108 protein-coding genes and 2 tRNA genes (2 of these 110 cut by a window edge) are annotated in these 115343 nt (G+C 60.1%); 60 read left to right on the top strand and 50 right to left on the bottom strand.

What is annotated here, in order from left to right; translation table 11 throughout:
* The 3 genes from rpmE to ABJ076_RS05800 all read left to right on the top strand — a co-directional run.
* Positions 1 to 55: the 3' end of a 50S ribosomal protein L31 gene (gene rpmE / locus ABJ076_RS05810; protein ID WP_028467674.1), read on the top strand. 164 nt of this gene lie to the left of the window's left edge; the window shows 55 of its 219 coding nt (coding positions 165–219); its start codon lies beyond the left edge, outside the window; its stop codon occupies positions 53 to 55.
* Positions 56 to 286: 231 nt separating this feature from the next.
* Positions 287 to 754: an Hsp20 family protein gene (locus ABJ076_RS05805; protein WP_348191051.1), complete on the top strand. Its 468-nt coding sequence runs from the start codon at positions 287 to 289 to the stop codon at positions 752 to 754.
* Positions 755 to 1031: 277 nt separating this feature from the next.
* Positions 1032 to 1781, top strand: coding sequence for a VOC family protein (locus ABJ076_RS05800; RefSeq protein WP_348191048.1), 750 nt, complete (start codon positions 1032 to 1034; stop codon positions 1779 to 1781).
* Between the two features lie 93 nt (positions 1782 to 1874).
* Here the strand turns inward: ABJ076_RS05800 and ABJ076_RS05795 are convergent, their stop codons facing one another.
* The 3 genes from ABJ076_RS05795 to ABJ076_RS05785 are packed head-to-tail and all read right to left on the bottom strand — an operon-like array spanning position 1875 to position 8481.
* The gene (locus tag ABJ076_RS05795) at positions 1875 to 2471 is read right to left on the bottom strand and encodes a glutathione S-transferase family protein (RefSeq protein ID WP_348191045.1); all 597 of its coding nucleotides are present in this window, start codon (positions 2469 to 2471) and stop codon (positions 1875 to 1877) included.
* A complete protein-coding gene (gene gltB / locus ABJ076_RS05790) occupies positions 2468 to 7021 on the bottom strand; it encodes a glutamate synthase large subunit (protein WP_348191042.1) in 4554 nt (1517 codons plus the stop codon). The genes ABJ076_RS05795 and gltB overlap by 4 nt, the downstream gene beginning before the upstream one ends.
* Before the next feature lie 17 nt (positions 7022 to 7038).
* Positions 7039 to 8481, bottom strand: a complete 1443-nt coding sequence (locus ABJ076_RS05785; protein WP_348191039.1) for an NAD(P)-dependent oxidoreductase — start codon at positions 8479 to 8481, stop codon at positions 7039 to 7041.
* 351 nt (positions 8482 to 8832) lie between these two features.
* Here ABJ076_RS05785 and ABJ076_RS05780 point away from each other — a divergent pair, with 351 nt between their 5' ends.
* From ABJ076_RS05780 to ABJ076_RS05765, 4 genes are all read left to right on the top strand, one after another.
* Complete coding sequence (locus tag ABJ076_RS05780) at positions 8833 to 9633, top strand: undecaprenyl-diphosphate phosphatase (RefSeq protein ID WP_348191036.1); 801 nt, start codon at positions 8833 to 8835, stop codon at positions 9631 to 9633.
* Between the two features lie 94 nt (positions 9634 to 9727).
* Positions 9728 to 10579 (top strand): fumarylacetoacetate hydrolase family protein, encoded by an 852-nt coding sequence (locus tag ABJ076_RS05775; protein ID WP_348191033.1) that lies wholly within the window; start codon positions 9728 to 9730, stop codon positions 10577 to 10579.
* Between the two features lie 4 nt (positions 10580 to 10583).
* Positions 10584 to 11474 (top strand): MBL fold metallo-hydrolase, encoded by an 891-nt coding sequence (locus tag ABJ076_RS05770; protein ID WP_348191031.1) that lies wholly within the window; start codon positions 10584 to 10586, stop codon positions 11472 to 11474.
* A 129-nt stretch (positions 11475 to 11603) separates the two neighbouring features.
* Positions 11604 to 12584: an FkbM family methyltransferase gene (locus ABJ076_RS05765; protein ID WP_348191028.1), complete on the top strand. Its 981-nt coding sequence runs from the start codon at positions 11604 to 11606 to the stop codon at positions 12582 to 12584.
* Between the two features lie 20 nt (positions 12585 to 12604).
* Here the strand turns inward: ABJ076_RS05765 and ABJ076_RS05760 are convergent, their stop codons facing one another.
* From ABJ076_RS05760 to ABJ076_RS05745, 4 genes are all read right to left on the bottom strand, one after another.
* Positions 12605 to 13303 (bottom strand): hypothetical protein, encoded by a 699-nt coding sequence (locus tag ABJ076_RS05760; RefSeq protein ID WP_348191026.1) that lies wholly within the window; start codon positions 13301 to 13303, stop codon positions 12605 to 12607.
* 356 nt (positions 13304 to 13659) lie between these two features.
* Positions 13660 to 14118 (bottom strand): MmcB family DNA repair protein, encoded by a 459-nt coding sequence (locus ABJ076_RS05755; protein ID WP_348191024.1) that lies wholly within the window; start codon positions 14116 to 14118, stop codon positions 13660 to 13662.
* A gap of 11 nt (positions 14119 to 14129) precedes the next feature.
* Positions 14130 to 15557, bottom strand: coding sequence for a pentapeptide repeat-containing protein (locus tag ABJ076_RS05750; RefSeq protein WP_348191021.1), 1428 nt, complete (start codon positions 15555 to 15557; stop codon positions 14130 to 14132).
* A gap of 111 nt (positions 15558 to 15668) precedes the next feature.
* Positions 15669 to 16616 carry a hypothetical protein gene (locus tag ABJ076_RS05745; RefSeq protein ID WP_348191018.1) on the bottom strand — a complete coding sequence of 316 codons (948 nt, stop codon included), beginning with the start codon at positions 16614 to 16616 and terminating at the stop codon, positions 15669 to 15671.
* A 355-nt stretch (positions 16617 to 16971) separates the two neighbouring features.
* Here ABJ076_RS05745 and ABJ076_RS05740 point away from each other — a divergent pair, with 355 nt between their 5' ends.
* The 3 genes from ABJ076_RS05740 (at position 16972) to ABJ076_RS05730 (ending at position 18610) form a co-directional block, all read left to right on the top strand.
* Complete coding sequence (locus ABJ076_RS05740) at positions 16972 to 17700, top strand: protein phosphatase CheZ (protein WP_348191015.1); 729 nt, start codon at positions 16972 to 16974, stop codon at positions 17698 to 17700.
* A 194-nt stretch (positions 17701 to 17894) separates the two neighbouring features.
* The gene (locus ABJ076_RS05735; RefSeq protein WP_348191012.1) at positions 17895 to 18359 is read left to right on the top strand and encodes an Hsp20 family protein; all 465 of its coding nucleotides are present in this window, start codon (positions 17895 to 17897) and stop codon (positions 18357 to 18359) included.
* A gap of 35 nt (positions 18360 to 18394) precedes the next feature.
* Positions 18395 to 18610, top strand: coding sequence for a hypothetical protein (locus tag ABJ076_RS05730; RefSeq protein WP_348191010.1), 216 nt, complete (start codon positions 18395 to 18397; stop codon positions 18608 to 18610).
* Positions 18611 to 18658: 48 nt separating this feature from the next.
* Here ABJ076_RS05730 and ptsN read toward each other — a convergent pair whose 3' ends face one another.
* The 7 genes from ptsN to ABJ076_RS05695 form a co-directional block, all read right to left on the bottom strand.
* Positions 18659 to 19123 carry a PTS IIA-like nitrogen regulatory protein PtsN gene (gene ptsN, locus ABJ076_RS05725; RefSeq protein ID WP_348191007.1) on the bottom strand — a complete coding sequence of 155 codons (465 nt, stop codon included), beginning with the start codon at positions 19121 to 19123 and terminating at the stop codon, positions 18659 to 18661.
* Between the two features lie 97 nt (positions 19124 to 19220).
* The gene (raiA, locus tag ABJ076_RS05720; protein WP_348191004.1) at positions 19221 to 19799 is read right to left on the bottom strand and encodes a ribosome-associated translation inhibitor RaiA; all 579 of its coding nucleotides are present in this window, start codon (positions 19797 to 19799) and stop codon (positions 19221 to 19223) included.
* A 172-nt stretch (positions 19800 to 19971) separates the two neighbouring features.
* A complete protein-coding gene (rpoN, locus tag ABJ076_RS05715) occupies positions 19972 to 21555 on the bottom strand; it encodes an RNA polymerase factor sigma-54 (protein WP_348191001.1) in 1584 nt (527 codons plus the stop codon).
* Positions 21556 to 21566: 11 nt separating this feature from the next.
* The gene (lptB, locus tag ABJ076_RS05710) at positions 21567 to 22361 is read right to left on the bottom strand and encodes an LPS export ABC transporter ATP-binding protein (RefSeq protein WP_348191000.1); all 795 of its coding nucleotides are present in this window, start codon (positions 22359 to 22361) and stop codon (positions 21567 to 21569) included.
* A 46-nt stretch (positions 22362 to 22407) separates the two neighbouring features.
* Entirely contained in the window at positions 22408 to 23259 is an 852-nt protein-coding gene (locus tag ABJ076_RS05705) for an LptA/OstA family protein (protein ID WP_348190998.1), read from the bottom strand.
* On the bottom strand, positions 23259 to 23966 hold the full coding sequence (gene lptC, locus ABJ076_RS05700; protein WP_348190996.1) for an LPS export ABC transporter periplasmic protein LptC: 708 nt from the start codon (positions 23964 to 23966) through the stop codon (positions 23259 to 23261). The genes ABJ076_RS05705 and lptC overlap by 1 nt, the downstream gene beginning before the upstream one ends.
* 172 nt (positions 23967 to 24138) lie before the next feature.
* Positions 24139 to 24750, bottom strand: a complete 612-nt coding sequence (locus ABJ076_RS05695) for a ribonuclease H-like domain-containing protein (protein WP_348190993.1) — start codon at positions 24748 to 24750, stop codon at positions 24139 to 24141.
* 800 nt (positions 24751 to 25550) lie between these two features.
* Between ABJ076_RS05695 and ABJ076_RS05690 the strand changes: the two genes are divergently transcribed.
* Together ABJ076_RS05690 and ABJ076_RS05685 are read left to right on the top strand one after the other, a co-directional pair.
* Positions 25551 to 31781: a DUF4347 domain-containing protein gene (locus tag ABJ076_RS05690; protein WP_348190990.1), complete on the top strand. Its 6231-nt coding sequence runs from the start codon at positions 25551 to 25553 to the stop codon at positions 31779 to 31781.
* 8 nt (positions 31782 to 31789) lie between these two features.
* Positions 31790 to 32044 (top strand): hypothetical protein, encoded by a 255-nt coding sequence (locus ABJ076_RS05685; RefSeq protein WP_348190987.1) that lies wholly within the window; start codon positions 31790 to 31792, stop codon positions 32042 to 32044.
* Positions 32045 to 32054: 10 nt separating this feature from the next.
* Here ABJ076_RS05685 and ABJ076_RS05680 read toward each other — a convergent pair.
* Positions 32055 to 32141: transfer RNA gene (locus ABJ076_RS05680), tRNA-Leu, on the bottom strand.
* 228 nt (positions 32142 to 32369) lie between these two features.
* Here ABJ076_RS05680 and ABJ076_RS05675 point away from each other — a divergent pair.
* Positions 32370 to 33323, top strand: a complete 954-nt coding sequence (locus ABJ076_RS05675; protein ID WP_348190984.1) for a complex I NDUFA9 subunit family protein — start codon at positions 32370 to 32372, stop codon at positions 33321 to 33323.
* A gap of 27 nt (positions 33324 to 33350) precedes the next feature.
* Here the strand turns inward: ABJ076_RS05675 and ABJ076_RS05670 are convergent, their stop codons facing one another.
* The 4 genes from ABJ076_RS05670 to ABJ076_RS05655 all read right to left on the bottom strand — a co-directional run bounded on the left by ABJ076_RS05670 (position 33351) and on the right by ABJ076_RS05655 (position 35711).
* A complete protein-coding gene (locus tag ABJ076_RS05670; RefSeq protein ID WP_348190981.1) occupies positions 33351 to 33746 on the bottom strand; it encodes a response regulator in 396 nt (131 codons plus the stop codon).
* 1 nt (position 33747) lies between these two features.
* Entirely contained in the window at positions 33748 to 34893 is a 1146-nt protein-coding gene (locus tag ABJ076_RS05665; RefSeq protein ID WP_348190979.1) for an ATP-binding protein, read from the bottom strand.
* A 216-nt stretch (positions 34894 to 35109) separates the two neighbouring features.
* A tRNA-Ala gene (locus ABJ076_RS05660) sits at positions 35110 to 35185 on the bottom strand.
* Positions 35186 to 35291: 106 nt separating this feature from the next.
* Positions 35292 to 35711: a TIGR02300 family protein gene (locus ABJ076_RS05655; protein WP_348190977.1), complete on the bottom strand. Its 420-nt coding sequence runs from the start codon at positions 35709 to 35711 to the stop codon at positions 35292 to 35294.
* 222 nt (positions 35712 to 35933) lie between these two features.
* Between ABJ076_RS05655 and aroA the strand changes: the two genes are divergently transcribed.
* The 14 genes from aroA to ABJ076_RS05585 all read left to right on the top strand — a co-directional run bounded on the left by aroA (position 35934) and on the right by ABJ076_RS05585 (position 48866).
* The gene (aroA, locus tag ABJ076_RS05650; RefSeq protein WP_348190974.1) at positions 35934 to 37265 is read left to right on the top strand and encodes a 3-phosphoshikimate 1-carboxyvinyltransferase; all 1332 of its coding nucleotides are present in this window, start codon (positions 35934 to 35936) and stop codon (positions 37263 to 37265) included.
* Positions 37262 to 37894: a (d)CMP kinase gene (gene cmk / locus ABJ076_RS05645; protein WP_348190971.1), complete on the top strand. Its 633-nt coding sequence runs from the start codon at positions 37262 to 37264 to the stop codon at positions 37892 to 37894. Before aroA ends, cmk begins: the two co-directional genes overlap by 4 nt.
* 212 nt (positions 37895 to 38106) lie before the next feature.
* Positions 38107 to 39825: a 30S ribosomal protein S1 gene (rpsA, locus tag ABJ076_RS05640; RefSeq protein WP_348190969.1), complete on the top strand. Its 1719-nt coding sequence runs from the start codon at positions 38107 to 38109 to the stop codon at positions 39823 to 39825.
* A 235-nt stretch (positions 39826 to 40060) separates the two neighbouring features.
* A complete protein-coding gene (ihfB, locus tag ABJ076_RS05635; protein ID WP_028467651.1) occupies positions 40061 to 40342 on the top strand; it encodes an integration host factor subunit beta in 282 nt (93 codons plus the stop codon).
* Between the two features lie 317 nt (positions 40343 to 40659).
* The gene (locus ABJ076_RS05630) at positions 40660 to 41001 is read left to right on the top strand and encodes a LapA family protein (protein WP_348190965.1); all 342 of its coding nucleotides are present in this window, start codon (positions 40660 to 40662) and stop codon (positions 40999 to 41001) included.
* Positions 41002 to 41024: 23 nt separating this feature from the next.
* A complete protein-coding gene (locus ABJ076_RS05625; RefSeq protein WP_348190962.1) occupies positions 41025 to 41666 on the top strand; it encodes a phosphoribosylanthranilate isomerase in 642 nt (213 codons plus the stop codon).
* 124 nt (positions 41667 to 41790) lie between these two features.
* Positions 41791 to 43020: a tryptophan synthase subunit beta gene (gene trpB / locus ABJ076_RS05620; RefSeq protein ID WP_348190959.1), complete on the top strand. Its 1230-nt coding sequence runs from the start codon at positions 41791 to 41793 to the stop codon at positions 43018 to 43020.
* On the top strand, positions 43020 to 43856 hold the full coding sequence (trpA, locus tag ABJ076_RS05615; RefSeq protein WP_348190956.1) for a tryptophan synthase subunit alpha: 837 nt from the start codon (positions 43020 to 43022) through the stop codon (positions 43854 to 43856). The genes trpB and trpA overlap by 1 nt, the downstream gene beginning before the upstream one ends.
* A 49-nt stretch (positions 43857 to 43905) precedes the next feature.
* Positions 43906 to 44826, top strand: a complete 921-nt coding sequence (gene accD, locus ABJ076_RS05610; protein ID WP_348190954.1) for an acetyl-CoA carboxylase, carboxyltransferase subunit beta — start codon at positions 43906 to 43908, stop codon at positions 44824 to 44826.
* Between the two features lie 49 nt (positions 44827 to 44875).
* Positions 44876 to 46162, top strand: coding sequence for a folylpolyglutamate synthase/dihydrofolate synthase family protein (locus tag ABJ076_RS05605; RefSeq protein WP_348513294.1), 1287 nt, complete (start codon positions 44876 to 44878; stop codon positions 46160 to 46162).
* Between the two features lie 165 nt (positions 46163 to 46327).
* A complete protein-coding gene (locus ABJ076_RS05600) occupies positions 46328 to 47071 on the top strand; it encodes an SDR family NAD(P)-dependent oxidoreductase (RefSeq protein ID WP_348190948.1) in 744 nt (247 codons plus the stop codon).
* Positions 47072 to 47230: 159 nt separating this feature from the next.
* Complete coding sequence (locus ABJ076_RS05595; protein ID WP_348190945.1) at positions 47231 to 47851, top strand: GNAT family protein; 621 nt, start codon at positions 47231 to 47233, stop codon at positions 47849 to 47851.
* 63 nt (positions 47852 to 47914) lie between these two features.
* A complete protein-coding gene (locus ABJ076_RS05590) occupies positions 47915 to 48268 on the top strand; it encodes a cupin domain-containing protein (protein ID WP_348190942.1) in 354 nt (117 codons plus the stop codon).
* Between the two features lie 34 nt (positions 48269 to 48302).
* Complete coding sequence (locus ABJ076_RS05585) at positions 48303 to 48866, top strand: GrpB family protein (RefSeq protein ID WP_348190940.1); 564 nt, start codon at positions 48303 to 48305, stop codon at positions 48864 to 48866.
* Between the two features lie 158 nt (positions 48867 to 49024).
* Here ABJ076_RS05585 and ABJ076_RS05580 read toward each other — a convergent pair whose 3' ends face one another.
* Positions 49025 to 50134 (bottom strand): S-(hydroxymethyl)glutathione dehydrogenase/class III alcohol dehydrogenase, encoded by a 1110-nt coding sequence (locus ABJ076_RS05580; protein ID WP_348190938.1) that lies wholly within the window; start codon positions 50132 to 50134, stop codon positions 49025 to 49027.
* Between the two features lie 164 nt (positions 50135 to 50298).
* Between ABJ076_RS05580 and ABJ076_RS05575 the strand changes: the two genes are divergently transcribed.
* Both ABJ076_RS05575 and ABJ076_RS05570 read left to right on the top strand, forming a co-directional pair.
* On the top strand, positions 50299 to 51069 hold the full coding sequence (locus ABJ076_RS05575) for an SDR family NAD(P)-dependent oxidoreductase (RefSeq protein WP_348190935.1): 771 nt from the start codon (positions 50299 to 50301) through the stop codon (positions 51067 to 51069).
* Positions 51066 to 52154, top strand: a complete 1089-nt coding sequence (locus tag ABJ076_RS05570; protein WP_348190933.1) for an enolase C-terminal domain-like protein — start codon at positions 51066 to 51068, stop codon at positions 52152 to 52154. Before ABJ076_RS05575 ends, ABJ076_RS05570 begins: the two co-directional genes overlap by 4 nt.
* Positions 52155 to 52183: 29 nt before the next feature.
* On the opposite strand, the gene putA is transcribed toward ABJ076_RS05570, so the two are convergent.
* Together putA and ABJ076_RS05560 are read right to left on the bottom strand one after the other, a co-directional pair.
* Entirely contained in the window at positions 52184 to 56071 is a 3888-nt protein-coding gene (gene putA / locus ABJ076_RS05565; protein WP_348190930.1) for a trifunctional transcriptional regulator/proline dehydrogenase/L-glutamate gamma-semialdehyde dehydrogenase, read from the bottom strand.
* 92 nt (positions 56072 to 56163) lie between these two features.
* Positions 56164 to 57321, bottom strand: a complete 1158-nt coding sequence (locus tag ABJ076_RS05560) for a PQQ-dependent sugar dehydrogenase (protein ID WP_348190927.1) — start codon at positions 57319 to 57321, stop codon at positions 56164 to 56166.
* A 246-nt stretch (positions 57322 to 57567) separates the two neighbouring features.
* Between ABJ076_RS05560 and ABJ076_RS05555 the strand changes: the two genes are divergently transcribed.
* Complete coding sequence (locus ABJ076_RS05555; protein ID WP_348190924.1) at positions 57568 to 59703, top strand: globin-coupled sensor protein; 2136 nt, start codon at positions 57568 to 57570, stop codon at positions 59701 to 59703.
* 27 nt (positions 59704 to 59730) lie between these two features.
* On the opposite strand, the gene ABJ076_RS05550 is transcribed toward ABJ076_RS05555, so the two are convergent.
* Together ABJ076_RS05550 and ABJ076_RS05545 are read right to left on the bottom strand one after the other, a co-directional pair.
* Entirely contained in the window at positions 59731 to 60543 is an 813-nt protein-coding gene (locus tag ABJ076_RS05550) for a serine protease (protein ID WP_348190921.1), read from the bottom strand.
* Between the two features lie 47 nt (positions 60544 to 60590).
* Positions 60591 to 61004: a DUF350 domain-containing protein gene (locus ABJ076_RS05545; RefSeq protein ID WP_348190918.1), complete on the bottom strand. Its 414-nt coding sequence runs from the start codon at positions 61002 to 61004 to the stop codon at positions 60591 to 60593.
* A 262-nt stretch (positions 61005 to 61266) separates the two neighbouring features.
* On the opposite strand from ABJ076_RS05545, the gene ABJ076_RS05540 reads away from it, so the two are divergent.
* A complete protein-coding gene (locus ABJ076_RS05540) occupies positions 61267 to 62121 on the top strand; it encodes a hypothetical protein (RefSeq protein ID WP_348190915.1) in 855 nt (284 codons plus the stop codon).
* A gap of 7 nt (positions 62122 to 62128) precedes the next feature.
* Here the strand turns inward: ABJ076_RS05540 and ABJ076_RS05535 are convergent, their stop codons facing one another.
* Complete coding sequence (locus tag ABJ076_RS05535) at positions 62129 to 62419, bottom strand: putative quinol monooxygenase (protein WP_348190912.1); 291 nt, start codon at positions 62417 to 62419, stop codon at positions 62129 to 62131.
* A 36-nt stretch (positions 62420 to 62455) separates the two neighbouring features.
* Complete coding sequence (locus tag ABJ076_RS05530; protein WP_348191182.1) at positions 62456 to 63193, bottom strand: sulfite exporter TauE/SafE family protein; 738 nt, start codon at positions 63191 to 63193, stop codon at positions 62456 to 62458.
* 229 nt (positions 63194 to 63422) lie between these two features.
* Between ABJ076_RS05530 and ABJ076_RS05525 the strand changes: the two genes are divergently transcribed.
* On the top strand, positions 63423 to 67010 hold the full coding sequence (locus tag ABJ076_RS05525) for an AsmA family protein (protein ID WP_348190909.1): 3588 nt from the start codon (positions 63423 to 63425) through the stop codon (positions 67008 to 67010).
* On the opposite strand, the gene ABJ076_RS05520 is transcribed toward ABJ076_RS05525, so the two are convergent.
* Positions 66996 to 67247: a ribbon-helix-helix domain-containing protein gene (locus tag ABJ076_RS05520; protein ID WP_348190906.1), complete on the bottom strand. Its 252-nt coding sequence runs from the start codon at positions 67245 to 67247 to the stop codon at positions 66996 to 66998. The genes ABJ076_RS05525 and ABJ076_RS05520 overlap by 15 nt on opposite strands.
* Positions 67244 to 68965 carry a class I SAM-dependent RNA methyltransferase gene (locus tag ABJ076_RS05515; protein ID WP_348190904.1) on the bottom strand — a complete coding sequence of 574 codons (1722 nt, stop codon included), beginning with the start codon at positions 68963 to 68965 and terminating at the stop codon, positions 67244 to 67246. Before ABJ076_RS05515 ends, ABJ076_RS05520 begins: the two co-directional genes overlap by 4 nt.
* A gap of 224 nt (positions 68966 to 69189) precedes the next feature.
* Between ABJ076_RS05515 and ABJ076_RS05510 the strand changes: the two genes are divergently transcribed.
* On the top strand, positions 69190 to 69717 hold the full coding sequence (locus ABJ076_RS05510; RefSeq protein WP_348190901.1) for a copper chaperone PCu(A)C: 528 nt from the start codon (positions 69190 to 69192) through the stop codon (positions 69715 to 69717).
* Positions 69718 to 69738: 21 nt separating this feature from the next.
* Here the strand turns inward: ABJ076_RS05510 and ABJ076_RS05505 are convergent, their stop codons facing one another.
* Complete coding sequence (locus tag ABJ076_RS05505) at positions 69739 to 70149, bottom strand: YbaN family protein (protein ID WP_348190898.1); 411 nt, start codon at positions 70147 to 70149, stop codon at positions 69739 to 69741.
* An 80-nt stretch (positions 70150 to 70229) separates the two neighbouring features.
* On the bottom strand, positions 70230 to 70952 hold the full coding sequence (locus ABJ076_RS05500) for a S24 family peptidase (protein ID WP_348190895.1): 723 nt from the start codon (positions 70950 to 70952) through the stop codon (positions 70230 to 70232).
* A gap of 227 nt (positions 70953 to 71179) precedes the next feature.
* Between ABJ076_RS05500 and ABJ076_RS05495 the strand changes: the two genes are divergently transcribed.
* From ABJ076_RS05495 to ABJ076_RS05385, 23 genes are all read left to right on the top strand, one after another.
* Positions 71180 to 71596, top strand: coding sequence for a DUF6362 family protein (locus ABJ076_RS05495; protein ID WP_348190892.1), 417 nt, complete (start codon positions 71180 to 71182; stop codon positions 71594 to 71596).
* 203 nt (positions 71597 to 71799) lie between these two features.
* Entirely contained in the window at positions 71800 to 72282 is a 483-nt protein-coding gene (locus ABJ076_RS05490; protein WP_348190890.1) for a hypothetical protein, read from the top strand.
* Positions 72236 to 73507, top strand: a complete 1272-nt coding sequence (locus ABJ076_RS05485; protein ID WP_348190887.1) for a terminase family protein — start codon at positions 72236 to 72238, stop codon at positions 73505 to 73507. The genes ABJ076_RS05490 and ABJ076_RS05485 overlap by 47 nt, the downstream gene beginning before the upstream one ends.
* Positions 73508 to 73567: 60 nt before the next feature.
* Positions 73568 to 74269 carry a peptidoglycan-binding domain-containing protein gene (locus ABJ076_RS05480; RefSeq protein ID WP_348190886.1) on the top strand — a complete coding sequence of 234 codons (702 nt, stop codon included), beginning with the start codon at positions 73568 to 73570 and terminating at the stop codon, positions 74267 to 74269.
* A gap of 23 nt (positions 74270 to 74292) precedes the next feature.
* Positions 74293 to 75486, top strand: a complete 1194-nt coding sequence (locus ABJ076_RS05475; RefSeq protein WP_348190883.1) for a DUF4055 domain-containing protein — start codon at positions 74293 to 74295, stop codon at positions 75484 to 75486.
* A gap of 127 nt (positions 75487 to 75613) precedes the next feature.
* Positions 75614 to 76408: a protein phosphatase CheZ gene (locus ABJ076_RS05470; protein ID WP_348190880.1), complete on the top strand. Its 795-nt coding sequence runs from the start codon at positions 75614 to 75616 to the stop codon at positions 76406 to 76408.
* 583 nt (positions 76409 to 76991) lie between these two features.
* Positions 76992 to 77492 (top strand): hypothetical protein, encoded by a 501-nt coding sequence (locus tag ABJ076_RS05465; protein ID WP_348190877.1) that lies wholly within the window; start codon positions 76992 to 76994, stop codon positions 77490 to 77492.
* A 152-nt stretch (positions 77493 to 77644) separates the two neighbouring features.
* A complete protein-coding gene (locus ABJ076_RS05460; protein ID WP_348190875.1) occupies positions 77645 to 78274 on the top strand; it encodes a hypothetical protein in 630 nt (209 codons plus the stop codon).
* A 131-nt stretch (positions 78275 to 78405) separates the two neighbouring features.
* Entirely contained in the window at positions 78406 to 79557 is a 1152-nt protein-coding gene (locus tag ABJ076_RS05455) for a P22 phage major capsid protein family protein (protein ID WP_348190872.1), read from the top strand.
* 101 nt (positions 79558 to 79658) lie between these two features.
* Positions 79659 to 79919 (top strand): hypothetical protein, encoded by a 261-nt coding sequence (locus ABJ076_RS05450; RefSeq protein WP_348190869.1) that lies wholly within the window; start codon positions 79659 to 79661, stop codon positions 79917 to 79919.
* Entirely contained in the window at positions 79916 to 80386 is a 471-nt protein-coding gene (locus tag ABJ076_RS05445) for a DnaT-like ssDNA-binding protein (RefSeq protein WP_348199524.1), read from the top strand. Before ABJ076_RS05450 ends, ABJ076_RS05445 begins: the two co-directional genes overlap by 4 nt.
* On the top strand, positions 80383 to 80745 hold the full coding sequence (locus tag ABJ076_RS05440; RefSeq protein ID WP_348187088.1) for a hypothetical protein: 363 nt from the start codon (positions 80383 to 80385) through the stop codon (positions 80743 to 80745). The genes ABJ076_RS05445 and ABJ076_RS05440 overlap by 4 nt, the downstream gene beginning before the upstream one ends.
* A 25-nt stretch (positions 80746 to 80770) precedes the next feature.
* Complete coding sequence (locus tag ABJ076_RS05435) at positions 80771 to 81163, top strand: phage tail terminator-like protein (RefSeq protein WP_348187090.1); 393 nt, start codon at positions 80771 to 80773, stop codon at positions 81161 to 81163.
* A gap of 43 nt (positions 81164 to 81206) precedes the next feature.
* The gene (locus ABJ076_RS05430; RefSeq protein WP_348187092.1) at positions 81207 to 82376 is read left to right on the top strand and encodes a phage tail tube protein; all 1170 of its coding nucleotides are present in this window, start codon (positions 81207 to 81209) and stop codon (positions 82374 to 82376) included.
* 49 nt (positions 82377 to 82425) lie between these two features.
* On the top strand, positions 82426 to 82884 hold the full coding sequence (locus ABJ076_RS05425; RefSeq protein WP_348187094.1) for a hypothetical protein: 459 nt from the start codon (positions 82426 to 82428) through the stop codon (positions 82882 to 82884).
* A 77-nt stretch (positions 82885 to 82961) separates the two neighbouring features.
* Positions 82962 to 83180: a hypothetical protein gene (locus tag ABJ076_RS05420; protein WP_323796823.1), complete on the top strand. Its 219-nt coding sequence runs from the start codon at positions 82962 to 82964 to the stop codon at positions 83178 to 83180.
* Between the two features lie 6 nt (positions 83181 to 83186).
* The gene (locus ABJ076_RS05415; protein ID WP_348187096.1) at positions 83187 to 86192 is read left to right on the top strand and encodes a hypothetical protein; all 3006 of its coding nucleotides are present in this window, start codon (positions 83187 to 83189) and stop codon (positions 86190 to 86192) included.
* 10 nt (positions 86193 to 86202) lie between these two features.
* The gene (locus tag ABJ076_RS05410; RefSeq protein ID WP_348187098.1) at positions 86203 to 87711 is read left to right on the top strand and encodes a hypothetical protein; all 1509 of its coding nucleotides are present in this window, start codon (positions 86203 to 86205) and stop codon (positions 87709 to 87711) included.
* Positions 87712 to 87717: 6 nt separating this feature from the next.
* The gene (locus ABJ076_RS05405; protein WP_348187100.1) at positions 87718 to 88569 is read left to right on the top strand and encodes a hypothetical protein; all 852 of its coding nucleotides are present in this window, start codon (positions 87718 to 87720) and stop codon (positions 88567 to 88569) included.
* A complete protein-coding gene (locus tag ABJ076_RS05400; protein WP_348187102.1) occupies positions 88569 to 89603 on the top strand; it encodes a hypothetical protein in 1035 nt (344 codons plus the stop codon). The genes ABJ076_RS05405 and ABJ076_RS05400 overlap by 1 nt, the downstream gene beginning before the upstream one ends.
* Positions 89604 to 89676: 73 nt before the next feature.
* Entirely contained in the window at positions 89677 to 89928 is a 252-nt protein-coding gene (locus ABJ076_RS05395; protein ID WP_348187104.1) for a hypothetical protein, read from the top strand.
* Positions 89925 to 90101 (top strand): hypothetical protein, encoded by a 177-nt coding sequence (locus ABJ076_RS05390; protein ID WP_348187106.1) that lies wholly within the window; start codon positions 89925 to 89927, stop codon positions 90099 to 90101. The genes ABJ076_RS05395 and ABJ076_RS05390 overlap by 4 nt, the downstream gene beginning before the upstream one ends.
* A gap of 18 nt (positions 90102 to 90119) precedes the next feature.
* Entirely contained in the window at positions 90120 to 90356 is a 237-nt protein-coding gene (locus ABJ076_RS05385; RefSeq protein ID WP_323796830.1) for a hypothetical protein, read from the top strand.
* 30 nt (positions 90357 to 90386) lie between these two features.
* Here ABJ076_RS05385 and ABJ076_RS05380 read toward each other — a convergent pair whose 3' ends face one another.
* The gene (locus ABJ076_RS05380) at positions 90387 to 91190 is read right to left on the bottom strand and encodes a DUF3108 domain-containing protein (protein WP_348187108.1); all 804 of its coding nucleotides are present in this window, start codon (positions 91188 to 91190) and stop codon (positions 90387 to 90389) included.
* Positions 91191 to 91277: 87 nt separating this feature from the next.
* On the bottom strand, positions 91278 to 92579 hold the full coding sequence (gene ahcY / locus ABJ076_RS05375) for an adenosylhomocysteinase (protein ID WP_348187110.1): 1302 nt from the start codon (positions 92577 to 92579) through the stop codon (positions 91278 to 91280).
* Positions 92580 to 92752: 173 nt separating this feature from the next.
* Here ahcY and ABJ076_RS05370 point away from each other — a divergent pair, with 173 nt between their 5' ends.
* Complete coding sequence (locus ABJ076_RS05370; protein ID WP_348187112.1) at positions 92753 to 93934, top strand: pyridoxal phosphate-dependent aminotransferase; 1182 nt, start codon at positions 92753 to 92755, stop codon at positions 93932 to 93934.
* A gap of 31 nt (positions 93935 to 93965) precedes the next feature.
* On the opposite strand, the gene ABJ076_RS05365 is transcribed toward ABJ076_RS05370, so the two are convergent.
* The 10 genes from ABJ076_RS05365 to ABJ076_RS05320 all read right to left on the bottom strand — a co-directional run bounded on the left by ABJ076_RS05365 (position 93966) and on the right by ABJ076_RS05320 (position 102521).
* Entirely contained in the window at positions 93966 to 94112 is a 147-nt protein-coding gene (locus tag ABJ076_RS05365; protein WP_348187114.1) for a hypothetical protein, read from the bottom strand.
* A gap of 287 nt (positions 94113 to 94399) precedes the next feature.
* Complete coding sequence (locus ABJ076_RS05360; RefSeq protein WP_348187116.1) at positions 94400 to 94873, bottom strand: GNAT family N-acetyltransferase; 474 nt, start codon at positions 94871 to 94873, stop codon at positions 94400 to 94402.
* Positions 94870 to 96051: an aminotransferase gene (locus tag ABJ076_RS05355; protein WP_348187118.1), complete on the bottom strand. Its 1182-nt coding sequence runs from the start codon at positions 96049 to 96051 to the stop codon at positions 94870 to 94872. The genes ABJ076_RS05360 and ABJ076_RS05355 overlap by 4 nt, the downstream gene beginning before the upstream one ends.
* A gap of 39 nt (positions 96052 to 96090) precedes the next feature.
* Positions 96091 to 97863 carry a phosphoenolpyruvate--protein phosphotransferase gene (ptsP, locus tag ABJ076_RS05350; RefSeq protein ID WP_348187120.1) on the bottom strand — a complete coding sequence of 591 codons (1773 nt, stop codon included), beginning with the start codon at positions 97861 to 97863 and terminating at the stop codon, positions 96091 to 96093.
* Between the two features lie 13 nt (positions 97864 to 97876).
* The gene (locus ABJ076_RS05345) at positions 97877 to 98170 is read right to left on the bottom strand and encodes an HPr family phosphocarrier protein (protein ID WP_348187122.1); all 294 of its coding nucleotides are present in this window, start codon (positions 98168 to 98170) and stop codon (positions 97877 to 97879) included.
* A gap of 4 nt (positions 98171 to 98174) precedes the next feature.
* On the bottom strand, positions 98175 to 98600 hold the full coding sequence (locus ABJ076_RS05340) for a PTS sugar transporter subunit IIA (RefSeq protein WP_348187124.1): 426 nt from the start codon (positions 98598 to 98600) through the stop codon (positions 98175 to 98177).
* 66 nt (positions 98601 to 98666) lie between these two features.
* Positions 98667 to 99566 (bottom strand): RNase adapter RapZ, encoded by a 900-nt coding sequence (gene rapZ / locus ABJ076_RS05335; RefSeq protein ID WP_348187126.1) that lies wholly within the window; start codon positions 99564 to 99566, stop codon positions 98667 to 98669.
* A 38-nt stretch (positions 99567 to 99604) separates the two neighbouring features.
* The gene (locus ABJ076_RS05330; protein ID WP_348187128.1) at positions 99605 to 100024 is read right to left on the bottom strand and encodes an HPr kinase/phosphatase C-terminal domain-containing protein; all 420 of its coding nucleotides are present in this window, start codon (positions 100022 to 100024) and stop codon (positions 99605 to 99607) included.
* 26 nt (positions 100025 to 100050) lie between these two features.
* Positions 100051 to 101745, bottom strand: coding sequence for a stimulus-sensing domain-containing protein (locus ABJ076_RS05325; RefSeq protein ID WP_348187130.1), 1695 nt, complete (start codon positions 101743 to 101745; stop codon positions 100051 to 100053).
* A 56-nt stretch (positions 101746 to 101801) separates the two neighbouring features.
* Positions 101802 to 102521, bottom strand: a complete 720-nt coding sequence (locus ABJ076_RS05320; RefSeq protein WP_348187132.1) for a response regulator transcription factor — start codon at positions 102519 to 102521, stop codon at positions 101802 to 101804.
* A 277-nt stretch (positions 102522 to 102798) separates the two neighbouring features.
* On the opposite strand from ABJ076_RS05320, the gene ABJ076_RS05315 reads away from it, so the two are divergent.
* Together ABJ076_RS05315 and ABJ076_RS05310 are read left to right on the top strand one after the other, a co-directional pair.
* Positions 102799 to 103536 (top strand): DUF2470 domain-containing protein, encoded by a 738-nt coding sequence (locus ABJ076_RS05315; protein ID WP_348187134.1) that lies wholly within the window; start codon positions 102799 to 102801, stop codon positions 103534 to 103536.
* Between the two features lie 149 nt (positions 103537 to 103685).
* Positions 103686 to 105290 (top strand): phosphoenolpyruvate carboxykinase, encoded by a 1605-nt coding sequence (locus ABJ076_RS05310; RefSeq protein WP_348187136.1) that lies wholly within the window; start codon positions 103686 to 103688, stop codon positions 105288 to 105290.
* Between the two features lie 167 nt (positions 105291 to 105457).
* Here ABJ076_RS05310 and ABJ076_RS05305 read toward each other — a convergent pair whose 3' ends face one another.
* The 4 genes from ABJ076_RS05305 to ABJ076_RS05290 are packed head-to-tail and all read right to left on the bottom strand — an operon-like array spanning position 105458 to position 111030.
* Positions 105458 to 106273 carry a ChaN family lipoprotein gene (locus tag ABJ076_RS05305; protein WP_348187138.1) on the bottom strand — a complete coding sequence of 272 codons (816 nt, stop codon included), beginning with the start codon at positions 106271 to 106273 and terminating at the stop codon, positions 105458 to 105460.
* Positions 106270 to 106953 (bottom strand): hypothetical protein, encoded by a 684-nt coding sequence (locus tag ABJ076_RS05300; RefSeq protein WP_348187140.1) that lies wholly within the window; start codon positions 106951 to 106953, stop codon positions 106270 to 106272. Before ABJ076_RS05300 ends, ABJ076_RS05305 begins: the two co-directional genes overlap by 4 nt.
* Positions 106950 to 108725, bottom strand: coding sequence for an SbmA/BacA-like family transporter (locus tag ABJ076_RS05295; protein ID WP_348187142.1), 1776 nt, complete (start codon positions 108723 to 108725; stop codon positions 106950 to 106952). Before ABJ076_RS05295 ends, ABJ076_RS05300 begins: the two co-directional genes overlap by 4 nt.
* Positions 108726 to 108729: 4 nt before the next feature.
* The gene (locus tag ABJ076_RS05290) at positions 108730 to 111030 is read right to left on the bottom strand and encodes a TonB-dependent hemoglobin/transferrin/lactoferrin family receptor (protein ID WP_348187144.1); all 2301 of its coding nucleotides are present in this window, start codon (positions 111028 to 111030) and stop codon (positions 108730 to 108732) included.
* A gap of 358 nt (positions 111031 to 111388) precedes the next feature.
* On the opposite strand from ABJ076_RS05290, the gene ABJ076_RS05285 reads away from it, so the two are divergent.
* Positions 111389 to 111766 (top strand): STAS/SEC14 domain-containing protein, encoded by a 378-nt coding sequence (locus ABJ076_RS05285; RefSeq protein ID WP_348187146.1) that lies wholly within the window; start codon positions 111389 to 111391, stop codon positions 111764 to 111766.
* Positions 111767 to 111811: 45 nt separating this feature from the next.
* On the opposite strand, the gene ABJ076_RS05280 is transcribed toward ABJ076_RS05285, so the two are convergent.
* The 4 genes from ABJ076_RS05280 to polA form a co-directional block, all read right to left on the bottom strand.
* Positions 111812 to 112213: a hypothetical protein gene (locus ABJ076_RS05280; protein ID WP_348198857.1), complete on the bottom strand. Its 402-nt coding sequence runs from the start codon at positions 112211 to 112213 to the stop codon at positions 111812 to 111814.
* A gap of 92 nt (positions 112214 to 112305) precedes the next feature.
* Positions 112306 to 112824 (bottom strand): GNAT family N-acetyltransferase, encoded by a 519-nt coding sequence (locus tag ABJ076_RS05275; RefSeq protein ID WP_348187150.1) that lies wholly within the window; start codon positions 112822 to 112824, stop codon positions 112306 to 112308.
* The gene (locus ABJ076_RS05270) at positions 112821 to 113207 is read right to left on the bottom strand and encodes a VOC family protein (RefSeq protein ID WP_348187151.1); all 387 of its coding nucleotides are present in this window, start codon (positions 113205 to 113207) and stop codon (positions 112821 to 112823) included. The genes ABJ076_RS05275 and ABJ076_RS05270 overlap by 4 nt, the downstream gene beginning before the upstream one ends.
* Positions 113208 to 113240: 33 nt before the next feature.
* Positions 113241 to 115343, bottom strand: the 3' portion of a protein-coding gene (gene polA, locus ABJ076_RS05265) for a DNA polymerase I (RefSeq protein WP_348187153.1). Its footprint extends 741 nt past the window's final position; 2103 of the gene's 2844 nt are visible here — the last part of the coding sequence; the start codon falls outside the window, past its right edge; its stop codon occupies positions 113241 to 113243.

Here is a 115343-nt window from a genome sequence, read left to right as displayed (position 1 = left end):
CAGCGGCGGCCAGGTTGCGCGCTTCAACAAGCGCTTCGCCAACCTCGGTATCTAATACCAAGACAAATTGCCGCAGGCTCCGGCTTGCGGGAACTGAACGGGCGTCCTTCGGGGCGCCCGTTTTCGTTTAAGCATTTTCCCCTCTTGAATCCGATTTTCTCCTTTCCCACGTTCTGATCAGGCGACGTTGCCACTTTCGGGACGGAGCCTTCTGAAACGCCACCCGGCCTCCGATCAGGCGGGTGACAGATTGACGACCATGTTGCTTGGAAAGGATATGGACCCAATGCGTACGATCGATTTTTCCCCGATGTTCCGTAATTCCGTCGGTTTTGACCGCATGGCGCAGCTCGCCGATGCGGCGCTCCGCACCCCGGCCGCGGGTAACCAGACGACCTACCCGCCCTACAATATCGAGAAGGTCAGCGAAGACGACTACCGGATCTCGATGGCGGTCGCCGGCTTCGCCGAGCAGGATATCGACGTCACGGTAAATCAGAATTCCCTCATTATCACCGGCAAGGTCGAGAAGGCCGACGACGGTGACGCCCGGGAATTCCTGCATCGCGGCATCGCCGAACGCGCTTTCGAGCGCCGGTTCGAGCTTGCCGACTTCATCAAGGTGACCGGCGCCGATCTGGAGAATGGTTTGCTCCATGTCTCCCTCGTGCGCGAAATCCCCGAAGAAGCAAAACCGCGCAAGATCGAAGTGCGGCCATCCGTGAAAGCCATCGAGGGCAAGAAGGCGGCCTAACCCCCCACCGCTTTCTGATCTCAGAATAAAGAATGCCCGGACCGCCTCCACTCGGTTCGGGCATTTTGTTTTTTGCATCGATGCGAATCAGCATGGGCATTAGGCAGGATCATCTCCGAGACCGAAGGCTCCAAAGCCGGGTAATATTGACGACAAGGAACAGCTAAAGCTCGAAACTGTTCTGCAGAGTGACTGTGATTTGTGTGCTGCAAGCAGAGTGCAGGGCGCTTCCAAGCGAAAGTGCGCATAGTGACCAAAGCGCCGAAAGGAACATCTCTTGCCCAAAATTGATCTCATCAAACTGCGATGCCTGGATCCCGCAAGACAACGCACGTTTTACACTGACATTCTGGGCATGAATGATCGTGGCGATGGAGCGGTTACGTATGGGGCGGCAGAAGCCGGTATCACATTCGAAAACAGCGTTCACTCATATCAACCGTCCAGCCGTGATACTTACTGGAAAGTCGCTCTGGCGGTACCAAACATTGAACTCGCGTATGAGCAACTGACCGCCAGGGGCGTCGAAGTCGGAGTACCGCGTCAGTTTCAGGACGTTGGCTATCTGACACACTTCCAGGATCCCGAAGGCTTTACCATCGAGCTGATCGAACATTGGTTCAAAGGCAACCGACCGGCCACACAACATGACACGTCGCGATTGGGAGGCGGGGCCTGCTTAAACCTGCTGACGTTGCGCACCGGTGACATAGCGCCAATTCGTGAGGAATGCCTGGCCTGGGGTATGGCTCCGCTCTCCGTTCAGGACGTGAAGGGGTACGGTTTCACTCTGCATTTCTTTGCCTTCACAGACGATACACCGCCCAATCCGAACCTGACCGCGGTCGAAAATCGCGAATGGCTCTACCAACGGCCCTATACGGTTTTGGAGATTCAAGAAGTCCACGAGGCCGGGGAAATGGTACTGCCAGATATGGCCGCGGCGGGGTATGCCGGGACCGAAATCACCTCGATGCCCCAGCCTGTTCGCAACGCACAGCTGCTGATCAGCGGAAAGACGCTCTGAAACGCCTCTCCTCTGGAATGGGAGGCAAAAAACGGAGCCTTCGGGGCGGCGTGCTTAGACTCAGAACGCGTTGACCGCCCCATAAATGCCAGATCAGGCTAGCTCAAGCGCAGTTTCGCAACGTTTGATCCAAGCGGAAAGGCTCGGTCGGGTCGTCAGATCGAAGCCACCTTCATGGGCGACCCGCGTATAGGCCAGCAAGGCGATATCGGCCACGGACAAGGCTTCACCGACAAGAAAGCTCTTGCCCGCAAGCTGGGCTTCCATATGGTCCAGCGCCTGCTCCCCGCGTTCAACGCGCCAGCCATCTCGTTCATCAGCTCCCTTGCCTTCATAAAGCATGCGGAAACGGCAGACGGCGACATAAGGCTCGTGGCTGTACTGCTCCCAGAACAGCCATTCGTTCACCTTGGCACGATGGAACGGATCATCCGGCAGCAATGCCGAATTCTCCGCCAGATAAAGCAGCGCCGCGTTGGACTGGGCCAGTATTTTGCCGTCGCCGAAATCGACAGCCGGCACCTGACCAGCCGGGTTCACCGCCAGGAATTCCGGAGTCCGGCTTTCGCCGGTCATGATGTCTATATCGACGAACGTGTAGTCGAGGCCGAGCCAGTCGGCCGCGAAGACGATCTTCAGGCAATTGCCGGAACGCCGGTCGCCGTAAAGGGTAAAGGCGGGCGCGCTCACGCCCGCTTTTCCCGGCTGGAATAGCTCAGCGGCTGCGGCAGGCGGGCGACCATTTCCTTTGGCACAACCTGCCAGAAATTGCGAATTTCTTGCCCCCAATTGATCAGCAGACGCTCGGCGAAGCGGGACTGGGTCTGCTCCACATGCTCCTGCACCAGACGCTTCAGGGCCGCTTCCCAGTAATCCGTCTCGATCCGCTGCCAGAGCACATTCTCCGGGTTCACGTTATGCTCGAACCGGCCGTCCGAATCGTAGACGAAGGCCATGCCGCCGGTCATACCTGCAGCAAAATTTTCACCCACCGAGCCAAGTTGAACAACGGTGCCGCCGGTCATGTATTCGCAACCGTTCGAGCCACACCCCTCGACCACCGCATCGGCGCCGGAGTTCCGCACGGCAAATCGCTCACCCGCCTGACCGGCTGCAAAAAGCTGCCCGGCCGTCGCCCCGTAGAGCACGGTGTTGCCGACAATGGTGTTCTCGTTCGAATTAAATCGCGCCGCCGTCATCGGCCGGATCACGATGGAGCCGCCGGAGAGGCCCTTGCCCACATAGTCGTTGGCATCGCCGAACACTTCCAGCTTCAGCCCCTGCACCGCGAAGGCGCCGAGGGACTGACCGGCTGAGCCGCGCAAACGCACTGTGATGTGCCCTGGCTGCAAACCGAACATGCCGTACTTCCGGGTGATCCGGGAACTCAGCTTGGTGCCGATGGCGCGCAACGTGTTGGCGATGTTGTAGGTGAGCTGCATTTTCTCACCGCCCTCGAGCGCCGGCTGCGCATCCTTGATCATCTGCGCGTCCAGCGTCTCCGGCACCTCGTTCCGGCCCTCAACCGCGTTCATCACCGGCAACCCGCCACTGTCAGCACGCACCAGAATTGGGTTCAGGTCGAGATCGTCGAGGGACGGATCGCCACGGCTGACCTGGTGCAACAGATCGGTCCGGCCGATCACTTCCTCCAGCGACCGCACACCGAGTTCCGCCAGGATCTCGCGCACTTCCTCGGCAACGAAGGAGAACAGGTTCACGACCTTTTCCGGCGTGCCGTCAAACTTGGCGCGCAGGCTTTGGTCCTGGGTGCAGACCCCGACCGGGCAGGTATTGCTGTGGCACTGACGCACCATGATGCACCCCATCGCCACCAGCGAAGCTGTGCCTATGCCGAATTCCTCGGCACCGAGGATGGCGCCGATGACCACATCGCGGCCAGTCCGGAAACCGCCATCGACGCGTAGCGAAACCTTGTGCCGAAGTCGGTTCAGGGTGAGCACCTGATGCACTTCGGACAGGCCCATTTCCCAAGGGATACCAGCATATTTGATACTGGTCTGCGGGCTGGCACCGGTACCGCCGCCATGGCCGGAAATCAGGATCGTATCCGCTTTCGCCTTGGCGACACCGGCCGCAATCGTGCCGATACCGGAAGAGGCTACGAGCTTCACGCAGACGCGCGCATCCGGGTTGATCTGCTTCAGATCGTAGATCAGCTGAGCCAGATCCTCGATCGAGTAGATATCGTGGTGTGGCGGCGGCGAAATCAGGGTGACGCCCTCCGTCGAGTGCCGCAGCTTGGCGATCATCGAGTTGACCTTGATACCCGGCAGTTGCCCGCCCTCACCCGGCTTGGCGCCCTGAGCGACCTTGATTTCAAGCTCGCGGCAATTGTTCAGGTATTCCGCCGTGACGCCGAAACGGCCGGAGGCAACCTGCTTGATGGCCGAGCTCGGATTGTCGCCGTTCGGACGCGGCTTGAAGCGTGCCGGGTCCTCGCCGCCCTCGCCGGAGTCCGACTTGGCGCCGATCCGGTTCATGGCGATGGAGAGGGTCTCGTGCGCCTCCGGGCTGAGCGCCCCGAGGGAGATTCCCGGCGCCACCAGCCGCTTGCGGATCTCGGTGATGGAAGAAACATCTTCCAGCGCCACTTCCTCGCCCGTCGGCTTGAAGCCGAGCAGATCGCGAAGATTGACCGGTTTCTGGGTATAGATCTCGTTCGCATATCTTTTGTAGAGATGATAGCTGTCCGTCGCGACCGCATGCTGGAGGGCATGCATCATAGGCCCGTCGAACGCATGCCTTTCGCCCTGGCGGCGGAACCGGTAGAGCCCGCCGATCGGCAGCGTCACCACCGTCTCATCGAAAGCCTTACGGTGCTGCTCCAGCGCCTTTTTCTGGATGCCGGGCAGGCCGAGACCGGAAATCCGGGACGGCATACCCGGGAAGAATCTGGCGACCAGCGAGCGGGACAACCCGACGGATTCAAAGTTGTAGCCGCCGCGATAGGAAGACAGAACGGAGATGCCCATCTTGGACATCACTTTCAGGATGCCATCCTGGATCGCCTTGCGGTAAGCAGCGACACAATCGCTGAGCGACTTGTCGCCGAACAGCCCGCGGGCATGCCGGTCGGCAATCGCTTCCTGCGCCAGATAGGCATTCACCGTCGTGGCGCCGACGCCGATCAGCACACAGAAGTAATGCGTATCGAGGCACTCCCCGGTCTGCACGTTGACCGAGGTGAAGGTCCGGAGCTGCTGGCGCACCAGATAGGAATGCACCGCGCCGGTCGCCAAGATCATGGGGATCGCCGCCCGCGTAGAGCAGATCGCCTTGTCCGACAGCACGACATGAGTGCAGCCGCCGCGCACCGCGTCTTCCGCCTCGCGCTGAATACGGTCAATGGCTTCCGAAAGCGCAGAGTCGCCGCCTGAGACATCAAAGGTACAGTCGATCTCTTCCGCCGTGTCGCCCATATAGTCCCGCATCGCCTGGAACTCGGCGTTCGACAGGACCGGGGATTCGAGCAGCAGATGTTCGCACTGCTCCTCGGTCTCATCCAGAATGTTGCCGAGGTTGCCGAGGCGGGTGCGCAGGGTCATCACCCGACGCTCACGCAAACTATCGATCGGCGGGTTCGTCACCTGGCTGAAATTCTGCCGGAAGAAATGGTGCAGGCCGCGATATTTCTCGGACAGCACCGCCAGCGGCGTGTCGTCTCCCATCGAGCCGATGGCTTCCTTACCGCCCTCGGCCATAGGCTGAAGGATCAGCTCCATATCCTCGAGAGACCAGCCTGAGACCACCTGGCGGCGGCGCAGATCGTCGCGCTCCAGGCCCGGTTTCTCTTCGTGATGGCTCTTGATCAGCTTATCGATCTTGGTGCTCTGCTTGATCCATTTGCCAAACGGCCGGGAAGCGGCAAGGTGCGCCTTAAGCTCGGTGTCGTGGTAGAGCTTACCTTCCTGCAGATCGACCGCGATCATCTGGCCCGGGTCGAGGCGGCCTTTTTCAATGATGTTCTTGTCCTTGACCCTGACCATGCCCGTCTCGGACCCGGCGATCAGCAGACCGTTATCGGTGACGCTGTAACGCATCGGGCGCAAACCGTTGCGGTCCATGCCGCCAAGCACCCAACGGCCACCATAAGCGGCAATCGCCGCTGGGCCGTCCCACGGCTCCATCACCGCATTGCAATAGGCATACAGATCCCTCAGTTCCTGAGTCAGGGCGCCGCCGTCTGCCACCGCCTCGGGGATCATCATGGTCTTGGCCATGGGCAGGGAGCGCCCGGCCCGGATCATCAGCTCGAACACAGCATCAAGGGCGGCACTGTCGGAGCTGCCATCCTGGATAACCGGCTTGATATCCTCGATCTCCTCGCCGAACGAGTCCGCCGCCATCCGTGTCTCGTGGCTGCGCATCCAGTTCCAGCAGCCCTTCAGCGTGTTGATCTCGCCATTATGGGCCAGCACGCGGAACGGCTGGGCAGCGCGCCAGGCCGGAAAAGTATTGGTCGAATAGCGCTGGTGGTAGATCGCAAAGTTGGAGACGAACCGCTCGTCCAGCAAATCCGGGAAGAACTCGGTGACCTGCTCAGCCAGGAACATGCCTTTATAGATAACGGAGCGACAGGACAGCGAGCAGATGTAGAAGTCTGTGATGTTTTCAGCCAGTGCCGCGCGCTCAATCCGGCGCCGGATCACATAGAGATCGCGCTCGAATCCGGCCTCGTCGCCATCCGCGTCGCCGGAGACCATGATCTGTTCGATTTCCGGCCGGGTCGCATTCGCCTTCTCACCAATGACCTCGACATTCACCGGCACCTGGCGCCAGCCGAAGATCTTGTAGCCGCGCGACAGAATCTCTTCCTCAACGATACAACGGCAGCGTTCCTGAGCAGCGAGATCCGTGCGCGGGAGGAACACCATACCGACCGCGATCACACTGTCGCCGACTGCCTGCCCCGCACGCTCCACATGCTCGCGGAAAAAATCCTGTGGAATCTGCAGATGAATACCCGCGCCGTCGCCGGTCTTGCCGTCCGCATCGACCGCGCCCCGGTGCCAGATCGCCTGCAAGGCCTGGATGCCAGCTTCCACAACGTCGCGCCGTGGCGTGCCATCAATGGACGCGACAAAGCCAACACCGCAATTCTCACGCTCGTCCGCCGGGTTATAGGCGTGGGCAGCCTGAAGCCTCTCTACATTCGCCTTCCAGTCGGCCACGAAGGCGTCGCCGCCGGTCATCGGAAATTGGTTATCCTGTTTCATGTCGGTCACCCTCGGCTTCAGGAAGCGAGATCGAGCGCGGCGTTAGCCTGCTGCTCGACATAGGCATGGATTTGATCGGCAACATCCCGGCCATCCCGGACGGCCCAGACCACCAGGGAGGCACCGCGCACGATGTCGCCCGCGGCGAAAACGCCATCCAGGCTGGTCATCATGGTCGTGAAGTCGACCGACAGGGTGCCCCAGCGGGAAATCTTCAACGCGTCCTCACCGAACATGGTCGGCATGTCCTCGGGATCGAAACCGAGCGCCAGGATCGCGATGTCGGCCGGGATCGTGAAGCTGCTGTCCTCAACCACTTCCGGCGCCTGACGGCCAGTCGCGTCCGGCACGCCGAGATGGATGCGATGGCAACGCACGCCATCGACAATATCTTCACCGGTGAAAGCCTCGGGGGCCGACAGCCACATGAACTCGACGCCTTCTTCCTCAGCGTTCTGCACTTCACGCTGTGAGCCCGGCATGTTGGCCTTGTCCCGGCGATAGACGCATTTCACCGATTTGGCACCCTGACGAATGGCAGTGCGAACACAATCCATCGCGGTATCGCCGCCGCCGATGACAACAATGTTCTTGCCCTCGGCATTCAGGCTACCGTCCTCGAAAGCCGGAACAGTATCACCGAGCCCCTTGCGGTTGGATGCCGTCAGATATTCCAGTGCCGGATGGATGTTGCCGAGGCCGACACCAGGGCATTTCATGTCCCGCGCCTTGTAGACGCCGGTGGCAACCAAAACCGCAGCATGTTTATCGCGCAACTCGGCCACGGTGATGTCATTGCCGACATCGATACCGGTATGAAAATGAATGCCGCTCTCTTCCAGAACCCGGGTGCGGCGCTGAACGACGTCTTTCTCGAGCTTGAAGTTCGGAATGCCATAGATCATCAGGCCGCCGATCCGGTCGTACCGGTCGTAGACATGCACCTGGTAGCCGCGCTTGCGGAGCTGTTCCGCCGCCGCGAGCCCGCCGGGGCCACCCCCAATGATGCCAACACTTTCCTTACGCTCGGCGACCGGCTTAACCGGCTTAACCCAGCCCTGCTCGAAGGCGGTCTCGGTGATGTATTTCTCGACGGAGCCAATGGTGACCGACTCAAAACCCTTCTCGATCACGCAATTGCCTTCGCAGAGACGATCCTGCGGGCAGATGCGACCACAGATCTCCGGGAAATTATTCGTCGCGCTGGAAATCTCGTAAGCTTCTTCCAGCCGGCCTTCGGCCGTCAGCATCAGCCAGTCGGGAATATTGTTCGAAAGCGGGCAATGCACCTGACAATAGGGCACGCCGCACTGGGAGCACCGGCTTGCCTGCTCTGCAGCATGATCCTCAACGAACTCGTCATAGATCTCGCCAAAATCCTGCCGACGCGCATCCGCTTCGCGTTTGGAAGGCATCCGCTTCGCGGTATGGACAAACTTCAGCATATGGTCGGTGGTCATTACGCTCTCTCCCACAGCCCTTCGGGCCTTATTCCTCTTCAGGCTTACGCCGCCCGAATTGTCGTTCGGACCGCACTATACCTCATCGGGGAGCGCCTATCTACGGAAAGGAAGCAAAAAGGTCAATAGTTAGGACTAATTTTCTTGATTTTGGGTCGCGCGACTCCAGGGCACAGCAGCACACCCAAACCACGATCAACATTTAGTCTCAATTCGGAACTTTATGCCATATTCTTTCTGTCTCAGCGGGATGTTATAGTCTTATTAACGTTATCTGCGGGAGATCGGGGGCTCCGGCAATGATCGCGAGATTTCTTACATCCTCGACAAAACCAAGACCGGAGCCTGTCGGTGCCGATACTTCATCTGGCTATCCTTGCCCTCGTTCAGGGCATCACCGAATTCCTGCCCATCTCATCCAGCGGTCATCTTGTCCTCGTCCCCTATATGATGGACTGGAAGGATCAGGGTCTCATGCTGGATGTTGCCGTCCATGTCGGCACGCTCGGCGCTGTGATGGTCTATGCATGGCGCGAGATCGGCATGATGCTCACCGGTTTCTGGAAACTGGTGCGGGGGCGTGTCGATCAAGGCACCCGTCTGATGCTGCAGCTTATCGTTGGCTCGATACCGGTCGTCATTGCCGGTTACACGCTCAACAAATATGCCGGCGGCATGTTGCGCAGCGTGGAAATCATCGGCTGGACGACACTCGGCTTCGGCCTGCTGCTCGGCCTGGCGGATCGGGTCGGCATGACGGTCCGGCGCCTTGAACATATGAGCTATGGCGGCGCCCTGGCGATCGGCATGGCACAGGTCCTGGCTCTGATTCCCGGCACCAGCCGTTCCGGCATCACCATGACCATGGCACGGTTTCTCGGCTTTGAGCGGGCCGACGCGGCACGCTTTTCCCTGCTGCTCTCCATCCCGGCAATCGCCGGTGCCGGCACCCTCTCCGGCATTGAGCTCTGGCAGAGCGGCGATGTAAGCCTGACCCGCGATGCCATGACGGCGGCTGGGCTTGCCTTCGGCTCTGCCCTGGTCGCAATCACTCTGATGATGACCTGGCTGAAACATGCCGGCTTCATGCCTTTCGTGGTCTACCGTGTCCTGCTCGGCGCCCTTCTGCTCTATATGGTTTATGCCGTTTGACGGACCTCATTGATGCCGGATCGGGCATCGACCGTAACCAGCGGCCTTTCTAAACTTCCGATAAAACCATACGGAAACGCCAGGGAGGCGACATATGAGGTTCGCGACGTTTGAATTGGACGGCAAGACGGTCTGGGGGCTGGCAACGGACAAGGGACTGCACTCAGTCGATGCCTCCACGCTTTCCCGCTATCCGAGCCTGAAGGCCGCCATTGCCGCGGACGCCCTGACTTCGGTCGCCGCAGCCCTGAAAGACAGCGCTCCGTCGGTCACGCTGGCGGACGCACATTTCCTGCCCGTCGTTCCGGATCCCGAGAAGATTCTCTGTGTCGGCCTGAATTACGAAGCGCACCGCATTGAGGGAGGCTGGCCGGAAGTCGAGCATCCGACGATCTTCGCCCGCTTCGCCAACACGCAAATCGGCCATGGCCAGCCTCTGATCAAGCCGAAGGTCTCGGACAAGCTCGATTACGAGGCAGAACTCGCCGTCGTCATCGGCAAGTCCGGCCGGCATATCGCCGAAGCGGACGCGATGGATCACATCGCAGGGTATGCTTGCTACAATGAAGGCAGCGTGCGCGACTGGCAGCGCCACACCACCCAATTCACACCGGGCAAGAACTTCATCGGAACCGGCGCTTTCGGACCATACCTCGTCACGAAAGAAGAGATTCCAGATCTTGGCTCCCTGGTGATGGAGGCACGCCTGAATGGCGAAGTCATGCAGCACACGAAACTCGACGATCTCATTTTCTCTGTCCCTCGCCTGATCAGTTACATCAGCACCTTCACCGAGCTGGTTCCGGGCGACGTCATCGTCACCGGCACGCCGGGCGGAGTCGGCTCCCGCCGCGACCCGCAGGTCTGGATGAAGCCGGGCGACGAGATCGTGATCGAGATCGACACGATTGGCCTGCTGTCCAACCCGATCGTGTCGGAAGCCTGATCCCGTGGCGACGCAGATTCCCTTCGACCGGGATTTCGAGCCGCCCTATGGAGTGATCGAGCGGCTCGCGCCCGGTCTCCGGCGGATCGTTGCCCGCAATCCCGGCCCCTTCACCTTTCGGGGGACAGCAACCTTCATCGTTGGCGAGGGCAATGTCGGCGTGATCGACCCAGGGCCAGATCTCCCCGATCACGTCTCCGCCCTGCTGACCGGGCTCGGGAAGGAAACAGTCAGCCATATTCTGGTAACCCACACCCATCTCGACCATTCCCCGGCCGCCGCCGCCCTCAAGGACGCGACCGGCGCGCAGACTTACGGCTTCGGTCCGCACGGTCGCGGCCCGGACGGCATCGAGGCCGGTGGAGACGCTGATTTCTCGCCAGATGTCACGCTGCACGACGGCGATGTGGTAGAGGGCAGCGGCTGGCGCCTTGAGGCCTTGCACACACCGGGGCACACCTCGAACCATCTGGCCTTCGCCTGGCCGGACCGCAAAATCCTGTTTCCCGGCGATCTTGTCATGGGTTGGTCGACCAGTGTGGTCTCGCCGCCGGACGGGAATATGGGCGACTACCTCAGCAGCCTGGACCGGATGCTCAACCGGGATGACGAGATCTATTGGCCAACACATGGCGGGCCGATCAGGGACCCTAAACCTTTCATCGAGGCCTTCATCGACCACCGCCGGGACCGGGAAGATGAAATTCTCGCCTGCCTCCGGGATGGAAAGGAATTCATTTCAGACATGGTTCCGGTGATCTATGCCAACGTGCCACCAGCCGTGCATGGCGCCGCCGCACGCTCTCTGCTGGCCGCTCTGATTTACCTCGTGGAGACTGGACGGGTACGCTGCGACGGCGTGATCCACGAAGAGAGCCGGTTTAGCTTGCCCTGAATAGCGAGCACAAGTTTACCCCACAACACATCACTGATAGCATTCAATTTTTAGATCCCGCTTGTCGGGCCTAACTGGCGCGCGCCACTTTGGGATGCGGGTCTGACATCTGCAATCGGGGTGTGTGACTTGAGTCAAAATGAAGAAACGAACCCCAACGCACATGAGCGCATTCTAGCCTCCGTATATATAGCCGAAAACGCAGAGCAATTTGATGTCGCGGAAGAAGTCCTGTCAAAAGCGATAAGGCAACAGATATCACCGGAGCATACAGCCCTCTACCTTGGCGAACTCGCCCTTATCAATCTGGCGCGCCGACGATATGACAAGGTATTAGATATCTGCAGGAGCCTGCTTGGCGGGGCGTCAGATATCGACACAGAACATCCGTATCTCTATATTAATCTCATCGCCTGCCAGGAGATCGCGACGTTCCTGCAGGCAGGAAACGATGTCGCTGAAGTTCCGTTCCACGGCCATACCCTGAAATTTGCGATATCCGGGCACAACAGTGAGCTTGAGGTTCATCATATCCGGCAAAAGCTCTACGAGCCGGAAGAAGTCGACCTTATCCTGAAGCATATGGGTGAGGACGATATCGTCCTCGATCTCGGAGCGAATGTCGGCAATCACGCCATTGCATTGGCAACGGCCTGCCCGAAAGCAACAATCCACGTCTTTGAGCCCATAAAGAAAACCTGCGAGCTTTTACGCCGCAATATCGCTCTCAACGGCCTTACGAATATCGATACCGCCAATCTCGATATCGCCGTAGATTCCGAAGACGGTGTGCTCAATATGGTACAACGCATTAACTTGGCGAGCAGCCGAGAAGCCGCCAAAGGTATTGGCCCGGCGATTCCGAAACGCGCCCTACGAACACTTTGGCCGGAACGAGTCGATTTCATAAAGATGGACGTTGAGGGTGCGGAGTTACGCATCATCAAATCGGTGCTGGACCTCATCCACAGGGACCGCACCAAAATCATCCTCGAATGCTATAAAACCACAGCAGAGCAGGATTTTGCCGATTTGGCAGAGCTCGGGCTGGAACAAATCGACTGCATAGAACGGCCAGCCGTTTTCAATGTCCTGGTTCAACCCAAATAGCGCTCCCGCGAGCCGGTCTCTCAGCTATAGCGGATATATGGGGCATCCGTCCGATAGCTGAAGAAGGGATATGCTTCCTTCGGAACCATGTTTTCCGCGTACCGACGCTGTACTTCCAGCAACATGAACTCGGTCACGTCCACGAGGGGAAGTTTCAGAGCTTCAGCCAGAGGAAAATAATCGAGATCGCTCAGCTCACCGCTGCCGCCAATATCCCCGGTCATGTCTTCAGCCCAGGCGAAGAAAAACCGGGCATTGAAGCGCGCCTTGCGCTTCGCCGGCGTGATCGCCTGGCCGACATAACCGAGCTTGCCGAGATCTGGCGCGATGCCCCGCTCGGCGAAATCCTTCCATGTCTCGTGATTCGTTACGCCCACGTCAGCCGCACCGGCCAACAAAAGACCGGTTTCCTCGAATGTCTCACGAACCGCTGCCACGGAGAATCCCCGCGCACGTCGTTCGTCTTTGGATATTCGGGCAAGGACATCGGGGGCGAGATCGCTGGCGAAACCGACAGAGCGGTCGGCGGCATCGACCTTGCCGCCCGGAAAGACGTAGACACCGCCAAAAACAGCTTTCCTGGCCCGCCGCCCCATCAGGACATCAAGGCCATCCCCCTGGCGCCGGAGCACAATCAGGCTCCCGGAATCCTTAGGACGCACAATCTTCTGTCCGGGCTCGGCAAGGCTAGGGAGGGATTTCGGCGGGGCGCGTCTCATGGGAACTCATTAAACCAAGCGTCATTTACGACACTTAGTCTAGGCCGGTTGGAGCAAGACCTCCAACCCCCATCGCACGCCCTTTCGAAAGGACAGGTTTTAGATGTTATTCATCGCACCGTAATAGGCGACGGAACCAAGCAGGCTGAGAATGCCGGCACAGGTCAGGAGGGTCTGCGTGATGCTGAACTGGTTCATGTTCGTGTTCCTTTCGAAAGTGAACGAATGCACAAATCGAATATAGATCACGATCAGTCATGCAAGATTCGCATATTTTGCATTGCACAACTGCACAGCAAGCATGGATTTGCCAAAATGACTCGCATTATTTCCAAAACGTGATGAATAAACATCTCCTACGCTGACAGTCCCCGGCAATCGAGAGAACAGTCCGTCAAAACAGAGAGACGCCGTGCGGCGGTTCTCGCAAGCTTCAAGGTAAGAGACTTGCGGCGCGCGGCTTTAAGCTGCGATGGCTCTGCATCCTGGACAATCACAGCGTCATACTGATCCGCCAGGATCAGGCCGCAACGTGGATCGTCCGGCAGGATATCGCGCGGAAACTCCGGCGTGACGGCAAAATAAAACCGGTCGCAGAAATCAAGATACTCGTGCCATTTCCCATCAGCGTGAAAGTCAGCCTGATCGGACTTCACCTCGACAATCGCGATATTTCCAGCGGCATCCACCGCCATAACGTCAACCCGGCGTCTGGAACGCAGCGGCATCTCGGTCACGTGACACCAATCGAGATTGGTAAAAAGCCGCGTAACCCCTCGAGTGACCTGAAGGGTTATTTCCGGACGATTCAGCATGCCAGAAGCCATCAGTCCAGAAGGAGATTGTTCGCCCCGCGCGTATCCGCTCCGGAGAGGTCCGCACCACGTAGATCCGCGCCATCGAATTCGGCATCACGGAGCACAGCCCCCCGCAGATCACAGTCCCGTAGATCGGCGCCGGTGAAAACAGCCCCGCTCATCTCTGCCTGATGGAAATCCCCACCCCGCAGCACGGCATTGTCGAAACGGGCACGATCGAAATGCGCGGGCCAATGTTGCGTTTTTGCCCCGACGATCTGCACCGGGCTTGCCTGCACTCCGACAAGCCTTGCTTCCATCAGGTTCGCGCGGCGCATGGTGGCTCCGCGTAAATCCGCGTTGGACAAATCTGCTGTCCGCATATCCGCCAGAGCCATGTCCGCCATCAGCAGATTCGCGCCGGAAAGATCGCACCCCGTCAGGACACAGCATTCCATATTTGCTGCCGCCAGGTTCAGGCGGCTGAGGCTCTGACGACTGATATCCCGTCGCGCCAGATTAGCCCGCTCGCCTTCCTTGCCGTTACTTTTGATCCAGACGTCATGACGCACCATGATATCGGCCATTTCCGGGCCGAGGGTATCCAGAAGCTTCGGCATCCTGGCCAGTCGGAACTGCGGATCCCCGGGGTTCATGTTAGAGAATACCGCCCCAGCGAGATCGGCGTCCGTCAGGTCCGTGCCACTGAAGACCACGTTGTATAGGATGGCTCCGTTCAGGATCGCACCGGTCAGCACGGCCTCAGTGAGATCGGCCCCCTCAAGGTCAGCCCCCGTCAGGTTCGAGTGACTGAGGTCCGCGCGCACGAAACGCGTATTGCGCAGCTTCGCATCGGTCAGATCGGTCTGCACAATGAAGGCGTTGGAAAGCCGGGCCCGGCTCATATCCGCGCGGGTTGCGTTGGCAACGGCGAGATCCGCATCGACGGTATTATAGGTGACCGCGACGAGATTTCCCTTCTTGTCCGGCTTCAGCAGCACCCCATCCCGGAGATCCGCTTCCATAAGCAGTACATCGCAGAGATCGGCTCCGCGCAGGCAGGCGCCACGGAGATCCGCACGCGAAAGATCAGCCCCCTTAAGAAGGGTCTCGCGCATGTCACAAGCAAACAGATTCGCTGTCTGCAGATTGATCCCTTCGGCATTGGCGCTTCTCAGTGACGAGCCTGACAACTCGGCACCGCGCAAATCCTTGCCTGCGAGATCCATATATTTCAGATCGTATCCTGGCAGATTGGCGCGCGCGCCGCCGCTCTGCCCGCGCAAGAACATACCGTGACGCTCGACTACATCTTCGAGCTCCGGAGCAGTAATTTGCCTCAGGGGAAGATCGCCGGTCGCGGATGCGCCGAGATCCAGACGTTTTTCAGAAGCCGACCATGCGACTTCGGACGGAATGCCCGTCACTGTATCGTTGTCAGGGTCCTGTCCTGGCAAGAAATGCGCCTACTCTCCAACTCTGTGCATCGGCACGAAGCCACGATGCGTGGTTCTTCAGTAAATTGCGTTCTGACTACTGATTGCAAAAAAATACTGACGGAAGAGACACTACATCCAATCCTGAGCTTGCGGAAAATTATACGCCACAAACCTATAGGTCGACTGAACAGCTTCACGAATCCCCTTGGAACGCGTGGAAAGATCGATATTCCAGGTCTCGATCACCTCATCCCAGATCATGATCTTTTTGTGCAGCTCATCCCGCATCTCGCGAATGAAATTGATCTGCTTGTCGTAGCTTCTCAGCACAGTGAGGATTTCACCGGTCTGGGCATCGACCTGATCAAAGATGAAACTGAAGTCCCGGATCGGAGGCTCCATCAGGGTCCGAACACGTTGCACCTCGCTGATGAACTGTCTGTCGCCTCGATGCAACGCAATCACCTGAACGAGTTTGGCCTGGATCGCGCTCGCATAGGTAAAGCGGTCCCGCAAGGCTTCGATATAGGCAAGCTCGCGAGCAACCCGGTCGACCAGGTCGAGCACTTCCTGCTTGCGATCCTTTCCCAAGCCCAGCTTTTCGGCAATGTCGGCAATGCCGTTCTGGATTCGCGCCTTTGTCTCCGGCTTAGCCAACTCGGCCTGAATATCCGACTCCTCCATGGAGACGTCTTCTCCAGAAACCCATTTGGCGATCTGTGCCATCAGGCGGTTCTTGGCGCGTTCTAGATGCTTTTCCTCAATCGACCAACTGGCAGAGCCGTCCAACAATTCGCGCGGGATTGTATCTCCGGGCCGGATATCCTTGACGTAGTTCAGCCCTTTGCGGACCGTAACGAGCAGCTTACCATCTTGGGAATCTTCCTCGATTCCGAACTCCGCACACAATGATTCAAGCGGAACAGATGCTTCAAGATCTCCAACCTTCACACGCAGGGCCGCAATTCGGTCCTGGCCGGTCAGCATGAAATGCGCACCGTTAACCTTAAAAATTTTATGCTCGAATGCGAAGTGCGTGGATGGGTCCAACGCGCCTTCTTCTTCAGCAGCGGTCATATTCGCTCCAGATCACAGGGCCTAGGGCCGGTCGCCCTGTCTCGTCATGCCGTCATACGCCAGAAGACTGAACGAATTGCTAACATCATTATCAATCTAAACCAACGTATGCCTTCTGCACTTCTTTGATAGAGATAATTGATTAACGGAAAATTAGGAACGCTCAGCTTATCGTGTAATGTAAATGGAGTGGCGTCGCACAGTTTAAATGCATAGCACGCCCTCATGTCTGATGAAGTCTAACAAGTGCTGAGGTCGCGCCGTGGGTGATACTAAGGGAAGAGTTTTCTCGGTGGAGCGTCGCGCTCAAGAACGCGGATATCCGATCCAATCGCCAACTTCCGGGCAGGATATCATGCCATCTTTCTCTTCCAGTGCGTTCGAAGAAGCTCTACTCGCCGAGATTTCGAGTTTGAGAACCGAGCTATCAGAGATCCGGAAGGCAGTCGGGATGGGTGTGCAGGCTCCGGTGCAAGCACCCGATGTGGCGGAACAGCCCGACGAGCAATCCCACGATACGAGCGGCCTGGATACGAACGATATCGATCACGATCTGCGAATCGAAATTGCGCAGATGGTCCGCTCGATTGGTAAAGCCAAAACCCAGATCGCGGCGATCAAGCACCCAATGTCCGCGGAAGACCAGATGCAGACGGCCTCCCTGCAACTGGACACGATCGTACAAACCACCGAAACCGCGACCAACGAGATCATGGAATCGGTCGATGGTATCGAAGGCACCCTGAAACAGATTCACGGCTTCACTCTTGATGACCCTGAAGTCCAGCAACTGATCGATCAGGCATCGAACCAGCTGATTTCGATCATTGAGGCCTGCAGCTTCCAGGATCTTACCGGCCAGCGAATCACTCAGGTGGTGAAGACGCTGCGGTTCATCGAAAGCCGGATCCTGGCCATGATCGATATCTGGGGCGGCCTGGAAGCGTTCAAGGATCTGCCGATCCCAGAGGACGAGTCAAAAACCGGTGACGGTGTTTCAGAAGAGGAAGAAGGTCTTCTCAATGGACCCGCGCTTGGGGCGCCGGGCCTCAGCCAGGACGATATCGACGCGCTGTTCGACTAGGTGTCTCCTGCCGAGTGCTGCAACCGCCTGCCTGGGAAAACAAAAATGGAAGCACGGGAGGAAGGAGCCGGATCTTGATCCCGGCCCGTCGATCACCTACATGAACTGAGCGCGTGATCAATGAGGATACGCGTTCTGGGTGCCGCGAAGCGGACCCAAAGATCGTCTCGCTCATGCCATGAGGGGTTGGTCCCATGTCACGCATGTCTGTTTTCAACTCTCCGCTCTTGCTCGGCTTCGATCATTTCGAGCGGACACTCGACCGGATAGCCAAGTCCACGGCCGATGGCTACCCGCCGTATAATATCGAGCAAACCTCGAGTGACGGTCTCCGTATCACACTTGCAGTCGCCGGTTTCGGCTCCGACGAACTCAGCGTGCAGATCGAGGACAACCAGTTAGTCATCCGCGGACGCCAGGTCGAGGAAGACGACAGAATCTACCTGCATCGCGGCATTGCCGCGCGCCAGTTCCTGCGCACCTTTGTTCTGGCGGAAGGTATTGAAGTCGAAACTGCTGACCTCGACAACGGCCTCCTTCACATTGATCTCCGCCGCCCGATGCCGGAGGTTAAGGTACAAACGATTGAGATCAATGCAGGAAAGAAACCGTCGACATCGAGTACGAGAAAAAAGCTTGATGTTGAGCGAGCCGACTAACAACGCAGAATGCGGAGATACAAATGGGAACCGAAATGACCGAACCTAATGGCGTGCGTCAGCTGAATTCACGGGATTTCGCCGCTCTTGGGCTGTTCGATATCGCTTTTGTTAAGCCGGTAACCAGTGATGGCGAAGAGAATTTCGAAATCCACACCGCCGATGGCAAGCTGGTCGCAGATGCACCGAGCTGGGAGGCAGCAGTTTCCCTGATCGCAGAGAACGAGATGCAGGCCGCCCGCATCCAATAGGATGCGGAGGCGCCCAAATTTCAAAAAACCAATGAAATTACGAGGGCATCAGGCCGCGTTGCTGGCTGTCGCTTCGGTCAGGAGCGCATAGATCGCGTCGACGCTGTCCGCGCCACGGATCTTCTCGCAGACACCCTTGTCGCGCAGCAGGCGGGAAACCCGTGCCAACGCCTTCAAGTGATCCGCGCCAGCGGATTCAGGGGCCAGCAGCAGAAAAATGACGTCCACCGGCTTGTCGTCGATCGCATCGAATTCGACGGCACGATCCGCGCGCGCAAAAACAGCATAGAGCCGATCAAGTGACGGCAATTTGCCATGCGGTATGGCAATGCCATTGCCCATGCCGGTGGTGCCCAGGCGCTCGCGCTCCAGAAGCACATCAAAGATCTCTCTCTGCTCAAGTCCGGTCACGTCGGCAGCACGGCGGGACAGTTCCTGCAATGCCTGCTTCTTCGAGGTGACCTTAAGATGAGGGAGAACTCCCTCCGGAATAAGGATGTCCGCGATTTCCATCGAGTCTACCCTGCTCTAGTTTCATATCTAAAGACGCCCAGACTTGCCTCGTTGAATGAGCAGTCTGCACGCCGTGCCGGTCCACAAAGGCCAAGGCTCATCCCTGAGCCAGACCTTTCGGGTCAATCCAACCGATATTCCCATCACCGCGACGGTAAATCACATTCAGCTCGCCATGCGCACGGTTACGGAACATCACGACCTGAAGTTCGCCCAGTTCCAGACGCATCACGGCTTCTTCGACCGAGAGATCCTCGATCGACGTCGTCATTTCCGCGACAACCACCGGCTGCCACTCATCCTCGATCACAGGCTCCGCAGAAGGTTGGCTCGCTGCGAGGACATATTGTTGGGCTGCAACTTTCGCACCACCGTTCCCGCGATGGTGATCGCGTACCCGGCGCTTGAAACGGCGCAGACGTTTGTCGATATGCTCGCCTGCTTTGTCTGCGGATGCATATGCATCTGCCGCGATACCCTGGCCGCGTACAAACATTTCGCGCCCAACATGGACAGCGATATCGGTACGGAAATCGTTCCCCTCCTTGGAAACGGTCACGCTTCCGTCGAGAGGATCGCCAAAATATTTCTCTGAGATCGCGGTGACCAAACGCTCGACATGTTCCTTGAGCGCTTCGCTGACCTGGACCTGCTTGCCGTTAATCGATACTTGCATGCTTCTTTTCGCGGTCGATGAAATTGACCTGTCTATGCCCAATCCGGGGAACGCAGGCACCGGTAAAAAATGGCCTAACGCCGCCTATCCAGCGAAGGCGCGGAACTTATTCGCGCCCAAGGGGAGAGTCAAGCATTGCACTTACCGGATTCCTAAGTCCCCGACAATTAGATCAAATTCGCATCGATTTTTCGCGTCTCCTCTGAACCGACGAGGGAATTTTCATCGCTTCGCGGTACTTGGCGATTGTCCGCCGTGCGATATCTACACCTTGCCCCTTCAGTATTTCCACGATGCGATCATCTGATAGCACTTTGGTCGGTGGCTCCTCGTCGATCAATTTCTTGATTTTGAACCGGACCGCCTCCGCGGAAAGAGCATCGCCACCCGCAGATGATGCGATGGCACTGGTGAAGAAGTACTTAAGCTCATAAATACCACGTGGCGTCGCCATAAATTTGTTCGATGTAACGCGGCTGACGGTACTTTCGTGCATCTCGATCACTGTCGCAATGTCGCGCAACACGAGCGGCCGCAGATACTGAATACCGTGCTGGAAGAAGCCATCCTGCTGTCGGACGATCTCGCCGGCCACTTTCAGGATCGTCGTCGCCCGCTGATGTAGCGACCGCACGAGCCAGTTCGCCGACTGGTGGCACTCGCTGAGATATTCTCGGTCGGATTTCTGTTTCGGCGACTGGCTGATCTGCGAAAGATACGCATTGTTGACCAACACGCGCGGCAAGGTGTCCGGATTGAGTTCCACAATCCAGGTGCCGTCCGGCGCCGGACGCACCAACACATCCGGGACGACCGCCTCGCTGGTATCCCGCTCGAAGGCGAGACCCGGCTTCGGATTAAGGGAACGGATCTCCTCGACCATCTCGGTCATGTCTTCAACATCGACACCGCAGACCTTGAGCAGCCCCTGCATGTCGCGCTTGGCCAGCATAGGCAGATTGTCGAGCAGGGCCTGGATTGCCGGATCGAGCCGGTTCCGGTCCTGCAACTGCAGGGCGAGGCATTCCGAGAGGTTTCGGGCAAAGATACCCGGCGGGTCCAGGTTTTGCAGTCTTCCAAGCACGGCTTCGACCGCCCCTGCCGGGCAGGCAAGCCGATCCGTCACGTCCTCAAGATCACCGGTGTAATAACCGGCATCGTCCAGGGAATCGAGCAGATCGACAGCAATGATGCGTTCGTCCGGCTGCACGATATCGAGTGTTATCTGTTCAAGAAGATGCTCGCGCAGGGTTTTGTCCTGACCGACGGATTCTTCCAGGCCTGGCAAATCCTCACCGCCGCGTCCGCCACCGCTGCCCGCACTCTCCCAGCTGCCAAGTGTCGGAGACAAGGATGGGTCCGCCTCCTCGACACTGGCACTGCTCCAGTTGTTGTCGTAATCCGAATCACCGGGATCGTCATTGCCCGCAGGTAAGGATTCCGCGTTCGTCCGGTCCATCGTATCGGGGCCGTCAGGCGCCTCGTCCCAGCCGCTTTCGGTTGCTCCGTTGCTCGGTGCACTCTCGACCTCGACCGCCTTGTCATAGGCCGACAGATTATCGGCCTCAAGCGCTTCGAGCGTCGCCGGCCCGTCGCCTTCATCCCGTTCGAGCAGTGGGTTTTGCTCGATTTCCGTTTCGACGAATTCGTTCAGCTCAAGATTGTTGAACTGCAGCAGCTTGATCGCCTGCTGCAATTGCGGCGTCATGACCAGGTTCTGGGACTGCCTGAGGTCCAGTCTGGCTGAGAGCGCCAAGCCGGGTCTCCCTAGAGCCTGAAGCGGTCGCCGAGATAGACCCGGCGGACGTCAGAGTTGGAAACAATCTCGTCCGGCACTCCGTCCATCAGGACCTTGCCGTCATGCAGAATGAAAGCCCGATCCACGATATCGAGGGTCTCGCGCACATTGTGATCTGTTATCAACACACCGATGCCGCGATCCTTTAGATGGGAGATCAGATCCCGGATCTCGCCTACGGCAATCGGATCGATACCTGCCAATGGCTCGTCAAGCAGGATGAAATTCGGATGCGACGCCAGCGCCCGGGCGATTTCCACCCGGCGCCGCTCCCCGCCCGACAACGCTATAGACGGGGTCCGGCGCAAATGGCTGATCGAGAATTCGGCCAGCAGATCTTCCAGCAAGGCATCCCGCTGGCCGGGGTTGTCTTCGACCACCTCAAGCACCGCCCGGATGTTCTGCTCGACCGTCAGCCCCCGGAAGATCGAGGCCTCCTGAGGCAGGTAGCCGATACCGAGACGGGCGCGCCGATACATAGGCAATTCCGAGATATCGGCGCCGTCGAGATGAATGCTGCCGTAATCCGCAGAGATCAGCCCCGTGATCACATAGAAACAGGTGGTCTTGCCGGCCCCGTTCGGTCCGAGCAGACCAACCGCCTCGCCACGCTGCACGGACAGACTGACATCGCGCAGCACTGGCCGCGACTTGTATCGCTTGCCCAGATTCTGCACGACGAGCCCGCGATTGCTGCTGACAAGCCGTGGCCCATCGCCGGTTCCCGAAGAACCGTCGGCCGCACCGATATTGCTCTCGCTCATCCCTAGCCTTTGCCCCGCTTTCCGGTGTGCCGTATACCGTGCCAGGTCATTTATTGCCCGACTTCGGATTGAACAATCCCCTGACCCGCTGGCGGTCCCCTTTCGAACCGGCCAGCAATTTACTGATACCAGTCTTCAGATTCACCTCGGCCCGCTCGCCATTCAGCTGGTTATCACCCCGGGTGATCCGCACATTCCCCTGAAGGATAGCGGTCTCCGAATCAACATTGTAGATGCCTTCGTCTCCGCGCGCGACCTCCTCGGCCGTGGTGATCACGACATTACCGACCGCATCCATGCGCTTCGCGACCAGAGTGCCCGCGGCATCCTCTTCGAAACGGGCGATCAGCGTGTCGGCCCGGATCGTCCGGTCATCCTTCTTTGCCTCTGCATTTCCGCGGGCAACGGCGATCTGGCGTTTGTCCCAATATTCCAGGCTATCGCGCGCCGTGATGGTTTCTGTTCCGGTTTCCAGACGGGGTGGCGCCGTGGTGCCAAGCATGACGGCAACCGCCTCGTCCAGATCGTATACCGCCCGCTCGCCATATCCGGTCTGCGCCTCAGAGGAGATCACCACATTGCCGATCGCCTCGAGCCTGTAGATGTCCGTCGCGCCGCTCTTGTCGCGATAAAGCGCGGTCAGCGTATCGGCGGCGACGGTCACCCCGCCCCGCTCCGCCCTTGCATTGCCGCGCGCAACATACATCTGATCTTCGCGGATCCACTCAATGCCGTCATCCGCCTCGACGGTAACAGGCGCGTCCTCACCGTCGGCAGATTGAAGGGATTGACCATAAGCATCACCAGAGCCACAGAGGAGCACGGCGAGAAGAGACATGGCACCAAAAACAACGCCGAAATGCCGATCGCAATACCGATGGAAAAACTGAGTATGCATTAATTCACGCCCTGGGGCTTGCCACCCTGGATTTGAGCCGGGAAGAAGGTGATCTTGCTTTTGCCGGTGAAGATGATGCGCTCGCCCCGATCATAGATCCGGAAGCCTTCTCCGGTCGCAATGCCGCTTTGGCCATGGGCACTGACCGGATCGTCGCTGGTCGCCATGCCTTTATCCAGCAAAACCTGCGCTGTATCGGACGTGACCGTATAGCCTCGATCGTGGAATACAGTCACACCGCCGGCGAGATCTATCGTCTGCTGCTTTTTGTCATAGACCCCGGTCGCCGCGGAAAGCGCCATCCATTCGACGTCATTGACCGCGAGGTCGGCCTGCGGGTTGACCAGATCGAGCCGATCGTCGCCATGGGACTGCTGGCTTGCACGGGATGCCGTCACTTCGTAAGGACGGTGCTCCTCATCAACGCCGACATAGCGCGGCTGATCCATACTCAGTCCATCCGTCGCCGCGACAAAGACACTCTTTACCTTGTCGCCGAGCCGGAACTTCGTGTGGTCCGGAATCAATTGAGGCCAGCTGACAATGAGCGCAATGATGGCCAGCGCCAATGCCGGAAGGATCAACTTCATGAGCACGACAAGACGGCTGGCACGGAACTGAGCGGCTCTGACAGCCCGCGGGCTGTTCGGGATGAAACGCCGACCGTCGGGACTTCCACCCACATTTTCCGCAGTCTGGTCGGCCATCCAACCCTCTTTCGTGAATCCTTTGGAATCACTTAGGATTCCCGCGCGCGATGCCAGTCAGTTCAGGTCGGCACCACCATCCGCGACATTTTGGCCCGACAATTGCTTGTCTATACGGCAGGAGTATGGCGAATGACCGCCAAACGGTCAACGAATCCCTACGGTTCCGCCGTCAGTGAGAGAAAATATCTTCGCCGCCATAGCCGATCAGATCAAGCGCCGCACGGGTCGGCAGATAGGCGAAGCTCGCGGCGGCAATCCCGTCACGCCCTTCGCGCACCAGACGACGGTCCAGCTCTTCGCGCAACTTGTGCAGATAGAGCACGTCGGACGCCGCATAGGCCATCTGCTCCTCGGTCAGCTCATCCGCACCCCAATCGGAAGATTGCTGCTGCTTTGACATGTCAACGCCAAGCAACTCCCGGCACAGATCCTTGAGGCCGTGCCGGTCCGTATAGGTGCGCACCAGTTTGGACGCGATTTTCGTGCAATAGACCGGAGCCGTCACCACGCCGAGATAGGCCTGCATGACGGCCACGTCAAAGCGGGCAAAATGGAACAGCTTCAGGACATTGGGGTCGGTCAGCAGCCGGGCCAGATTCGGCGCATTGTGCTCACCCTTGGCGAACTGAACGAGATGGGCATTGCCATCACCGGCGGAGAGCTGAACAACGCAGAGCCGGTCGCGCTCCGGGCGGAGCCCCATGGTCTCGCTGTCGATCGCCACCACCGGCCCGAGATCGAGACCGTCCGGCAGATCGCCCTTATGCAGTGTGATTGTCATGGGGTTCTCCTGCTCCATCTGGTCCAAGGCCTTTGAACGGCCGCACGCAAATCAGGTCCTACGACAGAATATCGGGACCCGCCAACGGTTTTGCGATTTCTCACGGGAGAAAGGCCATAAGCACAGGAGGGCGACCCCACATCTTTTCGTTTTCTGGCGACTTACAGACATCCAAGATCCTGCAACCACCCATGCCGTCATGGATACCATTTCCAATAGAGTGGATCGCGATGAGGCGCTGAGCCAAAACGGCTCTTGTTCAGACAAACGCCATAAGAGCCAAGCGAGACTTACGTCACAGGAATCAGCATACATGATTTGCGAAAGCCACATTTTTTAGAAATCTTTTATTTGCAAAAAATAATTTTTCGTTGAAAACACACACCATAGTACACGTTATTATTTTCTTGATTCGATAAATTCTTATAGTAGCATTAAATGCAATTTGCACATTTATAGATTTTCGATGACTTCATCTGAAAAATCGACCCAGAACAGGACATCAATCAATAATTTCAGATAAATAATAATATAATGGCTACCGCTTGAAATGAAATGCCGCTGGCAAGGTTTTACCGCCTCATGACCGCAATACATTTCAAATTTTATTTGAATTCCATCCAGAAAAACCGACGAATAGAGATGAATTTCATATCTATTGGCCATATATTGAATAAGGTAATAATTCGACTTTTCAGAATTTCTGATCGGCTGTACTCGCCATGACATAGCGAATCTTCACTATCGTTTGCGCAACCGCTCAAGAACATCTTTTCGTTGAAAATTATGGGCGAATAATAATGGCACACAGAGAATTCAATCAAAATGGAAACGCCAGAGAACTGGTGATCGTGGACTCCGCCGTGTCCTGTCACGAAGACTTGCTGCACGGCCTGGATGATTCCCTGGAAGTCATTTTTCTACGTGGCGACCAGAGCGGTCCGGATCAACTCGCAACAGCCTTGAAAGGCCGGAGAGGCGTCGATGCTCTGCACATCATCTCCCATGGCCGCGATGGCGCCCTGATACTGGGGAATGCCGTGCTTTCGGGCGAAACGCTCAACCAGCATGCCGATGCACTTTTAACCATACGTTCCGCATTGAGCGATGTCGGGGACATCCTGCTTTACGGTTGCGAAATTGCAAAAACGGAAAAAGGCGAATCTTTCGTCGCCGCTCTGGCAGACGCGACCGGCGCCAATGTGGCTGCCTCGCGGACGCCCACCGGCGCTGCGGATCTCGGCGGCGATTGGGACTTGCCCGTCCATGTCGGTGCGGTGAATACACCAGTCGGCTTCACCACTGTCGCGCGGGCCAGTTTTGCGGGTCTGCTCGCACCGACAATAGGCACGGTAAACTTCGGCACAGGGATTGACATCTTACGTCGAGATACAAACACGCCATCTACCAATGTTAAAGCATCCGGTCTGACGGTTACCTATTCCGGCGATTCAAGCACCGTAGACATGGTTCTTGGAACTGTGGATGACGCATTTGCCTCTGACAACTCAGCACTCTATTACGGTCAAGGCACTGTCTGGACCGGCAACGCCCTGATGGTCGGCGATATCGACAACCAAGCCGGTGGTGCAACCGTCAACTATATGTCTCTCAAGTCCGACAATGGAACCGATGCTTTCGCTCTTAACGGTTTCACGTTCTTTTTTCGCTCCAACTCCACGTCCATACCGACATTCACGGCTACAGCCCATAACGCTTCGGGCACCCAGATTGGCTCCACCGCCACCATAACGATGGACAACACTGCCAATGATGGTGATGCAGGCAGCGACACCGGTTACGCGACAGTTTCAGACGGAGAGCTAGGCAGCGATTTTGACAATATTGTTGAGTTTCGGATCCATTCTTCGGACCCGACCAACGTGGTAATTATGGGTATCGACGATGTTGTGATTGGCAATGCCGTCTCCAACAACGCCCCAGCACTCGGCGGCACCCCCGCGGACGATACGGCCACCGAAGATGTTGCCACCGCGATCGATCTCTCCACCTATAACGTCTCCGATGCGGATGGAGATACCGTCACGCTGACCCTCGCTGTCGACCGCGGCACGATTTCATCGACCGACGGCAATGGCACCACGTCGAGTGTGACCGTCGCCAATTCCGGCACCGGGTCAATGACCCTCCAGGGCACTGCCGCCAATCTGAATACGTATCTCAATGATGCGTCCAAAATTACCTATACGACTGCCACCAACGATACGACGACAGCCGTGCTGACCGTCACGCCGAACGATGGCACGGTGAACGGGGCGGCGGATACGGTTAACATCACCATTTCATCGGTCAACGATGCCCCGACGCTTTCGGGCCTCCCAACCGATCTTGTGTTTACGGAAGATACTCAAGGCAGTGTGAACCTTTCGGCGGCCACTTTCGCGGATGTGGACAGCGCCAGCGTCACCGTCACCATTACGGCCAGCGAAGGCAGCTTCGCCGCGCCCGCCGATGGTGCCGCCGTCGGCGGGGGCGTAACCGAGACGCGGGTCAATGCCACGACGATCTCACTGGCCGGTGCAGCCGCGGACATCAACACCTACCTGGATACGACCAATAATATCCAATGGACCGGCGCCACAAACGACACTGGTGACAACACGTCCACCTTTACCGTCACAGCGAACGATGGCAACGGGTCAGGCGACGTCACACTTGGTACCATTAACGCAGATATTGCCGCAGAGAATGACGTTCCCGTCTTTGCCGCTCTCGACGGCACCCCGGCTTTTACGGAAGGCGGCGCCGCAGTCACTCTCGATGCGAACGTCACTGTCTCCGACGTTGAGCTGGATGCCTTGAACGGTGGCAACGGCAATTACTCCGGTGCCAGCCTGACGGTTGCCCGCAATGGCGGGACAAATACAGCCGACAGTTTCGGCTTCGATACCAATGGCGCGTCTTTTACGGTGAATGGCGGCAACCTGCAGAGCGGTGGCAACACCTTCGCCACCTTCACCAATACAGGCGGCACGCTCACCGTCAATTTCACGTCCTCAGGCGCCATGGCCACCTCGGCGCTGGTCGATGAGGTGGTCCAGCGGGTTGCCTACCAGAACACCGGGAATGACCTCTCGTCCAACCCGCAACTCGACTACACACTCAACGACGGAACCGGCACATCAACGGGCAGCAATCAGGTCACTGTTTCGCTGACCGACGTCAACGATGCCCCGACGCTGACAGCGACCGGCGGCAATCCGGGCTACACGGAAGGCGGCGGTGGCTCGGATCTCTTCAACACCGTTTCCGCGGATACGATCGAGACCGGCCAGACTTTCTCCGCAATGACCCTGACCGTGACCAATGTCAGCGACGGGGCTTCCGAGATCCTGAGCTTCGACGGCTCCGATGTGGCATTGACCAATGGCACGTCGGTCACGACGGCGACCAACGGGTTGAGCGTCGGGGTTTCGGTGAGCGGATCGACCGCGACCGTATCCTTCACCGGCGCAACGCTTTCAGAGGCGCAATTGCAGACGGTGGTCGACGGACTGACCTATCGGAACACATCGGATAACCCCACAGCCGGCGCGAACCGGGTGGTCACCATAACAGGGATCACCGACAGCGGCGGAACAGCCAACAGCGGCGTTGCAAGTGCGTCCCTGAGCGTTGCGTCCACCGTTACAATTACCCCGGTCAACGACCCGGCCGCGATCGGCAACCTGAGCGGCGACAATACCGGGTTGCAGTCGGGCAACACGGCCAGAATCGACAATGGCGGGAATGCAACCGTCAGCAACGCGGATTCCGCCGATTACAATGGCGGCTTCCTGACGATCGCCGACAATGGCGCCAACAATTCCGCAACCGGGAACTTCACCGTCGATGGCACCAATGTGACATCCGGCGGCGACGGTACTGTTTCAGCCGGTGAGACCATTCAGGTTGGCGGCACCACAATTGGCACCGTGAACGGGACTGCCGATGGCCAAGGCGGCAACAGTTTCACCATCGATTTCACGACTGCCAATGCCACCGATGCGAACATCCAGACACTGATCCAAAACATCTCCTGGGGAGGCGCAACCGGGACTGGCGCTCAGACCTTTACTGCCACGCTGAACGACAACGATGGCACCGCAAATGGCGGCGATCAGGACAGTACAGCCAACTTCAGCATGACGCTCGGCAACCTACCCGTCCTGGATCTCGATGGAAACGACAGTGCGGGAACAGCCTCCGGCGGCTTCGCGGCGGCGTTCACAGAGGGCGGTGGAAACGTCGCGATTTCCGACACAGACGTGACGGTGACAGACGCCGATGGCGGGGCCACGATTTCCGCAATTACCATCAGCCTGACGAACGACCAGGATGGCAACGCGGAAGGCTTGACCGTCAGTGCGGCGGCGCAGAACGCTCTCACGGGGATAACGGGTGCGTCGGACATAACCCGCCAGGATAGCATTTCCGTTACAGGCGCCACTGCGACCCTGGCCGAGGTCCAGACCTTCCTGCAAAACGTCTTTTACAACAACACCTCGGATACGCCGGACCTGACCGCACGGACGATCACCGTCACTGTTACGGACAATGATGGCCTAGTCTCTTCCAGTGTGACCAGCGCGGTGTCCGTTTCCGGTGTCAACGATGTCCCCGCCTTTACGGGCGTGGACAATGCCGCGGCCTTCACCGAAGACGGTACCGCCGTCGTGCTCGACGCAAACGCGACCGTTGCAGATGCCGAGCTTGATGCGCTGAACAGCGGAAATGGCAATTACAGCGGCGCCACTTTGACGCTGAGCCGCAATGGCGGGGCCAATGCGGACGATGTCTTTGCGAACAACGGGCAGCTCGGCGCGCTCACTCAAGGGGGCAACCTCGTCTATAACGGCACCACCGTCGGCACCGTGACAACCAATTCCGGCGGCACCTTGCTGCTCACATTCAACGGCAGCGCCACATCCGCGCTCGTCGACAGCGTGCTCCAGAACATCACCTACTCAAACAGCAACGACACACCGCCGGCGAATGTTCAGATCAACTACGCTTTCAGCGACGGCAACAGCGGCACGCAGGGATCGGGTGGCGCCGGATCGGATACCAACGATTCGATTACAGTGACCATCACCGCAGCGAACGATGCGCCTGTATTTGGCGCCCTGGACGGCGACGCGCCCTCCGGGGCCCCAAATGCAGTCGTTGATTTCGATGCTGGAAGCAATGTCACGGTCACAGACCCGGACAGCACAGACTTGAACGGCGGTACGTTGACGATTAGCCGGACGGGCACATTTTCCGGAAACTTTGGCCTCAAGGATGCGAGTGCGACCTCCGGTGGAGATGGCGTTATTGCCGCCGGAGATGTCATCGCCGTTGGCGGAACCAATATCGGAACGGTCACCACGAACGGGCAAGGCGCCAACAATCTCGTTGTCACGTTCAACACGACAGATGCGACGCCGGCTCGCATCCAGACTCTCATACAGGCGCTCACCTATCAAAGCAGCGAAGCCGGCTCGCATGGCTTTACCGTTACGTTGACTGACGGAGATAGCGGAACGTCCTCAGCGGCGACGGTCACACTCAGTGTAGCCGCGCCATCGACCGGCGGTGGTGGTTCGACGACACCGGTAGTTGTCGTCACCCAAGAACCCGCAAACAATGGTGAGACGCCAAACACCACCACGACGGTAACAGCCAGCACGAGCGGTTCCGGCTCAGCAGCGATTGTTGAGAACACGAACAATAACGGCAATGTGGTGACCGCGACTTTGCCTGCCAATACGACCATTTCCTCTACCGGGCCGAGCACGGCGCAGTCCAAGACCGATGCGTTGACATCCCTGGTCAATGCGGTCGACGCACGAAATTCCACGGCTGAATCAGACCTTATCGGGAGCGCGCAAACCTTTCTGAACGCACTTGCGGAAACGACGACACTTGATGTGCGGACAATAATTCCCACAACAACACAATCCAGCCTGTCGGAATCGATCGTCCTCTCCGGCACGTCACCGACAGCCGGGTCTTCGCAATCGGAAGCCTTTGTCATCGATTTGCGGTCCCTTCCATCAGGGTCGAATATCCAACTCGACAATATCGAATTCGCATCGATCCTCGGCACGGCCACAGTCACCGGCGGCAACGGTGACAACTATGCCGTCGGCGATGACAGCTCCCAGTTTATCCGGCTGGGTGAAGGCGACGACCAACTCTTTGGTGGTGCTGGCGATGACACGATCGGAAGCACCACCGGTAACGATCAGATATTCGGTGAATCCGGCCACGACCTTCTGTTTGGCGGTGCCGGTGACGACGCGCTGAACGGCGGGACGAACCGCGATGCAGCGCTTTACGGCGTCGCCAGCGATGGGGTGACGCTTTCCGGGACTCGCGGCAATGTGTCCGCTGTCGACGGCGGCGGGACAGATACGCTCACAGATATCGAATTGGTGGTCTTCACAGGGGAAAACACGTCCGGCAAGGACCGTGTGACCGTGCTGATCCAGGACGACGCGCCTGTTGCCGGGCAATACGGCTTTAACGAGGCGGCGTATCTGAGCGCCTATCAGGATGTCGCGGACGCCGTCTCCGCAGGCGACATTGCCAGCGGTGCCGAGCACTATTCCATGAACGGACAAAGCGAGGGCCGCACCGCTGACCTGCTGTTTGATGCACAGTTCTATCTTGCCGACAATGCCGATGTTGCGGCCGCTGTGACTGCCGGCGCCTTTGCATCGGCGTCAGAGCATTACGAGTTGTTCGGTTACAAGGAAAGCCGTTCGGTCAATCCGTTGTTTGATAGCAGCTATTATCTCACTCAGAACACGGACGTCGCGGCGGCCGTGGCCGAGGGCAGTTTCAATAACGCATATCAGCACTTCACCCTGTACGGCGATCAGGAGGGCCGCGCGGCGTCAAACTTCTTCGATACCTCGACCTACCGCACCGAGCAGCAGCTCGACAGCGACGTGAGTGCCTTGGAGCACTTTCTGCTGGTCGGACTCCGCCAGGGGATCACAGCGCCGACACAGGCCGATTTTACCGCCGAGGGAATAGCCTAGAGATCTGCATGTTCCCAAAGAAGGGTCTGGCCCGAAGGAATGTTTGGCAGGGGTGTTTGACAGGGGTGTTTGGTTCAACTGAAGCAAAAACCTCTGCCGAGCCATTCTATATCGCCCGGTATCCGATCCAATGGTTTGGTGGCGTGATCCATGCGCAGGGATGGAACGAAACACCATTGGACAGCGCCGGACACCAGAAACAAGAAAAGCCCCTGAAACCGGAGCTTTTGTCGACGTGTTTCCGATCAAACTTGGTGATCTGAAACTCAATTTTGGTGCCCAGGAGAAGACTCGAACTTCCACGACCTTGCGGCCACTGGCACCTGAAGCCAGCGCGTCTACCAATTCCGCCACCTGGGCACAACCGGCGGGTAGGTGTCCGCCAGTGAGGCCGGGTAAATGCCAGCACCCGGCGCGTCTGTCAAAGGCTTTTTACGGCGAGACGGCAATCCGGCCGTTCATCATATCGTTGACCGGGATTTTTGATCGCCCGGACCGCTCTGCTATATTATAAGCGACGGTAAGATAATGGAATGCGCCTCCGGTTTTGCTGGGACCGAAATGGCGCGCTTGAGAAGGGCAACAATCATGTTCCGAGGCAAGAAGGTCACCGTTTTCGGCGGCTCCGGTTTTATCGGCCGCAACATCGTGCGCGAACTCGCGCAGCAGGGCGCTCGGGTGACCGTTGGCTGCCGCGATGTCGAAGGCGCCAAACATCTCAAGGTTCAGGGTGTTGTCGGGCAGGTAACCCCTGTGCATGTCGACGTGACCCAAGGGGACGGCATTGCTGCGGCCCTGGAAGGCGCCGACATGGCTATCAATCTCTGCGGCATCCTGTTCGAGAGCGGGCGCAACCGGTTTGACGCCGTGCAAGGCACCGCTGCGGGCCTGATTGCAACCGAAGCCGCGAAAGCAGGCGTCACCAAGTTCGTGCATGTCTCCGCCATCGGCGCAAATGCAAACTCGGCCTCCCGTTACGCTCGCAGCAAGGCCGCCGGTGAAGCCGCCGTGAAGAGCGCCTTCCCGACTGCGACCATCCTGCGGCCGAGCATCGTTTTCGGACCCGACGACGGTTTCTTCAATCGTTTCGGCGCGATGGCGGAAGCGGTTTCTTTCCTGCCGCTTATCGGCGGCGGTCGAACGAAGTTCCAACCGGTCTATGTCGATGATGTCGCCCGCGCCACGTTTACGGCCCTGACCTCCGACGCGGCCGAAGGGAAAACATACGAGCTCGGCGGCCCGGCGATCTACAGCTTCAAGGAGCTGATGGAACTGGTGGTCGCTCAGACCGGGCGCAAATGCCGGCTGCTCAATATCCCGTTCTGGTTTGCCTCCCTTGAAGCAGCCTTCCTGGAGTTGCTGCCGACACCGCCGCTGACTCGCGATCAGGTGATTTTGCTGAAATCTGACAATGTGGTTTCCGAAGGCGCGGCGACACTGAAAGATCTTGGAATCGCCCCGACGGCCTGCGAAGCAATCCTGCCCACATATCTGGACCGTTTCCGCCCCGGTGGCCGCTATAACCGCTTCCGAGCGGCTTGAGGGCTCCGCAATGCGCTCCTCACCGCGTCAATGCGGTGAGGAAGATGCCCTGAGACCTTCGGGAAGATACTGTTCAAGCTGCGGGACGAATTTTCGCACTTCTATAGGCTTGCTGATATAGCCGTCAAAGCCAGAATCGAGTACTTTCTGCTCCACTCCATCCGTCACCAGCGCCGTAACTGCGATCAGCGGAACTCTTTTTAGGACCGCATCACTACGGATCTCGCGGGCAACCCCGAACCCGTCAAGCCCGTCCATAAGCAGGTCGCACAAAACAAGATCGGGACATGCCTCTCTGGCGGCTTTAAGGCCGGCATAACCATCTTCGGCGGCCCGCACCTCATACCCGAAGCCCTCCAGGAGAACCTGCAAGAGCTTCAGGTTCGCCGGCAGATCTTCAATGACCAGAATTTGCGTCGTCATTTCATACTCCCTTTTGGGGCAATGACAGGGTGAATGTACTTCCCTCGCCATGCACTGAAGAGAACTCGATATGTCCTCCCAGCCGCGCGGCCAGCTGTTGGCTGATGAACAGCCCAATCCCCGTCCCCTCTGTTCCCTGCCCCTGATTTGCGCGGTAAAACATTTCGAACAGACGTTCCCGTGCTTGTTCGGGAATACCGATACCGGTATCGGCGACCTCAAATCGAACGACCGCCGTGTCGCCTTTCCCAGCGCGCCGTACCGTTATCGTTACCCCACCTTCGCCCGTATATTTGACGGCGTTGCCGATGAGATTGATCAGGATCTGGGTCAGCATGCGGCGGCTGCTCTTGAGTTTTACCGGCTTGGCTGGCCCATCCAGGGACACGGACAGCTGTTTTGCCAAAGCCTCCTGCTCGATCATCTTGCACACTGCAGTTACGACTTCACGGCTGTCGATAGTCTCGATCACCATGTTCTCGGCATTGAATTCGGGCTGCATCAGTGAAAGGAGCTGATTGATCAGCGCCAACAGATGCTGGGCGCTTTGCTCAATCGTTTTGAGATGATCTTCTTGCTCATTGGTAAGCGGACCGGAAAGCCCCATCAGAAGCGTTGCGGCAAATCCCGATATCGCATTGAGGGGCGTGCGGAGCTCGTGAGACAGGCTGAACAGGAAACGGTTCACATTCACCAGTTTTTCGAGTTCAACCTCATTAGCCCGCGCCCGCCGTTCCCGCTCAAGACGCTCCGTCACATCCCGGATGGCGCTCAGAATGAGAATGCCGCTCCCAACCGGAACAGGACTGAGGCTGATTTCAACAGGAAACTGCTCCCCAGACCGCCGGACTCCCTGCAACTCGTAATTGGAGGCCATATTACGGGCACGTGGTGCCTCGACATATCGTTCACGGAAACCAACATGGCGCTTGCGATGTGCTGCCGGCATCAGCATCTCGACCTGGCTTCCGACAAGTTCAGATTTTGAATAACCGAACAGTTCTTCCACGCGACCGTTCGTCATGGAGATCTGACCACCGGAATCGACGATTAGCATCGCATCGGGGACTGACTCGAGGAAGAGTTCCAGTTTTTTGGCGCTAAGCAACTTCTGAGCGTCTCCAGCGCTGATAAAGCACTTCTGCATTCAGTTACCGCCGGCCCCTAACATCAGACGTTAGAGTACATTTATAATGAAAATCAATTTTTAATTGGCGCAAATGCCAAATTGAACAACCGGACGCTAAAACGCGCAAAACACGAACACCTTGTCAGCACTCGCGGGACGATGCTCCACATTCCATATTTTGAAAAATAGAGACCCGAAATGGACGAAGCCCGCTGGTTTCCCAGCGGGCTTCGATGGTGGAGCCAAGCGGGATCGAACCGCTGACCTCTACAATGCCATTGTAGCGCTCTCCCAGCTGAGCTATGGCCCCGATAACCTTGCGCCGGTTTGGGCCCCGGCGCGGGTGGGCTCGCTATGTAGCGAGCCCCGCCCGTCGGATCAAGTGCTTTTTGACAATATCGTCAAAACGCTTTCGATCAGAGATCCTCGTCATCTTTCTTGACCACAACGACATCATCATCGTCGTCATCATCCTCGAGAAGAGCATCGTCATCGTCATCGACATCCTCGATTTCGGCGATCAACGTGTCTTCACCGTCATCGTCATCGTCGCTGTCATCGTCAACGTCATCTGCCCCGGTGACCTTTTTATCATCCGAGTCCAGAGCCTCGACGCCATCGTCCTCTTCTTCGAGTTCGGCGTCCTCAGCCTCAGCTGGTTTACTTTTCTTCACATCCGCCACGGGAACCGGACGCGCCCGGCGGCTTTTCAGTACCGCCTCGGGGTCGTACTCGGTTTCGCATTTCGGGCAGACGATGGGAGATTTCATCAGGTCATAGAAGCGCGCGCCGCATGATTGACAGGTGCGCTTGATGCCCCATTCCGGTTTTGCCACGTCGTTTCTCCGACAGCCACTCGATCAAAATCGCTATTCAACGAGGCGCCGAATAGCTGTGATGCATGTATCTGTCAAAGTGAAAATGCGCAATGGAGAACCCGGAATCCCGCCAATCGTGCCTATTTCACCCAGACAGGCCGCAAGCCTCTGTGATAGAGAGCCTGCGGTCAACCCGAAGCCGACGCGTTTTCAAACCGCGCGAAGCCCCGTGAGAGCCTCATGACGTCCCTTACCTCATCCAAATGCGCCGCACTCACCGGAACACTCAAGGTTCCAGGCGACAAATCGATTTCCCACCGTTCCTTGATCCTGGGCGGTCTCGCTATCGGCCGGACGGCGGTTTCCGGTCTGCTCGAAGGCGAGGACGTGCTTGCGACAGCCGCAGCAATGCGCGCACTCGGCGCCGAGGTGAACCGGCTGGACGACGGTACATGGGAAGTCTTCGGCCGTGGGATTGGCACGCTCGACGAGCCTGAAGATATACTCGACCTCGGTAATTCAGGGACTGCGGCCCGCCTTCTCATGGGGCTGGTCGCCGGTCATCCGATCAATGCAGTCTTTACCGGCGACGCCTCCCTGCGCCGTCGGCCCATGGGCCGCGTCATTACCCCGTTGAGCCAGATCGGCGCCGCCTTTCACGGCCGCGCCGGCGGCCGCCTGCCGCTGTGCGTCGAAGGCGCCACTGACCCGCTGCCGATCCGCTACACACTCCCCGTCGCGTCAGCCCAGGTGAAATCGGCAATTCTGCTCGCAGGCCTGAACACGCCGGGCGAGACGACGGTGATCGAGCCGGAGAAAACCCGCGACCACACAGAAACCATGTTCCGTCATTTCGGTGCGGAGGTCCGGGTCGAGGATCTCCCCGAGGGCCGGGTCATTACCGTAACCGGCCAGCCTGAATTCAAGGCAAAGGATATCGTCGTTCCGGCCGACCCGTCCTCCGCCGCCTTTCCGGCCGTGGCCGCTCTGATAACGCCGAACTCCGACATCACCCTGCCGGCGGTCGGCCTCAACCCTTTACGCTTCGGTGTGTTCGAGACGCTGATCGAAATGGGGGCGGATATCGAGATTTCGAACCGCCGCATCGAAGCGGGAGAGCCTATCGGCGATATCCGGATCCGCAGCAGCGCACTCAGGGGCATCGAGGTTCCGGCGGAGCGCGCGCCGAGCATGATCGACGAGTATCCTATCCTTTCCGTTGCCGCTGCCTTCGCCGAGGGCGCAACCATCATGCGCGGGGTCGGCGAATTGCGGGTCAAGGAAAGCGATCGGCTCGGAGCGATGGCGCACGGGCTTGCCGCCACCGGCGTCCGTGTCGAGGAAGGCGAGGACATCCTTGCCGTCACCGGCTCCTCCAACGGCGTAGCAGGCGGCGCGACCATCGAAGCCGATCTCGACCACCGGATCGCCATGTCCTTCCTCGTGCTCGGCATGGGAGCCCAGGCCCCGGTCGTCATTGACGACGGCCGGACCATCGACACCAGCTTTCCGGGCTTCGCCGATCTGATGCGCGGAGCCGGTGCGAAGATCGATACCGGAGCAGACGCGTGATCATCGCCATCGACGGGCCGGCCGCAGCCGGCAAGGGCACGCTCGCGCGGCGCCTGGCCGATCATCTGGGCTATGCCTATCTGGATACGGGGTCCCTATATCGGGCCGTCGCCGTCATGCTGCTGCGCCAAAACGGCAACCCCGACGATGCCGAGACCGCCACGGAAGCGGCCCGCACGCTGGATCTGGAGCTGCTGGGCAGTCCGGATCTGCGCACGGGTGAAGCGGGAGCCGCAGCCTCCAAGGTCGCAGCAATCTCCACGGTCCGGAGCGCTCTGACAGATTTCCAACGGCAGTTCGCGACCCACCCTCCGGGCAATGCCGGAGGAGCCATTTTGGACGGCCGGGACATCGGAACGGTGATCTGCCCGGACGCGGACCGGAAACTCTTCGTCACCGCTTCATTGGAAGCCCGGGCTGAACGGCGATTCAAAGAGTTGCGGGAACGGGACGAGACCGCTATACATGCGCGCGTTTTGCAGGATATGCGTGAACGTGATGCCCGCGATGCAGGTCGGAGCGATGCCCCGATGAAGCAAGCGGACGATGCGGTCCTGATTGACACGTCGTCGATGACCCCGGACGAGGCCTTTGCGGCAGCGCTGGATGTGATCGAAGACGCGGGCTGATCACCGCAGACTGCGAAACATGAGAGATGCCGGTCATTAGGTCCGATGACCGGTTTTGGAAACCAACGGTGGCTGACAGGCTCAGCCGCGTTCCAACCCACGGACCGGGTGGAACGGTTCCGCGATGCGGGACGCAAATCCAATTTGCACAGCCACCATGAACAGATGCCGGCGAACCGCGGTTTTCCGGCAATACCCATTGAGGAGCTTACATGGCTAATACAGCCGGAGCGGTCCAAGAACCGGAAATGACTGAGAATTTTGCTGCCCTGCTCGACGAGTCCTTTGGCGACGTCACGAGCATCGAAGGCAGCGTCGTAAAGGGCACCGTTATCTCTGTCGATAATGATGCGGCCCTGATCGACGTCGGACTGAAGTCCGAAGGCCGTGTGGCGCTGAAGGAATTCGGCAACCCGGGCCAGAAAGCGGAACTGAAGCCCGGCGACATCGTCGAGGTCTATGTCGAGCGCATGGAAGACCGTAACGGCGAAGCCATGCTGAGCCGTGAAAAGGCCCGTCGCGAGGAAGCCTGGGCGGTTCTGGAAACCGGTTTCGAAAACAACGAGCGTGTCACCGGCACCATCTTCGGCCGGGTCAAAGGCGGCTTCACCGTCGATCTCTCCGGCGCCGTGGCCTTCCTGCCGGGCAGCCAGGTCGACATCCGTCCGGTCCGCGACATCGGCCCGCTGCTGGGTACGCCGCAGCCGTTCCAGATCCTGAAAATGGACCGCCGCCGGGGCAACATCGTCGTTTCCCGCCGTGCCGTTCTTGAAGAGTCCCGCGCCGAAGCCCGTTCCGAGCTGGTTGCGAACCTCCAGGAAGGCCAGGTCCTCCAGGGTGTGGTCAAGAACATCACCGACTACGGCGCGTTCGTGGATCTCGGCGGTGTCGACGGTCTGCTGCACGTCACCGACATCGCGTGGCGCCGCATCAACCATCCGAGCGAAGCCCTGCAGATCGGTGCGACCGTCAAGGTCCAGGTCATCCGCTTCAACCCGGAAACCCAGCGTATCTCCCTCGGCATGAAGCAGCTTGAGGCCGATCCGTGGGAAGGTGTGGATCTGAAGTATCCGGTCGGCACGAAGTTCACCGGTCGCGTCACGAACATCACCGACTACGGCGCGTTCGTCGAACTCGAGCCGGGCATCGAAGGTCTGGTCCACGTCTCCGAAATGAGCTGGACCAAGAAGAACGTGCATCCGGGCAAGATCGTCTCCACCAGCCAGGAAGTCGAGGTCATGGTCCTCGATGTCGATCCGTCCAAGCGGCGTATCTCCCTCGGCCTCAAGCAGTGCATGGCCAATCCGTGGGACGATTTCGTCACCGCATATCCGGCCGGCACCGAGATCGAAGGCGAAGTCAAGAACATCACCGAATTCGGTCTGTTCGTTGGCCTCTCCGGCGAGATCGACGGCATGGTTCACCTCTCCGACCTCTCCTGGGAGCAGTCGGGCGAGGAAGCCATCAAGGAATTCAAGAAGGGCGACATGGTCAAGGCGAAGGTCCTTGACGTGGATACCGACAAGGAGCGTATCTCCCTCGGCATCAAGCAGCTCTCCGAAGATCCCTTCGAGTCCGGCGCTTCCGATCTGCGCAAGGGTGCTGTCGTCACCTGCACCGTGACCACGCTGACCGACAATGGTCTCGAGGTTGCTGTCGGCGATGGCCTGCACGGCTTCATCCGCAAGTCCGACCTGTCCCGGGATCGCTCCGAGCAGCGTCCGGACCGGTTCGCGGTTGGCGAGAAGGTCGATGCCAAGATCACCCAGATCGACAACAAGACGCGCAAGCTGACCCTGTCGATCAAGGCTCGCGAAGTCGAAGAAGAGAAGAAGGCCATGGCCGACTACGGTTCTTCCGACAGCGGAGCCAGCCTGGGCGACATTCTCGGCGCTGCTCTGAAGCAGAGAGAAGAAGGACAGACGGACTAAGGCATCGCCTGTTCGACTGTTTCGCAAAGTGCGGCGCCGCCCCGGTTTGGGCGGCGCCGTTTTTGTATGCATCGTGACAATTTCGCACTTATGATTTTGTGAAGTGCGTTTTTATTATGCAAAAGAGAGACTTACACTTGACGAACCACGATAAAATTCGTTTTTATTGTGGTGATGTACCAGTACCGGCGCGAGATCAGCGAGCCGGATGGTCAATTGGGGGAGCGTGGCAAACATGACCAAATCTGAGTTGATCATGCGTCTTGCCGAGGCAAACCCGCATCTCTACCAGCGTGACGTTGAGCGGATTGTCTCCGCAATCTTCGACGAAATCTCCGATGCTCTTGCGAGCGGAGATCGCGTGGAACTCCGCGGATTTGGTGCCTTTTCCGTGAAAAAGCGCGACGCCCGCGTCGGCCGCAACCCGCGCACCGGCGATTCAGTTCCGGTCCAGGAAAAGTTCGTGCCCTTCTTCAAGACCGGCAAGCAGCTGCGCGACCGCATCAACGACGGCTGAGAGCCTTCCGGCTCAGACAGCGTCCGTCCTAAATAACCATTTCCAACATCGTGATCCCGGCCGGAGAGCCGGGACCTTGGCGATCATTGAGCTGTGTCCGCCCTCCCTGGGTCCCGGATAAGGTCGGCCATGACGATTTAGGTCAAAGCACCCTCGACAACGCGCACCTCGCCGCGAAATCAATAAGGGCTGAAGCCGTTTCGACCTTTCAGCTCCCAATCGTTTCAACAAATTCAGCCTGATATCTCGTCACGGGGCTACGCACCGAGCGGCCTATCGCCTATATTCGATAACGGTTTCGCAATTACGGTAGCGCCATGGCCCGCAGATCCTTCATCGCAAGAACAATCAGCATGCTGATCGGGTTGCCGGTCGCACTTGTTATCGTGCTGTTTGCAATCAGCAACCGCCATCTTGTCGAGGTCGGCTTCTGGCCTTTGCCGGTCGTCGTTGAGGTACCAGCTTATATCCTCGGTCTCTGCACCATGGCGTTCGGCTTCTTGCTCGGCGTTGTCGCCACCTGGATCAGCGGCGGCTCGACCCGCCACCGGGCTCGTCTAGCCGAAGGCAAGGCGCGCCGGCTGGAAAAGGATTTGGATCACAAGACGCACGAGGCGGATGATCTCCGGAAAGCCCTGCCGGCACCGGAAAAGCGCTGACACCCGAGGAAGTCGAGACAATAATGGACGTCAAAATCTGCGGCCTGAGAACGCCGGAAGCCGTTGCGGCAACCGCTGCGGCCGGGGCCAGCCATATCGGCCTTAATTTCTTTCCGCCCTCGCCGCGCGCGGTCACGCCCGAGGCGGCGAAGGAACTCGCCGCCCACGCCCCGGAAGGGGTGAAGGTCGTCGCCCTCGTGGTCGATGCCGACGACGCGCTGTTCGAGGCGATCTGGACGAACGTGCATCCCGACATTTTCCAGCTCCACGGCAAAGAGAGCCCGGACCGGGTTCGCGAGATCAAGGCCCGCTACGGCACTCAGGTAATGAAGGTTATCCGGGTCGCCGATGCAGCGGACGCACGCAGCGCGGAAGCTTATGACAGGGTCGCCGACTTCATCCTGTTCGATGCCAAGCCGCCAAAGGACAAAGACAAGCTGCCCGGCGGTAACGGACTCATTTTTGACTGGACGTCTCTCCAGGCCTACAGGGGTAACACGCCCTGGATGCTGGCAGGCGGACTTGATGCTGCGAACGTTGCCGAAGCCATCAGGGTGACCGGCGCGAAAGCCGTCGACACCGCCTCCGGGGCCGAAGATGCGCCCGGTGCGAAGAACCCGGAAAAGATCAGGGCCTTCGTCAGTGCTGCTTTACAGGCACAATAGCACCCGAAATGCCCTTCCCAGCCTTGCCTTACAAAAGCGCGCAACGCATTATGCGGCGTTTCGTGAGCGTCATGAATACACGCCTCGAGTCCGCAAGCCCCGATCCGACGAGGAAGCCTGATAAATGGCAAGCTCCACGCCAGCCCTGAACTCATTCCGCAACGGCCCCGACGAGAATGGCCATTTCGGTATATTCGGCGGTCGCTACGTCGCCGAAACCCTGATGCCTTTGGTTCTGGAGGTCGAGAAGGCCTACCTGACGGCGAAGGGGGATCCGGATTTCTGGGCGGAGATGGAATATTACCGGAAGCATTATATCGGCCGTCCGAGCGCGCTCTATTTCGCGCCCCGGCTGACGGAGCATTTCGGCGGCGGTAAGCTCTACTTCAAGCGGGACGAGCTGAACCATACCGGCGCGCACAAGATCAATAACGTGATGGGCCAGGCCCTGCTCGCCAAGCGCATGGGCAGGACCAAGATCATTGCCGAGACGGGCGCCGGTCAGCACGGCGTCGCCACGGCGACCGCTTGCGCCCTGTTCGGCATGGAATGCGAAGTGTTCATGGGTGCCGAGGACGTCAAGCGGCAGAAACCGAATGTGGACCGGATGCGTCTGCTCGGCGCCAAGGTGGTTCCGGTGACATCGGGCTCCTCCACCCTGAAAGACGCCATGAACGAGGCACTTCGCTATTGGGTCTCGAAGGCGGAGACTCACTTCTACATCATCGGTACCGCAGCCGGGCCGCACCCCTATCCAGCCATGGTCCGCGACTTCCAGTGCATCATCGGCGAGGAAGTCCGCTGGCAGCTTGAGGAGGCCGAAGGCAAGCTTCCCGACGCGCTGGTCGCCTGCATCGGCGGCGGCTCCAACGCCATTGGCCTGTTCCATCCGTTCCTCGATGACGAGAGCGTCGAAATCTTCGGTGTCGAGGCCGCCGGTCACGGCATTCCGTCAGGTGAGCATGCGGCCTCCCTGACAGGCGGAAACCCGGGTGTGCTACACGGCAACCGGACCTATCTCCTGCAGAACGACGACGGTCAGATCACCGAGGCGCACTCGATCTCGGCCGGTCTTGATTATCCGGGAATCGGGCCGGAACATTCCTGGCTGCATGAGAGTGGCCGGGTGAAATATGTCAGCGCGACCGACACGGACGCGCTCAAAGCCTTCGCGCTTTGCTCCAAGCTGGAAGGCATCATTCCGGCGCTGGAGCCGAGCCATGCGCTGGCTTATGTCGGCACCATGATCGGCGATCTGGCAAAAGACAAAGTCGTGGTCATGAATCTCTGTGGCCGCGGTGACAAGGACCTGGATGCGGTGATTCCGCGGCTCGAGGAAATGGGCGAACTCTGATGAATTATACCGCTTCCCGCCTGGACAAGTGCTTCGCGGCTCTCAAGAACGAAAACCGCGCCGGTCTCGGCATTTTCATCACCGCCGGCGATCCCGATGCGGAAACCTCGCTCGCCATCATGAAAGCCCTGCCCGGTGCCGGTGCCGACATGATCGAGTTCGGCATGCCTTTCTCAGATCCGATGGCCGACGGCCCTTCAGTCCAGGCATCCAGCCAGCGGTCTCTGAAGGCTGGCGGCAGTCTGGCCAGGACCCTCGCTCAGCTCCGTGCTTTCCGGGAAGACGACAAGACCACGCCGGTCGTTCTCATGGGCTACTACAACCCGATCTATATCTATGGGGTCGAGAAGTTCCTGAGCGATGCAATAGAGGCCGGTGCCGACGGCCTGATCGTCGTCGATCTGCCGCCGGAAGAAGACGATGAGCTGTGCCTGCCCGCCGTCAAGCGCAACCTGCCGTTCGTGCGGCTGGCAACGCCGACAACGGACGAAGTACGCCTGCCGACGGTGCTGACCAATACCAGCGGTTTCCTGTATTATGTCTCGATCGCAGGAGTTACCGGAACAGCAGACGTCCCGATCGATATGGTGACCGCCGCGCTGGAAAGGTTGCGCAAGCATACCGATATTCCGATCGGCGTCGGTTTCGGCATCAAGACGAAAGAACAGGCAGCGGCAGTTGCTACGGTGGCGGATGCCTGCATCGTTGGCTCGGCCGTGGTCGATGCCATCAGGGATTCGCTTGACGGTTCAGGAAAAGCGACCGGTAAAACCGTCGGCGCCGTGACTGCACTTGTCTCCGAGCTTGCCGCCGGTGTACGGAACGCTCGGTCTTAAACCCGGTCTTAGAATAGTATAATCACCGCAGCCTGCGGAGAGGACGGATATGAACTGGATCACCAACTCGGTCCTGCCGAAAATCAAGGCACTCGTGCAGCCGCGCGATGTTCCGGACAATCTCTGGGTTAAGTGCGGCGGCTGCGGAGAGATGATTTTCCACCGCAATCTTGAGGAAAACCATCAGGTCTGCCCGAACTGTCAGCATCACATGCGGATGGGCGCGGAAACCCGGATGGAGATGCTGTTCGACGATGACAGCTTCAACCGGATCGAGCTGCCGAAGCCTGTTCTGGACCCGCTGAAATTCCGCGACCGCAAGCGCTACACGGATCGCCTGAAAGAAGCGCAGGCAAAAACCGGGTCCGATGACGCGATTATCGTCGCGCATGGCAAAATGGGCGGAGCGGCGGTGGTGCTCGCCCTGTTCCGTTTCGACTTTATGGGCGGTTCCATGGGCCCTGCGGTCGGCGATGCGCTGGTGCGCGCTGCCGAACTGGCGAAAGCGCAGAAAGCACCGCTGGTGGTCTTCCCGGCGTCAGGCGGCGCGCGCATGCAGGAAGGCATCCTGTCACTGATGCAAATGCCTCGGACCGTGATCGCACGAGAGATCGTCCGCGAGTCCGGCCTGCCTTTCGTTGTCGTGCTGACCGATCCGACCACGGGAGGCGTTACCGCGTCCTTCGCCATGCTGGGCGACATTCATATCGCCGAGCCCGGTGCAATCATTGGCTTCGCCGGGCAGCGCGTGATCCAGGAAACCATCCGCGAGCAGCTTCCGGACGGCTTCCAGCGCTCGGAGTACCTGCTTGAGCACGGCATGGTCGACATGGTCGTGCACCGCAAGGACATGCGCGACACGCTGATCCGCGTCTTCTCCATGATCCGTGATCCAATGCCGAAGGCAGTGGTCGTCTCCCTGCCGAATGCGGACAAACCGGAGAGCGAAGCAGACGACAGCGCGAGCTGATCGCCCGCCGGAGGATTTCGAAATTTCTGAAAATGCATCCTCTCCGCAGGTGATCCTGGACCGGCTCCAACGCCTGCACCCAAAGCTGATCGACTTGTCCCTCGACCGGCTGGAACGGCTCCTCGGCCTGCTCGATAATCCGGAACAGAAGCTGCCGCCGGTGATCCATGTCGCCGGCACAAACGGCAAAGGCTCGACCATCGCCATGCTGCGGGCGATCTACGAAGCGGCGGGCCGCAAGGTCCATGCCGACACCTCGCCGCATCTCGTCCGCTATAACGAGCGCTTCTATATCGCCGGCAAGGAGATCGAAGACGCGCCACTGGTGGAGATCCTGGAAGAGTGCGAGCAGGCCAATGCGGGCGCCCCGATCACCCATTTCGAAATCACCACGGCGGCAGCCTTCCTCGCCTTCTCCCGCACCCCGGCAGACGTTCTGCTGCTTGAAGTCGGGCTCGGCGGCCGGTTCGACGCGACCAATGTGATCGAGAAACCGGCGGTTTCCGTCATCACCCCGGTCTCGATGGACCATATGGGTTTTCTCGGCGACACGATCGAGAAGATCGCCTTCGAGAAGGCCGGCATCCTGAAACCCGGCGTGCCCGCCGTGATCGGCCCGCAGGAACCAGCGGCGCTCACGGTCATCGAGGCCCGCGCGGCGGAAGTCGGCGCGCCACTGTACCGGTACGGCAAGGAATGGGGCGTCGCGGAAGGCGGAGACGGCATGCTGTTCAGCAGCGACGGCACCACCCGGCGCTATCCCCGGCCCGCTCTACTCGGTGCGCATCAGATCTTCAACGCGGGTCAGGCCCTGATGGCCGCGGACCTGGCGGAAAGCAGCGTCGAAACCACCGAGGGCGCCCGCGCAAAGGGTATCACCGAGGCCTCATGGCCCGGCCGCATGCAGGAGTTGGAAGACGGAGCGCTCACGGACTATCTCGCTCCCGGCTCCATGCTCTGGGTCGATGGCGGACATAATGAGAGTGCCGCCTCGTCCGTCGCCGCGATCCTCGACGGCTGGGCAGACGAACGGCGCGCCCTCCCCGTGCATCTGCTGTTTGGCTCCCTCAACACGCGGGACCCGGCGGCCTATCTGAAACATCTCAGGGGACGGGCGGCACGGCTCTATGTCATGCCCATCCCCGGCGAGGAAAACAGTCTGACAGAGGATGAACTGATGGACGGCGCAAAACGCGCCGCCATGCCCGCCATCCCGGTGCCAACCATTCAGCAGGCGCTGCGCGACAGCCAGAAAAAAGGCGCGGCCGTCCGCTTCCTGATCTGCGGCTCGCTCTATCTCGCCGGGCATGCGCTTGGACTTAATCGAAGCGCCTGAACTCTCGGGCGCCGCGCCGTCATACCGGCGGAGGCCGGGGCCCAGGGAAGACGGCCCCGGCCTTATGATCACTGGGCCCCGGCCTTCGCCGGGGTGACGGACCGGAGAATACAAGCGGCACCATCCGGTTGCCGCTCCTGCCCTTCCACGCATTGGAGCACCACCATGGATCTCGGACTCAAAGGCAAGAAAATCATCGTCACCGGTGGCACCCGCGGTATCGGGCTGGCAATCGCAGACGCCTGCGCGGCCGAAGGTGCTTCCGTATCGATTTGCGGGCGTACCGAATCCAGTCTCACAGCAGCGGCGGAGCAGCTCGCGCGCCATGGCGGCGTGGTGCATACAGCGCCGTGCGACGTTGCCGACGCGGATGCAGTTGCAGCCTATATCGACGCAGCGGCGACAGCGCTCGGCGGCATTGACGGGTTGGTGAACAATCCCTCCGGTTTCGGTGCCTCCGACGACGAGGACGGCTGGAAAAAGAGCATGGATGTCGACCTGATGGGCGTGGTCCGGGCGACCTGGGCCGCCTATCCACATCTGGTTGCGAGCAAAGGCTCGGTGCTGACCATCTCCTCCATCTCCGGCGTTGGCGCTTCCGGATCGATCCCCTATGGCGCGGTCAAGGCCGCCGTGATCCAGCTCACGCAGAGCCATGCGAAAAAATTCGCCGCCGACCGGGTCCGGGTGAACTGCATCGCCCCCGGCTCCATCGAGTTTCCCGGCGGCAGCTGGGAACGGCGCAAGACCGAAGCACCGGACGTCTATACTTCCACTCTCGCCAAGATCCCGTTTGATCGCTACGGCAAACCGGAAGAAATCGGCACCGTCGCCGCCTTCCTGCTCTCCCCCGCCGCCCGCTGGGTCACCGGCCAGACCATAGCGGTCGATGGCGGGCAGAACCTGTAGGCATCAGAAGCGCAACATCCCGCACTTCACCGTCATCCCGTTGAAAAACGGAACCCATGCTCCGCAAGAGAGCCATAGAATTCGAACGTCATCGGGATGACGCTGAAAACTGGTAAAGCTGGATTTATCGAGACCTGATCGCAAAGGCTGGCTGCAGCCATGAACCGCCCCACGCTAGAGACCCAACGCTTTCTGCTGCGCTCTCTTGAGGATTCCGACATAGTCCACATGGCGGAACTCATTTTCGGCGATCCGGATATCGGCTGGCGATTTGGCCTCGTCGCGGACACGAGCAGCCCCGATGCGGTCGTCGGGACCGCCAGGCACTGGATCGAGGAAGCGAACAGCAACTGGGCCACTGGCGGATGGGGTGCATGGGCGATCCAGCCGCGTGGCAGCAACGCCATCCCGGAACGCCCTTTCCTCGGCTTTTGCGGCTTCTTCGATCCCGACCCGCCGATAGAAAATCACGAACTCGCCTATGGCATCGCCAAGGCGCATTGGGGACAAGGCATCGCAACAGAGGCAGCCACAGCCGCTCTGGCATTCCTGTTTCAGGAAACGGAAGCGAGGCAGGCCGAAACCGTCTGCCATCCGACGATCAATCTCGGCTCCTCAAGGGTTCTGCAAAAAGCCGGGATGCGGTTGCGCGGCCAGATCGACTATTGCGGCTCGGTTGCAGCCGGACACGGCCTCTTTAACCATTTCGGCATCGACCGTGCGGACTGGCTGAACTGGCACGCCTCCACCGCACCGTCATCCCGGCTTCTGCCGGAGTGACGTCCGGGAATCACCACGTCAGAATAGGTTAAGGTTTCCACCCAGTCGAACCAGGAACAAGCAATGCCACAGGCCATCAATCTCGCGGAAAAACTCACCAAATTCAGCGACCACTGGTCGCCAAAAATCGTCTCCGCCTTCAACGGGCACGACATCATGGTTGTGAAGGTCAAAGGCGAATTTAACTGGCATGACCATACGGACAGCGACGATTTTTTCCTCGTCCTGAAAGGCTCCATCCGGATCGAGACCGAGCAGGGCAATGTCACACTCAATCCGGGCGAACTCTATGTCGTCCCGCGCGGCGTCAAACACCGCCCGGTCGCCGATGAAGAAGCGCATCTGCTGCTGATCGAACCGGCAGGCCTGCCGAACACGGGTGATGAGACGACGGCGGCGCGAAAAGAAGAGATCTGAACCACGCGTCTCGCTGCACAACGGGGATTTCGGAATGACCGACCAGAATGCAAAACAGGAATGGGAAGTCGGCCTGATCGGCGGGCCGGAAAAACGCGACATCACCCAAGCGCCCTACAATCCGCACTGGGCGGAGATATTCGCGTCGCACCGGCAAGTGATTGCCACGTCAATCGGCCGGGTTGCCCGCAGGATTGAACATATAGGGTCAACCTCCGTGCCTGGCCTCGCGGCAAAGCCGATCATTGATATCCTGCTTGTCGTTCGGGACTCCGGTGATGAGGACGTCTACCTGCCTGCACTACTGGCGTGCGGGTATGTCCTGCGCGTACGCGAGCCGGATTTTCAAGAGCACCGGATGTTACGAACGATAGAGAAAGACGTTCACATCCACGTCTTCTCGGACGGGTCGCCAGAGATCGACCGCTATCTGGTCTTCCGTGACTGGCTGCGGGACCATCCCTCAGAGCGCGACGCCTATGCGAACCTGAAGCAGGATCTTGCGAAACAGGATTGGGATGACATGAATGCCTACGCAGATGCCAAGACCGGATTCATAGAAGCGATTCTGAAGAAGGCGCGGTCCATAGATGCTTAGGCCGCTTGACCTGAAATAACGCGCAGCCACGAAGCCGGTCAGTCCCGCCGCGACGTCATCCCGGCCGGAGAGCCGGGACCTTGTCGAACGTAGAGCCAGGCTCTTCGGAAGATCCCGGATCAAGTCCGGGATGACGAACTTGGGGCGAGGATCGCTCCCTAATAAACCACCACGCTGCGGATGCTTTCGCCCGCATGCATCAGGTCGAAGCCCTTGTTGATGTCTTCCAGCGGCATGGTGTGGGTGATCAGGCTGTCGATGTCGATCTTGCCGTCCATGTACCAGTCGACGATCTTCGGCACGTCCGTCCGGCCTCTTGCGCCGCCAAAGGCGGTACCGCGCCAGGACCGGCCGGTCACCAGCTGGAACGGGCGGGTGGAGATTTCCTGACCGGCACCGGCGACGCCGATGATGATGCTCTCGCCCCAGCCCTTGTGCGCGCACTCCAGCGCCTGCCGCATGGTGTTCACGTTACCGATGCACTCGAAGCTGTAATCGGCTCCGCCGCCGGTGAGGTCCACCAGATACGGCACCAGATCGCCCTCGATCTCCTTCGGATTGACGAAGTGGGTCATGCCGAATTTCTCGGCAATCTCCTTGCGCGCCGGGTTGAGATCGACGCCGATGATCTTGTCCGCGCCGACCATACGGGCGCCCTGGATCACGTTCAGGCCGATGCCGCCGAGGCCGAACACGACGACGTTGGAGCCCGGCTCAACCTTGGCCGTGTTCACCACGGCGCCAACGCCGGTGGTCACACCGCAGCCGATGTAGCAGATCTTGTCGAACGGCGCGTCCTCACGGACTTTCGCCAGTGCGATTTCCGGCATCACCGAGTGATTGGCGAAGGTCGAGCAGCCCATATAGTGAAAAATCTTCTCGCCATTGATGGAGAACCGGCTGGTCCCGTCCGGCATCACACCCGCGCCCTGGGTGGTCCGGATTTTCTGGCAGAGATTGGTCTTCGGGTTGAGACAATACTCGCACTCGCGGCATTCCGGTGTGTAGAGCGGAATGACATGATCACCCTTTTTCAGGCTGGTCACGCCGGGACCGATATCGACCACGACGCCCGCACCTTCATGGCCGAGAATCGCAGGAAAAATGCCTTCCGGATCATCACCGGACCGGGTGAATTCATCCGTATGGCAGAGACCGGTCGCCTTCATCTCGACCAGCACCTCGCCCGCGCGTGGCCCGTCCAGCGTGACGGTCTCGATCTGCAGCGGCTTGCCTGCCTCGAATGCAACGGCGGCTTTGGTTTCCATGAGTTCCTTCCTCTCGTGCCAATATCGGATTTGCAAGCATACAATCTTTCATCAGACCGGCATTTGCAATGCGCGTCTCGGCGCATTCCTACACAGCCACCACTCTCGACCTGCCTCGAAAAGAAAGAGAGGATAACGCAATAAAAACGGGAGGAGATCGAAGTATGACCATCAGGGCGGTGATTACCGGCGGGGCCAGCGGCATAGGATACGCGACAGCGCAGAAGATCCTGTCGGACGGCGGGTCCGTCTGCCTGCTTGATATGAACGAGAAGATGCTGGCGGAAGCCCAAAACAACCTCGGTGGCGACCGGGTCATGACCGCCGCAACGGATGTGCGCGATGCGGCAGCCCTAGATATCGCCATCCGCGCCGGAGCCGAGTTCATGGGCGGACTCAGTGCCTGTGTCGCCAGCGCCGGGATCGGCTACCGGGTACCGATCCTCGAATCAGAAACGAGTGACTTCGAGCGTGTCATCTCGATCAATCTGACCGGCGTCTATTCGACCCTGCGCGCGGCGGCATTGGTCATGGTCGAGCAGGGAAGCGGCGGCTCTATCGTCACGCTGGCGAGCGTCTGCGGTGTGCGCGGCTGCGCCGACCGGGCCGCCTATGGCGCCGCCAAGGCCGGAGTGATCAATCTGTCGGAGACCGCCGCCATCGAGCTCGCCCAACACGGAATCAGGGTCAACGCGCTCTGCCCGTCACCAATCAACACCCCTCTGATCGAAGGCGTGCAGGACGAGGCGGCCGTTGCCGACTGGATGGTAGGCATCCCGATGGGCCGCTATGGCGAGCCGGAGGAAGTCGCGGAACTCGCATCCTTCCTGCTCAGCGACAAGGCCTCCTATATCACCGGCCAGTCCATCGGCGTCGATGGCGGCTGGATGGGTGCCGGCCTGCAAAATTCCGCCTATAGAGGAGCTGTCCAATGACCGATGGAAAAGACATCAAAATCAGCAAATTCCGGGTCCGCACCGTCACCGTGCCCCTGCCGCAACCGCACAAGACCGCGTCCGGAACATTGCATGAGGCGCCGCTGGTGCTGCTGGATATCGAGACGGATGCGGGCGTTACCGGCTCGTCCTATCTGTTCCCCTATGCCGCCTTCTTCCTGCGCCCCCTCGCGCTGCTGGTCTCCGAGCTTGAGGAATTGATAAAGGGCCAGCCCCTGATGCCCCGCGATATCTGGTGCATGCTGAAAACCCGCACCCGGCTCGCCGGTTATCCGGGCCTGATGGCCTGTGCCGTCGGCGGGATCGACATGGCGCTCTGGGATGCCCTGGCAAAAGCGCACGGATTGCCGCTGGCGTCCCTGCTCGGTGCCGCGCCGCGTCCGGTCCGGGTCTATGACAGTCTCGGCCAGATGGGACCGGAGGAGACAGCCCGTGACATCGAGCGGTCCCTGAAAGACGGCTTCCGTGCCTTCAAGGTGAAGTCGGGCGATCCTGACCCGAGGGTCGATGTTGCCGTCGCACGGGCAATCAAGGCGGTCGCTGGCGACGACGCCTGGACAGCCATGGATTTCAACCAGGCCTTCAGCGCCGAGGAAGCCGTCAAGCGCATGCATCTGCTCGATCATGAAGGCATTGCCTGGATCGAGGAGCCGGTCGCGTGGGACGATTTCGAAGGACATGCGAATGTCCGCGCCGCGATCTCCACCCCGGTACAGAGCGGCGAGAACTGGTATGTCGCCCGAGACATGGCGAAGATGATCGAGGCGGGCGCGATAGATCATGCCATGCCGGACGCCATGCGGATCGGCGGCGTTACCGGCTGGATGGAGGTCGCGGGCCTCGCCGCCGCACACAACATCCCGGTTTCAAGCCATCTCTTCCCGGATCATTCGGTGCATCTGCTTGCCGCAACGCCGACCGGCTACATCCTCGAATGGTTCGATCTTGCCGCCGGTATTCTGGCAGAGCGGCCAGAGGTCAAAGACGGCATGGTCAGCCCGCTCGACCTGCCCGGTGCCGGGATCGTTTGGGACGAAAAGGCTATCGCGGAATACGCGGCCTAGCCGCCGTGCCGCTTAGCCGCCAATCTGGCCTAGCCTATCGACATCAGGCTGGCATTTCCGCCCGCCGCCGCCGTGTTGATGCTGATGGATTGCTCTTCGACCAGCCAGTCGAGACAGTAATCCTCCCGGCCCGATGCGATCCCGGCGGGCGAGACGCCCTGCACGCCGACCAGTGGGCCGTCCCGGTCCGCCGCCTGCATCTGCACGGAGATCAGGGCATCGGCATCGCCCTCGAACAGCACGGCAGCAAGCTCGGGCTCGGCGTGCCAGTCCGGCGTCAGGTGCACCCGATCCCTCAGATCTGCGGGCAGGCTGCCGGCCAACGCGCTGGCAACTTCGTTTTCCTGCAACACCGCTTCGTCACCCGCCGCAAGGATGGCCGCGACTTGCCGAAGCATTCCGGCCTCATCCTGCGCGATAGCCGCAATCCGGCCTTTCGGATGGATCAGATAGCGGTTCCGCTCCCCGACAGGACCCGGCAGGTCGAGATCGGTGCCGAGCGGCGAGCGGGCGATATAGGTGGCCGCCATGTCCGCTTCCGTCGTCCGGCCTGCCGCGCGCAACCAGGCTTCGAGCTGGTGCGCCGGTTCCGGGCCGACATCCGGTGCCCGGTCGGAGATCGCCGAGTTGAAGGGGCGGCGGGCCAGCAACCGGGTGAGATAGAGTGGCCCCCCCGCTTTCGGACCGGTGCCGGAAAGGCCCCGGCCGCCGAAAGGCTGCACGCCAACGATGGCGCCGATGATGTTGCGGTTTACATAGACATTGCCGACGCCAATCCGGCGGGCCACCCGGTCAATGGTCTCGTCGATCCGGGAATGCACCCCGAAGGTGAGGCCGTAGCCGGTCGCGTTGATATCGTCGACCAGCGCATCCAGCCTGTTCCGCTTGAAACGGACAACGTGCAGGACCGGGCCAAACACCTCGCGCTCAAGCTCGGCGAGGCTGCCGATCTCGATCAGGGTTGGCGGGATGAAGGTGCCATGCCGCGTGTCGGCGGGCAGATCAAGCTGCTCGACCTTGTTGCCGCGCTCCCGCATGCTTTCGATATGCGCCCGGATGCCCGCCTGCGCTTCCGCCGTAATGACCGGACCGACATCGGTGGAAAGCCGGTCTGGATTGCCAATGGCCAACTCGTGCAAAGCGCCCTTCAGCATCTCCAGCATGCGGTCGGCGATGTCTTCCTGAAGGCAGAGCACGCGCAGCGCCGAGCATCGCTGCCCCGCACTGTCGAAGGCGGACATGATGACATCGGCAACGACCTGTTCCGGCAGGGCTGAGCTATCGACGATCAAGGCGTTCTGGCCGCCCGTCTCCGCGATCAGCGGAATCTGCGTGCCGTCCGGTGCAAGACGCCCGGCAAGACCGGCCTGGATCAGCCGGGCAACCTCGGTTGAGCCGGTGAACATGACACCACGCACCCGGCTGTCCCCGACCAAAGCCGCGCCGACCTCTCCCGCGCCTGGGACCAGTTGCAGCGCGTCATCCGGAATGCCCGCCTCGTGCATCAGCCGGACCGCCTCTGCGGCGATCAGCGGGCTTTCCTCCGCCGGTTTCGCCAGCACCGGGTTCCCGGCAGCCAGCGCCGCCGCCATCTGGCCGGTGAAGATCGCCAACGGGAAATTCCACGGACTGATGCAGACCACAGGCCCGAGCGGACGGTGGCTGTCCATGTTGAATTTGGTCTCCACCTCCATCGCGTAATAGCGCAGGAAGTCGACTGCCTCTTGCACCTCGGCGATAGCGTTGGCCATGGTCTTGCCAGCCTCGCGGACGCAAATACCCATCAGAACCGGCATGCGGGCTTCCATCAGGTCGGCGGCCCGCATCAAGAGAGCCGCGCGCTCGGCAGGTTCCGTTGCCGCCCAGACCGGAGCCACGGCCTCGGCATTCTCGAACGCCTTGTCGATCACCGCATCGTCCGCATCGCGCACGGTGCCGACCAGATCCCGCCGGTCGGATGGGTTGCGCACTTCACGCACGGGGCCGGTCTCGGCGACGCCATCCACTGTTGGTGCCGATTGCCAGAAGGTCTCCGCACTGGACAGCAGCGCGGCCGAGAGGGAAGCCAGTCGGTGCTCGTTCGACAGATCGAGCCCCTGCGCATTCGGCCGCTCCTCCCCGTAGAGCGTGCGCGGCGCGCTGATCTTCGGGTGCGGCGCGCCAACCGGCTCGACCTTCAGGGCCTCGGCCACCGGATCGGCGATCAGATCGTCAATGGAGAAGGCAGGATCGGCGATCCGGTTCACGAAGGACGTGTTGGCGCCGTTTTCCAGCAGGCGCCGCACGAGATAGGCAAGCAAAGTCTCATGACTGCCGACCGGGGCATAGACCCGGCAGGGCCGGTTCAGCTTGTCGCGCCCGACGACTTCCTCATAGAGCGGCTCGCCCATGCCATGCAGGCACTGGAATTCGTACTGACCAGCGTAATAGTTCGGCCCGGCCATCTGCATGATGGCGGCAAGACTCTGCGCGTTGTGGGTGGCGAATTGTGGATAGACCGCGTCCGGCGCCGCCAGCAGCTTCTTGGAGCAGGCGAGGTAGGAGACGTCCGTATGGATCTTCCGGGTGAAGACCGAGAAATCCTCCAGCCCGTCCACCTGGGCGCGCTTGATCTCGCTGTCCCAATAGGCGCCCTTCACCAGCCGGATCATCAATCGGTGGCCGCTGCGCCGGGCCAGGTCGATCAGGTAGTCGAGCACGAAGGGACAGCGCTTGGAATAAGCCTGCACCACGAAACCGATGCCGTTCCAGTCCGCCAGATCCGGATCGAAGCAGACGGCTTCCAACAGATCGAGGGAGAGTTCCAGCCGGTCCATCTCCTCGGCATCGATATTGAGGCCGATATCGTAGGAGCGGGCAAGCTCTGCCAGATCCTTCAGGATCGGCAGCAGCTCCTCCATGACCCTATCCTGCTTCATCCGCCAGTAGCGCGGATGCAGGGCGGAGAGCTTGATGGAGATGCCCGGCCCTTCATAAATGCCGCGGCCCTTCGAGGCCTTGCCGATGGCATGGATGGCCTGCTCATATTCCTTCAGGTACCGGGCCGCATCCTCGGCCGTCGTCGCCGCCTCGCCGAGCATGTCGTAGGAATAGCGGAAGCCTTTTTTCTCCATCGCCCGGCTGTTGGCCAGCGCCTCGGAGATGGTCTGCCCGGTGACAAACTGCTCGCCCATCATCCGCATTGCGACGTCGACACCGCTGCGGATCAACGGCTCGCCGCCACGCCCGATCATCTTGGTCAGAGCCGCACCCATGCTGTCCTCGCTCTGGGTCGAGGTCAGCTTTCCGGTGACCACGAGCCCCCAGGTGGCGGCGTTGACGAACATCGAGGGGCTGTGACCGAGATGGGATTTCCAGTCACCGCTGGAGATCTTGTCGCGGATCAGCGCGTCGCGGGTCTGCCGGTCCGGAATCCGGAGCAGCGCCTCGGCGAGGCACATCAGAGCGACGCCTTCCTGACTGGACAAATCATATTCGTGGATCAGCCCCTCGACGCCGCCGCGCACGGTCTTCTCACGCAGGGATTCAACCAGGGTGCGGGCCAGACTGGCCGCCGCCTGCTGTTTGGCAGGCGCAAGGGTCGCCTCTGAAATCAGATAAGGCAGGCATTCCGTTTCCGGCTTGCGATAGGCCGCCGTTATGCGGGAACGCAGCACGCTTTGCGCCTGTACCCCTTGAGCGAATTCAAGAAATGGCCGGTGGAGCTGCTCAACGGCGGGCGCAGTGTCTTCGAGGTCGAGATCCGCGTCGCCCGCCAGATAAGTGTCCAGCGGCTCGCCCCGCTCGATCCGCTCAATGGCGCCGACAAGAGACTGCTTCACCAGCCAGTGGGGCGTGCGGCCAATCCTCTCGGCGGCAGTCTTGAGCCGGGCCCGCAAATCCTCGCTGACCTTCACGCCTACAGTCTGAGCCGCCATCTTCGCCTCCAGGATCAATCCAACGGCGAAAGGTTACACCTATATCCGCACACAGGTGCAACCACTTTCTTTTAGAGGGCAACCTGAACAGATTACAGTGGTTCAAGACGCAGCAATTCACCGCTGGAACTGTCCGTCAGAACATAGAGATAGCCATCCGGCCCCTGCTTCACCGCACGAATGCGCTCCTCCAGATCCTCAAGCAGCACTTCCTGTGCCGTCACCCGTTCGCCGTCGAGCACCAGCCGCCGCAAATGCTCGTGCGCCAGCGCCCCGACAAAGAGATTGCCGCGCCAGTTCGGGAATTTGTCACCGTCATAGAATTCCATCCCGCTTGGCGCGATGGAGGGCACCCAGTAGACGACCGGCTGCTCCATGCCGGGCGCCTCGGTTTTGTCCGAGATAATCGCGCCGCTGTAATCGATGCCATAGGTGATCGCGGGCCAGCCGTAATTCCCGCCGGGTCGGAGAATATTCACCTCGTCGCCGCCACGCGGACCGTGCTCCTGCGCCCAGATGGTCGACGTGCCCGGTCGCAGCGCCATGCCCTGCACGTTTCGGTGCCCGTAGGAATAGATTTCCGGCAACGCGCCCTCTCGGCCAACAAACGGATTGTCAGGCGGCACTGACCCGTCATCCCTGATCCGGACAACAGTTCCGATATGCGTGCCGAGATTCTGAGCCTCGCCCATATGGCTGCCCCGGTCGCCCATGCTGACGAACAGCATTCCATCCGGCGCAAAAACCAGCCGGGAGCCGAAATGCCTGCCGCCGCCGACCTTCGGATTCTGCCGGAAGATAACCTCCAAACCGGTCAGGGCGCCATCGACCAGACGCCCCCGCGCAACTTCCGTTCCGGCACCGCCATCGCCTCGCCCGGAAAAGGACAGATAGACCAGCCTGTTCTTGGCAAATTCCGGGTGCAGCACCACGTCGAGCAAACCACCCTGACCAGAGGCATAGACCTCCGGCGTGCCCCGCACCGGTTCCGCCTCCAACCCGTCCGGACCTACGATGCGCAATGCCCCTTCCCGCTCAGTGACGAGAATGCGGCCGTCCGGCAGGAACGCCAGTCCCCAGGGGTGGTCCAGGCCGCCAGCCAGCTGCGTGATGCGGAAATCATGGACATCTGACCGCTCGACCAGCGGCACATCGGCACGTGCCGTGCAGACCGCAACACCGAAAAGGAACACCGTTGCGGCAAGCCGCGACGACACTCGAAACCATTGTGAACACAGATCCGACCCCATGACTTCCTCCGTTCGGTCACCTTACATCTAGATGGCGCCACAATGCCCCTCAGCAAGGGTCTGACGGGGAACCGCCCCCGGGAAAGGGCGGTCACATGGGGAACTTTGGAAGCTATGAGCAAATTTCCGGAAATTGTCCTGACTATTATTGTACTGTTTATGTAATCAATCTGAGACTGAGGGAATAAAAGAATTTGGGGCAAGGCCGGATCAACGGCCAACCATAACAACAAGGGAAAAAAACCCATGGCGGAACAGACGGAAATTTCACGACTGGCATTTACCGAAATCGATCAGGGTGAGCTTCTCGCTCTCAAGAAAATCTGGCCCCTTCTCGAAAAGGGGCTGCCGTCTATTCTGGATCAATTCTACCGCCATATTGCCGCCGATCCGGATATTGCTATAAAGCTGGAACAGGGTCCGGGCCCCGACATCCTCAAGCAAGCCCAAATCCGGTTTTGGCAATCGCTTATCAATGACGGGTTCAACGACGATTATCTCGCACGCTCCCGGGAGATCGGCGAGCTTCATGCCGGGATCGGCCTCGGCCCGCGCTGGCATATTGGCGCTGCCGCCTTCATCCAGCCACGCCTGTTCAACCTGATCGCCAGCAAGCATAGGCGTGCCGACGATGCCATGCGGTATTGCAGCGCCTTAGCCAAGGCCATCGCTCTGGACATGGATCTTGCACAAGATGCCGCCGGATCGTCAGACGAGACAGAAAAGCTAAAGCAACAGGTTCTGAACCTCGCCGATACTCTTGAACGCGAGATTGATCAGACCGTTGAAGAAGTCATGCTGCAGGCCGGGCGGGTTGCCGAGCTGACAAACAGCCTCGCTGCCGCGGCGACCGAAATGGCGACTCTGATCAACGAAGTGCGCGGTGCGACCGACATCACCGCCGGCAACGTGAACTCCGTCGCCGCTGCGACAGAGCAACTCAGCGCATCGAGCCAGGAAATTGCCGCGCAGGTCTCGGACTCAGCCCGCTTGACAGGAGAAGCGACAGACAGCGCCGAAGGCGCACGTGAGAGGGTTTCCGCCCTTGAAGAAGCGACGAAAAACATCAGCTCCGTCGTCGGCCTGATCAACTCCATCGCCGCACAGACCAAGCTGCTCGCCCTGAACGCAACGATCGAGGCTGCCCGTGCCGGAGAGGCGGGGAGAGGCTTTGCAGTCGTCGCCTCTGAGGTGAAATCCTTGGCGCAACAGACCGAGAACGCCATCCAGGAGGTCAGCCAGCATACTGATGGCGTGCAGACAGCGACCCGGTCCTCGGTCGAGGCCATCACTGGAATCGCCTCGAAAATCTCAGAGGTAAACGGGATTTCCTCCGGTGTCGCCTCTGCCGTCGAAGAGCAGTTGGCCGCAACCGGCGAGATTGGCCGCTCCTCGAATGAGGCCTCGGAAATGACCGGCCAGGTCGCCGCCTCCATCGCCAAGGTGGCAGAGCATGCGGAACGCACGAGCCAGTCAGCAACCGCGATCGAGACCCTGGCAAGAAATGTCAGCACGAATGTAAGCGATATGAAACGCCGGCTCGGCATTGTTGTGCGGGCGGGCGAGGATACGAACCGCCGGGGCACAGACCGTACCCCGACCGTGATAAACGGGACGATCCAGTTCGGCCCCATCAATGCGGAGGGCTTCATCGCCGATCTTTCGCCACGCGGCGCCCTGCTGCTGTGCGATGGACAGGAAACCGTGGAACCGGCAACGCTCGGCGGCGTCACCCTTGCTAACGGGGTCCGCATTCCGGCACGCGTCGTTGCCGCCACATCTCTTGGTATTCATGCCGCCTTCGAGAATATCGACGCCATGGCCGCCGAAATGGTCGGCGCCATGATCGAGCAGGCCATGGGGGAAAATGACGTCTTCCGGGATATTTGCATCACGGCAGCAAATGAAGCCGAGAACGCCCTTGCTAGCGCCATCAGCTCAGGCCGGATTTCCATTGAGGATATGTTCGACAGCCAATACGCGATGATGCCGGGCACCAATCCGGCGCAATATTCGACCAGGTTCGTCGATCTCACCGACGCGTTGCTGACTCCCATACAAGAGCACCACAAGGATCGGGATGATCGCATCCGGCTCCTCTGCGCCACCGACAGGAACGGTTATATCGGCACGCACAACGCTGCGGTCTCGCAGCCGCAGCGGCCGGACGACCCGGTCTGGAACGCCGCGAACTGCCGCAACCGGCGGATCTTCGACGACCGCGCAGGCTTGCTTGCGGCGGGCAACAAAGAGCCCCACCAGCTGCAGACCTATCTCCGGGACATGGGCGGAGGCAACAAAGTGCTTCTGAAGGAGATCGATGCACCAATCACCCTGGCCGGACGCCATTGGGGGAATATGCGCTGCGCCTTCGTTCCCTGAGCACGCCGGGTCAATGGCCTGGGGAGGTTAGCTGCCCACTTTGCAATAGAGCTGCCGAACAGTCCCGATCCGCTCCAACTCGGAAAAGGACGGAGCGTTGCCCCATCTGGCCCCCGCCGCCTCCTCGGTTGGAACTCTTTCGCTGTTCAGCATCTGCTTGATGGTGCGCGGCGCGACCGTCGACACACGCCCGCGCCTAGTGTTCGACGCTATCGCGATGCCGACCAGACGCCCCGACGCATCGAGGGTCGGCCCGCCACTGATCCCGCCGAGGCTGCCCGGTGCCACCCCCTCACGTCCGGTCTCGGCCCAGACCAGAACGAGACGGCCTATTCCACGCAGGGACTTTCCGTGAAGCTCACCGCGCCCGAGTAGCGCAGAGGAAACACGTCCTTTGCCAGTTCCAGGAAACCCGTAATGATATCCCGCGTCGCCGATATCCGGCAGCGGCCCCAGAGAGAGAGCCGGGGACTGCCCGGCATCCGCACGTACGAGCGCGATGTCAGCATCCGGATGCCAGACCGCACCGCCCCTGATAGGCATGACACGCTGCTGGTCGACCACAAAACCCAACCGATCGCATCCCTCGACGACATGCCGCGCAGTCAGCCAGTAATCCGGCGATATCACGAACGCTGTCCCAACGCCGTTTCCGATCTTTTCGCTCTCCTCGATCCTAAGCTTTATATCGTTCAGGCTCGGTGGCGGCAGAGGCCGGCGCGGCGTCCGGCCCTGAGCCGGCGGGACTTCATACCCAGGACGATCCGGTCGAGCTTCCGGTGCGGGCTGCATCAAATCGCCACCCCACTCGAAAAGCCCGGCCAGAACAAAAGCCGCCACGGCCCCGAGTATCCCCAGTTTCTCAGGTGGAAGAGAGCGCACAGCCGTTAGCCCGAAACAGCCGCCGCATTGAGGGCAGCAACTGAGAGCTTGATCGAAACGAGGAGCGTCGCGGCCCCGATCTCGCCTTCTTCAATGCGCGTTGAAAGATTGCGTATGGCGAGGTCCGTCACCCTGAAGACCAAAATCTGGATCACCAGCGTGACCGTTCCCCAGATCAGAATATCGAGAAGACTGACGCTGGCGGCCAAGCAGAAAGCCAGCGGGATCGCCAGGCCGAGCACGGCCCCCGCGAGCGAGAGGGCGGCCGCCGCGTTACCCTCCCGGATCAGCTTCATCTCGTCATGCGCCGTGATCCGCATATAGATCAGGGTTCCGATCAGCAGCATTCCCAAACTCGCCGCGAAATGCGCGACCAGATACGGAAGACCGGCCATCAGACTACTGAACACACCCGACATTTCTCGCCTCTCACCTCAAAATAGCCCTGCAGGGAATGTAGCAATGAACTGCCCCCTGATACCACGACATATGCGCAGACAGGGCGCGGACGCCACTATATATTCGCAATTTTAAGCATATTCTTAGCAATTTCGGTTTATAGTAAACGCGGGTGTGGACAACCATAAGTCTGGCATTATAGTTTAAGTCAATTAGCTAAAATTGATTTAACATTGAATACCAAAAACAGAAACCGCATTAAGAAAGAAAAGATCCCCGTTGATGAAACGCTATCTCATCCTCGACGAGCAAGCCGAACGTGAAGCGCGTGTGATGCACCGCTATCGCGTTGAGGTCGCCGCGTACTGGATGAAATGGCACCTGTGTGCCGGGCTTGCCGCCGCCCTTGGAATGATCTTTCTGTCCGGCCTTGTTGTTGCCATTTACAACGCGGCTGTTCTCGGCATCGGCCCGACCCTAAATGACTGGGGCGATTTCTCGTTCCTGCTCCACATCAATATTTTCAACTGGCGCGTCGACCCGGACTACTACAACCGTCTGGTGACCTACCCGATGATCCCCCTCGCCCTCGACCACATGCCTTGGGCACATCTGTTCGGCTTCATCACGATGGGTACATGCCTGATCACGGCAATGATGAGCGTGCTCCATTTCGAACCGATCATCAGCCACGATCCAAACCGCTATATCCGGATTGAGCCAGTTCGGCTGACACCGCCGATTGAGGTCTATTTCGAAAGCGATCGCGGGCTCGACCAGAAATTCGTGATCGACGTCCTCTTTACCGCGCCAGGCCAGGCCAGCGCCCAGGTCATACGCGAGAAATCCAAAGCGATATCGCTGCATTGCCAGACTGAGATCCAGCGACTGGTCGATAGCGCGGTATGGCAAATCCGCCTGCCGCATCTCCGGCGGCAACTGGCCCGCATCGCCATGGACTACGTGCCCCGCGATGCGATCCACGACCTCAAGATCCGCTCGATAAAGATGCATCCCGTGGTGCGCCCGATGCCAACAGCCGTTTCTGCGGCAATGCAAATCGCCAACGCAGAGAACCTGCCTGAAGCGCTGAGTACAGTTGACGACATCGCTCCGGAATCAGTCCCGGCGGAATAGCCGCCTATTATGCTTCAACACGCTCCCAGACAGTCACATTTTTCTGCTCGATCATCGGCGCGACACGATCGTCGAACGTCTTGAAATGGTCGCTCGCCAGGTGGTCCTTGAAAGCGGCTTCATTGTCGTAGATCTCATAGAGGAAGCAGTGCGCCGGATCTTGCGGGTCGAAGCAGACATCGAACTGAGTGCAGCCGGGCTCCACCCTCAGCGACGCCGCGGCATTTTCCAGCATAGCCTCCCTAAACGCCGCCGCCATGGCAGGCCGGATGTGAAATTCGACGGTGATGACATACATCTCGTTATCTCCAAGCACAAAGGCACATTGATCCGGTCAGAAGCCTATCAGGCTGCTGGCTCCGACCCAGAGCAGACGCACTGCAAGCAACGTCAGAACAGTCTTGAAGCCGATAGCGAAGATACGCTCCGGCATCCATTCCAGTACTTTCTTACCGGTTGTCGTGCCGAGGAACCCGGTCGCGATCATTGCTATAATCAGCGGCAACCATTCCGGAAAAGCGAAGCCGATGATACCGAACGCCACGACCTTCACCCCGTGCTGCACCATCATGCAGGCACTGTGAGTCGCGACCGTTATCATCTTGCCGTAACGATCCGGCGGCAGGAACGCGGCCAGCAGGGGGCCAGTCGCGCCGACGAACATCGTGGCAAAAGTGGTCACTGCACCGACCCCGATGAAACCGGCGGCCGGTATCTTGTGCTTGCCAAGCTTCGGGCCCCAGACCGTATACAGAATGAAGCAAGCCAACATCGCCTGAAGGGCCGCCTGCGGCAATGAGACGACAATCTGCGCTGCGATAGCGACGCCAACCAGCGCACCGATGACAAAAAACCCAAAGAGCCTACGCTCCGTATGCTCGCGCATCACATAGGCCCGTCCGGCATTCGAGCCCAATTGCACCACGCCATGCACCGGGATCACCGCCAGCGGCGGCAAGACGGATCCAATCGCGACCAGCATCATAACCCCGCCCCCAAGGCCGAAAGTCACGGTCACCGCAGACGTCACATAGCTGAAAAGGATTAGCGATATACACGCCCATAGCGGCACAGAGTCGGGCAATAAGACTTCAATCACGGACGGCGTCCCCCAACGCAGGAATAAAGAAATCGGCCGCAGCTTACCCCAACACTGTCACGCCGCCACCCTATCGCTTTGGTGACTTGTGCCAGATCAAGCGCCATGTAGATTGAGAACCTGATTGCAGGCATATTGCTGCCGTGCTTCTGGATCAACCCGGCACCGTCTCCGAATAGACGGCACCAAATGGAGACCCCACTTGAAGAAACTGGTTCTCGCGGTTCTGGCGTTGATCGTCGTTCTGGGCGTGGTCGTCCTCGTCGGGCCCAGTTTCATCGACTGGAACAGCTACAAGACCGAGATCACCCGGACGGTCGAGGAACAGACCGGCCGGCAGCTTGAAATTGACGGCGACATCAGCTTCCAGGTGCTTCCCGCGCCCCGGCTTTCCGTTGAAAAGCTGAAGCTCGCGAATGCGGAAGGCGGCAACGCCGACACCTTCATCTCGGCAGGCGCGTTGCAAATCCATGTCGCGCTCGCGCCGCTACTGAGCGGCAAGGTGAAGGTCGCATCCATTACCCTGGAAGATCCAGTCGTCGCACTTGAGCAGTTTGCGAACGGTCGCAACAACTGGACGTTCAGCACCCCCGCCCCCGATACGGCGGGAGAGGCTGGCAGCAGCAGCGGAGACGCCGGGCCAGCCAGCGGCGGGGATATCGATCTCAGTCTTGACGGCGCCACGATCACGAACGGCCGCATCTCCTTTTTCGATCACTCAACGGGAGAAACCCATACCGTCGCAGGACTGGCTGCCGCGCTCAGCGCAAACAGCCTGAACGGCCCGTTCAAACTGACCGGCGACTTCAACTACAAGGACGTGCCGGTCGCGCTTTCCGCAGCGACCGGCACGATAGACGCCGGTCATGCGACACCGCTGGAGACCATCGTCACTCTTGGCAACAAGGCGGCGGAGCTGAGTTATAGTGGCACCCTCGTGCTCGGCGACATGCCCCGGCTGATGGGTACCATCGGCGTAAGCGGCAACGATCTTGTCGCCGCCGCTGCAGCATTGGCACCGCTCGGCGCGCGCACCGAAGCACTTCCGGCCGCGCTGGCCGGACCGTTCAAACTGTCATCCAAGCTGGAAGCCTCCTCGGAGCAGGCTGTTCTGGGTGAACTTGCCCTGAGCGCAGGCGGACTCTCCGCAAAAGGTGCCGTCACGGCCCGTCTCGCCGACGGCGTCGACGTCGATGCGAGGCTTGCACTCGACCGGTTCGTGCTGGATGACTTGCTGACAGCATTAGCCAGCAACAATGTTGCTGGCGGAGAAGCTCCCACCGCCACATCGGCCCCAGCGAACACCGCCGCTGCGGATTTCACCCTCCCGACCGGGATCGACGCCGACCTGACCCTGACTGCCGATGCTATCGACTATCGCGGCGGGGTCATTCGCCAGCCCCGGATCGAGGCCTCACTTTCAGGCGGAGCGGCGGCCCTGAATGTATTCAGCGCGCAAATGCCCGGCGGGTCCGACATCAGCCTGTCCGGCACCCTTGAAAGCGCAAACGGTAAACCGCAATTCTCCGGCCGTGCGGACTTCGTGTCGGACAATCTGCGCGGAACGCTAAGCTGGCTCGACATCGAAATCGACTCTGTTGCCCCCGACCGTCTGCGTAAGGGCAGCCTCGGCGCTGACATTGCCGCAAGCCTGGAACAGATCCAGTTGACCAACTGGACCATGGATCTCGACACAACCCAAATCCGGGGCGGCCTTACCCTGTTGCTGCGCGATCGCCCCGCATTCGGCCTGGCGCTGGATCTCGGCAAGATCAATCTGGATGCCTATCTTCCGCCTGAAGACCAGGCCGGTACAACAGAGCCCGTTCCTTCCGGCACACCCGCACCGAGCGGTCCCTCTCCCATGGAGCAGGCCGCAGTCGCCCTGAACAGTTTCGATGCCAATGTCCGGATCGGGTTTGACCAAATTACAGTGCGCAAGACCCCGATCATCGGCGGTCAGCTCGAAGCCCGAATTCAGAACGGCGCGCTCTCAGTCAGCAAACTCGCCATCGCAGACCTTGGTGGCGCGAAGGTCGATCTGAGTGGTTCGCTCGCCGGGTCCGTATCCGATCCGAACACGAAATTAGAGTTTATGATCGACGCCAAGTCGGTCACCCGCCTCGCCCGCCTCGCCGGCATTGAGCCGAACGAAACGCTGCAACGCATCGGCAGCGCCACCCTGAACGGCAGCATCCTCGGCGACCTGTCGGCCCTGACCGTCGATGCGACGGCAAAAACAGCCGGTGCAACCGCCTCGGTCAAAGGCATCCTGCACCCCCTGGCGCAACCGCTGAACGTCGATCTGGCAGTCAAGCTGCAGCACCCGAGCGTGGACGAACTCGCGGCAACCCTGTCTCCCGGTGCGATCCCGACAGACATAACGCTCGGCTCCCTAGCGCTCGCAGCGACCGTGATGTCGGCGCCTGACGGCGCCTATGGCGTCGATGCAACGATGGATCTCGGCGGGGGCCAGCTCGGACTGAAGGGGACGGTTGCTCCTGGTTCTGACAGCACAGCGCTTGCACTCGACACGCGCTATGCTCATCCGGATGTGGTGGCCCTGATACGTGGGTTCTCGCCGGGTTATTCTCCATCGAAGCGCGACCTCGGACCCGCAACCCTGGTAAGCCGCCTCGAAGGCAATACTGATACTCTGAATGTCAACGGCCTGCGGCTCGGCCTTGGACCGGTCTCCCTGACCGGTACGGCTGCACTCACCCTCACCGGGCAGCGCCCCAAACTGATGCTCACCGCCGAATCCGGGGCCATCGCCATTGATCCCTGGCTGCCAAAGGGCAGTGCTCCACCGGCTGGCGGCGTTGCCCCTGTTGTGCCGGTGAAAAGCAGTTCCCGGACCTGGTCGCGGGAGTCGATCGACACCTCGGGACTGCTCGCCGCAGATGCGGATATTGGCCTGAAGGCAGAAAAAATTCTCTACGGCGCCTATGAGCTGGACAAAGTCGACCTGGCGGCAGTGCTGGAGAATGGCGCATTGACCGTGTCACGCCTGACCTCCGGCCTGTTCGGCGGCACCCTGAACGGCACAGCCTCCCTGAAACACGGTACAACGCCGTCGGCCGGGCTCACCCTCAGCGTCAAGAACGCCGATGTGCAGCAGGCTGCGGCCACAGCGACCGGCGCCCCCCAGGTCACCGGCACTCTGGATTATGAAACCAGTCTGAGCACCTCGGGCCGCAGCGAATACGCGCTGGTTTCCGGATTGCAGGGCAGCGGCTCGGTGAAGGTCGCCGACGGCAGTGTAGAGGGGTTCGACCTGCCGGCAGTAAGCGAGCAGCTGAAGCAGCTCGACCGCTCCGTCGATTTCCTGGTGCTGGCGCAAAGGGCCATGCAAGGCGGCACAACACCGTTCGATAGCCTGAGCGCGACCTACAAGATCACCAATGGTGTACTGCAATCGGAAGACATTTCGCTCAAGTCGAAAGCAGCCGAGGGACGCGGCACCGCCGTCGTCAATCTGCCGCCGCAGGAAATGGATGTCCGCACCCAGTTCTGGCTCAGCGAGCATTCGAACTCACCGCCGATCGGCTTGCGCCTTACCGGCCCACTCGACAATCCGCGCCAGATCCTCGATGCCAACAAGCTGCAGACCTACGTGCTGCAGCGGGTGATCGAGCGCGGCATCCTGCGGCAGTTCAACAAGAACACGGGCAGCAGCAGCGATGGTACGACAACGACCACGCCGGAAGCCGCACCGAGCGAACCCGTCGAGAAGGTCGATCCCCGCAAGGCGCTGCGCGGCGTGCTGAAAGGGTTACTCGGGAACTGACGGCGTGCCGCCAAGCAGTTCCGACAGAACGAAAACGCGCAGCGCGCTTGAAAGATTGCCGCTGCGCGTCGCATCCACCTCGGAGACCAGACTGTTGATCGAGAGGTCTCTCGCAGCGGCGATCCCCTTCAATACATCCCAGAACGCCTCTTCAAGCGATACCGAGGTGACGTGACCGGAGACCGTCACCGTCCGCTTGCGGATCCGGGTTGGATCCCGCTCTCTTGTCGCACTCACGCGCCGCGCCGGACGAAGTTGGCCACCAGCTCGATATGCGGCGTCCAGAGAAACTGGTCGATTGGCGTGACTTCAACGCATTCATAGCCGCCATCCACCAGCGTCCGCGCATCCCGGGCGAATGTGGCCGGGTTGCAGGAGACATAGACGATCCGCTGCACCTTGGATGCAGCCAGGGCCGCCGCCTGTTCTCGTGCGCCAGCGCGGGGTGGATCGAGCACCACCGCATCGAACTTGCCGAGCTCCTTGCCGGCAAAGGGACGCTGGGTCAAATCTCGCCTCTCGGTTCGGACCCGCCCTCCGAGCCTGGCCGCATCGGCCCCAGACCGGATCGCGGCGAGCAGAGCATCGTCGCCTTCGACCGCAAGCCGTTCCGCAGTCCCATCCAGCGCAAGACACAGGGTGCCGCATCCGGCATAGAGATCGAGCACGGCACGCGCGCCCCCCGTGCCTTCGCACACCAACTCCTGGATCGCCGCCTCGCCATCCACCGTCGCCTGCAGAAAGGCGCCAGGCGGCGGCGTCACGGAGACCGATCCGAAGGTGATAATCGGCGTGCGGCGCTGCGCCAGCGGCACCGGGTCCGGAAGACTGTCACCCTCGGCATGATAGGAAAGCCGGGTCAGATCCTGGTCATCGGCAAAGTCGGCGAGCTTCTCGCGAAAATCGAGATCGGGATGGTCCGGCAGGCGGAGCAACAGATCGAGCCCGTTATCAAGCTCGTTCACCACACAATCGACGGACTGCCCTGACTCCAACACACCGCCGAAAAGCTGCCTCAGCGGGGCCATCAAAGCAAAGACGGACGGACGCAGGACCGGGCATTCGGTGATTTCGACAATGCGGTTGCTGCCACGCTCATGGAAACCGGCGACCAGTTTCTTTCCAGTCATTCGGAGCACGAAATCGGCTCGGCGCCGGGCAGCAGGCGCGCAGGTCCGCAACGCCCCGACGGTCACCTCACCCAACCCGGCCCGGCTGAGATATTGTACGACCTGATCCCGCTTCCAGGCCTGATAGGCTCCGGCGTCGAGATGCTGCACAGCGCAGCCTCCACAGGTCATGAAATGAGCACAGGCAGGATCGGCCCGCTCCGGAGCCGACTCCACCAGTTCAATCAGATCGCAGGCAACGCCCTCTCCACGGTCGGACACCGGGCGCACCCGGACCCGTTCGCCAGGCAGAGCGAAAGGAATGAAAAGCGGACGGGTCTCGCTGACGTAGCCGGTCTTGATTTCCGCCTGGGCCAAACCGTCACCTCGTCCGCCGAGCCGTTCGACAGCTACTTCGAGGAGCGGCGTATTGGCCGCATATCCCCGGCGTTGCGCCGGCCGCTGCGTGGACCGTTGTGCCCGCTTGCTTCTCTGCCGTCCTCGGCCCATAAAGCGTCCGCCCTTTCTGCATGCGACGTATAGCCCCTGACCATTGCCAGCGGCGCCTGCTATGGTGATGACATGCGACGCGCCACGATGACAATAACCGAACTGCGAATATCGGCGGGACACAGCCATGCCCGCCGCCGTTTCATCGCGGCTGTTTTCGGTATTCTGGCCCTCGTGACCCAGGCTGGCTTCACTCTCGGCGCCTCCGCCGCCCTGACCCCGGCGCCTCCCGGTAGTCTCACCGCCGACCTCGCCAAACTGTGTCTCGGCGCCATCGTTGATGCCGGCGGAGCCAAGGAAGGCAGGCAGCAGGATAACGCAGCCGGTTGCAAGCATTGTACACTCTGTGGCGTGCCGACTGCGACAGCCTTGCCTTCGGGCAATTCCGACACGGCCGGACAGATCATCGCGCCTGACCATCTCGCATCAGGGCCTTATCCGGCCTGTCGTCAGAGATTCATCCGCCTCCGCAATCCCCGGGCACCTCCCATCTGAGCTTTCGATCCTCCTCAAGACAAGCGGCGCCTTAGCCGCACCCCGAAGAATTGAAAGACAGAAAAATGCTCAAGTTTGTAAAAACCGCCGCGCGGTTTGCCGCGCTCGCCATCATTACCCTGCCCCTGTTCAGCGGCATCGCCTCGGCCCATGAGTTCAAGGCCGGCGACATCCTCGTTGACCATCCGTGGGCCCGCGCGACACCTGGCCGCGCCAAGAATGGCGCCGCTTTCATGAAACTGGAAAATCACGGCGGGACGGATGACCGTCTGATGGCGGCATCCGGCGACGTTGCCGCCCGGGTCGAACTGCACACGCACCTGCACGAAAACGGCGTAATGAAAATGCGGCCGAGCGGCCCAGTTCCGGTCCCGGCGCATGGCCATGCGATGCTCGAGCCCGGCAGCTTTCACGTCATGATGATCGGCCTGAAGGCACCGCTGGTGGAAGGCGAGACATTCCCGCTGACACTGACCTTCGAGAAATCGGGTTCGGTGACCGTCAGCGTCAAGGTCGAGTCCGTTGGCGCGGGTGCCGGCAAAAAGCCCATGAAGCATGATATGAAACACGGTCACGGCACGAAGAAGAACTGACCTGCCTTTTCCGGCAAGCGATCAGGCGGGGTCTTCCTGCTTGATCGCTCCCGGTCGGGTCGCGATCCAGGTAGCGACCAGGGCCAGCACGACACCGGTTGCAGCCGCCAGCCGCCAGTCCTCCAGCACAAAGCCCCAGAGCAGCGCGAAAGAGAACGAGATCATCGTCACGGCGGCCATCTTGGCACGCAGCGGGATCACCCCATGCTCATGCCAGGCACGCACACCGCTTCCGAAGCGCGGATGGTTGTAGAGCCAGAGGTGAAACCGTTCGGAAGAGCGGGAAAAAGCCCAGACTGCAATCAGCAAGAACAGCGTTCCCGGCAATCCCGGCAGCACAATCCCCGCAATCCCCAACACCGTGCAAATCATGCCGACGCAGAGCAGCACATACCGCCAGGGGCCACAGATGGTTTTTGTCGATCCGCTCAACTCTCGTCTCCGCGCGCTCTGTCTCGCACGCTGATGATGGACTTGATCCGTTAAGATTTAGTACCGCCCCCGGCATATGCCTAGAGGCGACGAGCGAACCATATCACGCGGCCGACGATATTCACTTCCTCAATAGTCCGTTCGTAATCCTGATAGCGCGCGCTTTCCGAGCGGATCAGTACCCGCGGCGGGTCGCTGTTCGGGATATATTCGAGTTGCTTGGCAACCAGGCCAATACCGTCATGCAGCACGAAAATTCCCGGCGGAGACGGGGCCGTGCGGCTGAGATCGATCATCACCTTGTCGCCGGAATACAGCACCGGTTCCATCGAGTCTCCGTCGATAGAAATTACCCGGAGATCGCGGGCCGACGCCCGCAGCTCGTATCGAAGCCAGCCAGCATCGAAGTACCAGTCGTTGCCGCCCGGCTCCTGCTCGAGATTAGCCCCGCCACCGGCCGAGGCGGAAATGCGCACTTCGGGAACCGCTGTTACTCTCGACTGGTCGACAGGGCCGGAGCCCGGAACAGACGGCATGGTCACAGCGGGGCCTATGCGGCGCGCCGGAGACGGGGAAGAAACCACTCCGTGCTCCGGTCGCAGCACCGCCTCATCGACGCCAAGATGGCTGGCCAGGGCATAACGCACGTCTTCCGGCAGCTTTCGCGGCGTTCCACGATTGATAAACTGATGCAGGTAGGCGTGATTCTTGCCGCAAGCCAGCGAGGCTTTCTTCAGATCCGTTGGAGGATCACGATGCGCCACCAATTCCAGGATGCGCTTTCGCTGGATATCGAGCTTCATAACTGGAACCTATGCCCCCATAATCGGATGATCAAGAGTTTTTTTCCTATTGCCGAATATTAATCTTTGGCCTAAAACAACCTAAGCGTCAGTGGCAAAGGTATTTTTTGACCGGGAAAATCCGATCTCGTCGCAATTTAACGCTTTAGGCGTAGAAATGCCATAACCACACCTTTACCGACGCTCTGTTCATCGCGACGATGATCGGTTCCGACTGGAGGGAGTCAATGACGAGCACGCAGATTGCGCCGGATCCAAAATGGATCAAACATTACCTGAAAGAAGCAGCGGACACTTTGCACCGATTACCAAGGGCATATGCCAAAGCTCGACTCACCGGGTGGCCCGATGTCGCGCAAAACAGCTTTGCGCATGAATTGTCACCGGGAAAAACACGGCCGGCATCGCCAAGTCCGGCGGCGATCGACCGTCTCGATGAAAGCCTCGGCTGGATGTTCGCCTGCGATCAGGAGCAAAGGATCGTGGTTTGGGCCCGGGCCTGCGGTGTGGCCTGGCGAAAGCTGGAGGATATTGACGGGCGCAGCCATGTCACACTGCGGCGGATCGAAGATCGGGGACTGGCCGCAATCCGTGACCGCCTCCGGAAGACGCCTCCACCACACGTTTTTCGCAGACCTGATTGATCGGTTTTTTCCGATTATTAAAAAACACAAAATGTTGATTTAGCAGCATATTTCTTGCCGCACCGCCAGATCAACATACAAACAAATGACGCTCTATCGGAAAAAACCGCTTTACAAGGTTTATAAAATCGGCTAAATACTATTCTATCGTCGGCGCCTTGTGGGAACACCCCGCAGGGCGCCTTTTTTATTGGGTGAAACGCATGGCAGAATCCGCAGCCCGGACCCGCAAGAAGCGGCATTTTCTGAAAGCTCTCGCCGAAACAGGAAATGTCAGTGAAGCCGCCCGCAAGGCGCGGCTCGATCGTAGCAATGCCTATCAGATAAGGCGGCAGGATCAGACCTTCGCCGACGCCTGGGACGATGCCCTGGACATAGCGGTCGACCTGCTTGAGGCCGAGGCCCGAAGCCGGGCCGTCGAGGGCGTTGAACAACCGCGTTTCCATCAAGGCAGGATCTGCGGGACGGTCAGAAAATACTCCGACTCGCTCCTGATGTTCCTATTGCGGGCACACCGCCCGGAAACTTTCCGGGAGGGACGAGATGCCGGATCAGAAGACCTGGAGCGCCACCTCAAGGGAGCAAAGGAAAAACTCGCCGCCCGTCTCGAAGCTCTCTCTCCACCCCCAACCGCTCCGGATGATGAATCCGATAGAGCGGACCCGGTTCCTGAGCGGGATCAGTGACGCCGAAGCCGCCCTCCTGCTGTATGACTGGCCGTTCTGGGCGCGCGAGAAACAACTGCCGCCGGATGGCACCTGGCGTGTCTGGCTGATCCTGGCCGGACGCGGTTTCGGGAAAACCCGAACCGGCGCTGAATGGATCAGGACGGCGCTCGAAAGCGGCCGCTGTCAGCGTGCTGCGATCATCGGAGCCACAGCTGGTGATGTCCGCGACGTCATGGTCGAAGGAGAGAGCGGCCTGCTGGCCATTGCCCCGCCATGGGAACAACCGCGCTACGAGCCATCGAAGCGCCGGCTCACCTGGAAATCCGGCAGTGTCGCCACCTTGCTGTCCGCCGATGATCCGGACCAGGTGCGCGGCCACCAGTTCGATATCGCGTGGGCCGACGAAATCGCAGCCTGGCCCCAGCCCGAAGCCTGGCACAACCTGATGATGGCCCTCCGGCTCGGCACCCGGCCGCAATGCATTGCGACCACAACGCCGCGTCCGAAAGACTGGCTGAAGCGTATCGCGGAGGCTGACGGCTCCGTCGTGACCCGTGGCCGAAGCACGGAAAACCGCCTCAACCTTGCCCCGGGCTTTCTTGCCGCCATGGAAAGCGCCTATGGCGGCACCCGGCTTGGACGGCAGGAACTCGACGGTGAATTCCTGACCGATGTGCCCGGAGCATTGTGGCGCCGGGAGCGGCTTGAAGCGGCCCGCGTGGCGCCGGGAGGACAGCCCGCTCTGGACCGCATCGTGGTCGCGATCGATCCGGCGGCAAGCCACCACGCCGCTTCGAACGAGACCGGTATCCTGGTCGCCGGACGCGCCGCCGAAACAGCTTTTGTATTGGAGGATCTTTCAGGACGGCTTGCCCCGAACGATTGGGCAGCCCGCGCCATCGACGCCTATCACCGGCATGCTGCGGATCGCATCGTCGCCGAAATCAATCAGGGCGGAGATATGGTGGAGCAGGTGCTGCGCAGTGTCGATCCGTCCGTACCGCTGCGTCTGGTACGTGCCAGCCGCGGCAAGCAGACCCGGGCCGAGCCGGTTGCAGCCCTCTACGAGCAGGGCCGTGTCCATCATATCGGCCGCCTTGATTTGCTTGAGGACCAAATGTGCAGCTTCACCGGAGCATCGGGCGGCAATAGCTCACCCGACCGTGTGGATGCGCTGGTCTGGGCACTAACGGAGCTCTTACTGAGCAGAAACCGGACTCAGACCGGGCACTTCCTGATCTGAGTCCGACCGAGCTGAACCTGAACGTACGGCCTCTGGGCCAGCCACTTGGGGAGGTGGGAGATGTCTGTAATCGCGTACCTCGAAACAAGCGTCGGCCCCGGCAGCGGGCAACCGCACGATATAGCCCTCGTTCAGGCCCTGCTCGCCCATATCAGGGATCTGCTCGGACGACCCTACTGGCCCGGCAGGATCGATGGCTTGGCCAGCGATGCGCTGCTGGATGCCATAAACCGTTTTCAGGAGGAATTCGGCCTGCTCGACGACGCCGGTGACGATATCCGCGCGGTGATCTCGCCGGCCTCCGTGACATTCCTGTGCCTGCGGGAAGCAACGACCCCTGTCCTTGCCGGTCTGCGCGCTGTGACCGGAACCGCTACCCTTTATGTTCCGCCCCGCTGCGGCGAGCATGTCCTGGGGGTGATGACCACGAAATTGCGCAGCCTGGGCTACCACGGCAATGCCGTCCTGGGGCGGCGGCTGGCAGCCTTGGCAGAACGGGTGTTCGACAGGTACCGCTTCCTGATCAGGTTTCCCGCACCGGAAGACCGCAATACCCGGGCACAGCGTGTCCGGATCCATTTTCACGGCCTGAAATGGCTGACCGAACAAGGACGGCTGACGTCCTCGGAGCAGCCGCACAGCCCGGTTCCAGACGCCATCTGGTCCCTCGTCGCAGCGGAAACCCGACCTGTCGGGGGGCTGACGCCGGAACAGATAGACTATGCCGGCTGCCGGGAACTCTGGCTCAGGCATGACGGATGAATATTCCGCAGAAAGGTCACAAAATGAGTTCCGACGTCGCGACTCCGAATGCCGCCTATCAGGATATGGCCACCGATTGGGAGCTGATCCACGACCTGCTCGGCGGCACCCGCATCATGCGGCAGCGCGGAGAAAAATGGCTGCCCCGGGAGCCGGGCGAGACCCGAGAAGCCTATACAATCCGATTGAACCGGAGCGTACTGTTCAACGGATTGCAGCGCACGATCCAGACCCTGCTCGGAAAACCGTTCCACCGCCCCGCCGGCCTGACAGGGACTCCACCGGACGCCCTGGCGACATTGGCGGACAATGTCGATCTGGGCGGCCGCAACCTCACGGTGTTCGCGCGCGATGTGATGCAGGCCGCATTGACCGACGGCCTCACGCATATCCTAGTCGACCATCCCCGGATCGGAGAGGGAGGAAAGGAGACCGCACGGCCTTATCTCGTTCATATAAAGGCGCCGGACCTGATCGGCTGGCGCGGCCAGGAGAGCGGCATCGGCAGCGCCCTCACGCGGGTCCGCATTCGGGAGACCGTGAACAGGGCATCCGGTACGTGGGATGACACGACAGAACGCCAGATCCGGGTGCTCTATCCCGGCCGCTTTGAAATATGGCGACGCGGCGATGACGGCCTTGGTCCATGGCGACGCGATGATGAGGGAGACAGCAGCCTCGGATGCATTCCCCTCGTCACCATCTATGCCAACCGGGCGGGCTTCATGACGGCGCACCCACCGCTGATGGATCTCGCCTGGCTGAACCTTGCGCACTGGCAATCGGCAAGCGACCAGCGTCACATTCTGCATGTCGCCCGTGTGCCGATCCTGTTCGGCCGCAACCTGACGCTCCCCGAAGACGGCCTCGCGCTCGGCCCGAACCGGATCGTCACCGGCGAGGGCGAGAGCGCCGACTTGCGTTTTGTCGAACATAGCGGCGCCGCGATCGCCGCCGGTCGGCAGGATCTGATTGATCTGGAGGACCGGATGGCCGTCATGGGACTGGATCTTATGACCCGGCGCGGCGGTGCCGGGTCAACAACCGCGACGGCGCGGGCGATAGACGCGGCGGAAAACAACACTTCCCTGCTCGGCCTGATCCATGCCGTCGAGGATGGATTGACCGCCGCATTCGGCTTTATGGCGGACTGGCTCGGCGCTCCCCGAAATGAAGCCATAAGGGTCGCATTACACCGCGCAGACTCGCCGAATTAGCCCATCGGTTGAATAGAAAAGCCATTGCAACCCATTGATTGTAGTGGCATAGCCGTGACGTGGAACCGTCTTTACCGATTGATAACTTCATTCGGGTATTACTTGGGCGAGTTAGAGGAGTAGCGCTTTGCCTAGGTATATGAAAACGCCTTACAGCATCGAAACGCGCCGCGCACCCAGCGCGGGTGCGAAGACTGGTGCGAGCCCAAAAAACAACGCCGGCACCAGGAACGCTCTGGTCGCTGAAAGTATTGTCGCCGCCGCCGAGGTCGATCTGTCCGAAGTCATGGAGGCGATCCGCGCTCTGGAAAGCAAAATCGACGGGCATCCACCTGAACCGGCGGCCGCCGAAGCAACGGCGGCAGCAGCAGCAGCCGTAGAAAATACTGGCAAACAGGATCAGAAGATCGAGGAGATCCGGACCGAGATCTCCGAGATTGCTGGCCGTATCCAGGCAACAAAGGTGGAGATTGCCGCCCTGCGCCACCCGTTGTCGAACGAGGACAAATTCGAGTCGGCAACCGAGGAACTCAGCGAGATCGTGCGGCAGACCGAGACCGCCACCGACGGGATCATGGGCAACGCAGAGAAGATCGAGGAAGTCGTCGCCGATCTGTTGACCATGACCACGGACGAATACGCAAACTCCCGGCTAGGCGATATCGCGGACTTGATCACGGCGATCTACGAAGCCTGTAACTTCCAGGATCTGACTGGTCAGCGCATCAACAAGGTGATCAAGGTTCTCAATTATATCGAGGAACGTGTCGATGCGATGATGTCGACCTGGGATATCCGAGAATTCCAGACCATGCCGTTGCCGGAAGACATCACCCGGAAGGACGAGGATCTGACCCTGAGTGGCCCGATGATGGAAGGCCAGGCGATCTCGCAGGAAGACATCGACGCAATGTTCGACTGACGGGAATCCTAAACTTTATTAAAGCTCAGCCATGACGAAAACATGCTGTGAGAATGGGCTTCATCTTAGCTCAACATGACGATCCAGAGCATGTTTGCGGCTCTCCATATTGTGGAATAGAGGAGAATTCCCAATTTAAATGAGCGCAATTTGTTGCAAACCTAGGAAGCACTTGATAGCCCATTGCAACGCATTAGTTGAGCATTGGGAGGGAAGTCGTGCTCACTTCCATTCTAAGAGTGATCCGAATTTCGTTCGCAACCGTGGTTTTGGTCGGACTGATCGGGGGTGTCTCTGCTGATATTCCTGGCGCTAAAGAAGATCCCCTTGGTGGATGGATAACCGATTTCACTACAAATGCATTTTTGTACGCACTATATATCGTTCGAACATACCCAATTGGGATCTTCTTAACGCTTATTCTTGTAGCGTTTCTTGATTATTTATTCACTTATCGAGGCGATACTCGTCTGAAGAATGAGTATCGTGAGCGGCGAAATACACACTCGCAAACTCGCGCACAACCTAGTAGTGTGCAGCGCAGAAAAGCCAATCAGAAGCGTGTAAAACGTAGGAGTCGGACATGAACGAGTGGCAGATTCTGGTCGCATCAGCGGCCATCATAATCGGGTACAAGTTCGTTTGGTATCGCCTACGGACAGTCGTGCAGCCTATCCGTCTAGAAGTTGCGGAAATTGGCGAAACACTACTTGCAAGCAGCGATTTGGACAAGCGGGACAGGGCACTAGTGCAATTCCTGCTTGATCAGACTTTCTCACTAAAATACGCGATAGCAATTGTCTTGCTATTTCCGATTGCCCCAATTTTTGCCGACGTAGATACTGTGAAAAAACGCCAATCTGATTTGAGTAAAGAACGGGTTGTCGAGATGCGTGATGTTGTTCGAAAAGGTATGTTTTGCATTGTTGCGAATAGCCCGATTACGTTCCTAGTGTTCTTTGTTGAGATAGCCCTTTTCAAGCTCATCCTGCCTTGCGGGAACGGCTTAGTGGCGACTCTAAATGGGGCGCAGACCTTACGAGAGCGGCTAGAGAACCTAACGCATTGGCGTTTCCAGCACTAACCAGACAAAAAAAGACAGCAAGAACGACCCTCTACTGAAGGAGTTTCTGTTTATCTGGTTTGCTTGACATCCAACTACGCACACCTCAAACGCCCCGCTCAGCGGGGCGTTTTTCGTTTCAGCCTTTTAGTTTTCGCTACTGGAGCACAGCCATGCCCTTGCCCGCCGAAACCGATTCACTCGACGCCGTCCCGGAAGCGGCCCGCGCCTTCTATGTCGAAACGGACGATGGCCGTTACCGCCTTGATGCCGATGGCGTGGAAGACGTTACCGGCTTGAAATCCGCACTGGAAAAGGAACGCGCCGTACGGCGTGAGCTGAAAGCTGAACTCGACCGCCTCGGCACCGAGCAGGGCACGGAACCGGAAGGCGAAGCGTCTCTGACCCGGGTAAAACTGGAAGCCGCCCTGATCGCCGCCGAGGCCCGGGCCGCGATCCATGCAGAACATGGCATCGCCGAACTGCTGCTTCCAGTCATCGTGCCCCGGCTGATCCTGACAGAAAGCGAAGCCGGTATATCTGTTTCAATCCGGGGTGAGAATGACGCCCCGGCGGAAAACCCCGAAAACGGCACCCCGCTCACCCCACGCGATCTGGTGAGGGAGTTGCAGGCCAGCCCGGTCTATGGCCGGGCCTTCGAGCCACCCGCACGCGGCGGCAGCGGCGCCCCCAGCCTCGGTCAGGCAGGCGGCAACGAGAATGTCATCGCGCTGAGCGATCAGAACGCGCTCGACCGCAATATCGCCGCCATCGCCAGCGGCCGGATGCGGGTCTCCCGCTAACCCGACAAATTCGACAAAACACCTGATTTGACACAACCGGCGGCCGGGATGGCCGGCGGCGCTTCGTGCTGCGCGCGGGCCGGGCAGCACGGCACGAACACGCCTTTTTCACACATCGAGGAGCCTTCGAAATGGCAAATGCCATGACCGAAATCATGCCTAAAATCCTGGCCCGCGGCCTGCTGGCCCTGCGCGAGCAGGCAATCATGCCGCGGCTGGTAAACGCGGACTATTCAAACGACGCCGCCCGCAAGGGCGACACGGTGGACGTTCCTCTGCCAAGCGCCATCACGGCGAGCGACGTCACCCCGTCGAACGCCGCCCCGCAGCCGGACGACATCACCATCTCCAAGGTCCAGGTGCCCCTCGACAAGTGGAAGAAGGCCGGCTTCTACCTCACGGACAAAGAGGTGATGGAGATCGACCGGAACGAGAGTTTCGTGCCGATGCAGATGAGCGAGGCGATCCGGGCACTGGCCAATGCGGTCAACGCCTCCGTCCATGCCGAATATAAAGGCGTCTTCGGTCTTGTCGGCGGGGCAGGCGTGACGCCCTTCGCCTCCGACGTGTCCGACGCAACCTCGGCCCGGAAGCTGCTGAACAAGCAGCTCGCACCGCGCGGCGACCGGCGGGCCGTGCTGGATTTCGACGCCGAGGCCAACGCGCTGGCCCTCGCCCCTTTCTCCGACGCGGAGAAAGTCGGCTCCGCCTCGGTGAAAATCGACGGCGAGATCGGCCGCAAGTTCGGGATCGACTGGTTTGCCGATGACGGCGTACTCACACACGCCGCAGGCACAGCCAGCGACAGCGGCAGCTTCACCATCACCGCAAATGGAGCGAGCACCGGCGCAAAAAGTATCGCGTTGAAGTCCGATACAGGCAACCCGACCGTCAAAGCGGGCGATATCGTCAGCTTCGCCGGACACTCCCAGAGCTACGCGGTGACGGCGGACGCGGCGCTCGATGACACCGGCGTCTCCGTTGCGATCAATCCGGCCTTGAAAGCCGACGTCGCCGCCGATGCCGCAGTGACAGTAACGCCAAGCCATGTGGTCAATCTGGCCTTCCACCGGGACGCGTTCGCGCTTGCCATGCGGCCGCTCACTGCCGGCACCCAGGACCTCTCGCTCGGCAACCAGATCCTGTCCATGACCGATGCCGAGACGGGTATCTCCCTGCGGCTGGAAATCTCCCGCCAGTACAAGCAGACGGTCTGGGAATTTGACGTTCTTTGGGGCGTGAAACTGGTCCGCCCGGAACTCGCCGTCCGCATCGTCGGCTAAGGCCTGCCCTCTTCTGCCTCCCCTACCTGGCCCGGGTCTCCGCATGTCGGAGGCCCGGGCCTCTTTTCATTCAGCATCTGTCAAACCGAAGGGGCCGTTCCATGTCCGAGCCTGAAGCCGACCTGTTGCCGACCGTCACGCTGCAGCACCGCTACGGCGAGCAGCGCCTGCTCGCGAACCGGGCGGATTATATCCACGAGAAAGACGGCCGGTTCAGCAACTGGCTGCTGGCGGACGACGATCCGGAAGTGCAGCCGCCGCCCTGCCAATCTGCTCCGCCCCCCGCACTGCCACCTGCACCTGCCATCCCCCAGGGGACGCATCGCTCCGGCAAACGGCATCGCCGGGGGAGGCGAAAATGAGCATGGCGGTCGGCGAAGACACCTATCTCACCGTCGCGGACGCGGATGCCTATTTCGCGGCTCGCAATGTGGTGGGATGGGCAACCGCGCCGTCGGTCGCCCGAGAGGCGGCATTGTTGCAGGCCACAACCTATATCGACGGCAGCTACGCCTTTCGGGGCCACATCGCCGATCCGGGTCAGCCGTTGTCCTGGCCAAGGCGGGATGCGGTCGACAGCGAGGGCCGCTTTCTTTCCGGCATCCCGCGCCGGGTTGAGCACGCTACCGCCGAGCTGGCGCTGATTGCGCTTGCCGGCGACCTGGCGCCACCACTGGAAAGAGGCGGGAAGGTGCTCCGGGAAAAGGTCGGCCCGGTCGAGGTCGATTACATGCCCGACGCCGTGTCCGGCCGTTCCTATCCATTGATCGATCTGCTGCTGAAGCCGCTGCTGCGGTCGGCCGCCAGCCATGAGGTGAAACGCGCATGACCCCGCTCGGCTCCTCCCTTTCGGGCGTCGCGGCCCGGCTGATAACCCGCTACGGCGCCCCGATGGTTCTCAGCAAGACCGAGGCCGCCAGCTACGACCCGGCCACCGGCAGCGTGACCGGAACACCCTCCGACCATCCGCTGCTGGGCATCGTCGAAAGCGTCTCGACGGCCTTCGTCGGCGGATTGGTGCAGAACGGCGACCTGCTGGTCACCGTTGCCGGAGAGGATCTTTCCGGTATCCGCCCCGCACCGGGCGACCTGCTCCGGATCGACGGTACGGCGCACGACGTCGTCAATGTCACCACCATCGCCACCGGCACCGAACCCCTGCTGTTCCGCCTGCTCGTCAGGCGCTGAGGAGCCCCCACTTGAGGAAATCGCCATGTCCTTCACCAGTGCCCGGCGCGCGGTCGAGAGCTATTTCGGCGCCAACTGGCTGCTCACACCGATCGCCTTCGAGAATGTCGCCTTCACGCCACCCGAAGACGGGCGCTGGGTGAAGCTGATGATTCTGCACGAACAGTCGGAGCAGGCCGCGCTCGGCAGCCCGGCGCTGCACCGTTACCGGGGCCGCATCCTGATCTACTGCTTCACCCCACTCGGCGGCGGCGCCCAGCAAGCGAGCATTCTCGCCGATGCCGCCGCCACCCTGTTCGACGGCGCGCTGATCGCGAGCCACGTGCTGCTGCCGCCGGAAATCACCGAGGACGAGGATATCGACGGCTCCTACCGGGCAGCCGTGGCCATCCCGTTCTGGCGCGACGAAATCCACTGAGTTTCAACCCTGTCCCCCAAACCACACGCCCAAGGAGACCACCATGGCGGATTCAAGCCGCACGGAACTCGCCTATGCTAAGGAATCGCTCTGGGGAACGACCCCGGCATCCGCCCTGACCAAACTCCGCTTCACCGGCGAGAGTCTCGGTTACACGATCGCCACCACGAGTTCATCCGAAGTCAGGGCCGACCGTCAGGTTCCCGACCTGATCCAGACCGGCGCTTCGGCCTCGGGCGCGGTCAATCTGGAGCTATCCTACGGCGCCTACGATACGCTGATCGAAAGCGCCCTGTTCTCGGTCTGGTCCGCCCCGCTCGCCATCTCCGTCGCGGACGATATCACGGCGGATGCAAGCGGCAGCGCTTTCACCAGTACCTCAACGGATTTCGTGGCGGCCGGGATCAAGGCGGGACAATGGGTTCGGGTCGGCGGTTTCGCGGCGAACAGCGGAGAGAATAACGGCCTCTACCAGGTCAGCGCCGTGACGGCGAACAGCCTCACCGTGGCATCCGCTCCGGCAAGCGAAGAGGCGGCGGCCGGGCTGACTGTCAGCATCAACGGCTCGATGATCCGGAACGGGGTGTCGGAAACCGCGCTGACGCTGGAGAAGGCCTTCACCGATATCGATCAGTATATCGCTTTCACGGGCATGGTCGCCGATACCATGGATTTGCAGATCCAGACCGGCCGGGTACTGACCGGCAGCTTCGGCTTCATGGGCGCCACCGCCTCGATCGGCAGCGCCACGGTCGGCACTGGCCCGGCCATTCCGGCCATGATGAACCCGGTGCTGAACGCGGTCAACAATATCGGCCAGGTGATGGAAGGCGGCGCGCCGCTCGACGGCATCTTTCTGCAATCGCTCTCGATCTCGCTCGCCAACGGGCTGCGTGGGATCGGTGCGGTCGGCAGTCTCGGCAATGTCGATATCGGCACCGGTCGGTGCCAGGTGACGGGCCGCGCCAGCTTCTATTTCGCGGACGGCGCGCTCTACGAGAAATACCTGAACGGTACCCCGACCAGCCTTTCCTTCCGGGTCACCGACTCGAACGGCAATGCCTATGTCTTCACCCTGCCGCGCGTCCGGCTGACCCGGGGCAGCATCGCTGCTGGCGGCCCGGACCAGGACGTGATGGCCGACTTCCAGTTCCAGGCCGTGCGCGATCCGGCCACCGGCGCGACCTTCCAGATCGACCGCATCGCCGCCTGATCGCGGACACCCCCTCATTTCCCCACCCCCGACTCTATAAGGACAGACAATGGATCTCTCGAAATTCAAGGCCGACCGCACCGCCGAGGATGAAGGCGTCTGGGTTGCACTGGACGGCGACGACAGCGGCGCCCGGGTCAAGCTCGCCCGGATCGGCAACCGGCGGTATCGCGAGGCGATGCAGCGCCGGATGAAACCGTTCCGCCGGGCCCTGCGCGCCGGAACGTTGGAGGAAGCCACAGCAGAACGGGTGACCGCAGAGGTGCTGGCGGAAACCGTGCTGCTCGACTGGCAGGACCTCGCGCTGGACGGCGCGGCGCTCGCCTATTCGCCGGATCAGGCGCGCGAGTTGCTGCTTGACCCGGCGCTGCGCGATTTCCGCGATCTCATTGTCGAAATGGCGACCGATATCGAGCTCTACCGGCAGCAGGATCAGGAGGAGGCGGAAAAAAACTTACCGCCTTTGTCCGCTGGCAGGTCGCCTGGGGAGAACGGCAGGACTTCCTGACCCTTCTCGCCGAGCAAAGCGGCACAAAGCCATCCGCTCTGGACGAGAAACCCGAGCTGTTTCCGGACCTCGAGCGGGTGGCCCACGCTTTCGCCCTGCTGACACGCGGACGCCCGCTTGTGTCCACGCCATTCGGAACGGCGGAAGGGGCCATCCCGCTGGCCGAGATCGCCGCCTATTGCGGGCTGTTCGGCATCACAGACCCGGACGAGTTCGTACCCCTGCTCCGCACCATGGACGAGGCCTATCTCCGCACCCGCGCGGAGCAAGACCCTCCGCAAAAAAAGAAGGACTGATCCACCATGCCGATCCGCCGCCTGCCCGAGGACGGTGCCGCCGCCGGTATCTACACACTGTTGGAGGCCATCGACACCATGCCGCCGGTCCTGTCCCGCGCGGAATCCGCCTTCGACCGCCTTGCCGGCAGCGTCACCGGTGCCCTCGACCGGATCGGGGCGGCACTCGACGCTCTGGAGCGGCTGCGACCGGTGGTGCCGTCACCCGGCACACAGATCCCGCAGCTTCAGGAAGCCGCCTTCACTTCGAGTGACGTCGATCTTCTTTCTCTCGGCGAAGACAGGTTGCATCTAGAAGACCTGATTACAGACTCCATGGTGGAGCAAGTGGCCGCGTCGGAAAATATTGCCTCCGCCCAGGAAGACGCCGCCCGGCGCAGCGATGCGGCATGGGGCACGCTCACCGACGATATCGTTGGTGACTTCGACCGGGCCTTTGCCGGTATTTCAGAGAACGGCGCCGATGCCTTCTCCTTCATCTGGCGGGACATGGCATCAGGTCTCGGACAGGCAATGTCGGCAATCGACTGGGATGATGTCCTTGGCGAGGGTGCGGGCAGTCTGGCATCTGCAGCCTCCGGCATTCTCGGCGCCCTCGGCGGCGGGGGCAGCGGCAGCGGCGGCGGGCTTTCCGGACTATTCGAGGTCGGCGGCTCTCTACTTTCCAGCTTCCTACCAAGTCTGGGAGGCGCCGGAGCGAGTGCGGGAGCGGGCGGCTCCTTCCTCACCGGCATTACCGGCTCACTCGGTAGCCTGGCCTCACTGGGCAGTGCAGGCACGATCGGCGCCATCGCATCCGTTGCCGCGCTGGGCCTGAATGAGCTTTTCAAGGACGAAGACTACCCCTTCGCCAAAGCGGTGATCGGCATTGAGGGCGGGACGCCCACCGCTGAAAGCTCCTTTGAGCTGGATGACGGACCGCTGGACGATCTGCTGCAATTGCAGGACCGGGTTCTGACAGCGCTGGACTCCATGACGGACCAGCTCGGTGTCGCCTTTTCGGGGAATGCCGCCAATTTCCTGCAGATCGGCTATTCCAGCGGCCGGAAATCCAACCTGCCAACCGGCTATTTCGTTGGCGGTCTGGAGACCACCGGCGATTTTGCCACTGGCGCCGATCTCAGCGGTATCGAGGATGAAGAGGAGCTGATCGCCCGCGCTATCGAGCTGTCTTTCGCCAAAGCAGTACGGGACGGCAACCTCACCGGGCTCTCTGACAATCCCGGCACGGACACTCGCAGCCAGAAGACATTCGAAGCCGGTATCGAAAATCTGCTCGCAGCCCCCTTCGAAAGCCTTGAGACCTCGCTGCGCCGGATCGATTTCCTCGCCAGTTTCGAGAAGACTGTCGCGCTCTTCAGCGACGGCGCCGAAAGTGTCGATGCCTATACCCGCTCTCTACAAGCCCAGCGCGGTGCGATCGAGGAAGTCGCCCGGACCGCCGCAGGCGATGCATTCAAGCCCATACGGGAGTTCCTGGAAGATGCCGCCGTGCTGTTCAGCGGCAACCAGGAAACGGACGCTGCGGCGGACCTCCGCCTCGACCAGACAGGCGACACCGTCAGAGGCATGGCCCGTGATCTGCTCGATATGCTCTCACTGGCAGGAACGGAGGCTCCGCTTGAAGGCTTTGCATTGCTGTACGAGCAGCAGGCCGCCCAGATCACAGCCCTGGTCCCGGCGCTGGAGGCTTTGAATCAGGAACTGCAATCGCTGGGGCTCGAGACCATCGATGTTGCCGCCGAGATCAATGCGGCTAATGACGCTTTGAGCGCGGAGGTTCGGACGCTGTTCCTGCAGGAACTCAATGCAGGGCTCACTCCCGAATGGACCGCCGCACAACAGGCTCTTGCGGAAAGGGACAGCCTGCTGCAACAGGCCGAACAGCTCGGTTACGGTCAGGACCAGGCGACCCTCGGAAAGATCGAGGCGGGTTTCACCGCGCAACTCGACCGGATCGGATTTACGTTCAGCGAAAGCGGCGATCTGGTTCAAACCTTTGCCGATCGTATCGAGGCGGCGACCGCCGGCCTCAACCGGCAGGTCACGGCGCAGGAGAATTCCGTCGGGGAACTCCTCCGGCTAGCCGAAAATCTTACCTCCGCCCGGCAGGATTTCGCCCTCGACAGGTCCCTCTCTCCGCATTCGCCTCTGGACCGGCTGGCACAGGCAAGGACCGGGTTCGAAGAACTGGCCACCGCGTCCGCCGATGGCGATCTGGAGGCGCGGGAGGATCTGGCAGCCAGCGCCCGCACCTATCTGACACTGGCGCGGGAGGTCCATGCCTCAAGCCAGGCTTATACAGACATCTTCTATCAGGTCGATGCGGTTCTCGCGTCCGCGCTGCATGAGACGAAAGCCCAGATTACGGCGGCAGAACGCCAACTGGATGTGCTGATCGAAATCCGCGACCGTCTCGAGCCCCAAAGCTCAAGCGGCGGCACCCCGCAATACCAGTCGGATGGCAGCGGGCAATACCAGTCCGGAGGCAGCGACTCGCCCTTTGCCGGGTACGATCTTGGCTACAACCCGGAAGTAAACCTCTCCATCCTGACCGCTCTCGATGCCGCCGGACTGCCCCTGCCGAGCGGGTTCGGTGAAGGCCAGCTGACGCGGTTGCGGGCGGAGAATGAGGCCGTGAACGCGGTGGTCACGGCCATGGGCTTCGCCACCGGCGGGATCATGACCGCGAACGGCCCGGCCCAGACCTCGCCCTACAATGGCGGCATTACCAGCGACGTGTCCGTCGCCCTGTTCGGTGAAGGCAGCCAACCAGAAGCCTATGTGCCCCTTCCGGACGGGCGCTCCATTCCCGTCACGCTCAGTCTGCCAGCCAACGACGATAGCGGCCGCAACGGAGAGACACCGGACGCACTGCGTCTGCAACGGGCGGACAGTCGCGCGCTTGTTCAGGAATTGAGGAGCCTCAACCGGGAGGTCGCCGCGCTCCGGGATGACAATGAACGGCTCAGCCGAGTGCTCGGCCGGGCCTTCTCGCGCCAAACCGCCTGAAGGAACAAAGATGTCTCTTTATGACGAGCTGATCGCCGATCCTTTTTCGATCCGGCGCTATCTGGCGATTCTGGAGCCGTACGATCCCGAGCAGGAAACGACGGTTCCACTTTATCTGAGCGACCACGGCTTCACCACCGAGCCGGACGAAGTGCCGGGCAATCAGTATTTCGATGCCCGGCTGCTCTCGGCTCTCAGTTTCGAGCGACACCTCTATCGCAGCGGTCAACTGGAAGGCCGTTCGGTGCCCGGCTTCGGCACGCTCGACATCAACAATGCCGACGGCGCACTCGATGATTGGCGCAGCTTCGCGTTCGATGGCCGCCGGGTTCGGCTTCTGCTCGGCGGCGATCGGTTCCGCCTCGCCGACTACCGGACTGTGTTCGACGGCACGGCGGAGCGTATCGAGTTCGACGACGACCGGATCCGCCTGCACCTCCGCGATCTGCAAGTGCTGTTCGAGCGTCCCTTGCAACAGACTCTCTATCTGGGCACAGGCGGCAGCGAAGGCGATGCCGGACTGAAAGGCCGGCCGAAACCGCTGTGCTTCGGCCGCTGCTTTCATGTCCCCGCGGTACTGATTGATGCCACGACGCTGACCTATCAGGTACATGACGGCCAGATCTTCGGGATCGACTCGATTTTCGACAGTGGCCTGGCCTTGACGGCCGGAACTGAACCTCCGGCCCCGTCACACTATGCAGTGGACCTCGCCGCCGGCACTTTCAGGCTCGGCAGCGCCCCAAATGGCCCTGTAACGGCCCATGTTCAAGGCGACGCGACGGGAGGCGCCTATCTGGAGGACGCGGCCAGCCTGATGCTGCGTATTGCCATGCGTGCCTCCGGACTGTCGCTCATCAACTCGGGGGCTTTTGCCGACCTCACTCTTGCGGCCCCCATGGCCACCGGCTTCTTCGCCGCACAGGAGACCGGCATGCTGTCCGCCCTCGACAGTCTCGCGGACAGTATCGGTGCCCATTTCGGCTTTGACCGGCAGGGACAGTTCACCGTCGGAAGACTGACGGAGCCGGAGGGAACGGCGACGGAAAGTTTCGACGAGAGCGACATTGTCAGCCTCGAACGCGAGCCCGCCGCCTTACCCCTCTGGCGGCAAAAACTCGGTTACGCCCGCTATTGGCGCCCGCTTTCGGACGGGGAAAGCGCCTCCGCGCTCGGCGCAGAAGCACGGAGCGATCTGGCTGCGTCCCATCGTTATGCGGACGCATCGGACCCAACGATTCAAGTCCGCCACAAGCTCGCGGGCGATGCCCAGAAGGATGGACTGCTGGCAACGGAGACGGATGCGGCAACGGAGGCCGGGCGGCGTCTCGCTCTATTCGGGATAGCGCGGGATCTTTTCCGGGTCCGGGTAAAGACCCGGCCCTACAGCCTCTCCCTCGGCGCCACCATCCGCATCAACTACCCGCGCCACGGGCTGGCAGCGGGACGCAATCTGGTGTTGGCCGGACTGTCCGAAGACAGCGCCTTCAACGAAGCCGAACTCACCCTCTGGGGATAGAAACCGATGAGCAACATGCTGATCGTCTACCGGAATTATCTGGACGCCGCCGCCTTGTCCGGCGGGGACTGGAGCAGCGGCCTGCCATTGGACAATCTCGCCCATCCGCATCCGAGCCGGGTCGCCCGATCCACCGACACCGATCCGGCGTCTTCCTGGTTCGAGGTGGATTTCGGCGCCCAGCGTCCCGTCAGCTTCGCCGGTATCCTGAACCACAATCTGAGCCAGCGCGGTACCTGGCGGGTGCGGCTGTTCAACGTCGATCTGGAGCAACCCGAACTCGACACCGGCGCCGTGCCGATCTGGCCCCGCGTTGTGCCGTTCGGCACTGGGCACTGGGGCGAGTTCCAATGGGGCGGTCATCTCGACACCGAGACGGCGGAGACCTACGGTATCGGCTCCTACGCCATCCTGCCGGCGGCGCGGCGCGTCCGCTATATGCGCGTGGATCTCAACGATCCGGACAATCCCGCTGGTTATCTGCAAGCAGGGCGCGCTCTGCTGGCCCCTGCATGGACCCCGAGCGTGAACCTGCAATACGGCTGGAGCATCGAGCAGGTGGACGAAAGCCGGATCGTCAAGTCGCGCGGCGGCCAGGCCTATTTCGACGGCAAGCCGAAATATCGCCGCCTGCGATTCCGGATCGAGCATCTCGATATCGATGAGATGCTGGCCAATGCCTATGAGCTTGAACGGCTGAAGGGTACCGGCGGGGACATCCTGGCGATGGTCGATCCGGACGACACCGCCCACCTGCACCGGCGCACGGTCTATGGCCGGATCGCTGAAACCACCCCCATCGTGAACGATTTCAACGCGCGCTATTCCAAGGAATTCGTGATTGAGGAGCTGTACTGATGACCTGGTCCGTGACAATCGGCGACCGCACTTTCACCGATGCCAATCTGGACGGCAATGCCTATGCCGAAGAGGAAACCGGCTTCCCTGCCATCGTCCGCGCTGTTGCTGAGGAAACAGCCGCGCTGAAGGGTGCGGCCGGGCTTTCCGCCTCAGCGCTAACGCCCGAGACCGGTTCTGCCGCATTCACCCTGCTGGCCACCCCGCCGCCCGGCTGGAAGGCCGGACAGGTGTTGCGCGTAACCAGTGCGGGCGATGCCACGCATTTCATGGTCGGCACGATCACTGCGCTGAACGGAATGGCCGTGACGATGGAGGTCAGCTTTGCCGCAGGCGCTACCGAGCGGAGCGACTGGGTCCTGACCTATCCGCTCTTCACTGGATTCCTCGAACGGGCGGGCGGGACAATCACCGGCCCCCTGAAGATCGACGGCCATTCTCCGGCCCTGAATGCCCCGCCGGGTCAATATCTTAATCTCCGGATGATGCGGGATGATCTGCCGCATCTGGATTTTGGTCTCGACGATGCTCCCCTCTCGGATACGGCGGGCGGCAGCCTGATCTTTCTGCATACCTTCGACAACAGTGGCGCCTGGACCGGCCGTCCACTGGAAGTCAACCGGGCAACCGGCGAAATCAAGACTATGGGCCTTAACCTTCAGGGCTATGCGCTGACAGACGGAAACCTGCGCGGCACCCGGACAAGTATCGAGGATCTAGGTGAGATTAGCGGCGGAACACTCTACATCGACGCTGCACGCTGGAACGCCCTTGCCGTGACCCTGACCGGAGATGTCGATTTCGATTTCGCGGCACTCGGCCTCGGCTTCGAATACACGCGCAGATTCCTCATTACCCAGGGCGGCGCCGGCGGGTTCGTGCCGTCATGGACCCTCGGCGGCAGCGCAGGTGAAGTCAAGCGCATCGGCGGAATCCCAAACTATGCTGGTCAGGCGCCGGGCATTGTGACCCGTGTCACCGCCGAGGTCTGGGGCAACCAGCTCAGGCTCTGGGAAGCTGAAGAGAGCCCGTGAGGTGGATGATCAGGAAAACCGCAAGCCACCGAGCGTGGCCTATACGACTTACCCACGATATGAGGAGTTGCCCATGCATGTCAGATCAATGCTGGCCGTCTTGAGCCTGCTGGCGGCATTGCCAGCGTGTGCCGACCCCAATGCCGCGGCGGAGATCGAAATCCGCAGAACCAATGCGCTCGCCGCCATCAGCGCCGTGCGCGACGGATATTGCGCCCTGTCCCCGGCAGTCCGGGCACGGTTGCAGGATGCCGGGGAGATCGATCCCGCACTGGATAGCTGCTCCACCCCCACCGAAACACCTCTGCAGGAGACAAGACCATGAAATTCAACACAACCTGGCTACTCGATCGTCTGGGTGAACGAAGCACCTGGATCGGCCTGACAGGATTTCTCACGGCCACCGGGGTATCTCTCGAGCCGGAGATCGGCGAAGCCGTCGGGACTGTCGGCATCGCCCTTGCCAGCCTGATCGCCATGCTTACGAGAGACCGCTAGGTCGGTAAAGGGGGCCCCATGGACCAGGACGATGCCCGCCGCTTGGTGCGGGCGACGCTGACTGAACTCGGCCTCGACGTAACCTCTCCGGAACGGGTGATCCAGGCTCAGCACGATTTTGCCTACCTGCGCCATCAGCGGAATCTATCGGAGAAAATCGGCGTCGGTGTCCGGTTGATGGTGCTGACCAGTATCATCAGCGCCGGGCTCGCCACCATCTGGCTTGGTATCCGGCACTCCCTGCTCCTGAAGTAGACGGGAAGGCTCATACCGTGTGAGGTCTTGCTAGGGTTTCAGCAAGACCCGCTCGGCCAGATCAAGGCGCTCTGACGCTCCGATGATATGGCCGACGATCATGCCGAAAGGCCCTTCCGATTCCAGGCGTACCGGTATCCAGGAGCCGCCTTCTATCAGCCGCGCCACCCAGAGTCTGGTCTCGGCATTTGTCTTGTCCTCGCCGAACCATGGTTTTTTATAACCGCCTGCAAGGGTCTCGTACGCCACTCGGCAAAGCTCCGCCGGGCCGCTGAAAGCACTGTAATCCGTCTTCTCCAGAATGTCGGAGCCAGCGTGGGACAGGCGGAAATCCGTTCGGGTGCGGCCGTTGAAAACCCGTAGATCTTCCTTACAGGGATTGGCTTTGCTCGTCAGTGCGAGCGACACAACCGCCGCGTATGGATCAATTGTGCCCAACTGAAGATCTTCCGGTACCGCGTCCCGTTTTTCCGGGTCACGCGGCGGATGCATGACAACAGACGGCGCGAAGCCATCCCGGGTCGTGAGCGTGATCCGGCGAGACTGGCCGTTAAAAGTTCCGTTGCTGCGATACGTTTCGGGTTTGATGCCCACGCCGGTCAATTGGCCGGTGCCTTCACTGCTTACATCAATCGGGAAGAAATAATCGAGGATGCCAAGGGAACGGGCGTTGGTCGTGACCCGGTAGGCCGAGCGGTCGACTGCGATTTTCGAGTCGACGGCGGCGACGGAAAATCCGCCGAAATAAATCATATAGGAGAGATCAAGCTCCCGCGCATCGGCTTTTGAAGCCAGCAGGGCGCCACCGATCAGTCCTAAAGAAAGCCACCGCATGCCCCGCCCTCATGTGCATTGTGCGTAAGGCTTTAAATAAGAGAACGCGGCGGCGGATCAAGTCCCACCGCCGCGTGAATGATGTTTTTAGTAGCGATAGGCTTCGGGCTTGAACGGGCCTTCCTGCGTCACGCCGATATAGGAAGCCTGCTCTTTCGAGAGTTGGGAAATCATGGCCCCAACCTTCTTCAGATGCAGAGCGGCAACTTTTTCATCCAGCTTTTTCGGCAGTACATAGACCTGCTTTTCATAAGCGCCGGCATTGTTCCACAGTTCCATCTGGGCGAGCGTCTGGTTGGTGAAGGAGGCACTCATCACGAAGCTAGGGTGACCAGTGGCGCAACCGAGGTTAACAAGGCGGCCTTCGGCCAGCAGGATGATCCGCTTGCCGTCCGGGAATTCGACCTCGTCAACCTGCGGCTTCACATTGTGCCAGACCAGGTTACGCAGTGGTTCGACCTGAATTTCGTTATCGAAATGGCCAATATTGCAGACGATAGCGCGGTCCTTCATGTCCCGCATGTGGTCCATCGTGAGGATGTCCTTGTTGCCGGTCGCGGTGACGAAAATGTCAGCGCGCGGCGCGGCTTCTTCCATCGTCACGACCTCGTAGCCTTCCATCGCCGCCTGCAGGGCGCAGATCGGATCGATTTCGGTGACCAGCACGCGGGCACCGCCGTTGCGCAGGCTGGCAGCCGAGCCCTTGCCGACATCGCCGTAACCGGCGACAACCGCGACTTTGCCGGACAGCATCACATCGGTTGCACGGCGAATGCCGTCGGTCAGGCTCTCGCGGCAACCATAGAGATTGTCGAATTTGGACTTGGTGACGCTGTCATTGACGTTGATCGCCGGAACCTTGAGCGTGCCAGCCTTCGCCATCTCATAAAGACGGTGAACGCCGGTGGTGGTCTCTTCCGAAACGCCGCGGACATCGTCCATCAGCTCCGGATAGTCCTCGTGCATCATGATCGTCAGATCACCGCCATCATCCAGCAACATGTTCGGGGTCCAGCCGTCCGGCCCCTTGATGGTCTGACGCAGGCACCACTCGTACTCTTCCTCGGTCTCACCCTTCCAGGCAAAGACCGGGATCCCAGCAGCCGCGATGGCGGCAGCGGCCTGATCCTGTGTCGAGAAGATGTTGCAGGAGCTCCAGCGGATATCAGCGCCGAGATCAATCAGGGTCTCGATCAGCACTGCCGTCTGGATGGTCATGTGCAGACAACCTGTGATACGCGCTCCGGCGAGCGGTTTCTTGCCTTCATTCTCCTCGCGCAGCGCCATCAGGCCCGGCATTTCGGTTTCGGCGATCGCGATTTCGCGGCGGCCCCATTCGGCGAGCGAAATATCGGCAACTTTGTAGTCTGTGAAAGCGGCATCAGCCATGCGGCAGCTCCTTGCACTGTATATATCCGGCGACGCTGCCGGTACCCGGTCGCATTGGGCTATATCAGTCCGAGAAAATAGGGGCAAGAAGGCAAAGGGCAAGAGGCCGCATTGACAGCACCACCCGACCCGCCTTATCTGGCCAGCCCGCCGCCTGTTGAAAGACTGTTTTAATGCCGCACCATTCCTCCTATATCGCCGCCATGGGCGGAACAGATGCTGTAGACGCCTGGGCGATTCACACCGAAGCTCGCAAACGCTACCGTGCTGGCGAAACGGACGTCATCGTGCTGTCTGTCGGGGATCATGATTTCACCACCGACGCCCGCATCGTCGAGACAGCGGTCACAGCCCTGCGGGATGGCAAACATCATTACACGGCAAGCATCGGCTTCCTGCAATTGCGCGAAAAACTCGCCGCCTATCACAGCGCCTGCATGGGTGAGCAGGTCACGGCGGCGAATGTCGCGGTCATCCCCGGCGCCCAGTGTGGCGTCTTCACCTCCGGGCTGGTGACCCTCAATCCGGGCGATCACGTCGTCACCTTCGATCCGATGTATGTCACCTATCAGGGGGCGCTGATCGCCCGCGGGGCAACACTGAGCCAGGTTCCGCTGCACCCCGAGAACAGCTTTGTTCCGGACCTCGCCGACATCCGCGCCGCCCTGCGCCCGGAAACAAAGGCGATGGTGATCAATTCGCCGAATAACCCGACCGGCGCGGTCTGGCCGCGCGAGACCATGGAGGAGATTGCCCGGATCTGCATCGAACACGATCTCTGGCTGATTTCCGATGAGGTCTATTGCTCGATGACCTACGAGCAGCCGCACTTCTGCCCGCGCCTGATCGACGGCATGAAGGATCGCACACTGTCCGTCTACAGCTTCTCCAAGGGTCATGCGATGACCGGCTGGCGGCTGGGCTGGATCGTCGCCGACCCGGACAGTATCAACGCGGTCGAACAGGTCATGGGCTCCATGCTGTTCGGCTCACCGCCCTTCATCCAGGAAGCGGCCATGACCGCGCTGGACGAAGCGGTCGACACAGTGGACAGGATTCGCGACCTCTACCGGCACCGCCGCGACCAGATCTGCGAGGCGTTGGCTGCCGTGCCGAAGGTGAAGGTCCGGAAACCAGATGCCGGCATGTTCCTCATGCTGGATATCCGCGAGACCGGCATGGACACCACAGATTTTGCCTGGAAGCTGCTGGAAGAACAGAAGCTCGCCCTGCTCCCGGGCGAGGGCTTCGGCAAGATGCTGTCGGGTCATCTGCGGCTCAGCTTCGGCGCCTCGGACGAGACGCTGGATGACGCGGCGCGGCGGTTATCGGCCTTTATCCAGAAGCATGGATGATAAGCCTAATACTACCGCAAATCGGCTGAGGCTACTTCCCTTTTTTAGGGGCTGTAGGACGCTTTATCGTTTCGACAACAGTTGTAGCTTTGCGCTTCTGGGCTTCCTTGACCGGGATAAATTCTCCGGACTTGGCATCACGGCCAACTTTGAAAGTTACAGTTTTACCCTTAGCCATCTTGGAGGTCTCCTTTTGACCAATGTCATAAAATTCAGGCCACGCTTGACTGCGGAGCGAGAAATTTGGGCCTGCACCTGTGGGTGCATTACATTTTACTTGTACGCAGATGGTGCGGTGGAGTGCGCTAAATGTAAGCAGTCATCGAACCAGATGGCTTGCTATGCACGAGACTCAAAACCCGACCATAATTAACGATATATTTAACTGATATTGCATCGTTCCCTTTATGTTCTCTCAAAATATTGAGGCCAAGTCAAGCTAAACGATCAGCAGAAAATCTAAATTTAACTAAACCGCTTTTCCATATCCATCGAGGTTGGCGCATCAAAACCGTCATGAGTTTGAAGACCGGTTTCGACAAAGCCCCAGCGCTGGAAATAATCGATATTGTGCTGCAGGGCGAGACGGACGCCGAGGGTGATCCGGGCGGCTCCGGTGGTGCGCGCATGGGCCTCAACCGTCTCGATCAGACGACGGGCAATGCCCCGGCAACGGACTTCGGGATCAACGGCCAGCCGGTCGAGATAGACGGCATCGCCTTTTTGCGTGGCGAAGACGGCACCGCTGATCCTGCCGTCATCCTCCGCAAGAAACAGCCGATTCTTTTCCAGCCGTTTGCCCAGACTGTCGACACTCTCCGACAACGCACCGCTTTCCGGCTCTATCTTTCCCTTATATTGAGCGAAGGCACGATGGATCAATCCGACGATCTCGGTGAGATCGTCACGCGCGGGATCGTAAGGCCGGGTTCCGATCATGCCGCGAGGCTCGCCCGCAGACGTTTCGCCAACTCCGGCATGTCCTCGGCGGTGGCATTGGCGAAGGCCAGGCGCAGGAAGCGCTCCTGATCCGGGCCAAAGAAGCTGCCCGGCAAGCAAAGAATGTTCTGCTCATCCGCCAGCTTCCGGGCCACCTGCTTCGCGCTCATGTCCTCGAACGGATGCCGGACATAGGAGAAATAGGCACCGGCCGAGACCAGCTCGTAGCCGAAGTCGTTCGACCGGAAAGCCCCCTCCAGAGCTTCCTTGCGCCCCTTCAGCATGTCCCGCTTCTCCGCCACCCATGGCCAAACATAGCGCAGGCCGAAGAGCGCGGCATATTGCGAGATGCGCGGTGTACAGATCTGGATCGTATCCATAATCTTGGTGACTGCATCGATGGTTTTCGCCCCGGCCATGACGGAGCCTGCACGATAACCGGTCAAACTGAAGGTCTTCGAGAAGCTGTAGAGCTGGATCAGTGTCTCGCCCCATTTCTCGTCCTTGAACAAGTCATGCGGCGGGCCGTTCTCGTCTTCCAGGAAATCCCGGTAGGTCTCGTCCAGGATCAGCGCGATGCCCCTTTCCGCTGCGAGATCGCGGAATTCGGCGATTACCTCCGGCGGATAGACGGCGCCGGTCGGGTTGTTTGGCGAGACCAGAACGATGGCCTTGGTCTTGTCCGTCAACAGCCTGCGCGCCTCTTCCGGATCCGGCACGCCGGCCCGGTCGAATCGGAACGGCAGATGGATCGGATCAATCCCCTGCATTTCCAGCCACATCTGGTGATTGAAGTAATAGGGCACCGGCAGCATCACTGCGTCACCAGCACGGGCAATGGCCAGTATCGCCATGCAGAAAGCCTGATTGCAGCCGGCTGAAATCAGGACGTTCTCTGGCCCGATCACCCCGCCATACCGATGCGCCACATGATCAGCTAGCTCCTGGCGCAGCTCAGGCACGCCGGAGATCATCGAATATTGGGCGGTCTCGAAATCCGCCGCGCGCTCCGCGATATGGTCGGTCAGCGCGTTGGCAGGAGGATAGCTCGGCACTGCCTGGGCCAAATCCAGTAACGGTTTTTCCGTCGGAAAGGTCCGACCGGCGATCCAGGTCTGGGACTCGGCAATCGGCGGCTCGATTGCGCCGAGCACATCGGAATTCAAAACAAAACTCATGGGGCTCACCCGAAGGAGCGGGAAGGGATTTTTCGCAGATTAGAGACTGTCGTTGAAATCGTCCAGCAACGCCGAAATCCGGCCTTCGTCGCCCTGATCCATGATGGCCAGCGCCCGCCGTGTCGCCGCACCGGTATCGAGAGCGCGCACCCGCTGCTTTACGCGCGGGATGCTGTGCGATGACATCGACAACTCCCGGACGCCAAGCCCGGTGAGAAGCGGGGTGTAGCGTGGGTCACCTGCAATCTCTCCACAGATACTGACCGGAATACCGGCCCTGTGCCCGGCATCAACGGTGAACTGGATCAGCCGCAGAACAGCAGGATGCAACGGGTTGTAGAGTCCGGCCACCGCATCGTCGCTGCGATCAATGGCCAGCGCATAGCTGGTCAGATCGTTCGTCCCGATAGCAAAATAATCCACCTCGCGGGCCAGACTGTCAGCCATCAGTGCTGCACACGGCACCTCGATCATCGCACCGAGCTTTGGCAAGGGATCGGCGATACGAACGCCCTTGCGCTTCAGGCGTTTGACGACCCTTGCCAAAATACGCCTGGATTGACGGATCTGCTCCGCCGAGGAAATCAGCGGCAGCAACAGGCGCACCGGGCCGTGTGCGCCCGCTCGCAGGATCGCCGCAAGCTGGGTTTCGAACAGCTTCGGCTCCGCAAGCGACAGCCTGACCCCACGCAGACCAAGGGCCGGGTTCGGCGAGACACCGATCTTGCCGCCAAGCGCCGACGATATCTTGTCGCCGCCGACATCAAGTGTCCTGATCGTCACTGGCAACCCGCCCATACCCTCAACGATGCCCCGCAGCACGGCATATTGCTCGTCCTCGCTCGGCAGGGTATCCCGATTCATGAACAGGAACTCGGTGCGCAGCAGTCCGACGCCTTCCGCCCCTGATCGCATTGCCCCTTCAACATCCCTCGGCAGCTCAAGGTTTGCCAGCAGGGAAATGCAGGCACCGTCCCGGCTTTCCGCCGGTAGCGACCTGAGACGTGCGAGTTGGCGCTCCAGCCGCTTACGTGCCTCAGCCTTCCGTTCGAACTCCGCCAGAGTGATGTCGCTCGGCGCGACAACAATCCGGCCATGCTCGCCATCGACCAGCACCTGTTCCCCGGAGCGAACCTTACCGAGCAGTCCCTGTACGCCGAGGACCGCAGGAAGCCCCATCGACCGGGCCATGATCGCCGAATGGCCTTCCGGCCCGCCCACCGTCGTTACCAAAGCTGCTACCCTTGACGGGTCCAACAGAGCAGTATCCGCAGGGCTGAGCTCGTCCGCGATGATGACCGCGTCTTTCGGCAGGACCGAAAAAGCCTGATAGGGCTTGTCTGCGAGATTGCGCAGAATCCGCCCCGCAACATCCCGCACGTCATTGATCCGGGCGGCGAGATAAGGGTCTTTCATTGCTGCAAAGGCTTCGCTGATTTCATGCACGACCGATTGAACGGCGGCTTCAGCGTTGATCTTGCGTTTACGGATTTGCGCCTCGGTACCGGCTCCCACCCGCCCTGAGCCCAGCATCGCAGCATGCGCATCGAGCAGCGGAACAAGTTCCTCCACGACCGATTCCGGCATATTCGCCGTTTTCTGCCGCAGTTTTCCAACTTGCTTCTGTGCCTTAACCAGGGCCGCGCGAAACCGTTCGGCTTCCGCCTCGACATGCGCGTCTTCAAGCTCGTATTCCGGCAATTGCCCAAGGCCGGTCTCGACGACATGGGCAACGCCAATGGCGATCCCGGCGGAAACGCCGACCCCGTCAATGATCCGTTCCCCGCCCTCTCCGGATACCCGTTTCACCATGGCGGTCAGATCCTCAGTCTTCGTCGAATTTATCGTCCACAAGTTTGGCGATGGCGTCGAGGGCCTCACGGGCGTCCGCCCCATTGGCGGCGACATGGATGGAACAGCCCGGCGCGGCCGCCAGCATCATCAGCCCCATGATCGAACGCCCTGAAACGGTCATATCACCCTTGGTCACGGAAATCTCCGCCGCGAATGTGTCCGCCAGTTTCACAAACTTCGCGGCCGCCCGTGCATGCAGGCCCCGCTGGTTCACGATGGTCAGATCCCGCTCCACCGCCAGGGCGGCAATGGCACTATCGTTCATCGCGTCAGTCCCCGGCCAGAACCTGGGAGGCGATACGGATATATTTACGCCCCGCCTCCTGCGCTTCGTTCGCCGCCGCGGCCAATCCCATACTGTTTCTGACACTTGCCAGCTTTATCAGCATCGGCAGATTGGCGCCCGCGAGCACTTCCACATTCGCTTTTTCCATAATCGAAATGGCCAGATTCGACGGCGTCCCGCCGAACATATCAGTCAGCACGATGACGCCCTGGCCCTGATCCACCGCCCCGACACTTTCCAGAATCTCTGCCCTGCGTTGCTCCATATCGTCCTCTGGACCGATACAGACCGTCGCCAGATGCTCCTGCGGTCCAACAACATGTTCAACCGCAGACCGGAATTCATCAGCGAGTTTTCCGTGCGTTACCAATACGATGCCAATCGGCAATTCGGTCGCCTCCGCGTCCATCTGGTTAGCCCCTTGCCCGCAGTGTTCTAAGCACTGTTCCGTCCCGCCGACTCTTTGACCGGCAGATCATTCCTGCCCGACGCGGTCGACATCGCGATGCAACAAAGTGACAGCAAGCCCGCCTGCCTTCAACTCTCTCGCAAGCTTTTCCGCGACAAATACGGATCGATGCCGGCCCCCGGTACAGCCGACAGCGATGGTTAGATAGCTTTTTCCCTCTGCCTGAAAACGTGGCATCAGAGGAGTCAAAAAATCTTCAAGACGCTCATAAAAGGCAAGAAAATCAGGATCTTCGGCAACAAAATCTGCAACTTCTCCGCTGCGGCCATCGAGCGGCCGCAGGTCCTCATCGTAATGCGGATTCCGGAGAAAACGGACATCGAACACCATGTCGGCCTCGCGCGGAACCCCACGCCGGAAGCTGAACGAAGTCACTGTGATCGTAAGCTGGCCCTCACCAGCGATACCAAGCTGCTCTGCGAAGACCCGTTTGAAGTCAGCAGCAGTGAGCCGTGAGCTGTCTATGGTCACATCGGCTTTCTCGCGCAGGGGCGCCAGCATCTCACGCTCGCTACGAATACCGTCCGCCACCGGCCGGTCGATCGCCAGTGGGTGGCGGCGGCGGGTTTCGGTGAAACGACGGATCAATACATCCGTATCGCAGTTGAGAAAGACGACGGTGAGCGTGATATCCTTGCGCTGCTGCAAAGCGTCGATTTCGGCCATCAACCGCTGCGGCGTGAAATCGCGGGTTCTTGTATCGATACCGACGGCAATCCGGTGATCACCGTCCGGCTCGGCGCGCGGCGCAAGCAGCGCCGGCAGCAGCGACAAAGGCAGATTGTCGACCGCTTCGAACTCGGCATCTTCCAGCGCTTTCAGGCTCGTCGTCCTGCCGGCGCCTGAAAGGCCCGTCACCAGCACAACCCTGAGCGGCCGTCCTGTTGCATCAGCGGATGCCTGCACGCCTATCTCCCCTTCAACGCGCATTTCCGAAGGCCGCATTATTTCGCCGGATAATGCGTGAGTGCAAGGCGCACTTTTGCCGGAGCCGATGCCTCGAACGGGGCCAGCGAAAGCAGCGGAACAGTCAGGTCAAGATAAGTGCAGGCTCCTGCCTCCGGGAAGCGCTCGACCTGCTCCGGTGGCACCAGATCAATGACGAGATCGAGCGGCGCCCGCCGTGTATTGACTACGGGCACAATACCCACACCACGCACCTCAAGCTGTCCGGAAATCGTGTCAGGCGCACTTGCCACAAGCCGGCCCGCTTCCCTGATAAGCCGGGTCTGGTCGTCTGACACGAGCATGGCACCACCTTCGATCAGACGCAGCGCCAGATCTGATTTCCCGCTGCCGCTCGGACCACGCAGAAGTACCGCGCGGCCGTCGATTGCGACCGTCGTGCCATAGACTAGTTCCATTGAGCCCCGCCGCGGATCGTCCCGCCTCAGTTGACCACGCGGGGCAACCGTATGACGAACCGCGCACCAATGACAGAGCCATCAACGCCTGTGCGGTTTTCCGCCCAGAGTCGCCCGGATGACGCATCCACAATCTGCCGAGAGATGCTGAGTCCGAGGCCGGAATGGGTGCCGAATTTCTCGCCTGTCGGACGTTCCGAATAGAATCGGTCGAAAATGGCATCAAGCTTGTTTTCAGGAATGCCGGGCCCGTCATCCTCGACTGTGATGATCACCTCGCGACCGTCCACCGGGTCAGCACCCGCCGTCAGACGCACCGAACCGCCTTCAGGCGAAAAGGTGATGGCATTGGCGACCAGATTTCGGATCACCTGCACCAACCGGCTTTCGCTGCCACGGACGCGGAGATCGGTGGACCCGTTCACGGCCGTTTCGACCCGCACGCCAGCGCTGTTCTCGGCAGCGCTATAGACTTCAGCCAGCGTTGCCAGGATCGCCGCCAGATCGACGGGCTCGGAGCCAGCACGGGACAGCTCTGCATCGAGCCGGGAAGCTTCGGAGATGTCGCTGATCAGTCGATCGAGACGCTGCACGTCATCAAGAACGATTGCCATCAGCTTCTTCTGTTTTTCCGGATCCTGTACCCGCGCCGCCGTCTCCACGGCACTTCTGACCGAAGTCAGCGGATTCTTGATCTCATGGGAAACATCGGCGGCGAAACGGTCGATGGCATCCATCCGCTGCCAGAGCGCCTCGGTCATTTCCCGCATCGCTCGGGCCAGATCGCCTATCTCGTCATCGCGCCCTTCGAATGAGGGGATCTCGGTCTCCCTGGTACGGTCGCGGCGGATACGCTCGGCTGCGGCGGCGAGCCGCTGCACCGGCCGTGTAATCGTTCCCGCGAGATAGAGCGACAGCAGAATCGTGATGGCGAAAACGAAAGCGAACACGCTCAGGATTTCGAACCGCACATCCCGCATGGCCTTGTCGACCTCGCGGCCGTCAACACTCAACATCAGGGCGCCAAGCACCTGCTTGTAACGCCGTACCGGCACGGCGGAAGTCAGGATCAGACCGCCATCGGACGCTGTACGCACGGCCTGCGCACGGCGCCCTGCCAGCGCGTCGACCGCCTCCGGATAATCTTCCGCCCGTTGGGTTCGCGTCTCTATGTAGCGCGGAAAGTCGCCACGCCTCGGCAGCCAGTTCACCAGCAGATCGTAGGCGGTATCAGCCCAGTGGCCTGGATCGAAACCGGACTCGCGCGGCGGCGGCAACGGTCGGATCTGCACCACGCCGCCAGAACGTCCGAAACTGTTGCTGTCGGCCATCAGATGGCCGTCCGGCGCGTACAGACGCAAACGCGTGCCAAACTGATCCGAGGCATGCCGTACCATGCGGCGCACCAGCTCCTTGGACAATTCCGTCGCTTCAGAAAACTCAGGCTCGACGGCAAGTGCTGCCACCCCCTTGGCAAAAATGCTGCCCTGCCGGGTCAATGCCTCAAGTTCGGCCTCAATCAGGTTGTCCTGGTATCGATCCATATAGAGCAGGCCAAAGAGCGGGATGGCGACCGCGAACAGATTGATCGCGAGTATCCGCAGCGTCAGACCGGAGATTTTCGGTCTGCGGCCCGAATTCTCCCCGATGGGTCTGTCCATGGCCGGACGATCTGTTGCCCGCCTGTCTCTTGCCCCGGTCTTCTTAGTATTCTCGGCCATGTCCCCCAGACGTCGCCGCCTCAGAACAGCGCGAAGCCCTTCCCCCCAAGACAGGCTCATGCCGGGCCAGTGGGCACCAAGGCCGGATCGCGGTATCGGTAGCCGACCCCGTACAGTGTTTCGATTTGCTCGAAATCATCATCCACGCCTTTGAACTTCTTCCGGATGCGCTTGATGTGGCTGTCGATGGTCCGATCATCCACATAGACCGCATCGCCATAAGCGGCGTCCATCAGCTGGTCCCGATTTTTTACATGGCCAGGCCTGGTGGCGAGCGAGCGCAGGATCAGAAACTCGGTCACGGTGAGCGGCACCGGCCGCCCTTTCCAGGCGCTGAGGTGGCGTGAACCGTCCATCATCAGATCGCCGCGCGCGAGCACGGAATCGCTGGCCGGATTGGCTTCGTCCTGGGCCAGCTCCTGACGCCGCAGCAGCGCCCGAATCCGCTCGATCAGCAGACGCTGGGAGAACGGCTTGGTGATGTAGTCATCGGCGCCCATCTTCAGGCCCAGCATCTCGTCCAGCTCGTCATCCTTCGAGGTCAGGAAGATTACCGGCAGTGCACTCTGGCGGCGCAACCTCGATAACAGCTCCATGCCGTCCATGCGCGGCATCTTGATATCGAGAATGGCGAGATCCACTGGCCGCTGCGTCAGCCCGCGCAATGCCTCCTCGCCGTCCTTGAAGGTACGAACTTCGAAGCCCTCGGACTCTAGAGCGATGGAAACGGAGGTGAGAATATTCTGGTCGTCGTCAACCAACGCGATCGTGTTCATGCCTGTAACCCCTTCCGCCAAGATGCGGCGTCCCCGATTTTGCACGTTTCCGCCCTCCGGGACCAGCCGGAGCGGTACGTGGCACTAACCCAAATATTTGAATGGCGGCGGAATGAGGCAAAGCTGTGGCTGTCTCAAGGCATTGTTTCGGCACCCCGGTGGAAATAACGGCGTAAACAAAACAGTGCCAGGACGTGACCATGCCACTTGCATGAAACCCGGCGCTTCATTTTGATGGCCACAGCTCCCGACGCACCAATGACAGGATTTGATAAAGATGAATGAGGCAGCCCCCCCGGAACGTTCCCCCGGAGCCCATATCCGCTCCCTGATGCGCTCCCTCGACCGCGTGACACTCTCCACCGGCATGGTAAACGGGGGTGGTTGGCCCTATGGCTCTCTCGTCATGACCGCGGTCGATCAGGATGGCAGCCCGCTGATGCTGCTTTCTGACCTCGCCGAGCACACCGCAAACTTCAACGCCGATCCACGTATGTCCCTGTTGTTCGACGGCACCAACGGTCTTGCGGAACCGTTGACCGGAGCGCGTGTTTCCGTTCTTGGCCGAGTCAAAAAGATCGAGGACGAGCGCATGGCGGAGCGCTATCTGCGCCACCATCCAAGCGCGCGCATGTTTGCCGGGTTCAAGGATTTCAATTTCTATCGTGTGAGCGTCGAGCGGGCGCATATCGTCGCCGGCTTTGGCGAGATCCACTGGGTCGAGGCGTCGGATATCCTGTCCGAGCGCGTACCGGAGCTGGAAGAAGCGGAGGCCGGTATCGTCGAGCACATGAACGAGGATCACGCCGACGCCATCCAGCTCTATTCATCGGTCCTGCTTGGCCGTGACGGCGAGGGATGGGAGATGACGGGCTGCGATCCCGAAGGCTGCGACCTGCGCCTCGGCGGCGCCATCGCCCGACTGGATTACGATGCACCGGTGCGGGACGCGGACGAGACGCGCAAAGCGCTTGTCAGCCTCGTCAAGCGTGCGCGGCAAAGCGCTGCTGAGTAATCAGAGGTTTTTTGTTAAATCCACGGCTCGAGCGGTTGCAATCGCTGAAACAGACTCGTAACAATTTCCGACCCGAGCGGAGCGGGCTCTCAAAAAAAAATTATAATTCCGCGCGAGTCAGAAGAACCTAGATCGAGGAAATGAGTCACATGGGCCAGGAACGATCCGCGCAGGATCTTGAACAGCACGGGCTGTTCAATCTCGGAACCGCTTACTGGAACCTCTCCGAAGCGGAACTTTACGAACATGCGATCCGCAACGACGAGGGCCAGATTGTCCCCGGCGGCGCATTCGCAGTCGAGACCGGCAAACATACCGGCCGCTCTCCCAAGGACAAGTTCATCGTCGACACCCCCTCGGTCCACGATCAGATCAACTGGGGCGCGGTGAACCGGCCCTGCACGCCTGAGCTGTTCGACGAGATGCATCGCCGTCTGGCCGGATACATGCAGAGCCGCGACTGCTACGTGCTCGACTGCTATGCCGGCGCCGACGAGGATTACCGCCTGCCGGTGCGCGTAGTGACCGAGACTGCCTGGCACAATCTCTTCGCCAAGAACATGTTCCGCCGCCCGGAACGCAAGGAGCTTGATGGTTTCGAGCCGCAATTCACTGTGCTGCAAGCGCCCGGTCTGCAAGCTGCAGGCGAAGCGGACGGGTTGAATTCCGAGACCTTCATTCTGGTCAATTTCGACAAGCGTCTCGTTGTAATCGGCGGCAGCTGGTACGCGGGCGAGATCAAGAAATCGATCTTCGGCATTCTGAACCACCTGCTGCCAGACCGGAACGTCATGCCCATGCACTGCTCGGCAAACGTCTCGGAGAATGGCGACAGCGCCATCTTCTTCGGCCTTTCCGGAACCGGCAAGACGACACTCTCCTCGGACGGCACCCGCATCCTGCTGGGCGATGACGAGCATGGTTGGTCCGACAAGGGTATCTTCAATTTCGAGGGCGGCTGCTACGCCAAGGTGATCCGCCTATCCGAACAAGCCGAGCCGGAAATCTACACCGCTTCGCAGCGCTTCGGCACGGTGCTGGAGAACGTAGTCTACGATCCGGAAACCCGGGAAATCGATTTCGATGATGGCAGCCTGACCGAGAACAGCCGGTCCTGCTATCCGATCCACTTCATTCCAAACACGGACCTGTCCGGCACGGCCGCCCACCCGAAGCACATCATGATGCTGACGGCGGACGCGTTCGGCGTGCTGCCGCCGATCTCCAAACTGACCCCCGAACAGGCCATGTACCACTTCCTGTCCGGTTACACAGCCCGCGTGGCAGGAACGGAAAAAGGCCTCGGCAACGATCCGCAGGCGACCTTCTCCACCTGCTTCGGCGCTCCCTTCATGCCGCGCCATCCGAGCGTCTATGGCGAGATGCTGCGCGAACGGATCGCCGAGCACGGTGCAACCTGCTGGCTGGTCAACACGGGCTGGCAGGGCGGCCGTGCCGGAAGCGGCGCCACGCGCATGGAAATCGCCTTCACCCGCGCCATGGTCCGCGCCGCACTGGCCGGCAAACTGGATGACGTGCCGGTGAAACAGGAGCCGCATTTCGGCCTCTTTATCCCGGAAAGCTGCCCGGGCGTACCATCAGAGGTGCTCGACCCACGCAACAGCTGGTCCGACAAGGACGGCTACGACGCCACCGCTTCAGACCTCCGCGCCCGCTTCCAGGAGAACTTCAAGCAGTTCGAGAAATATGTAGAAGCTGCCGTGATCGAAGCCGGGGTTAAAGCCGCCGCGTAAGCACCATTGTCAAACCGCATAACAATAAGGCCGCCTCCGGGCGGCCTTATTTACGTGTCCCCGCACCATCATCCCAGCAAATCGCAACAGCTCCGAATCACGTACTTCGACGAGCCCAGAAGCGGGATAGAGGTGTTTTGCATATCAGCAAAAATGGCATGTCTGCTTCATGCAGCCCCCTCGTCATGTGGATCCATACAAAAGACTGCGTCGGCGATGCCCTTCGGGGGCGGACCGTTATCTACATGAGGGAGCAGAACAACGACCGGGCCAATACCTAAATCGGCAAGCTGTGCCGGTGTACCATGGCCGAACTCCAAATGACCTCGCCCGATAATGCCGGCGACCAATGGTGCGGTGGGGGCGCTGCGCAAATCTGCTATGCGGCAGGCGAAGGACCGGTCCCAGACCTGCTGGGCCCTTACGAACCTGTCGAAAGCCGGATCATCGGGATCCTGTACTTTGCGATTCGGAGATCCACCGCCTGTTATGTCGAACAGATACTGGCGATAGGCGCGGGTCGCCGCCAGAGCCGGGGTGACACCGTCGCGATCAGTATCCGGGATCGAATCCCAGCCCAGTTTGCCGACTTCCGTGACCAGCGGCCGGCGGCAGTTGAGGCCGTGCATAGGCACCCGGAACTGTCGGCAGAACCGGAACAGCGGAAGGTAAAGCTCTGCGGGAAAACCCCAGACCGTTCCCCATTCCGCTGCTTCCAGAAAAGCCGCCTCGCTCACATAATCGCCGTCGGTCCAGCGCTTCAGCACCGGATCGAGGCGGTCGGGAAACATCTCGTATCCGACCGCAAGATCTTCCCTGAGGGCACGCAGTCCAGCCAGCACATGAAGCTGCCATCGATGCTGGGCGGCCTTATCATGTTGCTCGCCGAGCAGAACAGTCCCCGCCTCTGCGGCTATTTTCAGAACGTCGCCGTGAGAGACGATTCTTCCGCTCCCGGGGCAGATCCATTGGCCCGGGATCATTGAGCCGGGCCGATGGAAAGAGCGCTGTTCGAGCCGTCCAGCAGGATGCCGTGATGCCAGCCGCCCCTCTCCTCCCAGCCGGAGAGGCTGTTTGCCGGCAGGTGAAGGTGGAAGTCTTTCAGGATGATGTTGAAGCACCCACCGGCGGGAAGCATCTTGGCGACTGCGCCGGTCCACTTCTGGATGAACACCGGCGTCTCGATGCGCACTGTGACCGGCGCCGCGCCGATCAGGCTTTCAAGGAATGGGCGTGCTGGATCGTTCTCGAGATCTGGCTCGGCTTCCTCCTGTGTCGGCCGGGCACGCGGGGCGACCGGGGTGCGGGAAAACTTGGCGAGATGTGGCTCCATCGCTTCCAACCCTTCGAGGCCGGTGAAGGAAAACAGCACGTCGCCGTCTTTGCCCATCATGTCCAGCCGGGGATAGATCTTGTCACGCATTTCCATGCTGGTGTCGTACTCGACCGAGACGAGGTCGGACGGATCGAGCACGAGATCGTGGCAGGCACCGGAAATTCGGACGAATGTGTCCGTCACTTCGACCTTCTCGATCTTTCCCAGCCGCTCATGGACGGCTCCGTCGGCGCGGGCGCCGGTCTGGACCCGGTCCATATCCGGCAGCAGTTTCATGATGTCGACAGGGGTGGCATTCAGTCCATGGCGTTTCACGGCGTCGCTCATGCTGTGGCTCCGTTCTTCGGCAGATTATGGGATTGATCGGTGTCGCCCGTTCCCGGCACGGCGCTGTCGCGCTCCCGGCCGGCGCCGAGCGTCAGTGTATTGAAGTCCCCCAGCGAGTCAGGCGGACGATGGGCCGCACAGATGATCATCGCATCAGGGCATTCCTTACGGACGAGGCTCAGGACCTCCGCTTCGCTATGTGCATCGAGGGCGCTGGTGGCTTCGTCAAGAATCAGGATGTCCGGCCGGATGATCAGAACCCGCGCCAGTGCCAACCGTTGCCTCTCGCCTGCAGACAGGCCCGCATAGCTTTCTTCACTTGGCTTATCGAGAGCTTGCAGGCGATGGTCGAGGCCGACCTTGACGAGAGCGTCCTCGACAGCGGCGCGCCCGACCTCTTCGGGATCATGCGGATAGGTGATGGAGTGGGCTAGGCCTTCCGGGAAAACGCGGGAAAATTGAGGCAGAACCAACAGTTTCCCTTCTGGCAAGACGATCTCCCCTTTGCCATAGGGCCACAGCCCGGACAGGGCGGACAGGAAAGTGCTTTTGCCAACTCCGGAAGGGCCTTTCACCCAAACGGCTTCTCCTGATCGAAGAGTCACATCGGGTACCGGGCTGAGAGCCTCTCCGAGAGGCGTGGTGAGACACAATTGCCGGACATGCAAATATGCATCATGGCTATAAATGCGATCGATCTCTCGGGGGGAGCCGGGAACCGGAGCCGGGGACGCCGCTGATTTCAGCAAAAGATCAAGGCGTTCGGATACCGCCGCGAATTCCGCCAGATCGCGATACGAGAAGATGAACCAGCTTAAGGTCGTCGTCACACTCGAGAACGCCGAGGCGAGCTGCATCAAGCCGCCAAGAGTGACCGAGCCGGCGAAATAGGCAGGAAGGGCGAGAAAGGTCGGTATGCGCAAGACCGTCTGGAAATACGGCCTCACGAATAACCCCAGGATAAGTTCGGCGTTGGTCAGCCGCAGCCAGTTCACACGTATCATATTGAAATGGCGGGTTAACCTGCGGCGTTCCGCCTGCTCCCCGGATGACTGGGCCACTTCGTCGGCACCTTCGCGTACCTGGATCAACGCACGCCGGAAATCCGCCTCCCTGCGTTCTCTCGTGAAGATAAGGTCTTTAATCGGGCGGCCGAGCAGGTGGGTAATCACTGTCGACAAGGAGACGTAGAGGAAGGCGGCCCAGACCATGTAATAGGGAATGGAAATCTCTTGTCCTGCAATGGTGAATTCTAGCGAGAACGACGACAGAGACCACAGGACAGCAATATAGGAGCCAATTGCGACGATGTTGGATACGAGATCCAAGGTTTCGATGAGAAGCCGGTGAATGAAAAGACGGCAATCCTCGGCAATGCGTTGATCCGGATTATCCACGGGATCGTCTGAAAAGCCGGGGCGCAAAAGCCAGTAGGCCTTGTTCGAGAGCCAAGCGTCCTGGACATGCTCCGTCAGCCTTTGGCGGAGAAACAGGAACAGACGTTTTCGCAACCAGTCTCCGGCAAGATGAAACGCAGCCGATGCGCCAATCAGAAGAGCAAAATTGCCAACTTCGGTTAAGGCCGCGATGGCATCCTTGTTTTCCAAGGCATCGTAGAATGCCTTGCTCCAGGCAATCAGGCGCAGGGAAACCCAGATTCCCGCAAACTGGCTGCACAGAACGACGGCATAGAGCAGGCAGGCGTACCAGGACCCGGGCCCTGACACGGCATGCCGTGTCAGGGTGAGGATCCGCATCAGGATGATGCGCATGCGATCAGAACCGGACTGTCAGTGAGGCGGTGAAGGTCCGCCCCGCCCCGGTTTGGAGCTCGATCGGGTTCTGATTGGCGACTGAGGTGGAAGGAGACGTCGTCCGGTCCGCGGCTCCGGCTTCGAAATACCGGGTGTCGAAGATATTCTTCACGCCGAAATTGAGACTTGCCATTTCCGTCACCTGCCAGCGTCCGAAAAGGTCGAGCAAGGCGTAGCCGCCCGGCTTGAACCCCGTCTCCGTGGAGACCTCCTTCACCGGCGCGGCCAGTGTCGTTAAAGCCGAAAGGCTAAGGTCATATTCCGGGATCAGGTAATTCGCCCCGAGGACCGCCGTCAGAGGCGGCAGCGTGTGCGGGACGGTCTCGGAATCATCCGAGGCTTTCTGGTCCCCCTTCTGCCAGGCCAGGCTTCCGTTAAATCTAAGCCTGTCATTCATTTGATAGGCACCATCGACCTCAATACCCCAGACTTCGACGGAAGACAGGTTGCGGTATGTGTAGTCGTTTGTGCCCGGGGGATTGTAGAAGCTTTGAATGAAGTTGGTGTAGTCGGAATAGAAACCGGTCACGCCGATATATCCGTTACCGAACTGTGTCCGCACACCCGCCTCGTAGCTGGCGACTTCCTCCGGTTCCAGATCAGGGGATGGCGTCAGGTCAAAGAAAGTACCAGGCAGGGAGGTATAGAGCTGCTGGGCCGTCGGCATCTTGAAGCCTTCGCCATATTTCCCCCAGACGGACCAGGTGTCGTTCAGCCTGTAGAGTGCACCGAGGCTTTTCAGCAGAGCGGTATCTTCGCGTACGCGTGGGTCGGAGCCCTCCACGATCTGGTAATCGGAGTTTGGGTCCGGATCAATCCGGTAGGTTGCGTACCGAATGCCTGGTGTGATTTCCAGTCTGTCCTCGAGAAGACCGATCGTGTCCTGCATGTAGATATCGGCGCGGCGTGTATCGGAATTGGCGAAATTGAAGCCACCTGCACGGGTCTCCGAGGTAGCGCCGGTATCCAAATTTGTGGTGCTGTCGATACGGGTATAGTCTAGAGCCGAATAATCACCGTCAAAGCCGAAGATCAGGTCATGACTGGCGGGGCCAGTGGCAAAGAACTTGGTGGCCTGGACGTCAAGTTCGAAGAAGTCCTCCGTATAATTCAGAGTATCGTCGATCCGGTAGGCATTTCCGGCCGATGCCGCACCCAGTTCCGTCCCGGTTTTGTCGTATTCGTGCGGGGCATAGGCTACAATTGTTTTCAGGCTGTCCAGAAACGTGGTTTCCGGAGTCCACAGATGCTCCAGCGCATAACGCCCGCGGGTGAGATCCAGATTGCGGTCATAGTCGTTCACATAGTCGCCATTGGACTGCGCGCCGCGGCTCACTGTGTAGTCGACGTCGGTGGACCTCTTCAGAAGATCCGCCGACAGCTCCAGACTGTGCTCGCTGGTCGGTGCCCAGACGAGTTTTGCAAGGCCCCGATAGGTATCCGTCTGCGTATCGTCGAATTCGTTGCAGGGTATTTGCCCGGCGGCGAGATCTCTCGGGCAACCGTAGATACCGCCATCGGCCCTGGCATTGCTTAGTTCAGGCTCACTGCCTCTGTGACGCGAGAACGCGATCATGGATGTCAGTGTATCGGAAAGACGATAGGCGGCTGCGGCAGAGGCCGTACCGGAGGTCGTGAAACTGTCGAAGCCCAGTCTCGCCTGTCCACCCGACTTCCGGCCCAGCAGAAGGTCTTCGGGGTCAAGCGTCTCAACGGCGACGACGCCGCCCATTGCGTCGGCGCCCCAAAGTACGGATGCGGGTCCCCTGATCACTTCGACCTGCTTCACGAAATTGAAGTCCAAGTAATCTCGCGTCCCATCGGTAATTCGCTCCGAGACGCGCGAGCCGTCTGACAGCATCAGCACCCGGTTGCCGCCAACGCCGCGAATGTTGAAACCGCTAAAGGTGTTGAAAGGGTCGGTGGCGGTGGTCTGCCGGTCAACAGTCACGCCGGGGATGTACCGGGTGAGCTGTTGCATGTCGGTAATGCCGTATTTGGTGATCGCCTCGTTATCCACGATTGTCACATGGGAAGGGATTTCCAGCGGGGATGTCGCCTGGCGACCGGCGACGACCGAAATCGGCTTCAGCACCGTCGCGCCTTCGACGCCGGGCTGCTTGTTTTCGCTGATTTTTTGGGGAGCCGTCTCTGTTGGACTTGTCGTTACCTCTTGAGCCTGAACGCTTGGCGAGGCGCAAATGAGGGCATAGCCAGCGACGATCGCTAGCTTGAAGGCCTCTCGGCCTTTGCGGTTTTGCATTTAATACTCCGCGGCAGCCCGAATGAGCATTCGGGCTTATATCAAAGGTGATTTGCTTGCGGATGGCTGGCTGGGAAAGGCGTAAAATAGGCGCCTCAGTGCGGCCACGATATGCCGACGTTAACTTTTGTCAACGAATTAATTCAGTAAAAATAATAACTTATCTTTTGTTAAAGCGGATTTTCAACAAACTTCAGTGTCAGATCGCCACCTCCAACTTGGAGCGACCCCGCAAGAGACTGCGGATCCCGGCCGTCGCTGGGGGACGCGTCCTGACGGACAAGCGTGAAGCGCGCGCCTCTACACTCAAACTCCGTCGTCCCCATATACGGTTCAGACACACGGACCGGAGCTTCCAATGATCAAGATCACGAAAACCGCACCGAACCGCATCGACATGGAATTCGACGGCACCGCCATCGACGAAGACACCATGCGCAGCGCTATCGAAGAGCTGATCGAGAAATCAGAAGGTATCGAGCATGGTCAACTGCTCTACCGCCTGCACCACTTTCCCTGGCCCTCTCTGAGCGCCATCGCGGTGAAACTCGAATATCTGCCGAAGCTCTTCGGCCTGCTCGGCACGTTCGACCGCTGCGCCGTGCTCAGCGACGAAGCCTGGCTCCGCAAAGTCGCCGATATCGAGGGCGCGCTCATTCCGGGGCTGGAGATAAAGGGATTTGAACTTGACCAAACCAACACAGCAAATTGCTGGCTAGACAATCAAAAAACATAACGATACCGAAACATTAACCGACTGTCAGCCTATGAATTTTCTCACCTAATTACACGCCGGATCAGTATCTGCAAACACCGGATCAACAATCACAGCATTAATAGCATTTTGTTGGTTCACCGACTGAAAACAATAATTAACACCTTGCAAATGAGAATCTATTTTTGCTTGAGAATCTAAAGAAATAATACAAACGTTTGATCCCGGAGGCATAGTGTGTGTGCTTCCGGTCACCACATTTCGAATTTGTGCCATTGTGTCATTCTGTGCTCCTGATTGAATATTGAGAAACGGAAAATTTTGATTTGGAATTTGCACGATTCGATAATTTGCAATAGTGCATTGCGGATCATAAGGGATTTCAACTGCTTGAACCGGATTTCCAAATCCGAAAATGATTCCCCCAACGACCATCGCCGCGCACAAAGTTTTTTCTCTGAAAGTCATCATTCTTCTCCCATTCACTAAACCTCATCGTTTCTATGACGCTGAGCTTGTTTATTTTGTGAACTGGGTTCGGCAGGCCAGTCTCTGCTATGCTAGCCGAGGTTCTTCCGGAATACATGGGTCGCAACCTTGTAGCCAAGGATGTCGTTGTCGATCCGGCCGGTCTCTTCGTAGCCCATGGCACGGTAGAACACCGCAGCGCGGGCGTTGAAAACATCCGCTTCGACATGCACGTGATCATGTCCGGCCTTGGCAATACAGGCCTCGGCATCCTGCAACAGCGCCAAACCGATGTTGCGGCGCTGCAGATCGGGCAACACCTGCAGGGTCTTCATCTCGTTACCCAGCAAAAAGCAGAAGCCGACCACGCCTCGCTCACCGTCTTCCGCTTCGGCCACCCGGCAGGTGTGCCAGGCGTTTTCGACGAAGGCCCGGCCCAGGTTCTCGTTTCGGTAACGTGCCGGGACGGCGGGCGGCATGAAGGGCATCCAGGTTGCTTCCCAGCAGGCATCCATGATCTCGACCAGCCGGTCCTTGTCCCGATCTTCCGCCGGGCGGACCTGAACGGGGACCGGACTTGCCGTGCGCTTGGGCTTCGCAGGTGAATTCATGCCGCCTCCGAGGAATGACAGACCGCCTGCAACTTGTTGCCGTCCGGATCACGGACATAGGCGGCATAATAATTTTCATGATAATGCGGCCGAGGCCCAGGTGCGCCTTCGTCGCTGCCGCCATTGGCGAGCGCCGTTTCATAAAACGCCCTTACCGTGCCCCGATCCGCTGCCAAATAGGCGATGTGGGTGCCGTTGCCGATCGAGGCCGATTTGCCATCGAAGGGATACACTATCCAGGTTTGCGAAGCGCGCGGCTCACCATACCCTGCATGCCCTTCTTCAGAGTAGAAGCGTGGAATTCCGAGGGTTGCGAAGACCGCATCGTAGAAGGCAGTCGCACGCATAAAGTCATTGGTACCGAGGGTAACATGACTGAACATCCGGAATTTCCTCCTGCACTCTCGTCCGGAAATCTAGTGCGCCTCGGACCAGCTGTCTCCAACGCCTGCATCGGCGACCAGCGGCACGGAAAGCTGCACTACCGGGTCGGCCGCGCTTTCCATCACCTTGCGGACCAGTGCCGTTGTCTCTTCGACTTCCGACTCCGGCACCTCGAACAGCAATTCATCGTGCACCTGCAGCAACATGGTTGCCTTTAGCCCGGCTTCCCTGATCGCCGGACCGATACGGACCATCGCCCGCTTGATGACATCGGCTGCCGCTCCCTGAATTGGCGCGTTGATCGCCGCACGCTCGGAGAAGGCGCGGCGGGCCGGATTGCTGTCCTTGATGCCCGGAATATGGATGCGCCGACCGAACAGGGTGGTGACATAACCATCCTCCCGCGCTTCCGCTTTGGTTTTGTCCATGTAATCCCGAATACCCGGGAAGCGCTCGAAATAGGCATCGATATATTTCTTCGCCACACCCGGCTCGGTGCCAAGCTGACGGGCAAGACCGAAGGCGGAAATCCCGTAGATGATGCCGAAATTGATCGCCTTGGCATTGCGCCGGGTGGTCGGGTCCATGTCTTTCAAAGGCACGTCGAAGACCTCCGACGCGGTTTGCGCGTGAATGTCGATGCCGTCCCGGAAGGCCTGCTTCAGGCTTTCAATACTCGCGATATCGGCCACAAGCCGCAGCTCGATTTGGGAGTAGTCGACCGCCAGAAGTTTGTGGCCCGGCTCGGCGATAAAGGCGGTGCGGATCTTACGGCCCTCTTCCGAGCGGATCGGAATGTTCTGAAGATTTGGATCGTTCGAGCTAAGCCGCCCGGTGCTGGCCCCGGTCATGGAATAGGAAGTGTGGATGCGCCCGGTCTCGGGATTGATCGCCTCCACCAGCGCGTCCGTGTAGGTCGATTTCAGCTTGGCAAGCTGGCGCCAGTCCAGCACCCGGGCCGGTAGGTCGTGGCCCTGTGCTGCAAGGTCTTCCAGGATATCGGCGCCGGTCGCATAAGCGCCGGTCTTGCCTTTCTTGCCGCCGGGCAGGCTCATCTTGTCGAACAGGATTTCGCCGAGCTGCTTGGGCGAGCCTATCTTGAAATCCTCCCCCGCCAGCTCGTGTATCTGAACCGCCAGCTCTTCCAGCCGCTTCTCGAAATCCTTCGACATGGCGCGCAGGATCTGCGGGTCGACCTTTATGCCTGCCTTCTCCATGCCCACCAGCACCGGGATCAGCGGCCGCTCAAGGGTTTCGTAAACCGTCGACAGACCGGCCTTTGGCAGTTCCGGACGCAGCTTCCGATGCAGGCGGATTGTCATATCCGCGTCTTCGGCGGCGTAATCGAGTGCTTTTTCAAGAGAGACTTCGGAGAACGGAATCTGCGTCTTACCCTTGCCGCAAACATCCGCGAACTTGATGTTGGTGTGGTCGAAATGCAGCTCCGACAAATCGTCCAGACCGTGCCCGTGCATACCGCCTTCAAGCACATAGGACAGACACATGGTGTCGTCGACCGGGCCGAGCACGATGCCGCCATTGGCCTCCCGCGCCAACACCAGCGCATCGTATTTCGTATTGTGCAGCACCTTCAGCACCGACGGGTCTTCCAGCAGCGGTTTAAGCAGCGCCAGCGCCTCACCCCGGGGGATCTGTTTCGGGCCGTCCTCGCCGCCATCTGACCCGCCGAGCAAGTTGCCCTGCGCCTCTCCCGCCGTATGGCCGAGCGGGATGTAGCAGGCTTTGCCCGGCACGACGCTCATCGAGACACCGACGAGATCCGCCCGCATGGCATTGAGCGAGGTCGTTTCGGTATCGATGGCGACAATACCCACGGCATGGGCGTCGGCGATCCAGCGCTCAAGATCGGCGATCTCCTGCACCAGCTCATAGCTGACATCGCCCACCGGGTTGGGCGAGCCGACCGAGCCCTCCGCAACCGCCGCGCCTGGCTTGGAAGCGTTGGCACCGTCCGCCAGCTCCGACTCAAACCGGGTGATCAGCCGCTTGAATTCCATCTCTTTCAGGAAGGCAAGGACGGTGGCGTTATCCGCGTCTTCCACAGTCAACCGCTCCAGCGGCTCGGCGACGTCGACATCGTCCTTCAGCCGCACAAGATCGCGGGAAATTCGCGC

Source organism: Nisaea sp. (assembly GCF_039990255.1).
Classification (GTDB): Bacteria; Pseudomonadota; Alphaproteobacteria; order Thalassobaculales; family Thalassobaculaceae; genus Nisaea.
This window is presented reverse-complemented; position numbering and strand designations above follow the sequence as displayed.

Coding starts and splice junctions, on each gene's coding strand:
- ABJ076_RS05805 (WP_348191051.1), top strand. CDS start 287: ATGCGTACGATCGATTTTTCCCCGATGTTCCGTAATTCCGTCGGTTTT.
- ABJ076_RS05475 (WP_348190883.1), top strand. CDS start 74,293: ATGAGTTCCGACGTCGCGACTCCGAATGCCGCCTATCAGGATATGGCC.
- ABJ076_RS05380 (WP_348187108.1), bottom strand. CDS start 91,190: ATGCGGTGGCTTTCTTTAGGACTGATCGGTGGCGCCCTGCTGGCTTCA.
- ABJ076_RS05630 (WP_348190965.1), top strand. CDS start 40,660: ATGGCCCGCAGATCCTTCATCGCAAGAACAATCAGCATGCTGATCGGG.
- putA (WP_348190930.1), bottom strand. CDS start 56,071: ATGGCGGCTCAGACTGTAGGCGTGAAGGTCAGCGAGGATTTGCGGGCC.
- ABJ076_RS05515 (WP_348190904.1), bottom strand. CDS start 68,965: ATGCTTGCAACCGGCTGCGTTATCCTGCTGCCTGCCTTCCTTGGCTCC.
- ABJ076_RS05445 (WP_348199524.1), top strand. CDS start 79,916: ATGAGCATGGCGGTCGGCGAAGACACCTATCTCACCGTCGCGGACGCG.
- ABJ076_RS05495 (WP_348190892.1), top strand. CDS start 71,180: ATGACGAGCACGCAGATTGCGCCGGATCCAAAATGGATCAAACATTAC.
- ABJ076_RS05595 (WP_348190945.1), top strand. CDS start 47,231: ATGAACCGCCCCACGCTAGAGACCCAACGCTTTCTGCTGCGCTCTCTT.
- ABJ076_RS05485 (WP_348190887.1), top strand. CDS start 72,236: ATGATGAATCCGATAGAGCGGACCCGGTTCCTGAGCGGGATCAGTGAC.
- ptsN (WP_348191007.1), bottom strand. CDS start 19,123: ATGGAAATCGCGGACATCCTTATTCCGGAGGGAGTTCTCCCTCATCTT.
- ihfB (WP_028467651.1), top strand. CDS start 40,061: ATGACCAAATCTGAGTTGATCATGCGTCTTGCCGAGGCAAACCCGCAT.
- ABJ076_RS05545 (WP_348190918.1), bottom strand. CDS start 61,004: ATGTCGGGTGTGTTCAGTAGTCTGATGGCCGGTCTTCCGTATCTGGTC.
- ABJ076_RS05310 (WP_348187136.1), top strand. CDS start 103,686: ATGGGCCAGGAACGATCCGCGCAGGATCTTGAACAGCACGGGCTGTTC.
- lptC (WP_348190996.1), bottom strand. CDS start 23,966: ATGGCCGACCAGACTGCGGAAAATGTGGGTGGAAGTCCCGACGGTCGG.
- ABJ076_RS05490 (WP_348190890.1), top strand. CDS start 71,800: ATGGCAGAATCCGCAGCCCGGACCCGCAAGAAGCGGCATTTTCTGAAA.
- trpA (WP_348190956.1), top strand. CDS start 43,020: ATGAATTATACCGCTTCCCGCCTGGACAAGTGCTTCGCGGCTCTCAAG.
- ABJ076_RS05430 (WP_348187092.1), top strand. CDS start 81,207: ATGGCGGATTCAAGCCGCACGGAACTCGCCTATGCTAAGGAATCGCTC.
- ptsP (WP_348187120.1), bottom strand. CDS start 97,863: ATGGTGAAACGGGTATCCGGAGAGGGCGGGGAACGGATCATTGACGGG.
- ABJ076_RS05685 (WP_348190987.1), top strand. CDS start 31,790: ATGTTCCCAAAGAAGGGTCTGGCCCGAAGGAATGTTTGGCAGGGGTGT.
- ABJ076_RS05295 (WP_348187142.1), bottom strand. CDS start 108,725: ATGCGCATCATCCTGATGCGGATCCTCACCCTGACACGGCATGCCGTG.
- ABJ076_RS05305 (WP_348187138.1), bottom strand. CDS start 106,273: ATGATCCCGGGCCAATGGATCTGCCCCGGGAGCGGAAGAATCGTCTCT.
- ABJ076_RS05600 (WP_348190948.1), top strand. CDS start 46,328: ATGGATCTCGGACTCAAAGGCAAGAAAATCATCGTCACCGGTGGCACC.
- ABJ076_RS05480 (WP_348190886.1), top strand. CDS start 73,568: ATGTCTGTAATCGCGTACCTCGAAACAAGCGTCGGCCCCGGCAGCGGG.
- lptB (WP_348191000.1), bottom strand. CDS start 22,361: ATGAGCGAGAGCAATATCGGTGCGGCCGACGGTTCTTCGGGAACCGGC.
- ABJ076_RS05280 (WP_348198857.1), bottom strand. CDS start 112,213: ATGACTTTCAGAGAAAAAACTTTGTGCGCGGCGATGGTCGTTGGGGGA.
- ABJ076_RS05330 (WP_348187128.1), bottom strand. CDS start 100,024: ATGGAACTAGTCTATGGCACGACGGTCGCAATCGACGGCCGCGCGGTA.
- ABJ076_RS05785 (WP_348191039.1), bottom strand. CDS start 8,481: ATGACCACCGACCATATGCTGAAGTTTGTCCATACCGCGAAGCGGATG.
- ABJ076_RS05450 (WP_348190869.1), top strand. CDS start 79,659: ATGTCCGAGCCTGAAGCCGACCTGTTGCCGACCGTCACGCTGCAGCAC.
- ABJ076_RS05355 (WP_348187118.1), bottom strand. CDS start 96,051: ATGAGTTTTGTTTTGAATTCCGATGTGCTCGGCGCAATCGAGCCGCCG.
- ABJ076_RS05575 (WP_348190935.1), top strand. CDS start 50,299: ATGACCATCAGGGCGGTGATTACCGGCGGGGCCAGCGGCATAGGATAC.
- ABJ076_RS05755 (WP_348191024.1), bottom strand. CDS start 14,118: ATGCTGAATCGTCCGGAAATAACCCTTCAGGTCACTCGAGGGGTTACG.
- ABJ076_RS05570 (WP_348190933.1), top strand. CDS start 51,066: ATGACCGATGGAAAAGACATCAAAATCAGCAAATTCCGGGTCCGCACC.
- ABJ076_RS05435 (WP_348187090.1), top strand. CDS start 80,771: ATGTCCTTCACCAGTGCCCGGCGCGCGGTCGAGAGCTATTTCGGCGCC.
- rpsA (WP_348190969.1), top strand. CDS start 38,107: ATGGCTAATACAGCCGGAGCGGTCCAAGAACCGGAAATGACTGAGAAT.
- raiA (WP_348191004.1), bottom strand. CDS start 19,799: ATGCAAGTATCGATTAACGGCAAGCAGGTCCAGGTCAGCGAAGCGCTC.
- ABJ076_RS05440 (WP_348187088.1), top strand. CDS start 80,383: ATGACCCCGCTCGGCTCCTCCCTTTCGGGCGTCGCGGCCCGGCTGATA.
- ABJ076_RS05410 (WP_348187098.1), top strand. CDS start 86,203: ATGTCTCTTTATGACGAGCTGATCGCCGATCCTTTTTCGATCCGGCGC.
- ABJ076_RS05730 (WP_348191010.1), top strand. CDS start 18,395: ATGACCGAACCTAATGGCGTGCGTCAGCTGAATTCACGGGATTTCGCC.
- ABJ076_RS05425 (WP_348187094.1), top strand. CDS start 82,426: ATGGATCTCTCGAAATTCAAGGCCGACCGCACCGCCGAGGATGAAGGC.
- ABJ076_RS05315 (WP_348187134.1), top strand. CDS start 102,799: ATGAATGAGGCAGCCCCCCCGGAACGTTCCCCCGGAGCCCATATCCGC.
- ABJ076_RS05460 (WP_348190875.1), top strand. CDS start 77,645: ATGCCCTTGCCCGCCGAAACCGATTCACTCGACGCCGTCCCGGAAGCG.
- ABJ076_RS05275 (WP_348187150.1), bottom strand. CDS start 112,824: ATGAATTCACCTGCGAAGCCCAAGCGCACGGCAAGTCCGGTCCCCGTT.
- ABJ076_RS05395 (WP_348187104.1), top strand. CDS start 89,677: ATGCATGTCAGATCAATGCTGGCCGTCTTGAGCCTGCTGGCGGCATTG.
- ABJ076_RS05360 (WP_348187116.1), bottom strand. CDS start 94,873: ATGATCGGAACCCGGCCTTACGATCCCGCGCGTGACGATCTCACCGAG.
- ABJ076_RS05500 (WP_348190895.1), bottom strand. CDS start 70,952: ATGAAGCTCGATATCCAGCGAAAGCGCATCCTGGAATTGGTGGCGCAT.
- ABJ076_RS05585 (WP_348190940.1), top strand. CDS start 48,303: ATGACCGACCAGAATGCAAAACAGGAATGGGAAGTCGGCCTGATCGGC.
- ABJ076_RS05690 (WP_348190990.1), top strand. CDS start 25,551: ATGGCACACAGAGAATTCAATCAAAATGGAAACGCCAGAGAACTGGTG.
- ABJ076_RS05745 (WP_348191018.1), bottom strand. CDS start 16,616: ATGACCGCTGCTGAAGAAGAAGGCGCGTTGGACCCATCCACGCACTTC.
- ABJ076_RS05390 (WP_348187106.1), top strand. CDS start 89,925: ATGAAATTCAACACAACCTGGCTACTCGATCGTCTGGGTGAACGAAGC.
- ABJ076_RS05365 (WP_348187114.1), bottom strand. CDS start 94,112: ATGGCTAAGGGTAAAACTGTAACTTTCAAAGTTGGCCGTGATGCCAAG.
- ABJ076_RS05775 (WP_348191033.1), top strand. CDS start 9,728: ATGAGGTTCGCGACGTTTGAATTGGACGGCAAGACGGTCTGGGGGCTG.
- ABJ076_RS05285 (WP_348187146.1), top strand. CDS start 111,389: ATGATCAAGATCACGAAAACCGCACCGAACCGCATCGACATGGAATTC.
- ABJ076_RS05705 (WP_348190998.1), bottom strand. CDS start 23,259: ATGCATACTCAGTTTTTCCATCGGTATTGCGATCGGCATTTCGGCGTT.
- accD (WP_348190954.1), top strand. CDS start 43,906: ATGAACTGGATCACCAACTCGGTCCTGCCGAAAATCAAGGCACTCGTG.
- trpB (WP_348190959.1), top strand. CDS start 41,791: ATGGCAAGCTCCACGCCAGCCCTGAACTCATTCCGCAACGGCCCCGAC.
- ABJ076_RS05590 (WP_348190942.1), top strand. CDS start 47,915: ATGCCACAGGCCATCAATCTCGCGGAAAAACTCACCAAATTCAGCGAC.
- ABJ076_RS05270 (WP_348187151.1), bottom strand. CDS start 113,207: ATGTTCAGTCATGTTACCCTCGGTACCAATGACTTTATGCGTGCGACT.
- gltB (WP_348191042.1), bottom strand. CDS start 7,021: ATGAAACAGGATAACCAATTTCCGATGACCGGCGGCGACGCCTTCGTG.
- ABJ076_RS05580 (WP_348190938.1), bottom strand. CDS start 50,134: ATGGAAACCAAAGCCGCCGTTGCATTCGAGGCAGGCAAGCCGCTGCAG.
- ABJ076_RS05625 (WP_348190962.1), top strand. CDS start 41,025: ATGGACGTCAAAATCTGCGGCCTGAGAACGCCGGAAGCCGTTGCGGCA.
- ABJ076_RS05760 (WP_348191026.1), bottom strand. CDS start 13,303: ATGAGACGCGCCCCGCCGAAATCCCTCCCTAGCCTTGCCGAGCCCGGA.
- ABJ076_RS05465 (WP_348190877.1), top strand. CDS start 76,992: ATGAACGAGTGGCAGATTCTGGTCGCATCAGCGGCCATCATAATCGGG.
- ABJ076_RS05555 (WP_348190924.1), top strand. CDS start 57,568: ATGGCGGAACAGACGGAAATTTCACGACTGGCATTTACCGAAATCGAT.
- ABJ076_RS05340 (WP_348187124.1), bottom strand. CDS start 98,600: ATGGACGCGGAGGCGACCGAATTGCCGATTGGCATCGTATTGGTAACG.
- ABJ076_RS05670 (WP_348190981.1), bottom strand. CDS start 33,746: ATGACGACGCAAATTCTGGTCATTGAAGATCTGCCGGCGAACCTGAAG.
- ABJ076_RS05535 (WP_348190912.1), bottom strand. CDS start 62,419: ATGTATGTCATCACCGTCGAATTTCACATCCGGCCTGCCATGGCGGCG.
- ABJ076_RS05400 (WP_348187102.1), top strand. CDS start 88,569: ATGACCTGGTCCGTGACAATCGGCGACCGCACTTTCACCGATGCCAAT.
- ABJ076_RS05695 (WP_348190993.1), bottom strand. CDS start 24,750: ATGACAATCACACTGCATAAGGGCGATCTGCCGGACGGTCTCGATCTC.
- aroA (WP_348190974.1), top strand. CDS start 35,934: ATGACGTCCCTTACCTCATCCAAATGCGCCGCACTCACCGGAACACTC.
- ABJ076_RS05320 (WP_348187132.1), bottom strand. CDS start 102,521: ATGAACACGATCGCGTTGGTTGACGACGACCAGAATATTCTCACCTCC.
- ABJ076_RS05325 (WP_348187130.1), bottom strand. CDS start 101,745: ATGGCCGAGAATACTAAGAAGACCGGGGCAAGAGACAGGCGGGCAACA.
- ABJ076_RS05290 (WP_348187144.1), bottom strand. CDS start 111,030: ATGCAAAACCGCAAAGGCCGAGAGGCCTTCAAGCTAGCGATCGTCGCT.
- ABJ076_RS05675 (WP_348190984.1), top strand. CDS start 32,370: ATGTTCCGAGGCAAGAAGGTCACCGTTTTCGGCGGCTCCGGTTTTATC.
- ABJ076_RS05370 (WP_348187112.1), top strand. CDS start 92,753: ATGCCGCACCATTCCTCCTATATCGCCGCCATGGGCGGAACAGATGCT.
- ABJ076_RS05735 (WP_348191012.1), top strand. CDS start 17,895: ATGTCACGCATGTCTGTTTTCAACTCTCCGCTCTTGCTCGGCTTCGAT.
- ABJ076_RS05385 (WP_323796830.1), top strand. CDS start 90,120: ATGGACCAGGACGATGCCCGCCGCTTGGTGCGGGCGACGCTGACTGAA.
- ABJ076_RS05665 (WP_348190979.1), bottom strand. CDS start 34,893: ATGCAGAAGTGCTTTATCAGCGCTGGAGACGCTCAGAAGTTGCTTAGC.
- ABJ076_RS05740 (WP_348191015.1), top strand. CDS start 16,972: ATGCCATCTTTCTCTTCCAGTGCGTTCGAAGAAGCTCTACTCGCCGAG.
- ABJ076_RS05540 (WP_348190915.1), top strand. CDS start 61,267: ATGAAACGCTATCTCATCCTCGACGAGCAAGCCGAACGTGAAGCGCGT.
- ABJ076_RS05415 (WP_348187096.1), top strand. CDS start 83,187: ATGCCGATCCGCCGCCTGCCCGAGGACGGTGCCGCCGCCGGTATCTAC.
- ABJ076_RS05560 (WP_348190927.1), bottom strand. CDS start 57,321: ATGGGGTCGGATCTGTGTTCACAATGGTTTCGAGTGTCGTCGCGGCTT.
- ABJ076_RS05345 (WP_348187122.1), bottom strand. CDS start 98,170: ATGAACGATAGTGCCATTGCCGCCCTGGCGGTGGAGCGGGATCTGACC.
- ahcY (WP_348187110.1), bottom strand. CDS start 92,579: ATGGCTGATGCCGCTTTCACAGACTACAAAGTTGCCGATATTTCGCTC.
- ABJ076_RS05300 (WP_348187140.1), bottom strand. CDS start 106,953: ATGAGCGACGCCGTGAAACGCCATGGACTGAATGCCACCCCTGTCGAC.
- ABJ076_RS05405 (WP_348187100.1), top strand. CDS start 87,718: ATGAGCAACATGCTGATCGTCTACCGGAATTATCTGGACGCCGCCGCC.
- ABJ076_RS05455 (WP_348190872.1), top strand. CDS start 78,406: ATGGCAAATGCCATGACCGAAATCATGCCTAAAATCCTGGCCCGCGGC.
- ABJ076_RS05510 (WP_348190901.1), top strand. CDS start 69,190: ATGCTCAAGTTTGTAAAAACCGCCGCGCGGTTTGCCGCGCTCGCCATC.